The sequence below is a fragment of the Pseudonocardia thermophila genome (genome assembly GCF_900142365.1).
GTDB lineage: Bacteria > Actinomycetota > Actinomycetes > Mycobacteriales > Pseudonocardiaceae > Pseudonocardia > Pseudonocardia thermophila.
The window spans coordinates 168100-279668 of the sequence record NZ_FRAP01000002.1 but is presented as its reverse complement, the minus strand read 5'-3'; the positions used below and the strand labels follow the sequence as shown (position 1 = coordinate 279668).

The following is a 111569-nucleotide window of genomic DNA, read 5'->3' as shown; positions in this document are numbered from 1 at the left end:
GGCGAGTTGGCTCTGGTCCGGCGCGAAGTCGACGATCGACGAGGAGTGTCCGGCCTGCGGCGGCAGCACCAGTGTGGGCACGACGTCGGCCTCGCGGTCGGCGGGCTCGGTGACGTCGCGCAGGGCAGCGATCGGGGTGCGGAAACGGATCTCGGCCGGCAGCGTCCAGCTCGGTGGCCTGCGGTCGCGGACCGTGGCCCACCAGCGCAGCCCGTCGGTGACGGGGCCGAGCGGGGGCGTGCGCCGACGCAGGGCGTCGGCCCAGTAGCCGCCCCACTCGCGGGCGGCGGTGGCCGCCGCCTCGGCGCCGACGCGCAGCTGGTGAGCGGTCAGGCGCACCCAGGGCTCGGTCCACGCAGCAGCAGCCATGACCCGAGCGTACGGGATACCAAGCGCCTGCGCGGTATCGCAAGCGCCACGCCCGAACGGCTCAGCCGACGGCCGCCCGCAGCCGGCGCAGCACCTCGCCAGCCCCCAGCGCCTGGCTCACCGCGTGCAGGTCGGGGCTGCGCGTCGAGCCGGTCAGCGCCACCCGCACCAGCTGCGACGCCTCCCTGATCGAGCCGGGGAACCGTTCTGGATCCGACTTCAGCTCCTTGGCGTTGCGCGCGAACCCGTGCTTGGCCGCGAGCTCACGGACCTGGCCGAACCAGTCCTCGCGGTCGTGGTCGTAGCCGTCGGCCAGGTCGGTGAGGAACGCCGAGGACACCTCCGCGGGCACTCCCAGCGAGTCGAACGCCTCACGGTCGAACCGGAACATCTGCGGGAAGAAGAACCCGTAGGCGGGCCGGAAGTCCGACCACTTGCGCAGGTCCTTGCGCGGGTTGTCGCCACCGCGCTCCACGCCGAGCGCGCGCAGCGCCAGGTCACGCTCCGCGACGAGCACGTCGGCGAGCTCGGCGTCGTAGGTGCGGGCCCAGGCCAGGACCGCGTCGTAGACCTCCTCGTCGCCGAGGGTGGCGATGTGGTCGGCGGAGATGTCCTCCAGCTTCACCAGGTCCACCAGCGGACCGGCCACGCCGCACTCGTCCAGCCGGATCGGCTCAGTGAGCGCCTGCTCAAGCGGCAGCTCAGCGAGCCGACCGTTGGCCAACCCGCGCAGGTAGTACAGGACGGCCTTCGCCGGGAACCCGGCCTGCAGGTAGAAGTCGACCGAGGCCTCGTCGTCCTTGCGCTTGGACAACTTCCGCTTGCCGCCGGGGATCTGCTTCATCAGCGGCGCGATGTGCGCGTACGCGGGCTCCCGGTGGCCGAGAGCGGCGAACAGCTGCCGGTGCAGCGGCACCGACGAGATCCACTCCTCGGCGCGGATCACCAGGTCGACGCGCATCAGGTGGTCGTCGACGGCGTGCGCGAAGTGGTAGGTGGGCAGCCGCGGCGACTGGTCGGACGACTTGAGGATCACCACGTCGTTGCGGTTGTCCTCGTGCTCGAGCTTGCCGCGGATGACGTCCGTGTACTGCACGCGCCGCCCGGCGGCGTCGTCCGGGGCGCGGAACCGCACGACGTAGGGGGCGCCCTCGGCGAGCTTGCGCTGCACGTCGGCGGGATCGGCGTCGCGCCAGATCGCCCACCCGCCGTAGTAGCCGGTCGGCAGCTTGGCGGCCTGCTGGCGCGCGGTGATGTCGGCCAGCTCCTCCTTCGTGGCGAAGCACAGGTACGCCTTGCCCTGCCGCAGCAGGTGCCGCACGTAGGTGAGGTAGATCCGTTCCCGCTGCGACTGCTGGTACGGCCCGTAGTCGCCCCCCGCGGTGATCGACTCGTCGGGCTGGAGGTCGAAGTAGGCGAACGCGGCGTCGAACTGATCGACGGCGCCCGCCACCTCACGGGCCTGGTCGGTGTCCTCCACCCGAACCACGTAGCGCCCGCCCGACCGGCCCGCGACGTCCTTGTTGATCATCGCGGCGTAGATGCCGCCGATGTGCACGTAGCCCGTCGGGGACGGCGCGAAGCGGGTGACGTGCGCCCCCTCCGGCAGGTCGCGCGGGGGGTAGCGCGCCTCCCAGTGCTCGGGTTCGGGCAGGTCAGCGGGGAACAGGGCGTCGATGACCGCGCGGTCGAGCATCGGAGATCGGTCTCACTTCCAGGGGTTTGAACCGGCTCGGCGAGGCTACCTCGCCGCCGATCGGGGGTTGCCGATCGGTCTGGCCGGGTCACCGAGACGCACTCGTAACCCACATCTCGGCAACTACTGCGGCGCATCGAACGAGAGGACCCTTGGGAGCACACGCAGATCACCGATCCGGGGGAGCACCATGGATCCGCAGCCCGTCCCGGCCTTCGTCGCCGGTGCCGACACACCGACCGGCCTGGCCGTCGCCGCAGCGCTGCAGGACGAGGGCGTGCCTGTGATCGGCCTGGCCGCCGACCCGAGGCACCGGCCTGCAGGGCGACCGCCTGGACCGCGATCGTGCCGGTGGCTGCTCCCGGCGCCGCCGACTGGCTCGCCGCGCTGCGCACCGCCCACGCCCGGCACGGCCGCGGTGCGCTGCTCATCGCGGACGACGCCGTGGTGCGGATCGTCGGCGAGCACCGCGCCGAGGTGGATGCGCTCGCCGACGTCGTGCTGCCCGGTTGGGAGCAGGTGGAGCCGCTGCTGGACAAGACCGCGTTCCACGCGTGGGCGACCGGGCACGGGTTCCCGGTGCCGGCGACGGCCGTCGTCAGCTCCCCGATCGAGCTGGCCGAGGCGCTCGCGACGATGAGGTACCCGCTGGTGGTCAAGCCGTTCGAGCGGACGACCGCGTGGCAGGCGGTGAGCAAGCGGGACAAGGTGCGCCGGATCGATTCAGCATCAGATCTGGACACCTGGGGGTTCCGCCCGTTCGACGTGGCCGACAGGTACGTCGTGCAGGAATGGATCCCGGGCCTGGACTCCGACGTCTGGTTCTGCCTGACCTACCGCGACCGCTCCGGCCGCCCGGTGGTGACCCGCACCGGCCGCAAGATCACCCAGTGGCCGGTGGACACCGGCTCGTCCGCGCTGGCCGTGACCGCCGACCACCCACAGCTGGAGGCGCTGACGCACCGGGTGCTCGACGCGGCCGGCCACGTCGGGTTCGGCTCGCTGGAGGTACGCCGCAGCAGCCGCGACGGGAAGCTCTACATCACCGAACCGACGGTCGGCCGGCCGAACCTGCAGAGCGCGCTGGCCACCGCCGCCGGCGCCAACCTCGCCGTCGCCGCGTACCGGGACGCGCTGGGCCTGCCCCAGCCGGAGCCGGTCCGGCCGCGACCCGCCGTGTGGGTGCACGAGAGCGGGTTGCCGCGCTCGCTGGTCGTCGGCGCGCTGCGCGGGCGGCTCGACGTGGTGGAGATCGTCGCGGCCCTGGCCCGCCGGGGCACGACCCGCGTCGGCGCGTTCGGCGCTGCCGGCGATCGCACCCCCGTGCGGGCGGAGTGGCGCCGGCTGGCCGGGCGGCTGCTGCGCCGGGGCGAGCAGCGGGCGCTCGAGCCGGTGGTGACGCTCCCGAGCCCGAGGGCTCCGATGAACCAGAAGGTGGACACGCCCGCGCCCGAGCCGACCAGCTGACCCGACGCCCCGGCGCGGTGCACGCGGCCGGCGCGCGGGTCACCCCTCAACGCCGCGTCCAGCTCCGACGGATTCCCCGTCAGACCACGCGAGACCGGCCGCGCGCACGCGGGCGGCGATCTCGGCGTAGTGCGGGTTGGTCATGATCGCCAGCACGTTGCCGAACGGGTCGACGACCGACGCCGTGACGTAGTCGCCGTCGCCGCGCGGGGTGATCGGCTCGTAGACCGTCGCGCCGAGGTCGAGCAGGCGGGCGAGCACGCCCTCCAGGTCGTCGACGTGCCAGTGCATCAGCGCGCCGCCGAGGCCGGAGGCAGCTCCGGCCGGGGCGAACCTGCGGTCGATCAGCCCCAGCTCGGCGCCGAGGTCCCCGATGCGGAACTCGACGTAGGCGGGGCGCCCGCCTGGCCCGGGGACCCGGTAGTAGGGCGCGACGCCGAGGAACCGCTCGTACCACTCGGCGGCCGCGGCGACGTCGTCGGCGAAGAAGTTCAGGGTGGCGAATCCGCGAAGGCTCATGCCGGCGAGCGTATGAGGCGTTGTGGAAGATATCGTTCCTCAATGCGCGAGACCTCGGTGCGGTTGCTGCGTCTGCTCGGACTGCTGCAGGCGCGGCGGGACTGGTCGGGCGCCGCACTGGCGGAGCGGCTGGGGGTGAGCACGCGGACCGTCCGCAACGACATGGAGCGGCTGCGCGAGCTGGGGTACGAGATCACCTCCCGCACGGGCACCGCGGGCGGTTACCGGCTCGCCGCCGGTTCCGCGGTGCCGCCGCTGCTGCTCGACGACGAGGAGGCGGTCGCCGTCGGACTCAGCCTGCGCGCAGCCGCGAGCGGGTCGATCACCGGCATCGAGGAGACGGCCCTGCGGGCGTTGGCCAAGCTGGAGCGCACGCTGCCGAAGCGGCTGCGGCCGAGGCTGGACGCGCTGCGCACCGCGACTGTGGCGTACACCGGCGGCGGCCCGACCGCCGACGCGCAGACGCTGACGGTGCTCGCGAGCGCGTGCCGCGACCACGAGCGGCTGCGGTTCACCTACGCCGGCCGGGACGGCACCACGAGCGCGCGCAGCGTGGAACCGCACACCCTCGTCTACACCGGACGGCGCTGGTACCTGCTCGCGTGGGACCGCGATCGCGAGGACTGGCGCACGTTCCGGGCCGACCGCATCACCCCCCAGCTGCCCACCGGGCCCCGGTTCACCCCGCGTGAGCCGCCGGAGGACGCCGCCCGCCGCGTGGTCCGCGGGGCCGCCTCCGACGCGTATCCGCACCGGGCCCGGTTGCGGTTCGCCGTCCCGGCCGAGGTCGTCGCCGCGCACGACCGGATCACGCCGAGCGCGGCGCTGCTCACCCCGCTCGACGACCGCAGTTGCCTCGTCGAGACCGGCAGCGCGTCGCTGCCCGATCTCGCCCGTTACCTGGTGGGACTCGACATGCCGTTCGAGGTGCTCGATCCGCCCGAGCTGCGGACCGAGTTGCGTGCATTGGCGGAGCGGTGCCTGGCAGCCGCCCGATCATGAAACACAAAGTTTGCATACATCTGGGCGATCTCCCCTGGAACGACGACACACGATTACTTATGTTGCACACAATGTTCGCGCAACTCGACCGGATGGCCGTGCCGCGGACCGTGGCCACCGCCACCGATTGCATGCAGAAGGAGCCGCGCGCACTCGCGGCCTGGGGACTGCGCCGACCGCGGCGCGACCGTGCGCGGACATCGCCGATCCCGGCGTCGTCACGTCCTGATCCTGCTCAACCGACCAGGAGCCGCACATGCAGTACGGGGTGTTCCTCCCCAACGCCACCAACGGCTACATCATCTCGACCGGCAGCCCGCAGTACCGCCCGACGTTCGAGCACAACCTGGCCATCACGACGGAGGCCGAGAAGCAGGGCCTCGACTTCGTGCTGTCGATGATGAAGCACCGCGGCATCCCCGGGAGCAGCGACTTCTGGGGCGCCTGCCTGGAGTCGTTCACCCTCATGGCAGCGCTGGCCTCGCACACCGAGCGCCTCACGCTCTTCCCGAGCGTCACGACGCTGGCGACGCACCCGGTGCTGGCCGCGCGGATGGTCGCCACCATCGACGAGATCAGCCAGGGCCGCTGCGGGCTCAACATCGTCACCGGGTGGAACAAGCCCGAGTACGAATCGATGGGCCTGTGGCCCGGTGACGACTACTTCGACCGGCGCTACTCCTACGCCGCCGAGTACGTGCAGGTGCTGCGCAAGCTGTGGTCCGAGGGCAACACCGACTTCGAGGGCGAGCACTTCACGCTGAAGGACTGCGACGTGCGGCCCAAGCCGCTGCACGACGTGCAGATCGTCTGCGCCGGGCAGTCGCCGAAGGGCCAGCGCTTCACCGCCGAGCACGGCGACCGCAACTTCATCATGGCCGAGCGCTCCAAGGTCGCCTCGATCGCGTCCGGGGTCAAGGAGATCGGCCGCCAGGTGGGGCGCGATGTGGGCACCTTCGCCCTCTACTGCGTGATCGCCGAGGAGACCGACGCCGAGGCCGAGAAGCTCTGCCAGCACATCCTCGACCACGCCGACAAGGAGGCGATCTCACGGATGCTCGGCAGCGCCGAGCTGGACACCAACCCGGACGGCACCTCCGCCCAACTGCTCGCCAGCCTCGCCCGGCCGGCCGACGAGGGCAACATGGCGTTCCTGTCGATCCCGGTCGTGAAGGGCTCGTACGAGTCCGTCGCGCGCCAGTTCGACGAGATCGCCGCCACCACCGGCATCGACGGCGCGCTGCTGACCTGGCCGGACTTCGTCGACGGCGTCACGAAGTTCGGTGAGCGGGTCATGCCGCTGCTCACCACCGGGGCCCGGACGAGAGCGGCTTGAGCCCTCCCACCGGGTGCCGCGGCGTCTCGAAGTGAGACGCCGCGGCACCCGCCGCGCTCCTAGTCTTGCCCGTCGTGGTGGCGCAGCGTTCCACCGGCCCGGGCGACGTGCCGATGGTGGCCCGGTGGGGTACGGACCACCCGTCTGCGCCGCTGGTCGTGGTCCTGCACGGCAACGGCACCAGCGAACACTCCGTCATCGAGATGGCGCCCTGGCTGCCGCACGGCCCGGTCGCCTACGTCGCAGTCCGCGCGCCGCTCCCCCACGAGCGCGGCTTCACCTGGTTCGGAACGAGCGAGGGACGCCCCGACCCGGCCGGCCTCGCCGCCACCTGCCGCTGGCTGCTGCGCTTCCTCGACGGCGAGGGCGACCCGGAGCGCCCGGTGCTGCTCATCGGGTTCCGCGAAGGAGCGACGGTGGCGGGCGCGCTCGCTCTCGCCGCGCCGGAGCGGTTCGGTGGGCTCGCACTGCTCTACGGGGCCCTGCCGATCGACACCGGAGGCGATCGCGGCCGCTTGCGCGGCGTGCCGGTCTACCTCGCGGTCGCGACCGACGACACACGCACCCCGGCGGCCCTGCTCGCCCGGACCTGGGCGTGGCTCGCGCAGGAGAGCGGCGCCCCGGTCCTCGCGGAGCGAGTGCCGGGTGGCGATCAGCTCGCGGGCACCGTCGTCGACCGTCTCGGGACGTGGCTCGGCGATCGGCTCGACCACATCCACGCCCACGGCGAGAGTCCGCTTCCCGACGCTGACGAGCCGCCGTGGCCGACGGTGCGCGGGGGCCGGCTGCGGCCGCGCGCCGGGCCACCGCCGGAGCTCTCCGCGGGGGTGCCGCAGTTCCAGGTCACGCAGACCGCCCCCGATCGTGTTCGGGAGCAGCTCTGGGCGCTGCTCGCCGCGCTCCCTGGGGTGACGACCGGGCCTGCCACCGTCGGCGTCCCCGGTACCCGGTCCGTCCGGGTTCCGCAGGACGCCGCCCCGGAGTCGGCGTTCGTGCTGGCCGCCGAAGGCGAGCTCGCGCACCTGCATCCGGACGGGAGCGTGCACACCACGCTGCCCGAGGAGCTGGCCTACGACGCGCTGACCAAGGGGTGGGCGTTCGCGCACCCGCTCGCGGGGGTGCGGGTGGCGCGGGGGCTGGTGCTGGTGCCTGGGCCTCGGGATGAGGTGGAGGTGGCGACCGTCCTCGGGATCGTGGGGGCGGCACATCGGGCCGTGATGGGTTGAGGGCCGCCGCGACTGTCTGGTGGGTTCCTGGGCGCGTTCCGTACGCGCGTCGACGGCGTGGTCGCTCTCCGCAGCGCGTGGTTCCAGTCCCGGATTCGCCTCGTGGAGGCCCTGCGTGGTGCACGTGATCCGCACCGGGTGGTCGCGCGCATCATCCGGCGAGTTGCGCGTTTCGCCCGGCGAGTCCCGCATCGCGTTCAGCGAGTTGTTCATGCATCTCGCGTTCCGCACGCGAGCTGGACCGCAGTTGCCTCGCGTGCGGCGGCGGCCCGCTGTTCCTACCTCACCAGCGAGGAGCGGGCCGAGCTGGACCGGCGGATCACCGCACACCCGCTTCCCGCGACGGGCGTGCGCCCGGATCGAAGACCTCGCCACGAAACCCGCCGCCGAGACCACACCCGACACGCACGAACAACCCTGCACGCAGACCTACCGACGCATCCTCACCCGCGACAACAGCATCGTGCGCGCGTCGTTGTCCTTGAGCGGCGTGGGGGGAGCGGGGTTGTGTCGGGGGTCGTGGCGGGTTGTGGGCTGTTCTTGGTGCAGGGGCTCGATGGGGGTGAGGGGTGTGGCCGCGGATCCGGCGTTGTGGCTGTGGTTCGTCCGGTGATGTGTTGGGTGACGAGGTCGGCTGTGTCGGGTTCGTTGGGTGGTCGTACGCGGACGTGGCGCCCGTGCCGAACCAGGACCGGTCCACACGCCCCGCTCGCTCGGAGACCGAGCCCGGACGAGCGCGGCGGGCGATGTTCGGATATCGCACACTGCGGGAAGGGGGCCGACGCCAGATCGGTCAGCCGTGTTCTGCGGAATCCCGCTCGAGGCACTCCCGCACCAGGCGCGTGAGTTCGTCCGGCTCGTCGTAGGTGACGATGTGCCCGGCGCCGGGGATCGTCGCCAGGTGGGAGCCCGGGGCCGCCTGCGCGGCGGCGATCATCTCCGCCGCGCCGACGAGCTCGTCCCGTTCACCGCGCACCCACAGGGTGGGGACGGTCAGGCGGGGGAGGTCGGGAAGGAGGTCGAGGCGCATCGCGAACGGGCCGTAGGCGAGGGCCATCCAGTCATCGATCGCGGGTTCGTGGTGGGCTGCCTTGGCGCGGGCCTCCTCGGTGGCGAGCGCGACGATCTCGTCGAAGTCCGGGGTGCGCTTGCCAGCGGCGAGGTTGGCGTCCAAGGAGTCCCGGATCAGCCGCGGGTAGCGGGCCAGTATCCGGGTGGTGAGCCACAGGGCTCCAGGGGTGCGCAGGTAGAGCCAGGTCAGGAACTGGGCGCGGCGGCGGGCACCGAGGCCGCCGGGGGCCACGGCGACGAGCGCGGACACCCGCTCGGGATGGTCGAGTGCGTAGCCGACGCCGATGCCCGCGCCGAGCGAGAGGCCGACGATCGCGACGCGGGTCAGGCCGAGCGTGTCCAGCAGGGCATGGAGGAAGCCGCGGAAGAAGGCGTCGTCCAGGCGGCCGGGCCAGGGGCGGCTGCCCCCGTGGCGAGGCAGGTCGATCACGTGGACGCGGTGGTCACGGGCCAGTTCGGGGGCGACGCGGCGCCACACGCCCTGGGCGGTGTCGAGCATGCCGCCGTGCAGCAGGAGCAGCGGCGGACCGGTCGTGCCCGCCCGGTAGAGACGCACCGGGCCGCCACCGACCGTGAGATCGGTCCACCGTTCGAACACGCAGCCTCCGGCAGCCCACTCAGCCGGCTGTCAGGCTACGGCCTGACTGCGGACTGCTGAACACCCCGTCCGGATCGACGCGCTGCTTCACGCCGTCAACCGCGCCCATCCCTCCGATGACCACAGAGTGCGGAACGTGCCCTCCCCCAGCAGGGTCAGCGGGGCCGGGGGTGACCCACGAGTGGAACACCTCGACCACGGCAGCCGTCCGTTCCGACGTGCCCGCGTCCGCGTCCGCGGGTACACCTGCCATGAAGGCGGTGAAGGCGGCGCCGCGACCCGGTGCAGCGGGTGGTCCTCGGGGCGGCGGGCGATCGCACCGCCCAGCGCGCGCACCTCGACGAGCAGCAACGGGCTGGTCGAGTCCGGCCCGGTCAGGTCGAGGAACGCGGCGAGGGCCGGAGCCGGGAGATCGGTGAGAGCGCAACCACGCCCGTGGACGGGCAGCGGGCCGGCGGGATCCATGTGGACCACGTCGATCTCGGTGTACGGACGCTCGGTGACGAGGTCGAGGAGCGGGGTGGCCAGTGCGCGCGTCGGGGCGATCAGGGCCTCGCCGGTTCTCGCCGGGCCGAGGTAGGCGAACCGCAGGTGCACGACATCACGGCCCTGCAGCGGTTCGGGCAGGGCCTCGTCGATCGGCAGAGCGAGCAGGGCCACGGAGGTGGAAGCGTCCTCGGGGAGGGTGTCGGCGAAGTCCCGCCAGGCGGGCAGCACGGTCGACGCGGTGTCGGCCGGGAAGAAGAGACCGCCGCCGTAGAACCGGGTGACGGGCACCAGCTCGATCTCCGTCACCACCCCGAACGCGCCGCGGCCGCCGCGGACCGCCCAGAACAGCTCGGGATCGGTCTCGGCGTCGACGTCGCGGACGGTGCCGTCGGCGGTGACGAGGCGGAGCCGGCGGACGTGGTCGTCCGGCGCGGTGATCGCGAGAGCGCTCGTCGCGTCCGCCACCGGCGCGATGCAGGACGCGGACGCGCTGCTGACCGGCGCGCTCCCCGCCATCGAGGAGCGGGGTGCCCCATGGACGCTCGCGGTCGGGCTCGCCACCGCGGGCCGCATCGCGACCGCGCTCGGCGATCCCGCCCGTGCCGACCGGCTGCTGACCCGCGCCCTGCGCCTGTTCGCCGATCTCGGCGACGACTGGGGCATCTCCCACCAGCTCAGCCGCCTCGCCGACATCGCCGCGCAGCGCGGCGATGTCGCCCGGGCCGCGCAGCTCTACGGCGTCGTCGACGCGATGGCCGAGCAGGCTGGACTGCTCCGCGGCGACCAACCGGGCCCGCTGCCCGGCGCGACCGTCACGCCCCGGCACGGGAGGACTCCAGCGACGCCTGTCGGGCCGCCACCACGCCGCGCTGGGCACCGCTCGCTACCTGCAGCTGCGCCGCCGCGGCCGCGCGCTGCACCCCGACGACGCGCTCGATCTCGCCCTCGCTGGGCTACAGGTCGGTGAACCGGACCGGCAGCGAGGCGTACTCGTCGTAGAAGGTGCCCGCGTCCTTCGTCGCCGGCGCATCGGCGACCAGTTCCAGCCCGGCTGCGTACAGCGCCTTCGCGAGCGACGCCATCGTGCCGTGCGGGGCCGGGTCCGCGCCGCGGCCGCGCACCCCCGTGACGATCGGCCGCCCGATGCACAGATGCGCGCCCGCCCCGAACGCCAAGCCCCAGTCCGGCCGCGCCCGCACCTCCCGCTCGGGATCGAAGTGCTCGGTGTCGGCACCGAAGTCGGGCGAGGCGTTGGCGGGGCCGAACCACAGGGCGAGCTTCTGCCCCTGCGCGATCCGCCGCCCCGAGCACTTGAGCACCAGGTCCTTCGTCGCGGTGCGGATCCGCGCGGGTGCGGCGACGAACAGCCGCAGCGACTCGTCGACCGCACGCTGCAGGAATCCGATGTCCTGTACGACCGACCGGCGCTGCGGGTGCCGGGCGAGCCAGTCCTCCAGCTGCACGACGAAGTGCGGGAACGCCTGCGCCGTGGTGGTGATCGACGCCATCAGGAACCCGACCGCTTCGTGCAGCATGACCTCGTCGGGAACGTCCCCGTGCAGCAGCAGCACCGTGACGACGTCGATCGGCAGCTCCTCCGCGGCGATCTCGCCGCGCCGGTGACGCTCCACCAGATCCCGCCGCGCGGCCAGCGACGGGGCGAAGAACTCCTCGGCGAACCGGGTCTTGGCCGCCTTGCCCGCGGCCAGGAGTGCGCCGTGGTCGCCGCGCTGCCAGTCGACCGTCACCGCCTTCGCGATCTCCCGGATGTACCGGACGAACCGCCCCCGGACCTCGGCATCCGGGTCGACGTCGATCCCGACGACCATCGCCGGGACCCGGTGCAGGATCCGCCACGACAGCGGCACGAGATCGGTCTCGTCCGTGCCGGCGGCGCGCAGTTCGGCGAGCGCGCTGCGGGTCTCCGGGAGGATGCCGTGCTCGATGTAGTGGTCGACGCGGTCCTGGGTGAACATCCGCGCGAACAGCCTGCGGCGCTCCACGTGCGCCCGCCCGTTCAGCGTGATCAGCGCTCCCGGGATCATCTCGGCGGTGCCCTCGGCGAACCCGCCTTGGACGAAGTCCGGCGACCGCAGGATCTCGCTGATCTCGTCGTAGTCGGTGATGTGGGTCGCGCCGGCGAGCGGCGGGGCGTCGAGCGTCTCGGTCATGACGGCACTCCTGTGTAGACGTGTTCCAACTCTCGGGAGATCGAGCGGGCGGCCATCCGCAGCGCCGGTTCCACCGCGACCGACGCGTAGGTCCGGGTGTGCATGACGACGGACAGCGCCGCCACCACGCGGCCCCGGCCGTCGGCGACGGGGACGGCGAGCGAGACGGTGCCCAGGCTCAGCTGTTCGACGCACCGCGCGATCCCGGTGGCGCGGATCTCCTGCAGCGAGCGCATCAGCAGCCCGGGCATGACCACTGTGTGCGGTGTGTAGCGGCGCAGTGGACCGCGGATCACCGCTTCCTGCAGCTCCCGCGGTGCGTACGCGAGCAGGACCTTGCCGACCCCGGTCGCGTGCAGCGGAGAACGCCCGCCGACGTGCGTCACGACCTCGACCGACCGGCGGCCCCACACCCGTTCCACGTAGAGCACCTCGGTTCCGTCGAGGACGGCGAGGTGCACGTTCTCGCCGGTCGCCGCGTGCAGGTCCTGCATGAACGGCAGCGACACGTCGCGCAGCGTGCGCGGCTGCAGGGCCAGCGAGCCGACCTCCCACAGCCGCAGGCCGATCCGGTAGACGCCGCCGTCCTTCCTCAGCAGGTCCAGCTCGACCAGCTCGCTCGCCAGCCGGTGCACCGTCGAGACCGGCAGCCCGGTCGCCCGCTGCAGGTCCACCAACCGCAGCGCCGGCCGCTCCTGCGTGAACGCTCCCAGCAGCGAGAACACCCGCCCGAACACGGTCATGCCGGGCTCCCCGCGTGGACGCGCTCGCGTGCTCTGCGCAGATCGCTGACGAGCAGGGCGACGACGATCGCGGCGATCGCGGTCATCGCCACCGCGAGCGGCCCGATGCCTGCCCCGGCCAGGACGCCGACCAGGCCGACGGCCAGGATCGCGCCGGTGTAGCGCGCGGACTGGAACAGCCCGCCAACGGAGCCGGTGAGCCGCGGCGGTGCACGGTGGTACATCAGCCGTTGCAGGCCGAGGTTGCACAGCCCGTACGGGATGCCGAGGACGATCCCGTCCAGCACCACCACCCACATCGGCGTCCCGGGCCCGAACGTCACGACGACGGCCGCGCCGGCGAGCAGCAGCGCTCCACCGGCGATCATCGTGGGCCCGACCCCGCAGCGGCGCATCACGGCCGCACCCAGCACCGTGGCGGCCACGCTGGTCGCCGACAGCGGCAGGATCAGCAGCCCGGCCTGCGCGGCACCGGCGTTGCGATCGTCCTGCAGCCACTGCGGCAGCCCGTAGAACGCCGCGTAGTAGGCGAGGTTGAACAGCACGAACGTGCCGAGCACGGTGCGAACGCCGCGGGCACGGCGCAGCGCCGCGAGATCGACGAACGGCGTGCGAACCCGGCCGGGACCGGCACGCCGCTCGTCGGGGCCGATCGCCACCGCCGCGACGGCGAACGCGCCGAGCGCCAACGGCAGGTTGATCCAGAAGATCGCCTGCCACCCGGCGACGGAGGTGAGCGCCCCGCCGAGCACCGGGCCGATCGCGGCCGCCGCCGTGTTCACCGTGGCGACCCCGGTGAGCCGGGCCGCGCCGCCGCCGTGCCTGCGCACGATCACCATCGCGCACGGGTAGGCGGTCGACCCCCCGACGGCGTGCAGGATGCGGCACCCGACCAGCACCCACAGCGCTGGAGCCAGTGCGGCGCCGACCGCAGCGGCGGCGGCCAGCAGCATCCCGGCCAGGAACAGCCGGCGCGGTCCGACCAGGTCCGCGGCCCTGCCGAGCATCGGCTGCGCGATGCACGAGGTCAGGTAGAAGGCGATCACGACCCAGCCGGCGGTGGCGAGCGGGACGGCGAAGTGCTGCTGCACCGGGTACAGCGCCACCGCGACCATCGAGGAGTTCAGGGGGGCGAGCAGCGTGCCGGTCAGCAGCGCCGCAAGCACGAGGCGGAGGCGCCGGGGCGACCACTCGCCTGCGTCCACGTGGTCGCTCACGACGCCTCCACCCACTTGTGCCGACCTGCGCCAGGACGGTAAGAGCGCAGTGCGGGGCAGCTCCAGGTCGATCTTCCGTTCAGAGGAAACGGGCGCTCATCGGTCGCCCGCCGTGGCCTCCTCCGCGGGCTCGGGATCCTCTACGTCACCCTTGATGTGCACCGCCGACAGGTCGGTGTCGCGGGTCTCCGGCAAGGTGAACAGCAGGATCACCAGCCCGATCGTCATCCCGATCACCGGGTACCAGAGGGCCGCGGTGAAGCTGCCGAGCTCGGCGCCGATCGCGACCATCGTGGCGGGCAGCAGCCCGCCGAAGAACGCGACACCGATCTGGTACGGGATGGAGAGCGCCGTGGTGCGGATGCGGGTCGGGAAGACCTCGGCCATCGTCGCAGCGGCCGGGCCCTGCACCGCCTGCGACAGCGCGGCGAGCGCCAGCACGAGCAGGGCGACCAGCAGCACCCGGCTGTCGAGCAGGTCACCGAGCGAGTCGATCCGCACGGTCTCCGCGGAGCCCTTGACCGGGTAGCCGGCGTCGACCAGGGCGGCGGTCAGCTCGTCCGCGAGGTTCGGTCCCTCCCGCACCTCGGTGCCGTTCACGACCACGGTGGTCGGCCCGGTGGCGTCGGCTCGGTGGAAGATCACCGAGTTGGCCTGCAGCACGTTGCGCGCCTGGTCGCACGGTGAGACGGTCCCGCCGAGGCTGACCGGGTTGAACTGGAACGAGCACTGCGCCGGGTCGGCGTTCAGCGTGACGCGCACGGTCTCCTGCGCGCGGGCGAGCTGCGGGTTCGCCGTCGTGGTCAGCCCGTTCGCGATCGGGAAGATCAACAGCACCGACAGGGCGATGCCGGTGAACATGACTGGCTTGCGGCCGACGCGGTCGGAGAGCCAGCAGAAGAACACGCACAGCGCGAACGCGACCAGCATGACCACCATGAAGATGCAGTTCACGGTGAACGGGTCGACCTTCAGGTGGGTCTGCGTCGTGGTCAGCAGGTAGACCGTGGACAGGTAGCCGATGAACGCCAGCGACGCGGCCAGCACCAGCACCACGCCGAACATGCGCAGGCGAGCCCGGGTGCCGAAGGCTTCCCGCAGCGGCGCCTTCGCCCGGGTGCCCTCCTCCTTCATCTTCAGGAACAGCGGGCTCTCGTTGAGCTTGGCGCGGATCCACACCGACATCGCGAGCGGGATGACGGAGATGATGAACGGGATCCGCCAGCCCCACTCGACGTAGGCCTCGGGGCCGACGACGCCCTGCACCACGAGCTGCACGGCCAGCGACAGGGACAGCGCCAGCGGTGTCGTCCCGACCAGCCACCCCACGAAGAACGCCCGCTGGTGGCGCGGCGCGTACTCCGACACGTACGTGATCGCCGCGCCGTACTCGCCGCTGATCGCCAGACCCTGCAGGATCCGGCAGGTGACCAGCAGGATCGGTGCCAGGATGCCGATCTCCGCGGACGTCGGCAGCAGCCCCACCGCCACCGTGGACGCGCCCATCAGGATCAGGGTGATCAGGAAGACGACCTTGCGGCCGATCAGGTCGGTGAGTCGGGCGAAGATCACCGCCCCGAGCGGGCGCACGAGGAACCCGGCGGCGAAGGTCAGCAGCGCGAACACCGTCTGCGCCGCGGGCCCGTACCCGCCGAAGAACTTGCTCCCGATCACCGGAACCAGTGCGCCGTACAGGAAGAAGTCGTACCACTCGAACGCTGTGCCGGCCGCGGACGCACCGACGACCTTGAGTTCCTGCTTGTTCATCTCGGATCTCCCGTCGAGACGCGCGCCGGCGCCTGCGGCCGGCAGCGCGGCGCAGAACGTAGGCGCACCCAGGCGGCGCAGGCCCGTGCTCGTTCCCGGCAGACGGAAACCCGGCGAGATCGGCATTGCGGACAGGTCCTGACCGGTTTGCCGGATACGGTCAGCTCATGGACGTGCTCGACGACCGCGCCCTCAACCGCGCGACGCTGGCCCGGCAGCTCCTCCTCGACCGCGCGGCCCGCCCGGCGCGCGAGGTCGTCGAGCACCTCGTCGGGCTGCAGGCGCAGGAGCCGCTGGAGCCGTACGTGGGGCTGTGGTCGCGCATCGCCGGGTTCGCGCCCACGGAGCTGGTCACGCTGCTGCACGAGCGCACCGTGGTGCGCACCCACCTCCAGCGGCGCACCATCCACCTGCTCACCGCGGCCGACGCGCTGGCGCTGCGGTCACTGTTCCAGCCGATGCTCGTCCAGCGCATGTACACGACCCTCAGCCGGGTGCTGCCCGGCGTCGACCTGGCCGAGCTGGCCGCCGCCGGGCGCCCCCACCTGCACGCCGAGCCGCTGCGGCTGCCCGACGCCGCGCGCCGGATCGCGGACCGCTGGCCGCAGGTGAAGGTGCGTGATCTCGCCGACGCGCTGGGGAGCGTCGTCGAACTGGTGCAGGTGCCGCCGCGGGGTGTGTGGGGCAGCGGCAGCACTCCGACGGCGCTGCCCGCCGCGTACACGACGATGGAGGCGTGGCTGGGCCGGGCGCCGGATCGCGAGCCGGCCGACGCCGGCGAGCTGATCCTGCGCTACCTGCGCGCGTACGGGCCGGCCAGCAGCGCGGATGTGCGCGCGTGGTCGGGACTCACCGGGCTGCCCGAGGTGCTCAAGCGGATCCGTCCGCAGCTGCGGATCTTCCGCGATGCGCGCGGCCGGGAGCTGCTCGACGTCCCCGACGCTCCCCTGCCCCACCCCGACACCCCGGCACCGCCGCGGTTCCTGCCCGCGTTCGACAACGCCGTCCTCGGCTACTCCGATCGCCGCCGGATCATCGACGACGAGCACCGCAACCTGTCCGCGGCGGGCGAGCGCGTCCTGCTCGTCGACGGCCGCGTGGCCGCGACGTGGACGAGCGACGCCGAGGGGGTCACCGTGCACCCGCTGCGCCGGTTGTCCGCAGCCGAGCGCGCCGACGTCGAACGCGAGGGGCATGCGCTGGCCGCGTTCCTCGCCGAGGGCGCCCCGGCCGCCGTCCGCTTCGCAGGCTGATCCGTCCTCGCTTGCTCCGTCCTCGCTGCGGCCATCCGGTCGACTCGTGCGGTGCTCCGCCGCCCGCGGTGGATCCGTCACCTTGCGGGTGCTGCAGTACCGCGACCACCCGGGAGACGCCACGCACGGCAGGAGCACCAGGGCTGCAACATCGGCGAGACGGCCCCAGCTCGATCTTCATCGAGCTGGAGGAGGAGACGCGGCCCGACCGCGGCCGCACCGCGGACCGGGCCGTCTCCGTCCTGACGGGATCAGCGCTCAGCCGCCCAGTCCGAGTGCCTGCACCGCCAGCTGCGCGAGGTGCACCGGCTCCCGGGTGCCCGCCTGCCGCAGCTGGGTGCGGCAGGAGAACCCGTCGGCGAGCACCTCGACGTCCGGGGCCGCGGCGCGCACGGCGGGCAGCAGCACCCGCTCCGCGGCCGCCATCGAAACCTCGTAGTGGCCCTTCTCGAAGCCGAAGTTGCCGGCGAGGCCGCAGCAACCCGAGTCGAGCACCTCTGCGTCGATGCCGAGCGCGGCCATCACCTTCCGATCGGCCTCCGAGCCGAGGTCGGCGTGCTGGTGGCAGTGCAGCTGCACCAGCGCCTTGCGGCTGCCCGACGCCCGTTCGCGCAGCTCGTCGACGTGCTCGGCGAGGATCTCGGCGAACGTGCGGATCCCGCCGGAGACGGCCTTGGCCACCGGGTCCGCGGGCAGCAGCTCGGTGGCGTCGGCCCGCAGCGCCGCGGTGCACGACGGCTCCAGCCCGACGACCGGCACCCCGGCGTCGAGCCACGGCTTGATCGTGGCCAGTGAGCGGGAGAGCACCTTGCGCGCCGTGCGGACCTGCCCGGTGGAGATCCAGGTCAGCCCGCAGCACACCTGCTTCGGCGGCAGCTCCACGGAGTAGCCGAGCGACTCCAGCACGTCGACGGCGGCCTCGGCGATGGCCGGGTCGAAGTGGTCGGTGAACGTGTCCGCCCACAGCAGCAGCCGGCCGCGGTGACCGGGCCGGGCCGGGCGGGGGCGGCGGGTGAACCGCTCGCGCGCGATCGTCGGGATCTTCCGCTCCTGCGCGATGCCGCCGATCTTCTTCGCGACGGCGGCCAGCGCGGGCACCTGGGCGAGCCGGTTGAGCGTGTCCACGGCGCGCGCGGGGAGCTTGCCGACCAGGTGCATCCACCGCGGCAGCGCACCCATCGAGTAGTGGCTGGCCGGGCGGATCTTGCCGGCGTAGCGGCGGGCCAGGAACTCCGTCTTGTACGCGGCCATGTCCACGCCGACGGGGCAGTCGGTCTTGCACCCCTTGCACGACAGGCACAGGTCGAGCGCGTCGGCGACGGCATCGTCGGCGAACCCACCGGTGATCACGTCGCCGGTAGCCATCTCGTAGAGCAGGCGGGCACGACCGCGGGTGGAGTTCTTCTCCTCCCCCGTCGCCCGGTAGCTGGGGCACATCACGCCGCCGTGCGGGGTGACGCAGCGGCCCACACCGAGGCAGCGGCGCAGCGCGCGGCCGAAGTCGCCGCGGTCGTGCTGGAACGCCAGGTGCTGCTCGCCCTTGAGCCCCGGCATCCCCACGAACACGCGCAGGTCCTGGTCCATCCGCACCGAACGGACGATGCAGCCGGGGTTCATCCGGTCGTCGGGGTCGAAGATGCCCTTGAACTCCTCGAACGCCGCGATGATGTCCGGCGGGAACATGCGGGGCAGCAGCTCCGAGCGGGCCCGCCCGTCGCCGTGCTCACCGGAGAGCGAACCGCCGTGCCGGACGACGGTGTCGGCGGCGTCCTCCATGAACGCCCGGAAGTTCGCGATGCCCGCCCGCGTCATCAGGTCGAAGTCGATGCGCACGTGCAGGCAGCCGTCGCCGAAGTGGCCGTAGTAGATGCCGCGGCGGCCGTGCCGCTCCAGCACCTTGTCGAACTCGCGCAGGTAGGCGCCGAACCGCTCGGGCGGCACCGCGGCGTCCTCCCAGCCGGGCCAGGCCTCGCCACCGTCGACGTCGCGCGTGACGATGCCGGCGCCGTCCTCGCGGATGCGCCACAGCGCGCGCATGCGGGCCGGATCGGACACGACGAGCGCGTCGACCAGCCCGTACGGACGCATGGCCTTGACGGCGGCGTGCGCCTTGGCCTCCGCCTCCTCGCGGGTGGCGCCGCCGGTCTCGACGTAGAGCCAGCCGCCGCCGTCGGGCAGCGCCCTCGACGCGGTCTCCACCGGGTTGTGCGCACGCAGGGCTGCGATCAGCCCGGAGTCCATGCCCTCGATGGTCAGCGGTTGCAGCTCCCGCACGACCATGACGTTGTCGGCGGCCACGTAAGCGTCGGGGAAGCCGAGCACGGCCAGGGCGCGGACCGGTGGCGACTCGACGAGCTTCATCGTCGCGGCGGTGATCACCCCGAGCGTGCCCTCCGCGCCGACGAGCGCCTTGGCGAAGTCGTGCGGGAGCTGGTCGAGGTTGTAGCCGGAGACGCGGCGGGTCAGATCGGGGTAGGTCTCGCGGACCCGCTCGCCCACGCGCGCGTGCAGGTCGGCGAGTCTGCGCGGGATGTCGCCGGTGGGGTCGGCGGTGTCGAACCGCTCCCCGCGGTAGGTGATGAGCTCGATCCGCTCGGTGTTGTCGACGGTCTTGCCCCACGCCACGGAGTGCGAACCGCAGGCGTTGTTGCCGATCATCCCGCCGATCGTGCAGCGGTTGTGCGTCGACGGGTCGGGACCGAACGTGAGCCCGTGCGGGGCCGCGGCGTCGCGCAGCTGGTCGCAGATCACGCCGGGCTGGACCCGGGCGGTGCGCGCCTCGGGGTCCAGCTCCAGCACCTTGTTCATGTACCGGGTGAAGTCCAGGATCACCGCCGTGCCGACGGCCTGGCCACCGATCGAGGTGCCGGCGCCGCGCGGGAGCACCGGCACCCCGTGCTCCCGGCAGACCTGCAACGTGGCCTCCACGTCGGCCTCGTCGCGCGGGCGGACCAGCCCGATCGGCACCTTCCGGTAGTTGGACGCATCGGCCGCCCACATGGCGCGGTGGGCGGCGTCGAAGCGCACCTCTCCGCCCACGACCTTGGCGAGGTCGGCGGCGAGGTCGGTGGTCGGGACCGTCGATGCGGGCGTTCTCACGCCCGCAAGTCTGAACTGTCGGGTCCGGTCACGCGCGCGCCGGGCGGTGTTCTGCGCCTCAGATCACCAGTTCTCGATCGAGTTCGCGAGGATCCGGGCGATGTCGTCCTCGGTCGGCGTCTTCGGGCAGGTGGCCAGCAGCCGCTGCTGCTTCATGGTGCCGGGCACGAGTTCGGGCACGTCGGCCTCGGTGTAGCCGACCCCACCGATGCCGTTGGGGATGCCGATGTCGCGCATCAGGCGGGTGAGCACGGCCGGCAGCTGCTCGCGCGGGTCGTTCTCCTTGTCCGCGGCCGGGTCGAGCAGCTCGGCGGCGCGCAGGTGCCGTTCCGGGGCGGCGTCGAAGGTGTAGCGGAACGCCTCCGGCGCGGTCAGCGACACGGACTGGCCGTGCGGCACCATCGGCTCGTCCTGCGGGTAGCCGGCGGGCCGGTAGTCCTTCACCATGCCCGCGATCGGGTAGGCGTTGGCGTGCGGGATGTGCACGCCGGAGTTGCCGAAGCCCATGCCGGCGAACGTCGCCGCCATCATCATGTCGGTGCGCGCCTCGAGGTCCTCCGACCCGCGTTCGACCGCGCGGCGGAACGAGCGGGCGAGCAGCGACAGCGACTTCTCGCACCACAGGTCGGACACCGGGTTGGACCCGCAGTAGGTGACCCGCTCCTCGGGCTTCTTGCGGTCGAAGTGCGCGTACCAGCGGGCGGTGTAGCTCTCCAGCGCGTGGCAGGTGATGTCCATGCCGGACGCCGCGGTCACCTCGGGCGGCAGGGTCATCGTCAGCAGCGGGTCGACGACGGCGAGGGTGGGCCGCAGCCGCCAGTGGCTGATGCCGGTCTTGACCTTCATCGACAGGATGTCCAGCACGCACATGGCGGTGGACTCCGAACCGGTGCCCGCGGTGGTCGGGACGGCGACGAGCGGCTTGAGCGGCCCGGGCGGCACCATGGCGCGGCCGATCGGCTTGTTGACGTAGTCCATCAGCTCGCCGGGATGGGTGGTGAGCAGGTTGATGGCCTTGGCGGTGTCGATCGCCGAGCCGCCGCCGATCGCGACGAACCCGTCCCACGGCCCCTGCACGCGGGCGTACTCGACGGCCTTGTTCATCGAGTCGTCGGTCGGCTCGACGTGCACGCCGTCGAAGATCTCGGACTCGATCTCGTAGCGGCGCAGCGTGTCGGCGAGCCGCTGCGGGGCACCGAGGGCGTTCACGCCCGGGTCGGTGACGATCAGGACCCGCTTGACGCCGTAGCCGGACAGCTCGAACCCGATCTCGTCGACCGCACCCGCACCGAACTTCAACGGCGGGGCACCCCAGGTGAAGATCGTTTCCTCGGTGAACTCCGGAACCTCGAACGACGTCATGTCGGTCACGGTGGCACGGGGGTAACCGGGCTGCAACGGGGGACGGGCCGGATCCCGCAGGCCGCCCTGCCCTTTCGGTCCGGCCCGCTCCCCTGAGCGCCGGAGTTGACATTCAAAAAGTGTATTCACTCTGTACTGTGCTACGGGGCGCCGCCGACGGGGAGGACGGCATGATCGAGCTGACCGACATCGCCTACGTCCGCTCTGGCGCAGCAGATCTCGACAGTGCGGCCCGGTTCACCGTCGACGTCGTCGGCCTGGGACCGGTCGGCGACGTCGATGCCGACGGCACCGCGGCGACCGCCGAGCACCCCGATGTGAACACAGATCAGCGGGTCGCGTACCTGCGCGCCGACGGGCGTCACCATCGCCTCGCGCTCGTCGAGGGCGGCTCGGGCGTGCTCGCCTCCGGCTTCACGGCGCGCGACGAGGAGGCGCTCGCGCTGGCCGGGACCGAGCTGGAGACCCGCGGGGTCACCGCGCACCGGGGCGATCCCGCCGCGGCCCGGTCACGGCGGGTGGCCGGCTTCCTCGCGTTCGACGACCCGTTCGGCAACCGCATCGAGCTGGTCGTCGGCCAATAGACGCTCGCCCGGCCGGTGGCGCCGGGCCGGCTGGCGGGGATCACCGGCTTCGGCCACCCCTGCCTCGATGCGCCGGACGTCGCCGAGGCCCACCGGTTCTGGTCCACCGCGTTCAACGCGCGGGTGTCGGACTGGATCGGCGACGCCGCCTGCCTCATGCGCATCGACGAGGTGCGCCACGAGCTCGCCGTGCCCAAGGGCGGCGAACCGGGGCTGTGCCACCTCGACTTCCAGGTCGCCGAGCTGGACGACGTGTTCCGCAACGGACACTTCCCCACCGGCCCTGCTTGATCGACGCGCCGGCGTCGACGGGCAGCAGGGGCTCCGCGACCACCGTTGGACATCGCGATAACTGTCGACAGTTTCATGTGAACTGTCAAATAACGTGGGCTGATTGACGCACGCCGAGTCGCGCGTGCATACACTCGAATCGTGTCGATCGGCGAGCTCCTGGCGGGCCGCGAGGGTCTGCGCATCGAGGATCCGCGCCAGACCAGCGTGAGCGTGCACGCGTACCTGCGTGATCTCATCATCTCCGGCGCCATCCCGCCCGGCACCCAGCTCAAGCAGGCCGAGCTGGCCAGGGTGCTCGCGGTCTCGCGGACCCCGCTGCGCGAGGCGTTCCGCATGCTGCAGGAGGAGGGGCTGGTCTCGGCCGAGCCCAACCAGCGCAGCGTCGTGCTCGGCCTGGACGCCGAGGCGCTCGACTCGCTCTACGCGGCCCGCATCACCCTGGAGTCGCTCGGCGCCCGGTTGACCGCGGGCCGGATGACCCGCGAGGAGGTGCGCAGCGCCGCTGCGGCGCACAAGGAGATGGACCGCACGTACCGCGCCGGCGACTACGCCAGCTGGACCGTCGCGCACCGGCGGTTCCACCGGCTGCTCGTCGGCCGCAGCGGCGCGCCCGTGCTGCGCACGATCAGCTCCTACGCCGAGCAGAGCGAGCGCTACGTACGCATCGACCAGCTCACCAACACCCAGGACTTCGAGGCCCGCCAGCGCGAGCACCAGGCGATCTTCGACGCGGTCCGCCACGGCGACGGGAAGGCCGCGGTCGTCGAGATGGCTCGCCACCTGTCCGGCAGCGCGCGGCGCGTCGTGGAGGCGCACGCCCCCGGCCGCGGCACGCCGTTCGTCGACGCCGCGCTGGATCTGCTGCTCTGCGACTGCTCCGACGCCGCATCCGACTCCGGCTGATTCCGGCTCGCCAGAGCATCGGACGTTGATGGCCCCCGTGGCCGACGCTGTGCTGCTCGCGCCGCTGCGCTACCCCCGCAAGATCCTGTGCGCGGGCGCCGACTACCACGCCCATCTGCAGGAGATGGGCGTCCCACCGCCGGCCGGACCGGTCGAGCCGTACCTCTTCTTCAAGCCGCCGACCACCACCGTCGTCGGCCCGGACGAGGAGATCCGACTGCCGGCCCGGCCCGATGATCGACTGGGAGGTCGAGCTCGCGGTCGTGATCGGCCGACGGGCATCGGGCGTCGGGCCGGCCGATGGTCACGATCACGTGGCCGACTGGACCGTCCTCAACGACGTGTCCGCGCGCGACCAGCTCAGCAGGCCCTCTCCGGTCCCGCCAGAGCCGGCGACGCGAGCTGCCCGATGGGGCCCGGCATCGTCCCGGACTGGTTGGTCGACGACCGATCGCGCTGCGGCTGTCGGTGAACGGGATCGTCAAGCAGGACTCCAGCACCGCTGACATGGTCACCGGGATCTGGGAGCTGGTGGCCGCCGCCGGCGAGCTGGTCACCTTCGAGCCGGGGGACGTGATCGCCACCGGCACCCCGGCCGGGGTCGACTACCCCGAGGCGGGACGTCCTGCAGCCCGGCGACGAGGTCGTCGCGGAGATCGACGGCGTGGGCCGGCTGAGCAACCCCGTCGTCGATTCCGGCTGGTCGGACCCTACTGGTCGGACCCTGCTGAACCGACCTGCCGAACGGACCTCTGGAGAGGACCTGGGCCGATGACCGCTCCGCAGTCCGCAGTCCGCGTCTCCACGCCGGGTTACGTCGGGTTCGAGGCCCCCGACGTGGACCGCCTCGTCGAGTACTACACGGAGGTCCTCGAGTTCGAGCTGGTCGAGTCCGCCCCGACCAGGCCTTCCTCACCACCGGCACCGACCACCACTGCGTCGCGATCACGAGGGGCGCGGGGAAGGCGCGCACGACCGTCGGCTACGAGGTGTGGGAGGACCTCGACGACGCCGCCCGCCGGCTCAAGGAAGCCGGCTTCGAGACCCAGCGGCGACCGACATCGGCCCCGGCACCCCCGACGTGCTGGTGCTGGAGGAGCCGACCACCGGGGTGCCGCTGCACCTCATGACGAGCCAGGACCCGTCCGGCGTCGACGGGTACCCCCCCCCCCCCCGCTGCGGCCCACCACGCTCGGCCACGTCGCGGCCTACCCGCCCGCACCGGCCCCGATGCAGAGCGTCTACCAGGACCTGCTCGGGCTCCGCTGGTCCGACACCGTGGGCGACTTCTTCGTCTTCCTGCGGTGCAACTCCGACCACCACGCGGCCACCTCCATGGCGAGCACGAAGTACCAGGGCATGCACCACGTCGCGAACGAGATGCGGGACCCGAACCACCTCATCGCGCTGCTCGACCACCTCGCCGAGCACGGCCACCGGCTGCACTGGGGTCCCGGCCGGCACGGCCCCGGGCACAACCTGTTCACCTACCACCGCGACCCGGACGGCAACGTCGTCGAGCTGTTCACGCAGATCGACGACGTGCACGACGAGGCGAAGGGGTACGGGGAGCCGCGGCCGGGGCAGGAGGAGTACCCGATGGGGCCGAAGACGCGGGAGGTCGACCTGGCCACGGTGAACCAGTGGGGGCCGATCGACCCGCCGTCACTCGATCACTGACCTGGTCGAGGCGCTGCTCGGCGATCTCCTACTCCGAGGCGCTGCTCGGCGATCTCCTACTCGACGATCTTCCAGTAGGAGTCCTTGCGGACCACCTCGCCGTCGCGGAACTCCCAGTGGCCGCAGCCGCGCACCCGCACCTGCTCGCCGTCGGCGCGGGTGCCGGTGAGCAGCCACTCCGAGACGCCGAGATCGCCGCTGACCCAGTGCCGGTCGTCGCCGTAGTGCACGTCGGGGAGGCCGGCGAAGCGCCCGGCGAGCGCCTCCCGGACGGCGGCCTTGCCGGTGACGCGGTGGCCCCACGGCTGCGTGCCCCGCGGCAGGTCCAGCGAGCAGTCGTCGGCGAAGAACGCCATGATCGCGTCGAGGTCGTGGGCGTTGAACGCCGCCGTGATCGCCTCCAGCACCTCGACCGTCGCGCCGGTTCGGGTGGCACCGCTCTGGTCCGCCATCGAGGCCTCCGGTGGCTCGGCTCTGCGTCGGAGCCCGCAGGCTATGCCAGCCGGAACGTCAGGAACAGGGCCGTACGCACTCCAGAAGTGATGCCGATCACAGCAGTGTGAGGATCGCGGTGCCGAGCTGTCCGAGAGATCAGAACGGCGCCGGCCGGACGGGGGCCGGCCGGCGCCGTTGCGGGCAGAGGAGTGACAGGGGGTGCACGTGGCGAGAACCAGCGGCCTGACGGTGTACGAACACGCCCTCTCCGCCGCGATGCACGACGTCGTCGCCGCGTTCCGGGACAACGACGACGCCGAACGCGCCGGCCGCATGGCCCGCGAGGTCATGTTCTGGCTCACGACCGCCTACGGCCGCGACGCCGTCCAGGATCTGGCGGAGCTCCTGGCCCGCCGGATCGCCGAAGCGCAGGTCACGCTCCTGCCCGCGGACGACCCAGCACGACCCGAAGGGACGCCCAGGGGATGACGACTGCCGAGCAGACCCCTCCGTACGGCATCGAGACCGCCGACGAGAACGCCTTCCCGGCCACACCGATCTTCGACGAGCTCGTCGGCGAGATCGCCCGGCGCCGGGCCGAGGAGCGGGGCTCCACCGAGGTGGAGCAGGATCACTGATCGTGCAACCCGACACGCCCGTGGACCACCGGCCGGACGCCGGTGGCCGCTGACGGGCAGGATCGGCCCGGCGGACTCGACACGGCAGCCGACGACTGGCTGATCGCGAAGGCCCGCTCGGGGTCGATCGACGCGTGGGAGGTGCTCGTCCACCGCCACCGCGACCGGATCTACCGGATCGCGCTGCGGATGGTGGGCAATCCGCACGACGCAGAGGACATCGTCCAGGACGTCGTGCTGCAGGTGTGGACGGCGCTGGCCGGATTCGCCGGGAAGAGCCGGTTCACCACCTGGCTGTACCGGGTCGTGGTCAACCGGTGCATCAACCACATCACGAGCGCGCGGCAGCACCACGAGCTGGACGAGACCGCGCTGAGCACCGCACCCGGGGCCGACGTGCAGGCAGTCGCACGCGGCCAGCTGCGGGCGGCCATCGCCGCGGTGCTGAACCTGCCGCCGGACCTGCGCGCCGCGGTCGTGCTCGTCGACATCGAGCAGCTCAGCTACCACGACGCCGCTGCCATCCTGGACATCCCCGAGTCGACGCTGCGCGGGCGCCTCCACCGTGCCCGGCGCGTCCTCCTCGAGCACCTGCGGGCGTGGACATGACCGACCGGGACCAGCACCACGCATCGCCGCCCGAACGCCTCGTGTGCGGGCGGCCGATCGACGACGTCATCGAGCAGGTGGCCGCGGGTCGAGCGCACGTCCGCGACGCGCACCAGGAGGGCTGCGTGCACTGCCAGGCCGCGCTGGCGGAGTACCAGCAGCAGTGGGCGCCGCTGGCGGCCCTCGCCGCGGAACCCGTCACCGCACCGCCGGGGAAGATCGACAAGTTGCTGCAGCGGCTGCGCTCCACGCTCGCCCGGCCCGAGTACGCGATCATCCCCGACCCGGACGGGGAGCTGCGCATCGCCGCGCGGGTGATCACGGTGACCGCCCGTGAGGCGGCGGCGCAGGTGGACGGGGTGCGCGTGGCCCTCACCGACACCGGGGTCACCGCGGGGGTGGCGGGCGGCACCACGGCGATCGAGATCACGCTGGCGGCAGGGTTCGGGTACGACCTGCACGAGCTGGCCGACCGGGTTCGCGCCGCCGTGGCCACCGCGGTGCGGGACATCACGGGGCTCACGGCGGCGGAGATCACGGTGGTGATCGACGACGTGCTGGAGTGAGCGCCGTCAGCGCGTGCTGGCGACCTCGCGCACGAATCGTTCGCACCGCTCCTGCAGGCCGGCCACGCGTCCGGCGACCAGCAGCTCACGGATCTCCGCGGCGCCGGTGCCCGCCTCGGCCGAGGTCGGCCGGCGGCGCACGTTCGCCGAGCAGCGGAAGTCGGTGCAGACCAGGGTGCCGATGCTGGCGCCGTTGCGACCCGGGGCGCCGGCGCGGCGAGCGGTGTACAGCGTGACGTCGGCGATCTCGATCACGTCCTCGCACCACGTGCACAGCGCGCGCCGCGGCGCGCCGTCACCGCGGTCGGCGGCCCGCAGCACGATGCCGGTCGGGGCGCCGTCGAGTTCGACGACGACGTAGGCGGCCAGCGGCGCCTTGCGGTCGCGCCAGCCGAGGTAGTCGAGGCGGTCCCAGCGGAGCGCGTCGAGATCGGGCAGGGTCGCCTGGCTGATCTCGCGACGAGTGGCGTTGACGAACGACGCCCGGATCTGGGCAGCGGTGAGCGGGTTCATGGAAGTCCTTCGGGAGCAGGCGCACGAGCGCGCGCCAGCACGTCCTGCGGCAGCGCGCGGCTCGGTGACTCGTGCGGTCAGTGGGTGCGGGCAGGGTGCACGGCGGCTGAGCAGGCCTGCACGGCCACCTCGCTCTCCGCGACGACACCCATCGCTGCTCCTCGCCCGTCCAGCTCACGCGTCCCGGGGCGGACGCCGCCGGGGGACGGTCGGGATGCTAACCGCCGGCGGAGGACGGCGCGACAGGATTGATCTCACGCCGTACGGGTGCGTAGCACAGCCCGAAGTCCACGAACCCGACTTTCGTGAGCGACGTCGCTGACGAAAGCGCCGTTCCCAGGAGTTCAGGCGGGACCAGCGCATCCCGGGCCACCGCATCCCCCGGCCGACTCGCCGACACGGGAACCGCGACTCGCCCCGAGCTCACCGTCCCCCGGTCGCGGCCGGAACCTGCGGCGCCCGCGCCCCACGCCCGACGAGCACCGACAGCGCCACGACGGCGAGCGAGATGATCGCCGCGACGAGGAACGCGGCGTGCGTGCCCGCCGCGTCGACGGCGCCGCCGGACTGCGAGGCCAGGGTCATGATCGTGATGAAGACGGCGGTGCCCGCGGCTCCCGCGACCTGCTGGAGGGTCGTGACGATCGCGCTGCCGTGGCTGTAGAGGTCGGCGGGCAGCGAGCCGAGGGCGTCGGTCATGAGCGGGGTGAACATGAACGACAGCCCGCAGGTCAGCAGCACGTGGAAGCCCACGACGAGCAGCAGCGGCGACTGCTCCCCGAGCAGGGTGAACAGCCACAGCGCGGTGCTCGTGACGATCGCACCGGGCAGGACGAGCGGGCGCGGGCCGAACTTGTCGAACAGCCGGCCGACCACCGGGCCGAGCAGGCCCATCGCGAGGCCGCCGGGCAGCAGGGCCAGGCCGGTGGCGTACGGCGTGGCGCCGAGGACGTCCTGCATGTAGAGCGGCAGCAGGATCAGCGCCCCGAACAGGGCCATCATCCCGAGCAGCATGAGTCCCAGCGCGAGCACGAACTTCCCGTGGGTGAACGGGCGCAGATCGAGCAGGGCCCGGTCGGCGCGCTGCAGCGACAGCTGGCGCACGACGAACACCGCGAGCGCCACCGCACCGACGGTGACCGGGATCCACGGCGCCACCGGCACTTCACCGGTCGCGGTGCCGCCGATGCCGGACAGCCCGAACACGATGCCGGCGAACGCCACCGCGGACAGCACCAGTGACAAGGCGTCGAGCGGGACGGGGCGGGTCTCGGCGGGCACGCGCAGCCGCGCGATGCCGACGGCGAACGCGACCAGCGCGATCGGCAGCACCAGCCAGAACATCCACCGCCAGCCGAGGGCGGCCAGGATGATGCCGGACAGCGTGGGGCCGACCGCGGGCGCGACGGCGATGACGATCGTGATCGTGCCCATCGTGGCGCCCCGCCGCTCGGCCGGGACGAGGCGCAGCACGGTGGTCATGAGCAGCGGCACCATCACGGCGGTGCCGATCGCCTGCACGATCCGGCCCACGAGCAGCACCCCGAAGCCGGGTGCGAGGGCGGCGACGAGCAGGCCCGCGCTGAACAGGGTCATCGACGCGAGGTAGATGCTGCGCGGGGCGAACCGGGAGAGCACCCACCCGGTCGCCGGGATCACCACCGCCATCGTCAGCAGGAAACCGCTGGTCAACCACTGCGCGGTGCTCGGCCCGATCTGCAGGTCGGCCATGAGCGCGGGCAGCGCCACGCTCATGATCGTCTCGTTGAGGATCATGACGAACGCCGACCCCACGAGCAGCGCGATCACCACCCGCGGACGGATCGCCGATGGTCGCGCGGTCAGGCCGGTCATCATGTGCTCCTCGGACGGTGCGTGTCGATCTCCTCGTCAGACCACCGTCTCACCCCGAGCCGGGTCAACCGGTTTGGACCGGGGCCGAACCCGACCATGAGGACAGGGCGCGGAGAGTGACCGCGACGTGACCACCGCCGTCCCGACCTGCGGCCGGGTCGGCACGCCTCACCGCCGACCAGGGGGAACAGCCCGGACCGCGCACTGCGGACGCCGGTCACGTTCGCGAGCGACGTCACGTAGTACTTCACTACTAAATAAGGCGTCCCTATCCTTTCTTTAGGTTCCCATTGCCTCGATTCGGGAGTCACTGGTCACCCCCGGATAACCCGAGGTCACGGAAGGAAGGTCGTATGCTCCCCCGTTCCGGACCGCGCTTCCGCGCATCGAAGCGCCGAGGCGTCGTCGCTGCCGTAGTCACGTTCGCGGCGGCGCTCGCGCTCGCTGCCTGCTCCAGCCGCGCCCCGGTCGACCAGACCACCGCCGAGTCCGGCGAGCTGGCCGAGCCGATCGTCATCACCGACCAGCGCGGCAAGACCCACACGTTCACCAAGCCGATCGAGAAGATCGTCACGACGGTGATCCCCGCCCCGTCGATGATCACAGCGCTCGACCAGAGCTACGACCGGATCAAGGGCGTGAACCAGTCGACGATCGCGCGGGACAAGGGCAGCACGTTCGCCGACATGTTCCCGCAGGCGCTGGACAACGCGGTCGTGTCCGGCCCGGACTTCGTACCGAACGTCGAGACGATCATCCAGATCGACCCCGATGTCGTCATCCAGTGGGCACACCAGGGCGACTACAACACGTTCATCGGCCCGATCGAGGCCGCCGGCTACCCGGTGATCGGCCTGCAGTACGGCACCCAGGAGGACCTGGAGACCTGGGTGAGGATGTTCGCGAAGCTCTTGGGCAAGGAGGAGCGCGGCCAGCAGCTCCTCGACCGCATGCACAAGACGATCGACGAGCTGAAGGCGTTCGCCGCCCAGCAGACCACCGCACCGCGCACGATCTTCCTGCGCTCCGCGGGCGACGGCGGCTACAACGCGGGCATGAGCTCGAAGGACGCCTACATGAACTTCTGGCTCACCCTGCCGGGGGCCGAGAACGTGGGCGCCGACCTCGAGTACTCCACGACGAGCGCGGTGAACGTCGAGCAGCTCATCCAGTGGAACCCCGAGGTCATCTTCACCTCGGCCATGACGAAGCTGACCCCGGCCGACATCTACGCCGACCCCGCACTCGCCGGGATCGACGCGGTGAAGAACAAGCGGGTCTACGCCGTGCCGTCCGGTGGGTTCTGGTGGGACCCGCCGAGCGCCGAGTCGCACCTGATGTGGAAGTGGGCTGCGGCGCTGCTGCACCCCGACACCTACGAGGTCGACCTGCGCTCGGAGATCCGCGAGCACTACGAGTTCCTCTACGGCCGCACGATCACCGACGAGCAGATCGACAACCTGCTGCGGTTCGACGCGAACGCGGAGGCGGCGGGCTACGGTGTCTTCCGCCGCTGAGACGTCCGTGTCCACCGAGGCGCGCACTGCCGCGGCCGCCGAGCCGCCCCGCACGGAGGAGGCCGGCGGCCGCCGGCAGCGGCTGCGCGACTGGCTCGCCCTCGTCGTGATCGCAGCGGTCGTCGTCGTGATCACGATCGTCGCGCTGGCCACCGGCCGCTACGCGGTGCCGCCCGTCGAGGTCGCGCGGATGCTCATCGGGCAGGTCCTGCCGATCGAGCAGACCTGGTACCCGCAGGAGGCGGCCACCGTCCTCGACGTGCGCATGCCGCGGGTGCTGCTCGCGCTGCTGGTCGGCGGCGGGCTCGCCCTCGGCGGCGCGGTCCTGCAGGGCGTGTTCCGCAACCCGCTGGTCAGCCCGCAGGTCATCGGGGTCTCAGCCGGGGCGTCGTTCGGCGGGGTGCTCGCGCTGGTGCTCGGCCTCGGCAGCCTCGCGCTGGTGAGCGGCGCGTTCCTGTCCGGTCTGCTCGCGCTGGTGCTCGTGCTGGCGATCGCGCGGATCGGATCGTCGTCGGCGCCGCTGCTGATGGTGGTGCTCGGCGGGGTGGTCGTGAGCGCGCTGTTCAGCGCGCTCGTCTCGCTGCTGTCCTACCTCGCCGACCCCTACCGGACGCTGCCCAGCGTGACGTTCTGGCTGCTCGGGTCGCTCGCCACGGCCTCCTACGGCAAGGTGCTCGTCGCCGCGGTGCCGATCCTGGCCGGCGTCGCGATCTCGCTGGCCCTGCGCTGGCGACTCAACATCCTCTCGCTCGGCGAGGAGGACGCCGCAGCGCTCGGGGTCCCGCCGAAGGCGACCCGCAACGTCCTGCTCGTGGCGGTCTCGCTGATCACCGCGGGGGCGGTCGCGGTCTCCGGGGTGGTCGGCTGGGTCGGCCTGGTCGTGCCGCACATCTGCCGGCTGATCGTCGGCAGCGACCACCGTGTGCTGCTGCCGGCGTCGCTGCTCGTCGGTGGCGGATACCTGCTGCTGATCGACACGCTGTCGCGGTCGCTCACATCGAGCGAGCTGCCCCTGGGCATCCTGACCGCGATCATCGGCGCCCCGTTCTTCATCGTTCTGCTCACCCGGTTCCGTAAGCAGGTGTGGCTCGGTGATTGAGGCGACGGCGATCTCCCACCGCTACGGCGACCGGTGGATCTTCCGCGAGGTGACGTTGGCCCTCGAGCCCGGCGAGGTGCTCGCGGTCCTCGGGCCGAACGCCCGCGGGAAGACCACCATGATCAAGTGTCTGGCCGGCTTGATGACCCCGACCAGCGGACGGGTCCGGCACGGGGGCGCCGTCGGCTACGTCCCGCAGAGCCACAGCGCCCCCGTCGCCTACCCGGTCCGGGAGATGGTGCTGATGGGCCGGGCCCGCCACATCGGCGTGTTCTCGACCCCGTCCCGCGAGGACCGGCGGATCGCGGCCGAGGCCCTCGCCCGGGTCGGGCTCGACCACCTCGCAGACCGGCCCTTCACCCGGCTCTCCGGGGGCGAGCGCCAGATGGTGCTCATCGCCCGGGCACTGGCCTCCGGGTGCCAGACCCTCGTGCTCGACGAGCCCGCGTCCGCGCTGGACCTGCGCAACCAGGGCCGCGTGCTCGCCGTGCTGTCCTCACTCGCAGAGGAAGGAATGACGGTCGTCATGACCACCCACCATCCCGATCACGCGCTGCGGATCGCCGACCGGACGATGCTCATCGTCGACGCGGACGACGTCCGGATCGGCGCCACCACCGAACTGCTGACCGGCGACACGCTGACCGAGCTGTACGGGCTGCCGATCAGCACGATCGACGTGCCGGTCGGCGGCCGCGAGGAGCGGATCGTCGTGCCGGACTTCGGCGTCGGGGCGGGTGCGCGATGAGCGCCCCGACCCGCACCCGCGCCGTGTCGCTGCTGCTCGACCCGGGCTCGCCCAACTCCATCGGAATGCCGAGTCCCCCCGCCGGCCTCGTCGAGCACGACCTCTACGACCTGCCGGAGCTCGACCTCGGCTCGATCTCCGGGATCAACCTCGCATCGTCGTGCGACCAGGTGTTCCTCGGCCGCCACCGGGACCTGCTGGAGGACTTCGTCCGGTCCGGCGGCCGGTTGCTGGTCAACGGGCACGTCGCCGAGCCGTTCCTGACCGGGCTGGTCCCCTGGCGCCGGCTGTCCTACAAGGGCCCGCGCGACCTGGAGATCACCAGCTTGAGCCCGCACCCGATCTGGGAGGGCATCGACCTGCGCGACGTGCTGTACCGCACGGGCGTGCCGGGGCCGCACTCGTTCGAGGAGCTGGAGCGCATCGGCGTGGCCGGGTTCTACGGCCGCGGCTACCACCTGCCCCTGCCCGAGAGCGGCCGCGCGATCAACGGCGTCGGCCCCCTGCAGGCACCGATCGACTACACCTACCCGCTCGGATCGGGTGAGGTCGTCGTGCACGGCGGCGTCGACCTGATCACCTTCGTCGATCCGCACCGCACCACGGCCCGGCTCGGCGAGAACATCCTCGGCTGGCTGGAGGGAACGGCATGAGCACCCCGGAGATCGCGTTCATCCACGGCGGCTCAGGATCACACCTGACGACGCTGAACGAGCCGGCGCTGCAGCCGTACCGGCTCCGCCCGATCTACCTCTACGACCTCACCCCGGACGATCTCAGCGACGTCGACGCGGTGATCGTCGCCGACCGCGAGCACCCGAAGCTGCTCGCCCAGCACGGCAAGACGATCTACGGGGTCGCCGAGCGCGGCGGTGTGCTCGCGGTGTTCGGGCAGAACGCGGCCGAGCAGTGGCTGCCCGGCGTCGGCTGGGAACCACGGCCGACGAACTTCTGGTGGTGGCGCACCGGCGAGGACAACCACATGCGCCTGCAGCGCACCGACGAGCCGATCTGGGACTACTTCTCCGAGCGGGCGATGATCTGGCACCACCACGGCGTCCTGACCCCACCCGAGGGCGCCACGACGCTCGTCGGCGTCGAGGAGGACGGCACCATGGTCGGGGCCACCACCTACTACGACACGGTCTCCACCGCCGGCGAGCTGTTCGTGACCACGATGGACCCGTGCTACCACCACGGTGCGGCGTTCATGCCGGGCGCGAGCCAGCTGCTCTACTCCACCGTGCGGTGGGTGGAGCACCGCGCCCGCGCGCTGTCGGGCTGAGCTGACCGAACCCGGCCCGGGCGGCGGGTGAGGAGCTCGTCGCCCGGCCGGCCCCGAGGTGCGAGGTGCTGCAGCGCGGTACCCAGTCACTGCGGACGATCGTCGTCGAGCCGGCACGCACAGAACGGCGCCCGCGTGCGGGCACCTCGGTTCCCGCGGCCGACCCGCGCCGCGATAACACCGCTCACCCGCACCGCGAACTCCCGGTCGCGCACCTCGCTCGACCCGCGGGAGAGACCGGCCATGGGCCACACCGGCAGCACCGAATCCACCGGCCGTCGCACGCTCTCGGGCTCGCTCGGCGTCGGCTCGATCGTCTTCATGGTGGTGGCGGCCGCGGCGCCGCTGACCGTCATCGCCGGTACGGTGCCGCTGGGCATCAGCCTCGGCAACGGGCCGGCGTTCCCGATCACCTACGCGCTGTGCAGCGCGATCCTGCTGCTGTTCGCAGTGGGGTTCTGCGCGATGAGCCGGCACGTGCGCGAGGCCGGCGCCTTCTACTCCTACGTCGAGCGCGGGCTCGGCCGGGCGCCCGGGCTGGGCACGGCCTTCCTCGCACTCGCCACCTACACGGCCGTGCAAGTGGCCCTGTACGGCTTCATCGGCGATGTGATCGGCGAGACGATCGTGCGGCTGGGCGGGCCGGCGCTGCCGTGGTGGCTGTGCGCGTTCGCCACCATCGCCGTCGTCGCGTTCCTGGGCTACCGGCACATCGACCTGTCCGGGCGGGTGCTGAGCGTGCTGCTCTGCTGCGAGGTGGCGATCGTGCTGGTCATGGACACGGTCGTGGTGCTGACCGGTGGCGGGACGGCCGCCGGCGCACCCGACGAGGGGCTGTCGACCGCGTGGCTGCACCCCGCGCAGATCGTGGCGGGCGACCTGGGCATCGGGATCATGTTCGCGATCGCGTCGTTCATCGGGTTCGAGGCGACCGCGGTGTTCCGCTCCGAGGCCCGTGACCCGGATCGGACCGTGCCCCGGGCCACCTACGCCGCGCTGATCCTCGTCGGGGTGTTCTACACGGTCTCCAGCTGGGCTGTCGTGTCCGCGTGGGGTGACGGCGAGGCCGTCCGCCAGGCGACGGCCGATCCGGAGAACATGCTGCTCACCACGATCAGGAGGGTGCTCGGCACGGCGGCCGCCGACATCGCCGACGCCCTGTTGGTGACCAGCATCTTCGCCGCGATCCTGGCGTTCCACAACGTGCTCGCGCGCTACTTCTTCGCGCTCGGCAACTCCGGCGCGCTGCCCGAACCGCTGGGCCGCAGCCACCCGCGGCACGGCTCGCCGCACATCGCCTCGATCACCCAGACCACCACGTCGATCGTCCTGGTCGTGGGGTTCGCGCTGTCCCGGCTGAACCCGGTGACCCAGGTGTACGCGTGGATGGCCGGCACCGCCACCCTCGGCGTGCTCGCGCTCATGGCGCTGACCTGCGCAGCGGTCATCGTGTTCTTCCGCCGCACCCGGGTCGACACCCGCCCGTGGCACACGCTCGCCGCGCCGCTCGCCGGGCTGGCCGGGCTGCTGTTCTGCCTGTGGCTGACGGTCACCAACTTCGCCGTCCTCATCGGCGGCTCGCCCGCACTCGCCATCGGTATCGGCGCGGTCCTCGTGGCCGCGTTCGTCGCCGGCGCGATCTGGTCGCGCCGCACCTCGAGCTGAGTCAGGCCAAGAGCGGCGCGAGCCGTTCGGCGTGCTCCCGCATGAGGTCCAGCAGCGCGCCGTTCGGCTCCGCCACCCGGGCCACGGGCCCGGCCAGCGCCAGCCCCGCGACCAGCCGCCCGTCGCCCGGCGCCCGGATCGGCACGGCGAGGCAGCCGCGGTCGGCGTGCAGCTCGCCGAGCTGGCGGGCCCAGCCCGCGCTCTCGACCTCGCGCAGCGCGGCCTCGACCTCGGCCCGAGTGCTGACGGTGTGCGGGGTGAGCGCCCGCAGCTCCCGCACCAGCGCCCGCCAGTCCGGCTGCTCGGCCAGGAGCAACCGACCGAGCGCACTGGCCTGCGGGAACCGTGCCAGCACAGGGGCCGCGGTCGGCGGGTGATCGGGGTCTGGATCGATCATGACGACCTGGCCTGTGGTGAACGACGCCAGGTGCACGCCCCAGCGCACCTGGGCGCGGAGGTGCTCGACGACGGCGCGGGCCGCCGTCGGGACGGCGGGCGCTGCGGGGAGCGCGAGCCGGGCAGCGCGGCGGCCGAGGGCGAACCCCTTCAGGTCCGGCAGCCGCACCAAGTACTCGTCGGCGACGAGCAGGTTGAGCAGGCGGTACGTGGTGGCCGGCGGCAGGCGCAGCGCGGCGGAGATCTCCTTCGCGGTCACCCCGGGACCAGCGGCGACGACCTCCTCCAGCACGGCCAGCGCGCTGCGCACCGCCTTGGGTTGGCGGCCGGACAGCGGTGCGGTCACCGCGGCCCTCCCAGGACGTCGGTCGACAGGGTCTCGTCGTAGACGCCGATCCCGGCCAGCTCGGCCGGCCGGGCCCAGCGCACCCACCCGTACCAGGCCAGTCCGAGCACCGCCAAGGCCCCCAGCAGCGCCGACGGCAGCGGCGAGACCACGACGAACGCCACCAGCGCGACGAGCAGCACCGGCGCGGTCACCGCGGCGGCGCCGACCGCGCCCGCGGTCAGCTCGCCGATGCGGCGCAGGAACAACGGGGCCGCCGCGCACACCAGCACGTAGGAGACGAGGAACCCGCAGGTCGCCATCGTGATCAGCACGACGAGCAGGTGCCCGATCGGCACCCCGGCCGCGACCGCCCCGGCCAGCACGACGACCACCGGCACGATCGCGACCAGCGCGACGTGCGGGGTGTGGTGGCGCGGATGCGCGCGGCCCAGCGCCGCCGGCGCGACCCCGTCCTTCGCCAGGGAGAACAGCACCCGGGAGAGGGCGGTCAGCGAGGCCAGCGCGCAGGCGAGGAACGACGCGACCAACGCGACGTCCAGCACGAGCGGTACCCACACCCACCCCCGCGCCACGGCCAGTGTCAGCACCGGATCCTGCTGGGCGGCCAGCCCGCCCGGGGTGGTGGCGAAGCCGAACACCTGGGTCTGGGCTGCGAACAGGTACAGCACCCCGGCCAGCGCCGCCGTCGCCCCCACCGCCCGCGGCACGCTGCGGAACGGCCGGCGCGCCTCCGCGCCCAGCACTGTGGCCACCTCGAACCCGATGAACGCCGCGATCGCCGGCACCACCCCGGCCGCGATCCCGCCGACCGTCGGCGGCGGCACGTCCGCGGGCGGGCCGGGCGCGGGCCCGTTCACCAGCAGCAGCGCGAACACCGCGACCATCAGCCCGATCGCCGCGCTCTCCACGAGCAGCACCACCCGCGCCGATAGCCGCACCCCGCGCCGGACCAGCACCGCGGCCCCCGCCGCGACCACCACGACGACGGCCGCGGTGCCGGGCCCGCCCAGCCGCAGGCCGAGCATCGCCGCGAACTCCGCCAGGTACTGGCCCGCCCCGGCGAGGGCGCCCCCGGCGAGCAGCCCGTAGCCGACGACGAGGCCGACCGCGCAGGCGAACGCCGCGCCCGGCGGCAGCCCCTTCGCGGTCAGCGTGTAGAGCCCACCCGGGGCGGCCATCCGTCGCGTGAACTGCCCGATGCACGCGGCCACCAGCAGCATCAGCAGCGTCGCCGCCAGGAACGACACGACCGTGGCGTCCCCGGCCGACGCGGCCACGATCACCGGCGTCGCGGCCATCGCCGCCGACGGCGCAGCCCCCGACACCGACTGCGCGAACACCGCCAGCGGCCCCAACCCACGACGGCGCAGCCCCTCCACCGGGGAGCGGTCACGCAGCGGCGGGACGTCTGCGGCCATGCGCGGCACGGTAACCGGAGCAGGTCACAGTGAGCCGAGTCTCGAACGAGAATTCCGCCGCGGCGTTTCCCGCCGCGCGAGAACGACCTTTGACCCCTCCCCGCTGCCCGGTGAGTGTGACCGCCGTCGCTGTCGTCCGACCGGTGGGAGACCGGACATGGGCACTCATCACAGCACGGAACCCGACACCGACCGCCGCCGCCTCGCGGGCTCGCTCGGCGTCGGATCGATCGTCTTCATGGTGGTGGCGGCCGCGGCGCCGCTCACCGTCGTCGCGGGGACGGTGCCGCTGGGCATCGGGGCGGGGAACGGGCCCGCGTTCCCCACGACGTTCGCGCTCTGCTCCGCGATCCTGCTGCTGTTCGCGGTGGGCTTCTGCGCGATGAGCCGGCACGTTCCCCAGGCCGGCGCCTTCTACGCCTACGTCGAGCGCGGGCTCGGCCGCCCGCCCGGGCTGGGTGCGGCGTTCCTCGCGCTCGTCACGTACACGACCGTGCAGCTGGCCGTGTACGGCTACATCGGCGCGGTGCTCGCCGAGCTGGTGCAGCACTGGGGTGGCCCGGCGCTGCCGTGGTGGCCGTGCGCGATCGTGGTCGTCGCGATCGTGGGCACGCTGGGCTACCGGCACATCGAGCTGTCCGGCCGCGTGCTGGGCGTGCTGCTGATCGCCGAGGTGGCGATCGTGCTGGTCATGGACGCGGTCGTCGTGGCCACCGGCGGCGGATCGGTCGAGGGCCTCTCGACGGCGTTCCTGCATCCCGGCGAGGTGTTCTCGGGCGGGCTGGGGATCGCGCTGATGTTCGCGATCGCGTCGTTCATCGGGTTCGAGGCGACCGCGGTGTTCCGCGACGAGGCCCGCGACCCGCTGCGCACCGTCCCCCGCGCCACCTACACCGCGCTGCTGGTCATCGGGGCCTTCTACACGCTGTCCAGCTGGGCGGTCGTGTCCGCGTGGGGCGACGCCGCCGCCGTCGAGCAGGCCAGCGCCGATCCCGGGACCATGCTGATCACGACGATCACGAAGGTGCTCGGCACCGCGGCCGGCGACATCGCCGAGGTGCTGCTCGTGACCAGCATGTTCGCCGCGATCCTGTCGTTCCACAACGTGCTGGCGCGCTACTTCTTCGCGCTCGGCAACTCCGGGGCGCTGCCCGAGGCCTGCGGGCGCAGCCATCCGCGGCACACCTCGCCGCACATCGCCTCACTCACCCAGACCGGCACTGCACTGGTCCTCATCGCCGTGTTCGCGCTGGCCGGGATGGACCCGGTGACGCAGGTGTTCGCCTGGATGGCCGGCACCGCCACCCTCGGCGTGCTCGCGCTCATGGCGCTGACCTGCGCTGCCGTGATCGTGTTCTTCCGGCGCACTCGGGTCGACACCCGCCCCTGGCACACGCTCGCCGCGCCGCTCGCCGGGCTAGCGGGTCTCCTCGTCTGCCTCTGGCTGACGATCTCCAACTTCCCCACACTCATCGGTGGCTCGCCGACGCTGGCCACCGCCATCGGTGCCGTCCTCGTGGCGGCGTTCGTCATCGGTGCGGTCTGGTCGCGCCGAACCGCACCGAGCGCCGGGCCCGTTCCGGCCGCTGAGAGGAGTCGCACATGACCACCCTGGAAGCCCGCACGGTCCATCCGCTGAGCATGACCACCGAGGCCGAGGTGACCGCCGTGCGCGACGTGCTCGTCGACGCCGGTCTGCTCACCGAGCACGTCCGCGTCGCGTTCTTCGCGCTCGAGGAGCCGCCGAAGGCCGAGGTCCTCGCCCACTCGCCCGGCGATCCCGTCGACCGCCGCTTCCGCGCCGTGCTGCTCGACCTGTCGACCGGCCGCTCGTGGGACACCGTCGTCTCGGCCACCGACCGCAGCGTCGTGTCGAGCCGCGAACTCGATCCGCCGCGCGACGGCCAGCCGCCGATCATCGACACCGAGTTCGAGATGATCGAGGGCATCCTGAACGCCGATCCGCAGTGGCTCGCCGCGCTGGAGCGCCGCGGGATCGAGCCGTCGACGGTGCGGGCCGTGCCGCTGTCGGCGGGTGTCTACGACTACCCCGACGAGGTCGGCAGGCGCATCGTGCGCGCGTTCGGGTTCCGCCAGGACCACGAGAAGGACCACCCGTGGGCGCACCCGATCGACGGGCTGGTCGCCTACGTCGACCTCACCGCCCGCTCGGTCGACCGCGTGATCGACCACCAGGACGCGCCCGTGCCGGAGACCAGCGGCAACTTCGACGACCCCGAGGTGCAGGGGCCACCGCTGGACTCGCTCAAGCCGATCGAGATCACCCAGCCCGAGGGCCGCTCGTTCACCGTCGAGGACGGGCACGTGAAGTGGGGCAGATGGGACCTGCGGATCGGGTTCAACGAGCGCGAGGGCCTCACCCTGCACCAGATCTCGTTCGACGGCCGCCCCATCTGCTACCGGGCGTCCATCGCGGAGATGGTGGTGCCGTACGCCGATCCGTCACCGGTGCGGTTCTGGCAGAACTACTTCGACTGCGGCGAGTACATGTTCGCCCGCTACGCCGATTCGCTGCAGCTGGGCTGCGACTGCCTGGGCGACATCCACTACGTCGACGCCGTCCTCGCCGACGACCTGGGCAACCCGCGCACGATCACCAACGCGATCTGCATGCACGAAGAGGACTTCGGGGTGCTGTGGAAGCACACCGACCTGTTCACCGGATCGCGGGAGGTGCGCCGCCAGCGCCGGCTGGTGATCTCGTTCTTCGCCCCGATCGGCAACTACGACTACGGCTTCTACTGGTACCTCTACCTCGACGGCACCATCCAGCTCGAGGTGAAGGCCACCGGCATCCTGTTCACCTCGGCCACCCCGGGCGACTACGCGACCGAGGTCGCGCCCGGGCTCGGTGCCCCGTACCACCAGCACCTGTTCTCCGCGCGGCTGGACATGATGGTCGACGGCCTGGCCAACGCCGTCGACGAGGTCGAGGCCGTGCGGATCCCGATGGGCGAGGGCAACCCGTACGGCAACGCGTTCACGCGCTCGCGCACCCGGCTCACCCGGGAGTCGCAGGCGCAACGGCAGGCCGCGCCGGACCGGGCCCGGACCTGGCACATCGTCAACACGGAGAAGAAGAACGGGCTCGGCGGCCCCGTCGCGTACGTGCTGCACCCGCAGGGCGGGGCGACGATGCTGGCCGACCCGGGCTCGTCGATCCACCGCCGCGCCACGTTCGCGACGAACGCGCTGTGGGTGACCCGCTACGACCCGGCCGAGCGCTACCCGGCGGGCGACTTCGTCAACCAGAACCCGGGCGGCGCGGGCCTGCCGGCGTGGGTGGCCGCCGACCGCGACATCGACGGGCAGGACATCGTCGTCTGGCACACCTTCGGCCTCACGCACTTCCCGCGGCCGGAGGACTGGCCGGTGATGCCGGTCGAGTACACCGGGTTCACGCTCAAGTCGGTCGGCTTCTTCGACCGCAACCCGGCGCTGGACGTGCCGGCGACGCAGGCGAAGCACTGCCACTAGGGACCGTCGCGAGGACCGCGCACCCCGGACGCCGCCCTAGGACTTCGCCCTAGGACACCCGCTCGGCGACCCTGCCCTCCTGAACCACCACGACTCGGTCGGCGAGGTGCAGGGTCGCCGGTCGGTGGGTGATCCACACCAGCGCCGCCCCGACGTAGGGGAAGCACGGTGCGCCGCCAGGACGGCGGTTACGGCCCAGGACGTTCAGTCCGGCGAGCGTCGCCGAGGCGGCACGGGTGCTGCGTTCGTCACGCACTCGCTCGCCGAGAACGAGGACGCTCGCAGAAAACGATTATCGAGATCACCTCGCCGTGGGGCGACCGAGCGACGGCGAGCGCACACCGAAGCAGACTCGACGCCGAACAGCGCAGTGCGACTGAACCGAACGGCGGATAACCGCCGTGAACCGTCCCCATCGGACGAACATCACCTTTACCGAGCGCTCGCCCGCCCCGTAGCTTGCTCGCGTGCACAACGAGTTCCGGTCGGTCGGCGACGTCCTCGTCGCGCGCGTGTGGCTGGACCTCGGCTACGGCGTGACCGCGGCCTGTCGTCGCTGAGGCTCTTCCCCAGCCCTCCCGAAGTCATCCGCTTCTTCCGACAGGACCCTCTGCTGTGCAGACCACATCGGCGTGGGCCCCGCCTGCGTCCGTCACGCTGCGCGGTGTCAGCCGCGTCTTCGGTACCGGCGCCGATCGCCGCGTCGTGCTCGGCGACGTCGACCTCGTCATCGGGCCCGGCGAGGTCGTCGCGCTGCTCGGTGCCTCCGGCTCCGGCAAGTCGACGCTGCTGCGCCTGGTCGCCGGTCTCGACCGGCCGACCTCGGGCCAGATCCTCGTCGACGACGTGCCGGTCGACGGCGTCGAGCCGCGTGCCGCGGTCGTGTTCCAGGAGCACCGCCTGCTGCCCTGGCGCACGCTCGCGGAGAACGTCGCGTTCGGCTTGCCCGACGGCACCCCGCGGGCCGAGCGGCAGGAACAGGTCACGGCCGCGCTGAGCGCGGTCGGCCTCGCCGACTTCGCCGGGTTCCGCCCACGCGCGGTCTCCGGCGGCATGGCCCAGCGGGCAGCGCTGGCCCGCGCGCTCGTGCGCCGGCCCGGCGTGCTGCTGCTCGACGAGCCGTTCGCCGCCCTCGACGCCCTGACCCGGCTGCGGATGCAGGACCTCGTCGACGACCTGCAGCGCACCTCGGGGGCGACCATCCTGCTCGTCACCCACGACGTCGACGAGGCGCTGCAGCTCGCCGACCGCGTGGTCGTGCTCGCCACGGGCGAGGACCCGGCCGCTGGCGCCGGGATCGCGCACGTCGTGGAGGTGCCGCAGACCCGCCCGCGCGACCGCGCCGATCCGCACCTCGCGGCGCTGCGCGCCCAGCTGCTCGAACGCCTCGGTGTGCCCTCGCACCACTCGTCCTGACCCCGAACCTGGAGAACCCCGTGCGTCCGTTCTCGGCAAGACTCGCCGCGCTCGCCACCGCCGTCCTCGCGCTCGCCGGCCTCGCCGGCTGCGCCCAGGGCGAGAACACCGACGGCTCCGTCGGCGCCCAGGACTCCGGCGGCGTGAAGGTCCGCCTCGACTACGCCTACTACAACCCCGAGAGCCTGGTGATCAAGGAGCAGGGCTGGCTCGAGCAGGAGCTCGGCCCGGGCTCGGTGGAGTGGGTGCTGTCTCAGGGCAGCAACAAGGCCAACGAGAACCTGCGGGCCAAGGCGATCGACATCGGCTCCACGGCGGGCACCCCGGCCCTGCTGGCCCGCGCGAACGGGTCGCCGATCCGCACGATCGACATCTACAGCCGCCCGGAGTGGTCGGCGATCGTCGTCACCAAGGACTCGCCGATCACCTCCCCCGAGCAGCTGCGCGGCAAGAAGATCGCCGCCACGCAGGGCACCGACCCGTACTTCTTCCTGCTGCAGACGCTCGCCGTGGCCGGCCTGACCCGCGACGACGTCGAGATCATCAACCTGCAGCACTCCGACGGGAAGCTCGCGCTGGAGCGCGGTGACGTCGATGCGTGGGCGGGCCTGGACCCGTTCATGGCACAGACGGAGCTCGAGGCCGGTTCGCGGCTGATCTACCGCAACCTCGACTTCAACTCCTACGGCCTGCTCAACGCCAACGAGGACTTCCTGCAGAGCAAGCCCGACATCGCCGCCGCGGTCGTGCGCGCGTACGAGCGGGCCCGGCAGTGGATCAAGGACAACCCGGAGGGCGCCGTCACGACGCTGGCCAACGCCGCGTCGATCAAGCCGGAGATCGCCCGCCAGCAGCTGCTCACCCGTACCCAGATCGACATCGACCCGGTGCCCGGCGAGCCGCAGCGCGAGGTGCTGAACCGGCTGCTGCCGCTGCTCGTCGCCGACGGGCTGGTGCGCTCGGAGCAGGAGGCGCGCACCGCGCTCGAGACGCTGTTCGAGCCGCGGTTCGCCCAGGAGGCCAAGGGGGCGGGCGGAGCGTGACGCTCGCCGAACCGCAGGTCCGCCCCGTCGCCCCGGCCGCCCCGCCGGCCGCGCGGCGGGGCCGGCGCGTCGTGACCCGGGCAGCGCTGGGCCTGGTCGTGCCCGCGCTGCTCGTCGTCGTCTGGCACCTGGCGGCCACGTCGGGTGAGTTCTCGCCGTCGCAGCTCCCCACTCCGGGCGCGGTGCTGGCGGCGCTGCTGGAGCTGATCGGCCGCGGCGAGCTGTGGCGGCACATCGCGATCAGCGTGCAGCGGGTGCTGATCGGGTTCGCGGTCGGCGGCGGCGTCGGGCTCGTCCTCGGCGGCGTGATCGGGCTGTCCGCTCCGCTGCGCGCGCTGCTCGCGCCGACGATCCAGGCGCTGCGCGCGGTCCCGTCGCTGGCGTGGGTTCCGCTGCTGCTGCTCTGGCTCGGCATCGGCGAGACACCCAAGATCACCCTCGTCGCGATCGGCGCGTTCTTCCCCGTCTACACGACGGTGTCGGCCGCGCTCGCGCACGTCGATCACCGGCTCGTCGAGGTCGGCCGGGCCTACGGCCGGTCGGGCGTGCGACTGTTCCTGCAGGTCCAACTGCCCGCGATCGCGCCGGGGGCGCTGTCGGGCATCCGGCTCGGGCTGGCGCAGGGCTGGCTGTTCTTGGTGGCCGCCGAGCTCATCGCGTCGTCGATCGGGCTGGGCTTCCTGCTGATCGACAGCCAGAACACCGGTCGCACCGACATCCTGCTGCTGGCGATCGTCCTGCTCGCGCTGCTCGGAAAGGCGACGGACGGACTGCTCGGTCTGGCCGAACGCCGGCTGCTGCGCCGCTGGACCTGACGGCCGATCACAGCCCGATCCGGGGGCAGTACGCTGCCCGACGTGCCCGGCGAGCAAGTGTCGCTCACCGAGTTGGTAGGAACGCTGAGCCTTTCGGCGGACCTTGGGCTCGGCCAACCGATGGAACACCTCACGCGTGCCTGTCTCATCGCGAGCGGGCTCGCGGAGCGACTGGGCATGCCTTCGGCCGATCGCCGGACCACGTTCTGGGTGGCCCTGCTGGCCTGGGTGGGCTGCACGGCCGACTCGTACGAGCTCGCCGCCCGGTTCGGCGACGACGTCGCGCTGCGGGCCGGGACCTACGAGGTCGAGCTGGGCAGCCCGGAGATGCTGGGCTTCCTCGTGCGCCGTGCGGCGACCGTCGGCGGACCGGTGCACCGGGCCCGCTCGGTGGGGTCGCTGCTGGCCACCCGGGCCGCCGAGGTGCGCACGTCGATGGTGGCGCACTGCCAGGTGACCGGGCAGTTGGCCGCGCGGCTCGGCTTCGATCCCGCCGTCCGCGAGTGCCTCACGCAGACGTTCGCCCGCTGGGACGGCCGCGGTGAGCCCGCCGGACTGGCCGGGGAGGACATCGCGCTCCCCGTGCGGGTGGTGCACGTCGCCGACCTCGCCGAGGTCCACCACCGCATCGGCGGCGTCGACGGCGCGGTGGCGGAGCTGCTGCGCCGCCGCGGTGCCTCGCTGGACCCGGACGTGGTCGACGCCTTGATCGATCACGCGGAGCCGCTGCTCGACGGCCTGCCCGACGAGTCGAGCTGGGCCGAGCTCATCGCGGCCGACCCGGCGCCGCGCCCGCTGCGCAACGCCGAGCTGGACCGGGCGCTGGAGGCGATCGCGGACTTCGTCGACCTGAAGTCGCCGTGGTTCACCGGCCGCTCCCGGGAGATCGCCGATCTCGCCGCGGCAGCAGCCACGAAGCTGGGTCTGCCCGAGGCGGACGTGCAGACGGTGCGGCGTGCCGGGCTGCTGCAGGGGCTCGGCCGCACCGGCGTCCCCAACACGATCTGGGACAAGCCCGGCCCGCTCACCGAGCTGGAGCGAGAGCGGATGCAGCTGCACGCCTACTACACCTCGCGCGTGCTGCGGCGGATGCCGGCGCTGGTGGACGTCGCGGAGGTGGCGTCGATGGTGCAGGAACGGCTCGACGGCTCCGGCTACCACCGCGGGATCAGCGGCTCGGCCATCCCGATGACGGCCCGAGTGCTCGCCGCCGCCGACTGCTACCACGCGCTGACCCGGCCGCGGCCGCACCGACCCGCCCGCTCGGCCGCGCAGGCCGCGCTCGACCTGCGCGCCGAGGCCGCCGCGGGCCGGCTCGCCCCCGACGCCGTCGAGGCCGTGCTGGTCAGCGCCGGGCACCGGGCACACCGGGCGTCGGTGAGCCCGGCCGGGCTCACACCGCGGGAGATCGAGGTGCTGTCACTGGTCGCGCAGGCGGCGACCAGCCGGCAGGTCGCCCAGCAGCTGGGCATCTCCCCCAAGACCGTGGGCAACCACATCGAGCGGATCTACCAGAAGATCGGCGTGAGCACCCGGGCCGGTGCGGCGCTGTTCGCGATGGAGCACGGGCTGGTGGTGCGCTCCCCCGCACCCTGACCGATGAGTTCCGGCCGGCGCGGTGGTCGATACCGATGACCACCACGACCCGAAGGAGCCCGCAATGGGGAAGATCAAGGTCCACGAGTTCTCCTCGCTCGACGGCGTCGTCCAGGACCCGGACTGGACGTTCGAGTTCGGTTTCACCGAGCGGATGGGCGAGGTCATCGGCGGACTCACCGGCTCGTCGAGCGCGATCCTGCTCGGCCGCCGGACCCACGAGATGTTCGCGCCCGCCTGGTCGGCCCGCACCGCCGAGGACGACCCCGGCGCGCCGTTCTTCAACGACACCACCAAGTACGTCGTCTCCACGACGATGACCGATCCGGCGTGGAAGAACAGCGAAGTCATCGGCGGTTACGACCCGGAGAAGATCCGGGCGCTGAAGGCGTCCGCCGACGGGGACGTCTTCGTGAGCGGAAGCATCACCCTGGTGCGGGCCCTGCTCACCGACGGGCTGGTCGACGAGCTGCACCTGTTCGTCTACCCGATCGCGCTGGGTAGCGGGCTGCGGCTGTTCGCAGACGGCGGACCCCGGACGAAACTCTCGTTGCTGGCCGGCGAGACGTTCGAGAACGGCGTGGCGCACCTGGTCTACGGCCCGGCCTGACTCAGCTCGCGACCGGGCTCGCCTGCTCCGCCAACGCCACCCGGCGCCGCCGGACCGGCATCAGCATCGTCGGGTGCGTGATCGCCCACATCGCACCGCGGCAGACCAGCTCCTTCATCCGCGCGCCGACCGCACCGACGACGGCGATGGGCAGAACCCGATCGTCGGGCGTGACGAGCTGGAGGATCCCGGAGCGCCGACCGAGGCTGATGCACTGGGCGTAGAACCGCAGCGGCGGCGTCGCGATCTCCCGGCCGGTGAGCCGCGCGGCCACCACGTCGGCCACCCGCTGGGCCATCGGCACCCCGGCCGCGCACGCCATGCGCATGGTCTCGCCGCCGACGGCGGCTGTCGCGGCCGCGTCGCCGATCGCGTACACATCGGGGTGCGAGACCGAACGCTGGCTCGCGTCCACGACGATCCGACCGTCCCCGTCGACCTGGAGTCCGCTCGCCGCGGCGATCGGGTAGGTGGCGAAGCCCACCGTCCAGACGGTGACATCGGCCGGGATGCGCCCGCCGCCGGCGGTGGAGACGCCGAACGCGTCGACCGCGGTCACCTGCGTGTGCGGGTGGACGGTGATGTGCAGCCGATTCAGCACCGCGTCCAGGTGCCGGCGGGCCCTCGCCCCCAGCCGGTCGCCGGGCTCGCGATCGGTGACGAGGGCGACCCGCAGATCGGGGCGCGCCTCGGCGATCTCGGTCGCCGACTCGATGCCGGTGAGCCCGCCGCCGACCACGAGCACCGTGCGCCCGGCGGGCAGGTCCTGCAGACGGGAGCGCAGCCGCAGCGCGGCCGGGCGGCTCGCCACGTGGTGGGCGTGCTCGGCCACCCCGGGCACCCCGTGGTCGGCGAGCGTGCTGCCGAGCGCGTAGATCAGGGTGTCGTACTCGACGGGTTCGCCGTCCTGGAGCACGACGACCTTCCGCGCCACGTCGAGCGCGGTGACCCGGGCCTGCCGCACGTCCACGCCGGTGCCGGCGAACATGGCGCGCAGCGGGCGGGCAGGCAGGTCCTGCCCGGCTGCGAGCTGGTGCAGGCGGACCCGCTCGACGAAGTCCGGCTCGGCGTTGACCAGGACGATCTCGACGTCAGCGAGGCGGCGGGCGAGGCGGCCGGCGGCCAGCACACCCGAGTACCCGGCGCCGAGGACGACGATGCGGTGGTTCATGGTGACGCTCCTGTCCGGTTCGTGCGTTGTCACCCCTTGAACCGGACAGACCCGCGATCCCTGACGAGGTGTGAGCGGCGTCACCAGACGGTGGCGTAGGGCTCCGTGCGCTCGGCCGCTGCCCACTGCTGCGAGATCCGCTCCAGCTTGTCCGGGTTGGCCTGGATGTGCAGGGCGGTGATGCCGTCGGCCGTCACCTCCGGGGAGAGCACACCGACGACCTGCCCACCCGTCGTGAACAGCACCGCCGGCCCGCCGTTGACCTCGGCCACGTGCATCTGCACCGAGCCCCCGACGAGCGAGTGCACGAGCGCGCGCCGGGCCGGCGTCGGCCGGAACACGCTGCGCAAGAACCGCGCGATCGCCAGCGCGCCGACCAGCGGGGGCGTGCGCGCGTGCACCTTGCCGCCGCCGTCGGCGATGCTGACCGCGCCGTCGGCGAGCAGCTTCAGCAACGGCGCGGTGTCTCCGCTGAGCGTCGCGGCGAGGAACTCCTCGACGATCCGCCGCGCTGCGGCAGCATCGACCGTGCGGCGGGCCCGCCCCTCCGCGACGTGCTGGCGCGCGCGGCGATGGATCTGCTGGCTGTTGGCCTCGGAGATGTCGAGGATCTGCGCGATCTCCGAGTGCGGGTAGCCGAACGCCTCGCGCAGCACGTAGACGACCCGCTCCTTCGGCGAGAGCCGCTCCATGAGCGTCAGCACCGCGATCGACACCGACTCCCCGCTGCTCCGCGGTCTCCGCCGGCCCGAGCATCGGGTCGCCGGCGAGCACCGGCTCGGGCAGCCACTGCCCCACGTACGTCTCCCGCCGCGCCCGCGCCGACGTCAGCTGGTTGAGGCAGATGTTGGTGAGGACCTTCGTCAGCCACGCCTCCGGCGTGCGGATCTGCTCACGATCGGCGGCCAGCCAGCGCAGGTAGGTGTCCTGCACGGCGTCCTCGGCGTCCCCGGCGGACCCGAGCAGGCGATAGGCGATCGCCTCCAGGCGCGGACGAGCGGCCTGGAAGACCTCGGCGTCGTGCGGGCACTGCATGCCGCCCCAGAGTAGCCGCTCTCCGTCCCGCGCCGAGTCGGAACGACGACGAGGCCGGTCGAAGGAATGACGACACCCCTTCGCCGCGTTCGACGATGTCGGCCGTGAGGGTGTGGTACTCGATCGGTGTCGTGCTTCTGGTCCTCGGAGCGGTGTTCGTGTTCGTCCTTCCCGATCTGCAGTTCCTGTGGTTCACGGGGCGGCCGCTGGGGATCGTGCTGGCCATCGTCGGGGCGGTCGAGATCGGGGGAGGCGCATCTGCGTTCGCGACGGGCTCGGTCTCCTCGAGCGCAGTTGCGTTCCGTACGTGTTCGGCGGCGGCCACCTCACCTGACGAGTCCGCGTTTCGCCCGGCGAGTCCCGCATCGCGTTCGGCGAGTCATGCATCTCATCTCGCGTTCCGCACGCGAGCTGAGACCGCGGTTGCTCTCCGCAACGCGCACCCGTTGGACGGGTGGATTGGACGAAGGGTGCGGTCACCTCGACGACCCCTCGACGGGGAACTCCAGCTGACACCACCACCGCCGGTTGACTCCCAGGTCATCGGCCCGTGGTCCATCCCCTTGCCGTGCAGATCAACGGGAACATCCGTTCGAAACAGATTCCGGGGCTCAACCCGAGACAGGCCCTCCGCACGCCTCGCCGCACTCGCCTCACAGATGCGACGGCGCGCGCGAAAAGAACACCGCCGCCGCACGCGAGACCGCGGCGATCCTCGAACTCGCCCGAGAACTCGCCACCGAGACCACACCCGACACGCTCGAACAACGCTGCACACACCTCCCCCACCCTGCCCACCGACCTGACCACCACCCGCAAGGACGGCCGCCGCACCGCCCCGAACTACTGCGACACCCCCGCCACGCACATCGACCACACGGAACAGCCCGCGTCGGTCGCGATCAACACCGCACGCCACGACGGACGCCGAGCCGGGTTGATACAGAGATCACCCCGTCCACCTGGCCAGGCTCCGTGATCTCACGGAGGAAGCTGCACCTACCGTCCGGTAAGTGTTGGTGGGCGGCCACCCCGGGCTGCTCATGACACGTGGAGGACGAAGGATGAAGGTGCGCACGCGGACGGCTCTGGTCCTGGCGGCGGTAGCGACATCGGCGGGTGTGCTCACCGCCTGCTCCACCGACGCCGACGTCGCCTCGCGGAACCTGTCCGCGGCCGCCGACCAGTTCGAGATCAACCGCCGGGTGGTGTTCTTCAACGGGATCACGGACAAGTACCTGCTGTCCGTCGAGGGCCGCTGCTCGATCACCGACGAGAACCGCCAGCTGGAGGTCACCTGCAAGACCGGCCCGGAGGAGTACAAGAAGCACTTCCTCGGCCTGTCGGACAACGTGTCCTACTTCGTCGAGCAGCTCGACAGCGCCGCCGTGGACACTTGGCACTACCGGGTGATCTTCAAGCCCGAGGTGATCGTGCCGGACGTGGACCGGCCGTGAGCGGCCACCGTTCGCGGTCCGGCTGGAAGCGGCGATCATCTCCTCGTCGTTCGTTCTTCGTCAGGGACAGGACGACGATTCTGGAACGAGCTTCTGCACCGAGCGCGCGTGCGCGATGAAGGATTGATCATCGGGGGCGCACGAACAGCGGGAACGCCAGCGCCGGTCCTCCGAGCCACCACCGACCGGCTCCGGGGTCCGATGGGCTTGCTCGCCTCGGATGCGCTGGACCTCGACACCGGCACGCTGAGGTGGCGGCACCGCCGTGCGGCGGCACCGACGAGCGGCGTCCGTCCCGAACGCGTGGGACGTGATCTTCACCGCTCCGGCCGGCGGCCATCAGCTCGGGCACGCGAAGGTGTCGATGGCAACGGACAACGGAGACAACGACGTCGAGCGGAAGGTCGCCCGAACGGGCGCCCCAGCGCTCCTCGAGGCCTTCGGAGACGGAGAGCAGTCGACCCGATCGTGGTGGCAAAGGTGAGGCTGATCTTGACCCTAGCGCCTGACCGGGCCTCTGACCGGGGGAAGTGGCTCCTCCGACTGGACTCGAACCAGTAACCCTGCGATTAACAGTCGCATGCTCTGCCAATTGAGCTACGGAGGACCGTCCGCCTGCGGCCTCGCCGCGTGGCGTACTGAGAAGATAGCGCACCGCTCCGGAGCCCTTCGCCCCGGGCCCTCCCCTTGCCGTTGGTGCAGGATGAAGGATCGTCGGCCGTTGCGGCCGGGGCCCGGAGGCGAGGAGACGAGATGCTCAGGTTCCTGTTGGGTGCAGCGATCGGGTACGTGCTCGGCGCCAAGGCCGGCACCGAGCGGTACGAGCAGCTGCGGCGCAGCTACCAGCGCGTCGCCGACCACCCGGCGGTGCAGGGCGCCGCGGGGGTGGTGCGGGCACGGGTGGAGGAGTTCGTGAGCGGACGGCACGCCGAGGCCGCGCACTCCCCCGGGCACGGGCGCTGAACTGCGCGGACCCGCCGGCGCTGCCGGGTCCCGCCAACCGGTGAACCTTCGAGCGGAACGAGGTCCCCCAGCCCATGAACCGCACTGTCACCTCCCTCGCCGACGGCCGCGAGCTGATCTACTTCGACGACGTCACGGCCGAGCGACAGCCGGTGAAGGACAGTCGTGATCTTCCTCACGTCGAGCACGCCTCCACTGCGCGGTTCGACGTGCTCACCGGTGAGTGGGTCACGCTCGCCGCCCACCGGATGAACCGGACGTTCCTGCCGCCCGCCGATCACTGCCCGCTGTGCCCGACCCGGCCGGGGCACGAGCCCACCGAGATCCCCGATCCGGCCTACGACGTGGTGGTGTTCGAGAACCGGTTCCCGTCGCTGGCCCGCTCGGTGCCGGGCACCGAGCCCTACGTCGACCACAACCCGCTGTGGCGGCAGCGGCCCGCCGACGGGCGCTGCGAAGTGGTCTGCTTCACCAGCGACCACGACTCCTCGTTCCCGGAGTTGCCGCTCTCGCGGGTCCGCACGGTGATCGACGTGTGGGCCGACCGGACCGCGGAGCTGTCCGCTCTGCCGGGGATCGCCGAGGTCTTCCCGTTCGAGAACCGAGGCGTCGAGATCGGGGTGACGCTGGAGCACCCGCACGGGCAGATCTACGCCTACCCGTTCCTCTCGCCCCGCACGACGCAGCTGATCACGCAGGCGCGGGTCCACCGCGAGCGCACCGGCCGCGAGCTGCTGGCCGACGTGCTGGCGGCCGAGCAGTCCGCAGGCACACGGGTGCTGCGCCGCGGCGAGCACTGGACGATGTTCGTGCCCGCGGCGGCGCGCTGGCCGATCGAGGCGCACCTCGTGCCCCACCGGCAGGCGCCCGACTTCGCGGCCCTCGACGAGGCGGAGCGCGATGAGCTCGCCGTCTTCTACCTGGATCTGCTGCAGCGGTTCACCGCCTTCTTCGGCGAGGAACCGCCCTACATCGCCGCGTGGCACCAGGCGCCCGTCGGCGACGGCCGTGAGCTGACCCGCATGTACCTGCAGCTGTTCTCGCTGCGCCGGGCGCCGGACAAGCTCAAGTACCTGGCCGGCTCCGAGTCGGGCGCGGGTGCGTGGATCAGCGACACGACGCCGGAGACGATCGCCGCCCGCCTGCGGGAGGTCGGGCCCGCATGAGCGGGACGTGGTCGGCGCCGGGGCGCGTCAACATCATCGGCGAGCACGTCGACTACGCCGAGGGGCTGTGCCTGCCGTTCGCGATCGCCGAGCGCACCGTCGTCCAGGTGTCCCGCCGCGACGACGAGCGACTGCACCTGAGCAGTGACTTCGAGCAGGGCACGTTCGACGGCGAGCTGTCCGAGATCGGCCCGGGCACCCCGAAGGGCTGGGCGGGCTACGTCGCCGGGGTGCTGTGGGCGCTGCGCGCGGCCGGACACCGCGTGGGCGGCATCGACCTGCACGTCACCGCATCGGTGCCGCTGGGTGCGGGGCTGTCGTCGTCGGCGGCGCTGGAGTGCGCCACCGCGATCGCCGTCGACGAGCTGTTCGAGCTGCACCTGCCCCGCACCGAGCTGGCCGCCGCCTGCGTGCGGGCGGAGAACGAGGTCGTCGGCGCGGCCACCGGCGGCATGGACCAGGCGGTGTCGCTGCTGGCCACCGCCGGGCACGCGCTGCTCATCGACACCCGCAGCGGCGATACCCGGCAGGTGCCGTTCGCACCCGCCGAGGCCGGGCTCGCCGTCCTCGTCATCGACACGAAGGTGCGCCACGCGCTCGCCGACGGCCAGTACGGCAAGCGCCGGGCTGCCGTCGAGGAGGCGGTGGCGCGGATCGGCTCCCTGCGCGACGCCGACCTGGCTGCCGTCGCGACCCTGCCGCCGCAGATCCGGCCGCGCGCCCGCCACGTCGTCACCGAGATCGCGCGTGTGCAGGAGGCGGTGGCGCTGCTGGAGGCGGGCCGGCTCGCCGAGATCGGACCGCTGCTCGACGCCTCGCACGCCTCCCTCGCCGGGGACTTCGAGGTCTCCTCCCCCGAGCTGGACCTCGCTGTGGAGACCGCGCGGGTCGCCGGGGCGCTCGGCGCGCGCATGGTCGGCGGCGGCTTCGGCGGCTCCGCGATCGCGCTCACCCCGCTCGACCGGGTCGACGCGGTGTCGCACGCGGTGCGCGCCGCCTTCGCCGCGAGCGGGCTGGCCGAGCCGGACGTCCGCATCGCCGAACCGTCGGCCGGGGCCGCCCGCGATCAGTAGAGCGCCGCACCGTCGAACTCGATCACCGTGCGGATCGTGAACGCCGGGCGCAGCAACCGGGTGGTCTCGGTGTGGTCGAGGACCTCGGCCACCCGCCGGGCGTCGTCGCTGCGCAGGTGCACCGGCAGGATCACCCGCCGGTAGAGCAGCGGCGGCGCGCCCTCGTCCAGGGTGACGATCACGCGGACGGCGCCCGGATCACCCTCGCGCTCCAGATGGGTGCGGGCGACCGAGGCGACGTCCGCGGCGTGCCCGCCGAGCAGCACGTGCAGCGGCCGCGGGGTGCCCCGGTCGGCCGGGTCGACGATCACCGCCTGGGCGCCGAGGCGCACCTCGACGGCGGTGCGGGTGGCGAAGCCGGCCTCGACCGCGGCCAGCGGGTCGTGCATCACCGGCGGGCGTCCTCGGGGTCTTCGGTGAGCGGCAGGAGCACGCGGAAGCGGGTGTTGCCCGGTTCCGACTCCACCTGGATGTCGCCGTGGTGGCGGTTCACCACGACCCGGTAGGTCACGTCGAGCCCGAGGCCGGTGCCGTGGCCGACGGGCTTGGTCGTGAAGAACGGATCGAAGATGCGTTTGCGCACGTCCGGTGGGATGCCCGGGCCGGTGTCACCGATCTCGACGAACAAGCGGTCCTCGTCGGCGCGGCCGGTGCGCACGGTGAGCGTACCCGAGCCGTTCATCGCGTCGATCGCGTTGTCGATGATGTTGGTCCAGACCTGGTTGAGCTCCGCCGGGTAGGCCGGGATCTGCGGCAGGGTGCGGTCGAAGTCCTTGACGATGCGGATGCCGGTGTTCTCGCCGATCTTCCGGCCGAACATCACCAGCGTGGCCTTGAGCCCTTCGTGGACGTCGACCCACCGGTACGGGGCACGGTCGAGCTGTGAGTACTGCTTGGCTGCGCCGACGAGATCGGAGATGCGCGTAGTGGCGTCGATGATCTCGCGGATGAGGCTCTCGGTCTCCACGGTGTAGGCGAGCCAGCGGATCGGGCCCTCCAGCGGTGCGTCACCGGCCGCGGTCCGTACGGCCTCGAGATCCTCCACGCCGAGACCGCCTGCGACGAACACCGGCGCGAGGTCCCAGCCGCTGCCGACGCCGTGGTCGTCGAGCCAGTCGGCGAGCTCGTCCTCCCGGTCGGCGGCCTCGAGAGGGGACAGCTCCGGTGCGTGGCGGACCTTCTTGACGAACTCGTCCTGCGCCATCACCAGCTTCTTCAGCTGGTCGCCCGCGATGCGGCCGTCGGCGATCATGGCGAGCTTCGCGCGCATCCCGGTGACCTTGTCGCGAAGGGCGTCCGCGGCGCGCACAGCGGCCGCCGCCGGGTTGTTCAGCTCGTGGGTGAGCCCGGCGGAGAGCTTGCCCAGCGCCAGCAGCCGCTCGCGCTCGGCGACCTGTGAGTTGCCCCGGCGCAGGCCCATCAGCATGCCCTCGAGCAGGTGCACCGCCATGGGGAACCAGGCGCTGAACTGGCGGGCGAAGTCCCCGGCCGGCAACGCCAGCACCGCGCAGTCGGTGATCGCGCGCACCGTGGACGAGTACAGCCGGGCACTGTCGTCCTGGAGGTAGAACTGGACGGCGCCGAAGTAGACCCCGCGCTGGTCGGTGCGGGTGGTCTCCACCGGTTCGCCGCCGACGAGCCTGCTCATCGAGATCGTGCCGGACAGCAGCACGTGGAAGCAGGACGCCGGCTCGCCCTCGCGGACGATGTCCGCTCCGGCCGGCACCTCGACGACGTCGGCGTGCTCGGCGATCCAGGCCAGCTGGTCATCGGAGAGATCGGCGAAGAGGAACAGGGTGCGCAGCTCGTCCGCAGGCAGGTGCGCAGGAAGGGTCACCCCGCTCACTGTAATGCTGCGCGGCCACCTGCGCAGACCTCTTTGGCAGCGGCCAGACCGCTGTCAGGATACCCTGTCGACATCCGTCAAGCGAACCTGACAAGAGGAGCGACATCGTGGGTGCTGATCGCCTGCGGGCGGCGCGCCGCGCCTGGAAACGGCTCGGCACCTGGATGGGCGACGCGGTCGTCCAGCCGGGCAGCCGCGACCGCGAGCCCGACCCGCTCGAGGCCCTCGCCGACGTCGGCGAGGTGCGCAGGCTGCTCGACGAGGTGGAGCTGCGCGCGGTGCGCAGCGCTCGGCTGCGGGGGCGGTCCTGGGCGGAGATCGCGACCCGGCTCGGCGTCACCCGGCAGTCGGCGTGGGAGAAGTGGCGTGATCTCGACGAGAGCCCGAGCGCGCCCGACGCCCCGGCGGCCGAGCCGGACGTGGCCATGACCTGGTCGGTCAGTGAGAAGCGGCTGGGCAGGCGGCGCGGCACCACCGTGCCGAACGTCGTCGGGCTCAGCCTGGAGATCGCCCGGCGCCGGCTGGAGACCAACCGGCTCGTGCCCGGCTCCGGCGACCGGGAGACGCCACTGGGCATGGCGCCCGCGGGATCGGTCGTCACCGCGCAGAGCCCGGAGTCGGGTGCCGTCGTGCCGCCGGGCGCGACCGTGCTGCTGTGGCTCGACCGCGGCGAGGGCGGGGTGCGCGAGCCGCGCCGGCCGAAGCCCGAGCCGCTCGTGGGCCGCAAGTACCTGCCTGACCCGGCCGACGAGGCGGTCGGCTGACGGCTACTGGTCGGCTACTGGTCGGCGAGGTAGCGGTGGACGAGGGTGACCGCCATGGCGCCCTCTCCGACCGCCGAGGCGACCCGCTTCACCGAGTCGGCGCGCACGTCCCCGGCGACGAACACCCCGGGGATGCTCGACTCCAGGTGGTAGGGATCGCGGTCCAGCGGCCAGCCGGGCGGCCGCTTCCCGTCGACGACGAGGTCCGGTCCGGTGCGCAGGAACCCGCGCTCGTCGCGGAGCAGGACGCCGTCGAGCCACTCGGTGCGCGGCGCGGCGCCGATGAAGATGAACATCGACCCGGCGTCGACGGTCTGCTTCGCGCCGGTGGTGCGGTCGAGCAGCACCAGCTTCTCCAGGTGCCCGTCGCCGCAGGCCTCGGCGACCTCGGTGCGGGTGCGGACGTGGATGTTGTCGATCGCCTCGATCTGCTTGATCAGGTAGGTCGACATGGACGCTTCGAGGTTCGGCCCGCGCACGAGCATCGTGACGTCGGCGGCGTGCCGGGAGAAGAACACCGCGGCCTGGCCCGCCGAGTTGGCGCCGCCGACCACGTAGACGTGCTGGCCGGCGCACGCGGGCGCCTCGGTGGCCGCCGATCCGTAGTAGACGCCGCGGCCGGTCAACTCGGCGACGCCGGGGGCGTCGAGGCTGCGGTAGGAGACACCGGTGGCCAGCACGACCGCGTGCCCGGCGATCTCGCTGCCGTCGCCGAAGCGGACGACGCGGGCGGATCCGCGGGCCTCCAGCGCCACGACCTCGCGGGCGGTGAGGACCTCGGCGCCGAACTTCGCGGCCTGGCGGCGAGCGCGGTCGGTGAGCTGGGCGCCCGACACGCCGTCGGGGAAGCCGAGGTAGTTCTCGATGCGGGAGCTCTGGCCGGCCTGCCCACCGGTCGCGAGCCGTTCGACGAGGACGGTGCGCAGCCCCTCCGACGCCCCGTAGACAGCGCTGCCCAGCCCGGCCGGGCCGCCGCCGACGACGATGAGGTCGTAGAAGTCGCCGGTGGGCGTGGTGGTGAGGCCGACGGCGGCGGCGATCTCGGCCTCCGTCGGGTTGCGCAGTGCGGTGCCGTCCGGGGTGATGATCAGCGGGACGTCGGTGGCCGGGCAGCCGGCGGCCTGCAGCAGCCGCGCACCCTCCGGCTCCTCCACCGAGTACCACCGGTAGGGCACCGAGTTGCGGGCCAGGAAGTCGCGGGCGGTGAAGCACTCGGCCGACCAGCGGTGGCCCACGATGCGGATGTCCTCGACCGGCCGCTCGCCCACCGTGCGCCAGGTCTCGATGAGCGCGTCGACGACCGGGTAGAGCTTCTCCTCCGGCGGGTCCCACGGTTTGAGCAGGTAGTGGTCGATGTCGACGACGTTGATCGCCTGGATCGCGGCGTCGGTGTCGGCGTAGGCGGTGAGCAGGGCCCGGCGGGCGTGCGGGGCGATGTCCATCGCCTGCTCGAGGAACTCGATGCCGTTCATGTTCGGCATCCGGTAGTCCGCGAGGATCGCCGCGACCGGTTCGCCGCGCAGGACCAGCTCGCGCAGGGCCTCCAGCGCCGCCACGCCGGATTCGGCCCGGACGATGCGGTGGTCCTGGCCGTAGCGCCGGCGCAGGTCACGGGCGACGGAGCGGCTCACCCCGGGGTCGTCGTCGACGGTCATCAGAACGGGCTTGGGCATGCTCGCCTCTCCAGTGGCGGGGTACGCGGTCCGGTGGCCACGCCGGCACCGGGGCCGAACCTACCCGGGTGGCGAGGTCTCCGGCACCGACCGTCGATCCGCGCTGCCCCCGTTCGTACCAGGGGTGAACGGGCCGCCACCGGGGCGGCCCACGAGCCGGAGGAGCACACATGCGCCCGCTCACCGTCACCATGAACGTCACGCTCGACGGCGTCGTGCAGGGCGTCGGCCGGCCCGACGAGGACACCCGCGGCGGCTTCCCGCACGGTGGATGGGGCGGCTGGCACCAGGACGAGGTGCTCACAGCGGAGATGGGGCGCGGCATGGCCCGCGGCGGCGACATGCTGTTCGGCCGCCGGACCTGGGAGGACTTCGTCGAGGTCTGGAGCCGCGCCGAGGACGGCAACCCCTTCACCGCGCACATGAACGCCGCGACCAAGTACGTCGCATCGAGGACGCTCACCGATGTCGACGCCTGGGCGAACTCCGTGCTGCTGCCGGGGATGCCGCCGACGCGGTCGGGAGGCTGAAGGAGCAGGGCGACACGCCGCTGGCGGTCGTCGGCAGTGCGGCGCTGGTGCGCAGCCTGCACGCGGCCGGGCTGGTCGATCACCTCGTGCTGGTGATCCACCCGATCACGCTCGGGTGCGGGGCACGGCTGTTCGAGGGCCCGGCCCCGCTCACCCGGTTCGCCCTCGTCCGCAGCGTCGCGACCCCGTCCGGTCTGGTGATCGCGCACTACGACCGACGCGGCTGAGGCGTCGCGATCAGTCCAGGCGATGCGCCACGGCGAAGATCCGCCGGAACGGGAACCACGTGCTGCCGTCGGGCCGCGGCGGGTACGCCGCCCGCAGCCGGGGCGCCAGCTCGGCGGTGAACGCGGCGTAGGCGTCCTCGTCGAGCGCGTCGCGGACCGGCCGCAGCGCGGTGCCCTCGATCCAGCGCAGCACCGGATCGGACCCGGTGAGCCGCTGGAGGTAGGTGGTCTCCCAGACGTCGGCCCTGGCTCCGGCGCCCGCGATGAGCTCCGCGTACTCGGTGGGTTCGGCGACTGCCTCGGTACCGCGCAGCGTGACCCGGCCCGCCCAGCGCGGCTCGGCGGCCAGCTCTCGGACCAGCGCGTGCGAGGGTGCGGCGAAGTTGCCGGGCACCTGCATCGCGAACCAGCCGCCGGCGGGCAGCGCAGCGATCCAGCGCGGCAGCAGCTCGCGGTGCTGCGGCACCCACTGCAGCACCGCGTTCGTGACGACCACGTCGTCGGCCGGGCCGGGCTCCCAGTCGGCGGCGTCGGCGAGCTCCGCGGCGATCCCGCGCTCCCGAGCAGCGGCGACCATCTCCGGGGACGCGTCCAGCGCCACGATCTCCGCGTCGGGCCAGCGCCGGGCCAGCACCGGCGTCAGGTGCCCCGGGCCGCAGCCCAGGTCGACGACCCGGCGCGGCATCTGCGCTCCGATGCGCGCGATCAGGTCGTAGAACGGCCGGGAGCGGTGATCGTCGAACGTCAGGTACGCGGCGGGATCCCAGGTGGCGACCACCCGCATAACCGTACGCACGTACGGTTTAGGAGGGAAGCTGCCTGCCCACCTCGGCGGCCAACCGTCGCACGAGCTCCCGGTCGGTGCCCGGGTCGGGGCGCACCTGCAGCACGTACTTCCCGCGGCCCGCCACCTTGCGCTGCACGAACCACGCGCCCCCGCCGGGCAGATCACGGTGGTGCCGCGACCTGATCGACCCGGTGACCCGCTCGTGCACGACCTGCGGCACCTTCCCCGGCTCGCCCAGGCCGAACCGGCGCGGCGGCCGGTCCGCGAGCAGCACCACGCCGTCCAGCGTGTCCTCCTCCACCGCCTCGACGAGCACCAGCGCGCCGCCCTGCCAGGTCGCCTTCGAGACCAGGTGCCAGCCCACTCGCCGGGGCTCGTCGGGGTCGGGGAACCAGATGCCGTGCGAGGTGGTGACCAGGTGCCCACCGCCCACGATCGCCGCCCAGGCGAGGACGTGCTCGTCGGGCTCCAGCGCCCCGATCGATCCGTCCGGGGCGGGTTCGCGGCCCAGGAGCCGCCGCAGCAGGCGGTTCACCGGGCCGCCTGCTCCCGCAGCGTGATCGCGTACTGCTCCAGCGGCACGAGATCACCGAACATCTCGAAGTACGCGTCGGCCTCCTCGACCGGGTTGGTGCGCTGCAGCCGGGACTTGATCTCCGCGATCTGCCGCTCGACCAGCCCGAGCCGCACCCGGCAGATCACGCTGGACACGTAGCGGGCCTCGTCCGGGTTCTTCTTCGGCAGCTCCAGCGGCTCCACGGCCAGCTCGATCACCAGCGGGCGCAGGCCGTCGGTGCAGCAGCCGGAGACGTCGTCGATCCACTGCTGCCCGTCGCGCGCCGACGCCGCCCCACCCGCAGCGAGGATCGCGGCGTGCACCCCGGCGTACGCGGCGTGGGTGAACGCCTGCTCGGGCAGCTCGTCGAACTCGGGGCCGGCGATCGCGGGGATCTGCAGGGCGGCCTTGAGCGCCTCCCGCTGCAGGTGCAGCCGCGGATCGTCGCGGGCCGGGACGGGCGCCGCGGCCCGCCGGCGGGTGACGACGCGGCCACCGCCCGCCTCCTGGCGGACCCGCTCCACGACCATCGCGATGTCGTCCCAGGCGACCCAGCCCGCGAGCCGGCGCGCGTACTCGTCGCGCAGCTCCTCCCGGCGGATCTTGGCGACGACGGGCACGGTGCGCTTCAGCGCGGCCACCTTGCCCTCGGCGGTGTCGAGATCGTAGTCGCGCAGCATCGTGCGGATCGCGAACTCGAACAGCGGCTGGCGGCGCGCCACCAGGTCGCGCAGCGCCGTGTCGCCCGCGGACATCCGCAGCTCGCACGGGTCCTGCCCGTCCGGCGCGATCGCCACGAACGTCTGCGCGGCGAAGGCCTGGTCGCCCTCGAACGCCTTCAGCGCGGCGGCCTGCCCGGCCGCGTCGCCGTCGAAGGTGAAGATGACCTCGCCGAGATCGAACGAGTCGTCGCCGATGAGCCTGCGGATGACCGCGACGTGGTCGGCGCCGAACGCCGTGCCGCACGCGGCGACCGCGGTCGGCACGCCGGCCATGTGCATCGCCATGACGTCGGTGTAGCCCTCGACGACCACGACCTGGCGCCGCTTGGCGATCTCCCGCTTGGCCAGGTCGAGCCCGAACAGCACCTGGGTCTTCTTGTAGACCGGGGTCTCGGGGGTGTTGAGGTACTTGGCCTCGATGCGGTCGTCGTCGAACAACCGCCGCGCACCGAACCCGACGACGTCGCCGCCGAGATCGCGGATCGGCCACACCAGGCGCCGGTGGAAGCGGTCCCGCGGGCCGCGCTGGCCCATCTGCGACAGGCCCGCCTTCTCCAGCTCCTCGAACGTGAAGCCCTTGCCGAGCAGGTGGTTGGTGAGCGCCTCCCAGCCGGCCGGGGCGTAGCCGCAGCCGAACTTCACCGCGGCGGCCGCGTCGAACCCGCGCGCGGTCAGGAACGCCATCGCGGGCGCGGCCTCGGGAGTGCGCAGCTGCGCGGCGTAGAACTCCGCCGCCGCCTTGTTGGCCTCCAGCAGCCGCGAGCGGGTGCCCCGGTCGCGGCGGACGGACATGCCGCCGCCCTCGTAGGTGAGCTGGTAGCCGATGCGGTCGGCCAGCCGCTCCACCGCCTCGACGAACCCGATCGACTCGATGCGCATCAGAAACGCCACCGCGTCGCCGCCTGCGCCGCAGCCGAAGCAGTGGAACACGCCGCGAGCGGGGCGCACGTTGAACGACGGCGTCTTCTCGTCGTGGAACGGGCAGAGGCCCTTCAGCGAGCCGGCACCCGCCGGCCGGAGGGCCACGTACTCGCCGATCACCTCATCGATGCGGGTGCGTTCACGGACCTCGGCGATGTCGCTCTCGCGGATCCGGCCGGCCACGAGGTGGAGCATAGAACGCAGGCCCGACGCGGCTCGGGACCGGCCGCGTCAGCGGTGCAGCGCGGCGTCCTCGACCGCGCCGGAGGCCTCCGGGGCGGACTGCTCGAGCGCGCGGCCGGCCGGGCGCCGCTGCACGAGCCTGCGCACCCCCAGCAGCAGCAGGACGACGGCCACAGCGACACCCGAGCCGGCGAGCAGCGCGTAGACCGTCTCGAGGATGGCTGGATCGGTCATACCGTCCACAGTGCCTCCGCTCACCTGAAAGCCTCTCAGGCGACCGGCCGCGGGGCCACCCCCTCGGCGGCGGTGCGCTGGGCCGGGATGAGCAGGTGGAGGGCGGGCGACCGGTCGGCCGCGGCCGTCTCCCCGGCGGCGCGCCGGTCACCCGGCAGCGGCAGGGCCAAGAGGAGCGGGACGGCGGCCATCACGACGAGCACAGCCACACCCGCCGTCGCACCGATGACCGTGAGCAGGTCCGAGATCGTCATGCGTCCACTGTGCTCCGTACGGCGGCTCGCCGCCTCGGCCCGCGGTACGGATCTGGACCCGGCGACATCGGCCGTTCGGCCGAGGTCGCCCGACCGGTTCGGCCCTGCGCACCTACGCTGATCCCGTGCCCGCCGACGCCGAGGAGTTCGAGGCCCTGCGCGGGCACCTGCTGCGGGTCGGCTACCGCGTCACCGGCAGCATCGCCGACGCCGAGGACGCCGTGCAGGACGCGTGGCTGCGCTGGTCGGGCATGTCGGACGCGGAGCGCGCCCGGGTGCGCGATCTGCGGGCCTTCCTCACCACGGCGGTGGCGCGGCTGTGCCTGGACCGGCTGCGCTCGGCGGCGGCCCACCGGGAGCGCTACGTCGGTCCGTGGCTGCCGGAGCCGCTGGTCACCACCGGCCCCGACGATCCGCTCGCCGCCGTCGTCCAGGACGAGGGCGTGCGGATGGCGGCGATGCTCGTGCTGGAGCGGCTGACCCCGCCGCAGCGGGTCGCGCTCGTGCTGCACGAGGCGCTCGACCTGCCCTACGCCGCCATCGCCGAGGTGCTCGGCTGCCCGGAGGCGACGGCCCGCCAGTACGCCGCGCGGGCCCGGCGCATCGTCGCCGACGCCGCGCCCCCACCGCCGGCCGACGCGGCGGAGCAGGCCGCCGTGCTCGATGCGTTCGCCGCGGCGCTCGCCCGCGGCGACCAGGCCGCGCTGGTGGAGCTGCTGCACCCGGACGCGGTCTACGTGGCCGACAGCGGCGGCGCGGCGAAGGCGGCCCGCCGCCCGGTCGTGGGCGCCGACAAGATCACCCGGCTGCTGCTGGGGCTGCTCGAGGCGTACGGGCCGGCGCTGGCGACGGGCTGGACACCGGTGCTGGTCAACGGCGACCTCGGCCTGGCCGCCCCGGCCGACGGGGACCTGCCGGCCGGGGTGGTGACCGTCGCCGTCAGCGAGGGCCGGATCGCGGGCATCTACCAGGTGGTCAACCCCGCGAAGCTCGCACCCGGCAGGCCGCGTCGAAGCCCTGGTCGGTGATGCCGAGCGCGTGGTTGGACCGGGCCCGCATGTTCTCCAGCGCGATCTGCGTGGTCAGCTCCACCAGGCCGGCCCGGCCGAACGCCGCCTCCAGCTCGGCGACCTGCTCGTCGGTTACGGTCATCGGCTGCGCGGTCATCGCGTCGGCGTAGGCGATCGCCAGCCGCTCCTGCGCGTCGAACAGGGGGTGCGTGGCGTACTCGTCGATGTGCTGCAGTCGCTCCACGTCGAGCCCGTCGAGGCGCTGCAGCATGGTCCCGAAGTCGACGCACCACGAACAGCCCACCACGGTGGCGGTGCGGTAGACGGCCAGCTCGCGCACCCGCTTCGGCAGCGCGGTGCACGCCCGCTCGTAGGCCAGCTCGGCCACGGCGGACGCCCAGAACACCTTCCGGTGATGCCGGGCCACCGCGAACGGCTCGGGCACGGCGCCGAACCGGCGGCGGGCGAACCGGTAGACGAGCCGGCCGAACACGCCGGCCTCGGCGTCGGGGACGGCGGGGATGCGGGGCATGGGTACCTCCTTCGTCGGTCCTGCCCCTGGGACGGGACCGCGCCGCGGTCCGTGACAGGCTCGATGTGTGAGCGCGCGCACCATCGACGACACCCAGCGGCGGGCCCGCCTCGTCACCCGGCACCTGCTCACCCCGCAGCTGCGCACCACCGATCCCGTCGCGATCACCCGGGCGGTGGTGGGCCTGCACTCGACCGACCCGGTCAGCGTCTACCTCTCGGCCGCTGCGCGGATGCCGCAGCCGGCGCTGGAACCGGTCGAGGCGGCCCTCTACGAGGACCGCACGCTGGTGCGCCACCACGCGATGCGCCGCACGCTGTGGGTGTTCGACCGCGACACCGCGGGCGTGGCCCACCACGCCGCCACCCTCGACGTGCTCCGTCAGCAGGAGCGGATCCTCGACGAAGCGCTGGCCGCGGCGGGGATCGCCGATCCGAGGGCATGGTTCGCCCGGGCCGCCGACGACGTGCTGGACGTGCTGGCCGACGAGCCGCTCACCGCGCGCGAGGTCGGGCTGCGGCTGCCCGACATCGCCGGGCTGCGCCTGGTGATCGGCGCCGGCCGCCAGGCCACCGAGGTGCCCGCGCACACCCGGCTGCTGCTGGTGCTCGGGTTCGCGGGGCGGGTGCTGCGGGCCCGTCCGACCGGCACGTGGATCAACGGCCAGTACCGGTGGGCCGCCGCGGAGAAGTGGCTGCCCGGCGGGCTCGGCGAACCGTGGGAGCCGCGCGAGGCGGCGGCCGAGCTGGCCCGCCGCTACCTGGCCGCGTTCGGCCCGGCCACCCGCTCCGACCTGGCCTGGTGGGCGAAGTGGACGGCCACCACCACGAAGCGCGCGCTGGCGGACGTCGGCGCCGTCGAGGTCGAGATCGACGGCCCTGAACCCGGCTACGTGCTGCCCGACGATCTCGCCGACGTACCCGACCCGGGGCCGTCGGCAGTGCTGCTGCCCGCGCTGGACCCGGCCACGATGGGCTGGAAGCAACGCGCCTTCCACCTCGACGACGCGCTCGTGCCGCACCTGTTCGACCGCAACGGCAACGGCGGCCCGACCGTGTGGGTGGACGGGCGGATCGTGGGTGGCTGGGCGCAGCGCAAGGACGGGACGATCCGCGTCGAGCTGCTCGACGAGACGAACGTCGGCGCCGAGCACCGCACGGCGATCGAGCAGGCCGCGCACGAGCTGGAGACCATGTTCGGCGACGTGCGCTACTCGGTGCGCTTCCCGCCACCGATGCAGGCCCGGCTGCTGGCCTGACCGGGGCTTCTCCGGGTTGCCTTCGAGCGCGCTCGAAGGGCTACGGTCGACCGCGTGACGGCGACGGCGGACCTCGCGACCCCGCTCCTCGACCAGGCGATGGCGCGGTTGCGCGCGCAGGAGACCGGCGCGCCGCCGCCCGACGCGACGCTGACGATCGCGGAGATGGCCGAGCGGACCGGCGTCAGCGCCCACACGCTGCGCTACTACGAACGCATCGGCCTGCTCGAGGTGGCCCGCGACGCGTCCGGGCACCGGGTCTACACCGCCACCGACTTCGCCCGGGTCCTGTTCCTGACCCGCATGCGGATGACCGGCATGCCGATCCGCGACCTGAAGCGCTACGTCGCGCTCGCCGCGGCGGGCGAGGAGACGATCCCCGAGCGGCGGGCGATGCTGCTGGCCCGCCGCGACGCGGTCAAGGCACAGCTGACCGAGCTGCAGTTCGCGCTGGACACGATCGAGGCGAAGCTGACCGGCTACGGCTGCGTTCCGGGCCCGGAGTTCAAGCCCGCCCCACTGCGGCGTGCCGAGCCAGCGCCTGCTGGTCGGTGAGCAGCGCGATCTGGTCGACGACCACACGACGCCGCTCGGCGTCGTCCGCCGCCGCTGACCAGTCCGCGGCGAACACCGGGTCGAGTGCGTCCGGCGCCTTGGCCAGCAGGGCCTCGCCCAGCTCGGCGAGCAGCTCCCGCTGCCGCGCCTGCATGGCCAGCCGATCGGGATCGTCCATCACGTACCGCACGGCGACCGCCTTGAGCAGCGCCACCTCCGCGGCCGCGGCCTCGGGCACGACGAGGTCGGCGGCGTAGCGGCCGAGGGGGCGGTCCCCGTAGCGCTGGCGGGTGGCTTCGGTCGCCGCGGTCACGAACCGCCCGACGAGATCGCTGGTCATCCGCTTCAGCGCGATCTGGGCGGCGGTGGAGCCGAGCGCGTCGCGCTGCGCCACCACGGCCGCGACGATCGGCAGGTCGAGCAGCGCGCGCCCGGCCTCGGTCAGCGCCCCGGGGTCGCCGCCGAACAGCCGCGCGGCCAGCTCGACCAGCGCGGCACCCTCCGCCGGCGAGGACAGGGCACCGAGGTCGATGCGCCCGGACACGATGCCGTCCTCGACGTCGTGCACGGAGTAGGCGACGTCGTCGGCCCAGTCCATGATCTGCGCCTCCAGGCAGCGCCGCTGCGGCGGTGCGCCCTCGCGGATCCAGGTGAACGCCGCGGCGTCGGCCGGGTAGGCCCCGTACTTGCGGTCGCCGTCCTGGCGCACCCACGGGTACTTGCAGGACGCGTCGAGCGACGCCCGGGTGAGGTTGAGGCCGCTGCCGCCCACCTTGGGCTCCAGCCGGGTGAGGATGCGCAGCGTCTGCGCGTTGCCCTCGAACCCCCCGCACGGCGCGGCGAACTCGTCGAGCGCCCGCTCCCCGTTGTGCCCGAACGGCGGATGGCCGATGTCGTGGGCGAGCCCGGCGGTGTCGACGACGTCCGGGTCGCAGCCGAGGTCCTCGGCGATGCCGCGGCCGATCTGGGCGACCTCCAGCGAGTGGGTGAGCCGGGTGCGCGGCGCCCCGCTCACCTCCGCGCCCTCGCCGGGGCCGACGACCTGGGTCTTGCCGGCGAGCCGCCGCAGCGCGGCGGAGTGCAGCACGCGGGCGCGGTCGCGGGAGAACGGGCTGCGCCGGTCCGACGCCGCCGTGTGCTTCGGTGCCTCCGACTGCGCCCTGGCCCGGTCGTGGTCGGAGTAGCGGTAGCGCTCGCTCACCCCAGCCCGCTCGTCTCGGTGTCCACCGAGGCGTGCGTGAGCAGGTAGAACAGCAGCGCCCCGGTCTCGCGGACGATGTAGCGCAGCTGCGTCTCGCGGGTCTGCACCACCGGCCCGGTGCGCGTCGGCGACGTCCACGCCGCCAGGCCGGCGTCGCGGGCCATCTGCCGGGACCGCAGCGAGTGCCACGGGTCCGACACGAGCAGCGCGGTCGTCCAGCCGTCGCGGCGGGCCCGATCGGCGACGGCCTGCACGCTGGTCAGCGTGTCCGACCCCACCGGGACGGTGACGATCGCGCTCGCCGGCACCCCGCGCGAGAGCAGGTACCGGCGGCCGGCCTCGGCCTCGGTGAACGAGTCGCCCGCCCGGTTGCCCCCGGTGGTGACGATCCGGGGCGCCAGGCCCTGCTCGTAGAGGGCCTGCGCGTGCCGCAGCCGCGCGGCGAAGATCGAGCTGGGATCGCCGTCGTACTGGGCCGCGCCCAGCACGACGACGGCGTCGACGGGCCGGCGTTCGTCGACGCGGGCGACCTGCCACACGCGGAACGCGGTGCCGCCCACGACGAGCATCGCGATCAGCACGGCCCCGACCACCGCGCGCATCAGCCACGCGCCGAAGCCCGGGGGCCGGTACCCCTGGTCGGGGCGGCGGAGGCGACGCGTGCGGCCGCCGTCGCCGTGCCCGCGCCGCACAGGCACGGTCACCGCATCCGGGGTCGCCGCCATCAGGTCGCTCCTCCAAGTGATGGATCGGGCCGTCGACCCCCGATGGTGCCAGGTGGCAGCGGATCACCGGCCACGGGCCGTGTCCTCGTCGTCACGCCCCGATCTGCCCGGTCACCGCGGTCAGCGGCTGCGCGGAGCGGCCCGACCGGGCGGCGATCACCTGCGCCACGATCGACACCGCGGTCTCGGCGGAGGTGCGGGCCCCCAGATCGAGTCCGACCGGCCCGTACAGCCGGGCGAGCTCCTCCTCGGTGACGCCCTTGGCGAGCAGCCGCTCCCGCCGCGCCGCCTGGGTACGGCGCGAGCCGAGCGCGCCGATGAAGCCGCGCCCCCGGCGCAGCCCCGCGATCAGCGTGGCGTCGAACTTCGGCGCGTGGTCGAGCAGGACCAGCACGTCGGCGTCGTTGAACTCCTCCACGGCGGCGGTGGCGGCGTCGACGTCGGTCTCGCGGCGGGTGTGCCAGCCCAGCAGCGCGGCCTGCGCGTCGAGCGCGTCGCCGATGGCGCCGGTGCCGACGACGAGGACGGTGGGCACCGGCACCCACAGGTCGAGCAGCAGCTCCGCGTCGCCCACGGTGACCCGCTCGGTGGCGGTGGCTCCGCGGCGCAGCAGCGACCGGGCGGCGTCGGCGGCCGCCGCGTCGAGATCGACGCCGAGCCCGCCCGTCCGTTCCGCGAGGTCCGGGCCGACCAGCACCAGCGCGGCCCGCCCGTCCACCGTCGTGACCAGCGCGGCCGGCACCCCGCGCTGCAGCGCCTCCCCCAGCGCGGCCGCGGCCTGCCCGTCCAGCGGGTGGCCGAGCAGGGTGGCCCCGCCCGAGCAGGTCAGACCGGCGGCGAGCGCATCCGGCTCGGCCACGTGGGCCGTCTTCAGGACGGGCTCCTCGGCGGCCGTGGCGGCCAGCGGCACCGCGGCGTGGTCGAGCGCCCCGTTGTAGACGCCGCCGGCGACCGCACCCGCCGGGGTGCCGGCGAGCAGCTGCCCGCTCTCCACCGTGCCGAAGCCGTGCCGGTCGAGCACCCGCACCACGCCGACCGGCTCCTCGCCTGCCCACCGGGCCAACGCGGCCCCCAGCTCCCGCAGATCGCTCACACCCCGACAGTAGCCGTGCTCACCGACGATCCACCGCTGTCCGAAGGGTCGTGCTCCCCGCGCTCCGGGAACGTGCGGAATGATTGACGCGTTGCATCGACAGAGCGTCATCTCGAGGAACGGAGACATGGACCCCGCCTGTAGTACCGGCACCGCCCCCGATGGGCGGACCTCATGACCCTCCTCTCGATCCTGCTCGGCGTGGTCGTCGTGCTGGTGATCACGGTGTTCACCGGCTGGTTCGTGGCCCAGGAGTTCGGGTTCATGGCCGTCGACCGGTCCCGGCTCAAGGCCAGGGCGGCCGCGGGCGACACCGGCGCCGAGCGCGTTCTGGGCATCACCCGCCGCACCTCGTTCATGCTCTCCGGCGCCCAGCTGGGGATCACCGTCACCGGGCTGCTCGCCGGTTACGTCGCCGAACCCCTGATCGGCGCCGGGGTGAGCGAGCTGCTCGGCGGCGAGGGGCTCGGCGTCGCGATCGGCGCGGCGCTGGCGCTGGCGATCGTCACCGTGGTGCAGATGGTGGTCGGCGAGCTGGCCCCGAAGAACCTCGCGATCGCCCGGCCCGAGCCGGTGGCCCGCGCGCTGGCCACGTCCACGTCGCTGTACCTGGCCGCGTTCGGCTGGGTGATCCGGATCTTCGACGCCGCGTCCAACGCGCTGCTGCGCGCGCTGCGCATCGAGCCGGTCCACGACGTCGAGCACGCCGCCACCCCGCGCGACCTCGAGGCGATCATCGACGAGTCCCGTGACAGCGGCGATCTCGACGACGAGCTGTCCGTGCTGCTCGACCGCGTGCTGGACTTCACCGACCGCACCGCGGCAGCCGCGATGATCCCCCGGCCGCGGGTGACCACCGTGCGGTCGGACGCGATGCTCGCCGAGCTCGTCGGCGTGCTGGCGTCCGGCCACTCGCGGCTGCCGGTGATCGGCGAGAACCCCGAGGACGTCGTCGGCGTCGTGTGCCTGCGGGACGTGCTGGCCGCCGAGGAACGGCCAGGTGCGGCGCAGCTGCGGGTCACCGACATCGCCCGCACCCCGGTGCTGGTGCCGGCGAGCCTGCCGCTGCCGGCGGTGCTCGACGAGCTGCGCGCCGCGGACGAGGAGCTGGCCATCGTCGTCGACGAGTACGGCGGGCTGGCCGGCGTGATCACCGTGGAGGACATCGCCGAGGAACTGGTCGGCGAGATCACCGACGAGCACGACACCGCGGGCACCGACCGCACCGCCGTCGGGGACGGCGAGTGGACGGTCCCGGGCACGCTCTCGGTGGAGGAGGTGGAACGACTGATCGACGCGGACCTGCCGAGCGGTGAGTACCGCACCGTCGGCGGCCTGGTGATCTCCCGGCTGCAGCGGCTGCCGGAGGTCGGCGACACGGTGGTGCTGCCCGCGGACGGGCGGCAGCTGGCGATCACCGTGTGCGCGCTGGAGCGACGGGTGCCGGCCACCCTGCGGCTGGCGTGGGAGCAGTCGTGAGCACCGGGTGGGCACTGCTGGTGTCGGCGGGCCTCATCGTCCTGTCGGCGTTCTTCGTCGCGATCGAGTTCGCGCTGGTCGCCGCTCGGCGCCACCGGCTGGAGGAGGCAGCCGAGACGAGCATCTCGGCGCGGGCCGCGCTGCGCAGCGCGCAGGACCTGTCGCTGCTGCTCGCCGGGTCGCAGCTGGGCATCACGCTGTGCACGGTGGGCCTCGGTGCCGTCGGCAAGCCGGCCGTCGAGCGCCTGCTGGAGCCGCTGTTCGGGGCGCTCGGCGAACCGACGGCGACGGTGCTGGCGTTCCTGGCGTCGCTGGTGATCGTCACGTTCCTGCACCTCGTGGTGGGCGAGATGGCGCCGAAGTCGTGGGCGATCGCGCACCCGGAGCGCTCGGCGATCATGCTGGCGCTGCCGATGCGCGCGTTCATGGCGGTGACCCGGCCGGCGCTCGTGGCGCTCAACGCGATGGCCAACGGGCTGCTGCGGCTGGTCGGCGTGGAGCCGGTCAGCGAATTGGCCTCCGGCCGCAACCGGGACGACCTGCGGGAGCTCGTCGAGCACTCCACCACCGCGGGAGCGCTCGACCGGGCGCGCCACGACCAGCTCGTCACGGCGCTGGAGCTGGACACCGCGCCACTGCGCGATCTGGTGCACCCGCGCGCGTCGATGGCCGCGGTGCCGATGACCGCCGCACCGGCGGACATCCGCGCGGCCGCCCGCACCAGCGGGCACCTGCGGCTGGGCGTGCTCGACGACACGGGCCGCCCGATCGGGTTCGTGCACGTGCGCGACGCGCTCGCCGTGCCGGCGGGCACCACGGCCGCGGACCTGCTGCGGCCGCTGCCCGTGCTCGACGCCGACACCCCCGTCCACCAGGCGCTGCGCGCGATGCGGGAGCAGGGCAACCAGCTGGCGCTGGTGACCGACGGCGGGCCCGAGCCGACCGGGTTCGTCACGATGCAGGACCTGCTCCAGCGGCTCCTGCCCGCACCCGCGAAGCTGCCGGCGATGAGTCCGGCGGCCGCAGGCGGTCAAGAAGGGCATGACAGCTGACATCGCATCGGCCGTCGCGGCCCAGCGGCGGGACCTGGTGGACCTGTACAGCTCGCTGACCCCGCAGCAGTGGCGGACGCCGAGCCTGTGCGCGGGGTGGCGGGTGCACGAGGTGCTCGCGCACGTGACGATGCCCTACCGCTACACGCTGCCGCGCATCCTGCTCGGCCTGGTCCGCTCCCGCGGCAGCGTCAACCGCATGGCCGACCGGGCCGCCCGGGCCGACGCGGCCGCGCTCTCCCCCGCCGAGCTGCTCGACGTGCTGCGGCGCAACGTCGACCACCCGTGGGCGCCGCCCGGCGGCGGGCCGCTCGGGGCGCTCTCGCACGAAGTCATCCACGGGCTGGACGTCGCGGTGCCGCTGGGCCGCACCGACGTCGTCCCGCCGGAACGAGCGGCGCTCGTGCTCAGCGGGTTCTCACCGAAGCGGGCCCGCTACTTCGGAGTGGACGTGCGCGGCGTGCGGCTCGTCGCGACCGACGCCGACTGGGCGCACGGGGAGGGCGAGCCGGTGCACGGCCGGGCGGCGGACCTGCTGCTGCTCGTGTCCGGGCGCACGGTGCCGGCGGAGAGCCTGACCGGCCGCGGCGCCACCCGGTTCGGTCGCTGAACCCACCGGAGCAGCACCCGATCGGTCGGCGTTGGCCGGTTCGGGCCAACCGATCACGCGCGGTCGCGGGTAGTGTCATGCCCTTCGCTCTCCGTGATCAACTGGAGCCGGTCGATGCTGTCCGACGCGCGTGCGGTGACCGGGTGGCTCGCGCACGCACTGCTGCTCGGGTACTGGGTGTGGATCCTCTCCTCCACCGCACCGCAGCTGCGCCGGGGCAAGCGCGACCGGGCGCTGCGGACCCGGGTACTGCTCCTGCGGACGACAGGCGTCCTGCTCACCGCGTTCGTCGTCGGCGTGATCAACTTCTGGGCGACCGACCCGATCGAGGTGCTCGCGGCGATCGCCGTCGGGGCGGTGGCGGGGATCGCGCTGCGCCGCCAGTACCGGCAGCTCGTCGCGGCGCCCCGCCACCGGCTCACCCTCGCCCGCCGCCTGCACCGCCACCGGCATCGACCCGCCCACGCGGCCACGGATTCCCCCGAACCGCCCCGCGACCCGGGCGGGTCTCCTACGCTGAACGCCCAGTGATCGTCGCGGTGGGGGGGCGGGGCGTCATGGGGATCTACGAGGGCGACGAGACGGGGCTGGTCGACGCCGCCGCGGCCGAGGAGCACGCCCGTAGGGCGGGGCTGCGGGTCGATGCGGACAACGTGCTCTACGTGCGGAAGGCGATCCTGGAGGAGTACGAGCTGCTCAAGACGACCCTCACGGCGGAGCGAGGTGGCCTCGAAACCTACAACTACCGCTATGGCGGTGACCCGGTCTCTGCCGACGCAGCCGTCGCCTTCTCGCAGCGGGCGAGGCTGTTGATCGACACCTGCAATGAGCGGTTGAACGAGCTCGCCGCCATCGCTGGCAGCCTCAAGCTGGCCGCCGAGGCGTATGGGAGGACCGAGCAAGAGATCGCGGCGCTGACCCCTCTGCAGCACAGCGCCGTCATCGCAGAAGCGAACGCGACGATCGGCATATTCCTCCGCCCATGGGACCGGGCGTGAGACGCCTCCACAGCGCCGGGTTCATACTCGCACTGCTGTTCGCCGCCGCGTGCTCCACCCCGCTCGCCGGCATGCCCACCGCCGATGCCCCTGCAACAACGCCCGCAGTCGCGGTCGACATGGCGACCTTCGACTTCTGCACCGCCCTCACATCGGAGCAGGCCGAAGAACTTGATGTGGCCGGCCCCCGCCCTACTGCCACAGAGTCAGGGAGCCGGGAGTGCCTGTGGACCCACTTCCTGTCCGAACCGATCAGCGCCTACATCGTGTCCGGCAGCGCCGACACAGGCATAGAGGACATACGGACCGATGAGCCTTGGTTCATGGTCGGCCGCTACCGGCCGTGGTCGGAATGGGGACGCTGGCTCCGCACGAGACCTCGTGCGCGATCTTCATCGACATCCGGCCCGGTCAGGTCCTTCAGGTCGCTTACGACTACAGCGGCAACCAGCCCATGACCCACGAGCAGGCCTGCGAGAAGGCCCGGCCGGTCGCCGCGATGGTCGTCGAGAACCTCGACCGCGGCACCTGACCGGCCGGGCCCCGCGGTCAGCAGCCGACGAGCTTCGCAGCCAGGTAGGCCTCGACCTGGTCGATCGAGATCCGCTCCTGGGCCATGCTGTCGCGCTCGCGCACGGTGACGGCGTTGTCGGTGAGGGTGTCGAAGTCGACCGTCACGCAGAACGGGGTGCCGATCTCGTCCTGGCGGCGGTAGCGGCGGCCGATGGCGCCGGCGTCGTCGAACTCGACGTTCCAGTTCTTGCGGAGGTCCGCGGCCAGCTCCCGGGCCTTCGGCGACAGCTCCGCGTTGCGCGAGAGCGGCAGCACGGCGACCTTGACCGGGGCGAGGCGCCGGTCGAGGTGCAGCACGACGCGGGTGTCGAGCCCGCCCTTGGCGTTGGGCACCTGCTCCTCGCCGTAGGCCTCGATGAGGAACGCCATCATCGAGCGGCCCACGCCGGCGGCCGGTTCGATGACGAACGGTCGGTAGCGGGTCTCGGTGGCCTGGTCGAAGTACGACAGGTCCACGCCGGAGTGGTTGGTGTGGGCGGTGAGGTCGAAGTCGGTGCGGTTGGCGATGCCCTCCAGCTCACCCCACTCCTGGCCGATGAAGCCGAAGCGGTACTCGATGTCGACGGTGCGCTTCGAGTAGTGGGACAGCTTCTCCTTCGGGTGCTCGTAGTGGCGCAGGTTGTCCCGGGAGATGCCCAGGTCGACGTACCAGCGGGTGCGCTCGTCGATCCAGTACTGGTGCAGCTCCTCGTCGCTGCCGGGCTCGACGAAGTACTCCATCTCCATCTGCTCGAACTCGCGGGTGCGGAAGATGAAGTTGCCCGGCGTGATCTCGTTGCGGAAGCTCTTGCCGATCTGCCCGATGCCGAACGGGGGCTTGCGCCGCGAGGTCGTCAGGACGTTGAGGAAGTTGATGAAGATGCCCTGCGCGGTCTCGGGGCGCAGGTAGTGCAGGCCCTCCTCGGACTTCACCGGGCCGAGGTAGGTCTCGAGCATCATGTTGAAGTCCTGCGGCGGGGTGTACTTGCCGCGGGTGCCGCAGTTCGGGCAGGGCACGTCGGACAGGTCGTCCTCGCTCGCCGGCTTGCCGCTGCGGGCGCTGTACTCCTCGGCGATCTGGTCGGCGCGGAAGCGCTTGTGGCAGGACAGGCACTCGACGAGCGGGTCGTTGAACGTGCCGACGTGGCCGGACGCGACCCAGACCTGGCGGGGCAGGATCACCGAGCTGTCGAGGCCGACGACGTCCTCGCGCCCGATGACCATGGCCTTCCACCACTGGCGCTTGACGTTCTCCTTGAGCTCGACGCCGAGGGGTCCGTAGTCCCACGCGGACCGGGTGCCGCCGTAGATCTCTCCCGACGCGAAGACGAACCCGCGCCGCTTGGCGAGCGCGACGATTTTCTCGATCTTGCCGGAAGTTGGCTTGCTGGCCACGTGGAACGCTCCAGGACTGCAGGTACTAGGGAAGACGTACAGGGCAGAGATGCACAGACTAGCGACCGCCTCGCGACGCCCTGCGGCCGCCGCCCCCAATGTTCAGGCTTGACTTATATAAGCAATGGCTTCTAGTCTTCCGCCGTGCACGCGTTCGACGTGCTCGGCGACCCGGTCCGCCGTCGCATCCTGGAGCTGCTCGGCGACAGCGAGCTCACCGCTGGGGCGGTGGCGGCAGCGATCACGGCCGAGTTCGGGATCTCCCAGCCCGCCGTCTCCCAGCACCTGAAGGTGCTGCGGGAGAACGGGTTCGCGCGCGTGCAGGCCGACGGCACCCGGCGCATCTACTCCGTCGAGCCCGAGGCCCTGCGGGAGGTCGACGCCTGGCTCGACCGCTTCCGCCGCTTCTGGACACCCCACCTCGACGCGCTGGCGACCGAGATCGCCCGTGGCAAGCGAGAACGGAGACGAGATGACTGAATCCACCACCGTCACGGGCGGGGTGAGCGGCGTCCGCCGCACGATCGGCACCCGCACGCTGGAGGCGGGCGAGGCGAAGGTCGCCACGATCACCCGGGTCTACCCCACCACGGTCGACGACCTGTGGGACGCCTGCACCAACCCGGAGCGGTTGCCCCGCTGGTTCCTCCCCGTGACCGGCGACCTGCAGGTGGGCGGCCGATACCAGCTGGAGGGGCAGGCGGGCGGCACGATCGAGCGCTGCGATCCGCCGCGCTCGTTCGCCGCCACCTGGGAGTTCGGCGGGGAGGTGAGTTGGATCGAGGTCACGCTCGCCGCGGCGGGCGACGGGACCCGGTTCACCCTGGAGCACGTCGCCCACGTCGACGACGAGCGGTGGCTGGAGTACGGGCCGGGCGCGGTCGGCGTCGGCTGGGACCTCGCTCTGCACGGCCTCGCCCAGCACGTCGCCACCGGGGAGGCGGTCGATCCGGCCGCCGCGCAGGCGTGGGCGGGGTCGCCGGAGGGGAAGGCGTTCATCGCGGCCGCGAGCGCGGGCTGGGCGGAGGCGTCGATCGCCGCCGGCACGCCCGCCGACGCCGCCCGCGCGGCCGGCGCCCGCGCCACGGCCTTCTACACGGGCGAACCCGCCTGACGTGAGGCTCTGCTCAGGGCCGCGGCGAGTCCCGCGCTTCGTCGGGTGAGTCCCGCGCTCGGCCCCGCGACTCGCGCGTCCCTACTCCGCCAGCAGGCTCCGGTGCTCCGTGCTCACCCCCGCGTCAGCGGTCACGCGGGTCTCGAACGTGGCCGGCTCGTCGGCCATCGCCTCGGCCAGCAGCGGGACGACGTGCTCCCGCACGGGGAACGGGTTCAGCGCCCGCCGGTACGCGTCGACGGAGGCGAACCGGACGACGAGGGTCCAGCGCTGCGGATCCTCGATCGCCCGCCCCAGGTCACCACCCAGGCACCCCGGTTGCTCGGTGAGCAGCTCGAGCGCCCGCCGCGCCCGGTCGCGGAAGGAGTCGGCGGCGTCGGGGGCGACGGCGAAGCGGCACACGAGCAGCATCGGCCGAGTATCTCCTCAGGCACGCCTACCATGGACGTGCGGCCCCACGGGCACGACCACACCGGAGGCGTGGCCGCCGCTCCGGGAGACGGGATGGACCGATGTCGATCGTCGCGGGCGCTGAACGGGACGAGCAGCACGACGAGCAGCACGCCGCCGTCCGTCCCCCCGCCGCCCCGGCCCCGGTCCGCACCTCAGCCACGCTCGTCGCCGCCGGGGATCTGCTGCGCGCGCTCGCGGCTCCGGTCCGGATCGCGATCGTCCTGCAGCTGCTGGAGTCCAGCCGCTGCGTCCACGACCTGGTCGACGCGCTCGGCGTCACCCAGCCGCTGATCAGCCAGCACCTGCGCGTGTTGAAGTCCGCGGGCGTGGTCCGCGGGGACCGGCGCGGCCGAGAGGTCGTGTACTCGCTGGTCGACGACCACCTCGCGCACATCGTCGTCGACGCGATCGAGCACGTGGAGGAGGGATGACCGCGGCGCGCGCCCAGCGGTCCACCAGGCAGCGGGCCGCGGTGTCGGCGATGCTCGACACCCTGTCGGACTTCCGCTCCGCCCAGGAGATCCACGAGGCGCTCCGCCGCAGCGGCGACCCCATCGGGCTGACCACCGTCTACCGCGCCCTGCAGAGCCTCGTCGACGCCGGCGAGGTCGACGTGCTGCGCACCGGTACCGGCGAGGCGGTGTACCGCCGCTGCGCCTCCGTCGAGCACCACCACCACCTCGTGTGCAGGAAGTGCGGGCACACCGTGGAGATCGACGGGCCGGCCGTGGAGACGTGGGCGCAGAAGGTGGCCGAGCAGCACGGGTTCTCCGACCTCAGCCACACCGCCGAGATCTTCGGGCTGTGCCGCGACTGCACCTCCGGTGCGGCCGCCTCCGACGCAGCGTCTCACAACGACACATCGGGAGCGGCCGACCGGCGGTAACGTGCGCGCCCGACGCAAGGAGGCGCCGCTGTGGCCGAGACCGACACGCGACCGAGCACGGTCCGCCGGATGGAGAGCGACGACGCGGCCGGGCTGGCCGCCCTCGCCGCCGTCTTCGAGGACCTGCAGTACGTCCTGCGCTGCTGTGAGCACCTCGTCACCGCGCTCGGCGGCCCGGACACCGGGCCGCTGCAGGTGCAGCGCGACGACGCCCTGATCGAGGCGCTGTGGACCGGCGCGCTCGTCGGCTACGCCCGCTGCTTCTCGCCCCGCGCCGAGGTGCTCACCACGGCCGACCTGGCTGAGCTGCAGCTCGAGGGCGATCTCGAGCAGTTCCACGCCGCGTTCCTCACGCTGCGCGACCACTACGCGTCGCGGCACGTCAACCCGCGCGAGTCCGTCACGATCGGGGTGGCGCAGTCCAACTCCGGGCACCCGAACGGCGTCGCGATCGTGGCCACCCCGAACCCGCCCGTCGAGGAGAACGCGGTGCGGCTGCTGGGTCGGATCTGCTACGCCCTGTCCGGGCTGGTGGACGCGCGCATGCAGGCGGCGCAGAACGACGTGCTCGGCGCGGCGAGCCGGATGACGCCCGCGCAGTTGGCCGCGCTGCCGCTGGTGCACCTGTCCGCCGACACCGGCAGCTGACCCGCCTCAGCCGACCGCGTGCGCGCAGGCGGCGGCGAGCAGCTCGCGCCAGGGTTGGGCGCCATCGGCGGGGCGGGGGACGGCCACCCACTCGCGCGCCGCGGCGCGGCCCATCCGCACCTCGCGGGCCGCGCCGGACGCCAGCAGCTGCTGCGCACGCCCCTCCGGCAGCCGCACCACCAGCTCTCCCCCGCGCCCGATGAACGCCACGAGCGCGCCGTCGCGGCGCACCCCGGAGCTGCCGAACAGCGGCGCCCGCTCGATCCCGGGCATCCCGGCGGTCACCTCGGCGACCAGTTCGTCGAGCAGCTCCTGCCCGGCGGCGCGCCCGGGTCTCACGGCAGGTCGGTGAGCTGCGCCCGCATCGTGGAGGCGTTGCTCACCACCAGCATCAGCAGCGTGCCCATCGCCTTCTCGTCCAGGCCCGCGGCGGGGAACGCGTAGCGCAGGGTGACGTCCCACCCGGCTTCGCCGCGGATGACCCGCGGGGTGCCGAACAGGCTCTCCCCGGCGCCCATCGCGACCCGGGTGGGCACGTCGATCTCCGGGTCGAGGTCCCACGCCACCACGCACGTGAGGTTGAGGACGGGCAGCCCCTCCTCCAGCTCCATCCCCTGCACGACGCACGGCACGCCGCGGTGAGCGAAGGTCAGCGCGCCGTCCTCGTCGACGGTGACGTCGTGGTAGCGCTCCAGCGCCGCCCGGGCGACGTCGAGCATGTCCGAGATCGTGGTCACGACACGACCCCCGGCATGTCCTTCGCGGCGCCGAAGCGGCGGTTGCGGCGGGCGTAGATCTCGATCGCCTCCCAGATGTGGCGCCGGTCGAAGTCGGGGAAGAGGGTGTCGAGGAAGACCATCTCGGCGTACGCCGACTGCCACAGCAGGAAGTTCGAGGTCCGCTGCTCGCCGGAGCTGCGCACGAACAGGTCCACGTCGGGCATGTCGGGCTCGTCGAGGTGCCGGGCGATCGTCCGCTCGTCGATCTTGTCCGGCCGCAGCCGCCCCTCAGCGACCAGCTTCGCGATCGAGCGCACGGCGTCGGTGATCTCGGCGCGGCCGCCGTAGTTGACGCACATGGTCAGCGTGAGCCGGTCGTTGTCGCGGGTCAGCTCCTCGGCGCGCTCCAGCTCGCGGATCACGCTGCGCCACAGCCGCGGCCGCCGGCCCGCCCAGCGCACCCGCACACCGCGGGCGTTCAGCTCGTCGACCCGGCGGCGGATCACGTCGCGGTTGAAGCCCATGAGGAAGCGGACCTCCTCGGGGCTGCGCTTCCAGTTCTCCGTGGAGAACGCGTACGCCGACAGCCACTTCACCCCGATGTCGAGGCACCCCCACGTGACGTCCATCAACGACGCCTCGCCGCGCTTGTGGCCCTCGATGCGAGGCAGCCCGCGCGCGTTCGCCCAGCGCCCGTTCCCGTCCATGACCAGCGCGATGTGGTTCGGCACCGCCTCCGGCGGAATGGCCGGTGGACGGGCGCCCGACGGGTGGGGAGGCGGGGGCTCGTACGGTGGTGGCACGCCCGGAACCCTACGTCGGCCCGGCCCCGCTCCGGCCTCAGGCCCGCGGCGCCGCCGGCCGCCGCTCGACCAGCGGCAACGACCGCAGCTGCCGCTCCATGTGCCACTGCAGGTGCGCCGCCACCAGCCCGCTGGCGTCGCGGCGGACGGCGGGCGGGGCGGCGTCGGCGATCTCCCAGTCGCCGTGCAGCAGGGCGTCAAGCAGGGCGAACGTCTCCCGCGACGGCAGCACCGACCCGGGCGGCCGGCACACCGAGCACACCGCGCCCCCGGCTGCGACGTTGAACGCTGCGTGCGGGCCCGGGGCGGCGCAGCGCGCGCAGTCGTGGATGGCCGGGGCCCACCCGGCGTGGCTCATCGCGCGCAGCAAGAACGCGTCGAGCACGAGCGACGCGTCGCGCTCCCCGCCGGCCAGCGCCCGCAGCGCCCCGACGAGCAGCAGGTACACGCGCAGCGCTGGTTCACCCTCCTCGGCGACGATCCGGTCGGCGGTCTCGAGGATCGCGCACCCGGCGGTGTAGCGGCCGTAGTCGCCGATGATCCCCGCGCCGAACGCGTCGACGGTCTGCGCCTGGGTGACGACGTCGAGCGAGCGGCCGGTGTAGCACTGCACGTCGACGTGGTTGAACGGCTCCAGCCGCGCACCCCACCGGGACCGGGTTCGGCGCACCCCCTTCGCGACCGCGCGGACCTTGCCGTGCCGGCTGGTCAGCAGAGTGATGATCCGGTCGGCCTCGCCGAGCTTCTGCACCCGCAGCACGACGCCGGTGTCGCGGTAGAGCACCACCCTCGACCCACCCGCCTCCTGCGTCGGATTCTTCCCCGGGACGCACCAGCCTACGTCGGGTCTCCCCCTACGATCGGGTCCGACACCCGTACCTCACGAGGGGGCGAGCCCACATGCCGCAGGACCGGCCGGACGAGGACCCGACGGCGTTGTTCCGTCCCGATCCAACGGGCACCGAGCCGCCGGCCGCGGACCCGGTGTCGCTGTCGAAGAGCTCCGATCCCACGGGGTTCGGCGAGGAGCCGACCACCCACGTCCCGGCGCCCCCGCAGAGCCAGAGCCCCTACGGCTCGTCCTACGCCCCCGGCGGCACCCAGCAGCCCGGGACGTACCAGCAGCCCGGGCAGTACGGACAGTACGGGCAGCAGCAGTACGGCCAGCAGCAGTACGGGCAGCAGGCCTACGGCCAGCCCGGCTACGACGCGGCCAACCCCTACGGGCAGTACAGCCAGCAGCAGTACGGCCAGCAGGCCTACGGCCAGCCCGACCCGTACGGCAACCCGTACGCTCAGCAGGGCTACGGCCAGCCCGCGTACGCGCCCCCGTCGACGAACACGATGGCGATCCTCGCGCTGGTGATGGCGTTCGTGTTCTGCCCGCTGGGCATCGTGTTCGGGATCATCGCCCGCAACCAGATCAAGCGCACCGGCGAGGGCGGCGACGGGCTGGCGCTGGCCGGCATCATCATCGGCGGTATCTTCACCGCGATCCTGGTGATCTACCTCGTCTTCATCATCGTCTTCATCAGCGCGGCGATCGGTGCGGCAGGGGTATGAGCGGTCCGTCCGACGCCGAGCGCTGCCGCACCCTGATGGCGGCCGCCCGCACCGGCACGCTGTCGACGATCGGGCCGGACGGCTACCCGTTCGGCTCCGTCGTCGCGCCCGCCGTCGACGAGCGGGGCAGGCCGTTGCTGCTGCTGTCCGACCTGGCGGTGCACACGCACAACCTGAAGGCCGATCCGCGTGCGTCGCTGATGGTCACCGAGCCCGGTGAGGGCGATCCGCTGGACCTGGGCCGGGTCACGGTGATCGGCCCGGTCGCCGAGGTGCCGGAGCCGGAGCGGGCCGACGCGCTCGCGATATACCAGCAGGTGCACCCGGGCGGGCTGGGCACCGACCACGGCTTCCGCATCTACCGGCTCGACGTCCGGTCGGTGCGGTTCGTGGGCGGGTTCGCGCGCATGAGCTGGGTCGACGCCGATGCGTACGCCGCGGCCGAGCCGGACCCGCTGGTGCCGCACGTCGCCGGCGTCGTCGACCACATGAACGACGACCACGCCGACGCGCTCGTGCTGTACTGCCGGGTCTTCGGCGACCGGCCGGCCACGACGTCCGCCCGCATGACCGGCATCGACCGCTACGGCTTCGACGTGCTCGCCCGCGACGAGCCCGACGGACCCGAGCACCACGTGCGGCTGGCGTTCCCCGAGCAGGTCACCACCCCCACCGAGGCGCGCACGGCGCTGGTGGCGATGGTCCAGGAGGCGCGGCAGCGGGCCTGACCCGCTGACTCAGAAGCCCAGCTTGCGCAGCTGCTTCGGGTCGCGCTGCCAGTCCTTCGACACCGTGACGTGCAGGTCGAGGTAGATCTTGGTGCCGAGCAGCTTCTCGATCTGCCGGCGGGCGTCGGAACCCACCTGGCGCAGCCGAGCCCCGCCCTTGCCGATCACGATGCCCTTCTGGCTGTCCCGCTCCACGTGGATGGTGGCGTGGACGTCGAGCATGCCGTCCGTGCGGCCCGGCCGGGGGATCATCTCGTCGATCGTGACGGCGATGGAGTGCGGCAGCTCGTCGCGCACACCCTCCAGCGCGGCCTCCCGGATGAGCTCGGCGACCAGCGTCTCCTCCGGTTCGTCGGTCAGCTCCCCGTGCGGGTAGAGCGGCGGGCCCTCCGGCAGCCGGCTGACGAGCAGATCGGCCAGCACGTCGGTCTGGAACCCGTCCACAGCCGAGCACGGCACGACTTCGGCGAACTCGATGATCTTGTTGTCGGCCAGTTGGGTGAGCCGCTCGGCGATCTGCTCCGGGCGGGCGAGGTCGGTCTTGGTGACGATCCCGATCACCGGGGTGCGTCCGGCGACCCGGCGCAGCTCCCGCATGATGAACTCATCGCCGCGGCCCACCGGCACGTCCGCGGGCACGCAGAAGCCGATCACGTCGACCTCAGCCCACGTGTCGCGGACGATGTCGTTCAGCCGCGCCCCGAGCAGCGTGCGCGGTTTGTGCAGGCCCGGGGTGTCGACGATGATCAGCTGCGCGTCCGGGCGGTGCAGGATGCCGCGGATCGCGTGCCGCGTGGTCTGCGGCCTGCTGGACGTGATCGCGATCTTCTCGCCGACCAGCGCGTTGGTCAGCGTCGACTTGCCGGCGTTGGGCCGGCCGACGAAGCAGGCGAATCCCGAGCGGAAGCCCTCGGGTACCTCGGGGAACGTCACGCCGCACCCACCGGGGCCAGTACGTCACCGGTGAGCCGGTGCAGGATCTCCCGCCCGATCGGCAGCGCGGCCGTGGCCGCCGGTGAGGGCGCGTTGAGCACGTGCAGCACGGGCCCGTCGGAGAGCAGCAGGAAATCGTCGACGAGCGTGCCGTCCGCCCGCACCGCCTGGGCGCGCACGCCCGCGCCCGCCGGGGAGAGGTCCTCGGCCCGCACATCGGGCAGCATCCGCTGGATCTGACGGGCCATCGCCGACCGCGAGAGCGACCGGTGCATCTCGCCGAAGCCGTAGCGCCAGTGCTTGCGCGCGATCTGCAGCATGCCCGGGTACGCGATCGTCGACAGGAACTCGCGGACGTCGACGGTGGTCCACGAGTAGCCCTCCCTGGCCAGCGCCACCACCGCGTTGGGGCCGGCGTGGACGTGCCCGTCGACGCCGCGGGTGGCGTGCACGCCCAAGAACGGGAACGCCGGGTCGGGCACCGGGTAGATCAGGCCCTTGACCAGCTCGGCGGCCCGGTCGGAGAAGCCGGAGTACTCGCCGCGGAACGGCACGATCCGCATGCCCGGCTCGAGGCCCGAGGAGCGGGCCAGCTCGTCGCAGTGCAGCCCGGCGCAGACGACGACGCGGGAGCCGAGGAGATCGCCGGAGCGGGTGCGCACGACGACGTCGCGGCGGCGGCGCAGCACCTTCTCCACCGGCCGGCCCAGGAAGACGTCTCCCCCGGCCTGCTGCACCAGCTCGCCGAGCTTCTCCGCGATGAGCCGGAAATCGGTGATGCCGGTGGACGGCACCCACAGGGCGGCGATGCCGCGCACGTGCGGCTCGTGGACGCGCATGCCGGCCTGGTCGAGCTCATGCACCTCCACACCGTTGGCGGCGCCGCGACGGGCCAGCTCGGCCAGCCGCGGCAGCTCCTCCGGTTCGGTGGCGACCACCAGCTTGCCGGTCTCGGCGAACGGCAGGTCGTGCGCGCGGGCGAACTGCTTGGTCTCCGCGCAGCCGGCGACCGCGAGCCGCGCCTTCAACCCGCCGGGTGCGTAGTACAGCCCGGAGTGGATGACGTTGGAGTTGTTGCCGGTCTGGTGTGCGGCCAGGCGCGGCTCGCGCTCCACGACCGCCACGCTGCGGCCGGTGCGGATCGCGGCCCACGCGGTGGCGAGCCCGACGATGCCGCCACCGACCACGACGACGTCGTAGTGCGGGGTCGGCGTCACGAGGCCTCCTGCGCGCGGTGGTCGGAGTTGCCGGTCATCGCTCTCCTCGTGGCGCGCTCCGGCGCGCCGTGCTCGTCGTCCTGGTGGTCTTCTCCGGGCTGCGGTCGGGCGATCGGCTCGACCAGCACCGAGGTGATGCGGACCCGGCCCCGCGGGTCCTTCCCGCCCTCCGCGGTGAGCCGCAGCCCGGCGACCTCGGTGGTCGCGCCGGGCAGCGGCACCTTGCCCAGCCGCTGGCCCAGCAGGCCGCCCACGGTGTCGACGTCGATCCCGGCCAGCAGCTCGGCGAGCGGGCTCGGGCCGCCGTCGGGTGGCGGGTACAGCTCGTCGAGGTCCTCGACCGGCAGCCGGGCCGACACCCGCCGGACCCCGTTGCCGAGCTCCTGCACGTCGGGGACCTGGTCGATGTCGTACTCGTCGGTGATCTCGCCGACGATCTCCTCGAGGATGTCCTCGATCGTGACGACCCCCGCGGTGCCGCCGTACTCGTCGACGACGATCGCCATGTGGTTGCGAGCGGCCTGCATCTCCTTGAGCAGCTCGTCGGCGCGCTTGGAGTCGGGCACGAACATCGGCGGCCGCATCACCTCGACCAGCGGGGTGCCCGGGCGCTCGGCCTGGGCCTGGACGAGGTCCTTGAGGTAGGCGACCCCGATGATGTCGTCGATCGACTCACCCAGCACCGGGATGCGCGAGTAGCCGCTGCGCAGGGCCAGCTTCACGACCTTCTCGATCGGGGTGTCGTGCTCCACCCAGATGACGTCCGGGCGGGGCACCATCACCTCCCGGACGAGGGTGTCGCCCAGCTCGAACACCGAGTGGATCATCTGCCGCTCGTCCTCGTCGACGACGCCGCTGGTGCTGGCCAGGTCGACCAGCTCGCGCAGCTCGACCTCGGAGGAGAACGGGCCCTGCCGGAAGCCCTGGCCGGGGGTGATCGCGTTGCCGACGACGATCAGCAGCCGGGCGAGCGGCCCGAGCAGCGTGGCCAGCGCGCCGATCGGCGCCGCCATCAGCATCCCGATCCGGTACGGGTGCTGGCGGCCGAGGGTGCGCGGGCCCACGCCGATCAGCACGTACGAGACCACGACCATGATCGCGCCGGCGGTGAGCGCACCCACCCACACCGCGTCGAAGGTCATGACCAGGCCGACGGTGAGCAGCACCGTCGCGGCGGTCTCCGCGATCAGCCGCAGCAGCAGGAGCAGGTTCACGTGTCGCGGCCGGTCGGCGACGATCCGGGCGAGCGCCCGCGCCCCGGGACGGCCGGACTTCACCAGCGCGTCGACCCGGGCCCGGGAGACGGTGTTGAGCGCCGCGTCCGCCATGGCGAACAGCCCCGCGAGCGGTACCAGCAGCACCGCGACGACGATCATGGGGACGGCGGCGGGGGGCATCGGCCGGCGGTCAGTCGTCGTCCAGGCCGACGGTGCCGAGCACCTTGGAGTCCTTGCGCCGCTGCTTCTCGGCGAGGGCGGCCCGCTCGCGGGCGTCCAGCCAGCGGATGAGCAGCTGGTTCTGGAGCGCGAACATCTCGCGCTCCTCCTCGGGTTCGGCGTGGTCGTGGCCGAGCAGGTGCAGGATCCCGTGCACGGTCAGCATGTGCAGCTCGTCGGAGAGCGAGTGCCCGGCAGCGCGGGCGTTGCGCTTGGCGAACTGCGGGCACAGCACGATGTCGCCGAGCAGCGCCGGGCCCACGTCGGGCGCGTCCGGTCGGCGGGACTCCTCGGCCAGGTCGTCCATCGGGAAGGCCATCACGTCGGTGGGGCCCGGTAGGTCCATCCAGCGCTCGTGCAGCTCGGCCATCGCCTCCTCGGTGACGAGGAGGATCGACAGCTCCGCGGCCGGGCTGACCTGCATCGCGTCCAGAGCGAAGCGCGCGACGGAGGCGATCAGCGATTCGTCGACGCTGATGCCGGACTCGTTGCAGACCTCGATGGACACGCGTCGAGGATAGTCGCGCTCGGCGGAGCTCCGTGCTGCGGTGCTCGTCGGCGACTGCGCGGCGGGGCCGGAGAGGTTCAGAGGGGTTCGGTGAGGTAGCGCTGCAGCGTGTCGCCGTAGATCCCGGCGAGCACAGCCCGGTCGGTCGTGCGCAGCGCGGGCAGCCCGACCACCTCACGGGCCACGATCAGCCCGACCACCTGCGAGGCGCAGAGCGCAGCCCGCAGCTCGGCGCGGTCGACGTCCAGCGCGGCGGTGATGCGGTTCAGCACGGCCGCGGTGAGGAACTCGCGCAGCATCGTCGCCGCCGACTCGTGCGCGGTGGCGGAGCGGATGAGCGCCAGCACCGGGTTCGCCGGCGCAGTCTCGTCGAGGACCTGGAGCAGGCGGGCGGCCAGCCGCCTGCCCACCCCGTCGACGCCCGGGGCGAGCATCTCCTCGACCACCGCGCCCGGATCGAGCGGCAGCGCCATGGCCTGGGCGAACAGCTGCTCCTTCGTGCCGAAGAAGTAGTGCACCAGCGCCGGGTCCACCCCGGCGTCGGCGGCGACGCCCCGGATCGTGGTGGCGCGGAACCCGAGCTCGGTGAACCGCTTGGCAGCCGCAGCGAGGATCTTCCCCCGGTTGCCCGCGTCGGCGCCCCGGCGGCCGGGACGCCGACGCGCAGTGCTCATGGTCCCACGGTAGCCAAGATTTCAGCAGCCGTAGAGTTCTGCTGGCCGTTAGGTTGCTTACGTGGTGACCAGCAACTGGGCCGGCAACGTCCGCTACTCCGCGCGGGCCGTCCACCACCCCCGATCGATCGCCGAGCTGCAGGAGCTGGTGGCGGGTAGCGAACGGGTCCGCGCCGTCGGCACCGGGCACTCGTTCAACCGCATCGCCGACACCGAGGGCGATCTCGTCTCGGTGGCCGGGCTGCCCGCGCGGATCGAGATCGACGAGGCGCAGGGCTGCGTGACCGTCGGGGCCGGGATGCGGTTCGGCGAGGTCGTGGGACCGCTCGACGCTGCCGGTCTCGCGCTGGCGAACATGGGCTCACTGCCGCACATCTCGGTGGCCGGGGCGTGCTCGACGGGCACGCACGGCTCCGGGGACGCCAATCGGGTGCTCGGGGCGTACGCCCGCGCGATCGAGGTCGTCGGCGCCGACGGCGCGCTGCGGACGGTCCGCCGCGGCGAGCCCGACTTCCCGGGCTCGGTGATCGCCCTGGGCGCGCTCGGTGTGGTCACGGCGGTGACGCTGGACGTAGTGCCGGCGTTCGGGGTCCGGCAGTGGGTGCACGAGGGCCTGACCGACCTCGACGCGGTCGACGCGGCGCTCTCCGCCGCGTACAGCGTCAGCGCGTTCACCCACTGGGCGGGCGCCGGGTTCGAGCAGGTGTGGCTCAAGGTGCGCGACGGCGACCCGGTGCCGGAGCCGGGATGGCTCGGCACCACACCCGCCGATGGCCCCCGGCACATGGTGCGCGGGGTGGATCCGCGGCACTGCACCCCGCAGCGGGGCGAGCCGGGGCCGTGGCACGCGCGCCTGCCGCACTTCCGGCTCGAGTTCACCCCCAGCACGGGCGACGAGCTGCAGTCGGAGTGGTTCCTGCCCCGCGAACTGGCCGGGGCGGGACTGCGCGCGCTCGACGCCGTCAGGGAGACGATCGCTCCCGTCCTGCAGGTCTGCGAGGTCCGCTCGATCGCCGCGGACGACACGTGGCTCTCTCCCGCCGCCGGGCGCGACACCGTCGCCTTCCACTTCACGTGGGACGACAGTCCCGCCGTCGAGCCCGTCGTCGCGGCCGTCGACGCAGCGCTGGAGCCGCTCGGAGCGCGGCCGCACTGGGCGAAGCTGTCCGCGCTGGCACCGGCCGTGGTGCGGGAGCGCTGGCCCGAGTTCGGGCGGTGGGCCGAGCTGGTGGGGCGGCACGACCCGGCGGGCACGTTCCGCAACGCGTACCTGGCGGCGCTGCTCGACTGAGTTCTCCCGGCCCCGCCGAACCCACGGACGGCACTTCCGTGAGCACCGGTGCTCACGGAAGTGCCGTCCGTCGAAGAACGGGCCGGCGCCGCCGCCTCCTGGATCACCTCACCGCTGCCGGGCGCAGGTGACGTCCCCCTCCGGCAGCTGCAGGTCGACCAGGTACCGCACGGCGATCTCGTCCGCGCAGGCGTTCGCCTTCTGCAGCACCACCGTGTGGCTGTCGTGCTCGACGGAGACCAGCCGGGCGCCCATCTGGCGGGCCAGCGCGACGCCGTCCTCGTACGGGGTGGCCGGGTCGCCGGTGGAGGACACCACGATCGTGGGCGGCAAGCCGGGCGCCACGACCGGGCCCGCCTTCGACGTCGGCGGGACCGGCCAGAACGCGCACAGCTCCCGGGCCGCGCTGGGTCCGAACCCGGCGTCGGTGAACGGGGCGAGCCGCAGGGACTCGGCACTGATCAGCAGCGCGGTCTCCGGGTCGGTCACCGGCTCCGAGTCCACGCAGTTGATCGCCTGGAACGCCTCCAGCAGGTTGGAGTAGTCCCCCTTCGGGTCGCGCTCGTAGTAGATGTCGGCCAGGCGCAGCAGGTTCGTGCCCCTGCCCTGCTCCACCTGCGCGATCCCCTGGGCGAGGAACCCCCACGCCGCCTCGCTGTAGAGGGCGGCGAACACGCCGGTCATGGCGTCGGTGTAGCCGAGGACGCGGCCGGGCTCCGCGGGCACCGGCTCGTCGATGAGGGGGCGGAGGATCTCCTGCAGCCGCGCGGACGCCTTCGCCGGATCGGACCCGAGCGGGCAGCCGGACTGCTCCGCGCAGGCGGCGGCGAAGTTGTCGAACGTCCGCTGGAAGCCGCGCGACTGGGTCACCCGCGACTCGACCGGCCCGAGGGACGGGTCGATGGCCCCGTCCAGGACGAGGGCGCGCACGTCGGCCGGGAACTGGGCGGCGTACTCGGCGCCGATGCGGGTGCCGTACGAGTAGCCGACGTAGGTCAGGCGATCGTCGCCGAGCACGCGGTGGGCGATGTGCAGGTCGCGGGCGACGTCGCGGGTGCCGACGTTGGCGAGGACGTCGAGCCCGACCCGGTCGGCGCAGCGCCTGGCGAACTCCCGGTTCTCCGCCTCCGTCTGCGCTACGCCCTCCGGTGACGGGTCGAGGTCCAGATCGGCGCGTTCGGCGTCGATCTCGGCCGTGGTGGAGCAGTCGATCGTCGGGGTGCTCTTCCCCACCCCGCGCGGATCGAATCCAACCAGGTCGAACCGCTGCGCGACGGCGGTGTCGCGCACGCCGTCGGCGAAGCGGGGCAGGAACTCGACGCCGGACCCGCCCGGTCCGCCCGGGTCGGTGAACACGGTGCCGATGCGGCGGGCCGGATCGGTCGCCTTCACCCGCATCATCGCGATCTTCGCCTGGCGGCCGTCCGGGTGCGCGTAGTCCAGCGGCACGGTCAGGAACGTGCAGTCGAACCGGGGATCGGCGAAGGTGACCCGATCCTCGTCCGTGTCAGCAAGCGGCGTGCACGAACCCCAGTTCAGACGCTGGGTGTAGTACGGGGCGAGCGCCGGGTCGCCGGTGGCGGCAGCAGCCACCGGCCGGACCGTGGCCGGCGCCGGTGCCGCGCCGACGGCGAGGATGGACAGGCTCGCGCACAGCGCCCGCCAGAAGATCCGCACGGGAGCGATCCTGCCCGCGGGACCGCGGCGGGCGCACCGGGCTCGCCGCGGCACCCCACGAACGGCCGCGCGCTCGTACCCCCTCGGATGACCGGCTCAGCGGCGACCGCGACGGCGGCGCAGGTCCTGCGGCGGGCCGTTGCGCGGGGCCGCCGACCGCAGCTCGGCGCGGCGGCCGGCCTCGTCGTAGCGGGCGTAGGCGTCGACGATGTCGGCGACGAGCCGGTGGCGCACCACGTCGGCGGAGGACAGCTCCGCGAAGTGGACGTCCTCGATGCCGAAGAGGATGTCGCGCACGACCGCGAGCCCGGACTGGGCGCCGTCTGGCAGGTCGACCTGCGTGATGTCGCCGGTGACGACGATCTTCGAGCCGAACCCGAGCCGGGTGAGGAACATCTTCATCTGCTCGGGCGTGGTGTTCTGCGCCTCGTCGAGGATGATGAAGGCGTCGTTCAGCGTGCGCCCGCGCATGTACGCCAGCGGCGCGACCTCGATCGTCCCGGCCGCGATGAGCTTCGGGATCGTCTCGGGCTCGAGCATGTCGTGCAGCGCGTCGTACAGCGGCCGCAGGTACGGGTCGATCTTCTCGTAGAGGGTGCCCGGCAGGTACCCGAGCCGCTCACCGGCCTCGACGGCCGGCCGGGTCAGGATGATCCGGTTGATCATCTTGGCCTGCAGCGCCTGCACGGCCTTCGCCATGCCCAGGTAGGTCTTGCCGGTGCCCGCAGGACCGATGCCGAAGACGATCGTGTGCGCGTCGATCGCGTCGACGTAGCGCTTCTGGTTGAGGGTCTTCGGCCGGATCGTCTTGCCGCGGCGCGAGAGGATGTCGAGGGACAGCACCTCGGCGGGGGACTCCCCGAGGCGCTCGCGCTCGTCGGCGTCGCCGTCGGCGAGCATCTCGACGGTGCGGCGCACCGCGTCGACCGACACGAGCTGGCCCCGCTCGGCGATCGTCACGAGCTCGGTGAACACCCGCTCCGCGAACGCGACGTCGCCGGGGCGGCCGGTGAAGGTGATCTCGTTACCGCGGACGTGCACGTCGGCGTCGAGGAGCTCCTCGGCAGCGCGCAGGCTCTCGTCTCGCGAGCCCAGCAGCGCGAGCAGAGCGGCATCCGGAACGGCCATGCGGGACTGGACAGAATCCGGTTGGGTCAAGGGTTGTGCCGCCTGCTTTCACTCCGGGTTTCGATGACGGGCCGATGGTACCGCCGGACACCGACCCGGCGCCCGCGCAATTCCGTCGCAGGATGAGTCACTTGATGAGGCGCTGCACGTCGCGGAACCGCGGATGAGCGCTGTCGCGCAGCCATTCGAAGAGCACCATCTCGGTGGAGACGACCTCGACGCCGTGCCGCTGCATCCGCTCCAGCGCGAGCGCCATGTCCGCGGGCTTGCGCGAGCCCACCGCGTCCGCGACCACCACGACCCGGTGCCGGGCGGCGACGAGGCCCACCACGGTCTGCAGCACGCACACGTGCGCCTCCGCACCGGCCACGACGATCTCCGACGTGCGCGGCGGGAGGAGCGTGGCGAAGCCGGGATCGGCGGTGGCGGCGAACGCGGTCTTGCTCAGCACGAGCTGCGGGTGCTCGGCCAGCTCGGGGACGGTCGGGCCGAGCCCCTGCGGGTACTGCTCGGTGGCGCAGCACGGCACGTCGAGCAGCCGGGCGGCTTCCGCGAGCCGCACGGCGTTGGCGACCACGTCCGCGCCTCCGTGGATCGCCGGGACGAGGCGCTGCTGCAGGTCGATCAGCAGGAGGGCGGCGCCGGCGGTGGAGAGCAGCACGGACGGAGAGTAGCTCAGCCGAGCAGGCGCTCCGCGGCGTCGCGGCAGGCCCGCCACGCATCGGTCGCCGGGTCGATGACGGCGAAGTGGTCGACGCCGGGCAGGCGGACCAGCTCGGCACCGGCCGCCGCGGCGAACCGCTCGCTCTGCCGGATCGGCACCCGGTCGTCCGCCGTGCCGTGCACGCACACCACGGGCGTCTCGAACGGGACCCGCTCGATCGGGGAGCCGAGGGCGTAGCGCTGCGGGACCTCGTCGGGGCCGCCGCCCAGGAACGCCTGGATCGCGCCCGCACCGAGGCCCTGCCGCGCGCCGTCGTCCAGGTCGAGCACCCCGGCCTGGCTGACCGCGCCGAGCAGCACGACGGCGGGTGCGGCCCCCGGCGCGCCGTCGGGCAGCCCGGGCCGGGCGGCCAGCCACGCAGCCAGGTGGCCGCCCGCCGAGTGCCCCACCGCGACCACCCGGGTGGGATCGATCCGGCCGCTCGCGGCCTCGGCGACCGGACCGGCCAGCGCATCGACCGCGACGGCGACGTCCTCGAAGGTGGCCGGCCAACCGCCCGCGTCGGCCCCGGGACCGCCGACGCGGCGGTACTCGACGTTCCACACCGCCCAGCCGCGGCGCACGAGGTCGGCCGCGAGCGGGCGGCCGAGCTCCAGGCCGTAGGCGGCGCGCCAGAACCCGCCGTGGACCACGACGACCGTGCCGGGAACGGGTGCGTCGCCGGGCGGGAGCGAGAGCTCCCCGAAGCGGCAGGCGCCGTCGCCGTACGTGATCCGCCGAATGGTCGGGACCGCAGCTGCGCCACCGGGCATACCCGGATCCTCGCAGGGACACCACGGAGGGTGTTCGTGGCGGGAGTGCGCCACGTCGCGGTGGGCGTGGGGGGACGGCCACCGCGACGTGGCTGGAACCACCGGACGAGGGGGACTCCCCGGTGGCCCTGCGGACTCGGTCCGCAGCCCTCATCCCGGCCCTGTGCTGGGCGGGAACGTCTAGACAGTACCGACCCCGCCGCACGACGGCAGCGAAGGTCACCCGGATGCCGAACCGGGTGCGGCGGGACGGGGGACCATTCAGCGGCACGTGCAGCTGCACGGTCGGCTACCGACCGTAATAGTCAGTGTTCAAACTACGACAAAACCGCACTACACGAAGCCATCCGTCGTTCAGCTGCCGTTCACGCAGCGGATACCTGCCGGTCAGGTCGGGTAACGAAGATCACGTCCACCTGCGGGTGCGGACGCCCAACGCGCCGAGCGCCACCGCGGCCGCCGTCGAGGCCCGCAGGACCTCCGGGCCGAGCCGCACCGGGCGGGCCCCAGCCGTCGCGAGGACAGCCAGCTCGTCGTCGGTGATGCCGCCCTCCGGGCCCACGACGAGCAGCAGATCGCCCGCTTCGGGCAGGTCGACGTCGGTGATGCCGGTGTTCGCCGCCTCGTGCAGGACGAGGGTCGCCGCAGCCGCGGCGACGTGTTCGGCGAGGGTGGCCGTCGACACCGGCTCGGCGACCGGCGGGATCCACGGCCTGCGGGCCTGCTTCGCCGCCTCGCGCACCGTCGTCCGCCAGCGGGCGAGCGCCTTGGCGCCGCGCGGGCCGTCGTCCCAGCGGGCGATGCAGCGGGCCGCGCGCCACGGCACGACGGCGTCGACCCCGGCCTCGGTGGCCATCTCCACCGCCAGCTCGCCGCGGTCGCCCTTCACCAGGGCCTGGGCGAGCACGACCCGCGGGGCGGGCGGATCGACGCGCGCGCGGGACAGGACGCGCAGATCGAGGCTGTCCCGCCCGGCCGCCGCCACGACCGCGCGGACCACTCCCCCGCGCCCGTCGGACAGCTGCAGCTCCTCCCCGGCCCGCAGCCGGCGCACGGCGGCCGCGTGCCGGCCCTCTGGCCCGTCCAGCACGGCGTGCTCGCCCGCGGGGAGCTCGTCGACGAGGAACAGCGGTGCGGTCGTCACGGCCGAATCCTCCCCGCCCGGGGCGTGTGGCCGGGCGCCACCCCGCGAGTCGCGCATTCGGCCGCGCGACTCGCCGCCGCCCGACGACCCACCCGGGCCGCCGCCCGTCCCCGGCTGGCCGGCCGAGCCGGACCGATCCAGATCAGCGACCGAAGCCGCGCAGCCGCGAGAAGAGGCCGTGCCCGTTGCGGCTCGAGTCCGCGGCGAGGTTCGGCTGGTCCTCGCCGCGCAGGGCGGCGAGCTGGCGCAGCAGCTCGGTCTGCTTCGCGTCGAGCTTCGTCGGCACGACGACCTCGATGTGCACCACCAGGTCGCCGTAGCCGTCGATGCGTCCGCTCGACCGCAGCCGGGGCATGCCCTTGCCGCGCAGGGTGCGCACAGTGCCGTGCTGGGTGCCGGGTTCGACGTGCAGCTCCTCGACGCCGTCCAGCGTCGGCAGCGGCAGGGTGGCGCCGAGCGCGGCCGCGGTCATCGGCAGCGCGACGGTGCAGTGCAGGTCGGCGCCGTCTCGGGTGAAGAGCTCGTGCGGCTCCTCCTCGACCTCGACGTACAGGTCGCCCGCGGGCCCACCGCCGGCCCCGACCTCGCCCTGGCCGGCCAGCCGCACCCGCATGCCGTCGGCCACACCGGCCGGGATCCGCACGGTGACGGTGCGGCGCTGACGCACCCGCCCGTCGCCGGCGCACTTGCGGCACGGCTCCTCGATGACCTCGCCGAACCCGCGGCACTTCGGGCAGGGGCGAGAGGTGACGACCTGGCCGAGGAACGAGCGCTGCACGCTCTGCACCTCACCGCTGCCGTGGCAGATGTCGCAGGTGATCGTCGAGGTGCCGGGCGCGCAGCCGGACCCTGTGCACTCGGAGCACAGGACGGCGGTGTCGACCTGCAGATCCCGGGTGACGCCGCTGGCGCACTCCTCCAGGGTCAGCCGCAGGCGGATCAGCGCGTCGGCGCCGGGCTGCACCCGGCTGCGCGGCCCGCGACCGCGACCGGCCCCGGTGGTGCCGAAGAAGGCGTCCATGATGTCGCCGAACCCGAACGCGCTGAACGGGTCCTGCGCACCGGCGCTCGCGGCACCGCTGGCCATCGGGTCGCCGCCGAGGTCGACGATGCGGCGCTTCTCGGGGTCGGAGAGGACCTCGTAGGCGGTGTTGACCTCGCGGAAGCGTTCCTGAGCGTCCGGATCGGGGTTGACGTCGGGGTGCAGCTCGCGGGCGAGCCGCCGGTACGCCCGCTTGATCTCATCGGGTCCGGCATCCCGGGAGACCCCCAGGATCGCGTAGTAGTCCCGTGCCACGTGCGTGTTCCCCATGATCCTTCTCGCTCGCTCCGCTGATCGGACGCGATGTCAGTGCCCGGCCAGGATCTCACCCACGTAACGAGCGACCGCATGGACCGCCGCGATCGAACCCGGGTAGTCCATCCGCGTGGGACCCACGACCCCCATTCCGCCGACCACGGTGCCGGGCCCGTAGCCGATCGAGATGACGGAGGTGCTCCGCAGATCCTCCGCCTCGTTCTCCTCGCCGATGCGGACCGTCACGTTTCCGGTGTCCTGCGCAGAGGCTAACAACTTGAGGATCACGACTTGTTCCTCGAGGGCCTCCAGCACCTGGCGCAGCGAGCCGGGGAAGTCGCTGGCGCTGCGGGTCAGGTTGCTGGTGCCACCGAGCACCAGACGCTCCTCGGGGTGCTCCACGAGCGTCTCGATGAGCACGGTCGACACCGACGTGAGGACCTTGCGCAGGTGCGGCGGGCACTGGTTGGGCAGCTCGGCGACCTCGGCGGACGCCGCGGCGAGCTGCCGCCCGGTCAGTGCCTTGTTGACGAGCGTGCGGATCTGTGCCACGTCGTCGTCGGTGAGCACCTCACCCAGGTCGACGATGCGCTGGTCGACCCGCCCGCTGTCGGTGATCAGCACCAGCATCAGCCGCGCCGGGGTCAGCGCGACCACCTCGCAGTGCCGCACGGTCGAGCGGGTCAGCGTCGGGTACTGCACGACGGCGACCTGACGGGTCAGCTGAGCCAGCAGGCGCACGCTGCGGCGGAGCACGTCGTCGAGGTCGACGGCCCCCTCGAGGAAGCTCTGCACGGCTCGGCGTTCCGCTGCCGACAGCGGCTTGATCTGCGCCAACCGGTCGACGAAGACGCGGTATCCCTTGTCGGTGGGGATCCGGCCCGCACTCGTGTGCGGCTGGGCGATGAGCCCTTCGTCCTCCAGCACCGCCATGTCGTTGCGGATGGTGGCGGAGGACACACCGAGGTTGTGCCGGTCGACGATCATCTTCGAGCCCACCGGCTCCTTGGTCGCCACGTAGTCGGCGACGATCGCACGCAGGACGGCGAAGCGGCGTTCCTCGGCGTTCAACCAGCCCTCCCCGGATGTCCTGGACGTATGTCCATATTACGAGCTGCGGAGGGCCGTCAGCCGTCGTGAAGAATGTGATGCGTGCTCATCCGCAGGCCGGTCCTGGACGCCATCGCCGCCGGACGGGTGGCGGTGCCGTTCCGCAGGTGGGCCGCGCACCGGGTCCGGGTGGGCGGTACCCAGCGTACTCCGGTGGGGGGTCCTGGAGTTCACGGCCGTGGAACCGGTGGCGCTGTCCCGGCTCACGGCCGCCGACGCCCGGGCCGCGGGCTACCCGACGGTCGCGGCGCTGCGCGCGGCGAGGGCACGCTCCACCGGATCTCGGTGCGGCTGGCCGGCCCCGATCCGCGGTGGTGCTACGGGTGCGCGCCGACCTCACCGACGAGGAGCTGGCCGAGATCACCGCGCGGCTCGACCGGCTCGGGCCGGGCGTCCCGCCGCGGTCCGTGGACGAAGACGGTGCTGAACCTCATCGCGGAGAACCCGGCGGTCCGCGCCCCGGACCCGGCCGCCCGGCTGGGCAGGAGACGCTGCCCGTCGAGCGCGACGTGCGCGAGCTCGAGGAGCTGGGCCTCACCGAGGGCCTCGAGGTCGGCCACCGGCTCCCCGTGCGGACGGGCGTACCTGGGAGGGGCTGGGACGGGATGAACGGGACCGGGATGAACGGGGACGAGGAGGTTCCCGAGGAGCTGCTGGAGCTGCTCGCGGAAGAAGCGAGCGGGTGGGCGTGCCCCGAGTGCGGCTACCGCGATCCCATCTCCTGCGCACTGACCTGCCCCGGCTGCGACGCCCGTCGCCTGCCGCCGGAACCGCCGGAGTGACGCTCAGGCGGGCACGGCCGTGAGCAGGTCCCGCACGACCGCGTCGGCGAGCAGCCGACCGGCCCGGGTGAGCACCACCGCGTCCGCGTCGCGCACGAGGAGGCCGTCGGCCACGGCGCGGTCGGCCACGGCGCGGGCCGGCTCGTCGAGCAGATCCAGCGGCAACCCCGATGCGAGCCGCAGCCGGAGCATGACCCGCTCGGTGTGGCGCTCCTGGGCGGTCAGCACCTCCCGCCCGGCCTCCGGCGCCTCCCCGGCCGCGAGCATCGCGGCGTAGCGGGCCGGGTGCTTGACGTTCCACCACCGCACACCGGCCAGGTGCGAGTGCGCGCCGGGGCCGAGGCCCCACCAGTCGCCGTCGAGCCAGTAGCCGAGGTTGTGCCGGCAGCGCGCGGCCTCGTCGGCCGCCCAGTTCGACACCTCGTACCAGCGCAGCCCCGCCGCGGCGAGGCGGTCGTCGACGATCTCGTAGCGGCGGGCGGCGACGTCGTCGTCGGGGGCGGGCAGCTCGCCGCGCGCCACCCGCCGGGCCAGCGCCGTGCCCTCCTCGACGATCAACGCGTACGCGGAGACGTGGTCGACGCCCGCGTCGAGGACGGCGTCGAGCGAGGCGCGCAGGTCGTCGTCGGTCTCGCCCGGGGTCGCGTAGATCAGGTCGAGGTTCACGTGCACGAAACCGGCCGCCCGCGCCTCGCGCGCCGCCTCGACCGCCCGGCCGGGGGTGTGTCGGCGGTCCAGCACCGCCAACACGTGCGGCGCCGCGGACTGCATCCCCAGCGACACGCGCGTGAAGCCCGCGTCGGCCAGGCCGGCGAAGAACTCCGGCGACGTCGACTCCGGGTTGGCCTCCGTGGTCACCTCCGCGCCGGCGGCCAGCCCGAACGCGCCGCGGATCGCGTCCAGGACACCGGCCAGGCGCTCCGCCCCGAGCAGCGACGGTGTGCCGCCACCGACGAAGACCGTGTCGACGCGCCGCTCCCCCACCGTCGCGACCGCCCGGTCCAGCTCGCGGCGCACCGCGTCGAACCAGCCGTCCGGCGAGGCGCCGGAGCCGGCCAGCTCGGAGGCGGTGTAGGTGTTGAAGTCGCAGTAGCCGCAGCGCGCCGCGCAGAACGGCACGTGCACGTAGACCCCGAACGGCACCCGCCCACGCTACGCCGCGCGCGGACGCCGGATCAGGCGCCGCATCAGGTGCCGTGTCACGTGCGAGTCGGACGCCGATCCACGCGCACGTCGACGATGGGCCGAACGGGTGATCGCGGACGCCCGGGGGAACCGGCGACGAGGCGGTCGGTGCGGGGTTGACGAGGTGAATCGAACGCCCGGTCCCCGGGCCCGCACATGTGAACCAGCTCCCACCATGTGGACATCCGTGGATCGCTGACCGGACAGATGGCACCCTGAGGCCCATGACGTCGCCGGACACGCTGCTGCTCGTGGCCCGCCGGCACGTCGATCTCCTGCGCGTGAACAGCGCGCTCTGTCTGCACGGCTGACTCTCCGCCGGCCAGTCCTCCCACCACCGGCGCCGGAGTGTGCCGTGCGCACGCTCGCGCGCGCCGCGATTCCGAAGGCACCCCCATGCCCCCCACCACCCCTGTCAAGCGCAAGCGCGGCGAAGGTCAGTGGAAGCTCGGCCACCGCGAGCCGCTCAACCCCAACGAACGCACCAAGAAGGACGACGACGGGCTCAACGTCCGGGCCCGCATCGAGACCATCTACGCCGAGCGCGGGTTCGACTCGATCGATCCGGCCGACCTGCGCGGCCGGATGCGCTGGTGGGGCCTGTACACCCAGCGCAGGCCCGGCATCGAGGGCGGCCGGACCGCCGTGCTCGAGCCCGAGGAGCTCGACGACCGCTACTTCATGCTGCGGGTGCGCATCGACGGCGGCGCGCTCACGACGGAGCAGCTGCGCACGCTCGGCGAGATCAGCCAGTCCTACGCCCGCGACACCGCGGACATCACCGACCGGCAGAACATCCAGTACCACTGGATCGAGATCGAGTCGATGCCGGCGATCTGGAAGCGCCTGGAGAGCGTCGGACTGATGACCACCGAGGCCTGCGGCGACACCCCGCGGGTGATCCTCGGCTCGCCCGTCGCCGGCATCTCCGCCGAGGAGCTGATCGACCCGCGGCCGGCGATCGACGCGATCGTCGAGCGCTACGTCGGCAACCCGGCGTTCTCCAACCTCCCGCGCAAGTTCAAATCGGCGATCTCCTGGCAGCAGGACGTCGCGCACGAGGTCAACGACATCTCGTTCATCGGGGTCGTGCACCCCGAGCACGGCCCGGGCTTCGACCTGTGGGTCGGCGGCGGCCTGTCGACCAACCCGCGGATCGCGCAGCGGCTGGGCGTGTGGGTGCCGCTCGAGGAGGTCCCGGACGTGTGGGAGGGCGTCGTCTCGATCTTCCGCGACTACGGCTACCGGCGGCTGCGGCACCGAGCGCGGCTGAAGTTCCTCGTCGCCGACTGGGGCGTGGCGAAGTTCCGCCAGGTGCTGGAGGACGAGTACCTGGGCCGCGAGCTGATCGACGGCCCCGCGCCCGAGGTGCCGGAGCGCCCGATCGACCACGTGGGCGTCCACAAGCAGAAGGACGGCCGCAACTACATCGGCGTCGCGCCCTCGTCGGGCCGCGTCTCCGGCACCACCCTCGTCCAGCTCGCCGACATCGTCGAGGCGGCCGGGTCGCGGCGGGTACGGCTCACCCCGCAGCAGAAGATCGTCGTGCTCGACGTGCCGGATCGCACGGTCGATCGCCTCGTCACCGAGCTGAACAAGCTCGGGCTGCCCGCCGATCCGTCGCCGTGGCGGCGCTCGACGATGGCCTGCACCGGCATCGAGTTCTGCAAGCTCGCGATCGTCGAGACGAAGGAGCGGGCGATCCGGCTGGTCGAGGACCTGGAGAAGCGCCTCGCCGACGTCTCCCCCGACGTGCCGATCTCGATCCACCTCAACGGCTGCCCCAACTCGTGCGCGCGCACGCAAGTCGCCGACATCGGGCTCAAGGGCCAGATCGTCACCACCGCCGACGGCGAGCAGGTGGAGGGCTTCCAGGTGCATCTGGGCGGTGGCCTCGGCCTGGACGCCGGTTTCGGCCGCAAGCTGCGCGGGTTGAAGGTCACCAGCGCCGAGCTGGGCGACTACGTGGAGCGCGTCGTGCGCAACTTCGTCGAGCAGCGCACCGAGGGCGAGCGGTTCGCGCAGTGGGTGCTGCGCGCGGACGAGGAGAGCCTGAAGTGAGCGAACGCGCGGTGCCGTTCTACTGCCCGTACTGCGGCGAGGAGGACCTGCGCCCGTCCGAGGCCGCGCACGGCGCCTGGTGGTGCTCCTCCTGCCTGCGGACGTTCACGCTGAAGATGCTCGGGATCGGAGTGCCCTCATGAGCGTGGCCACCGAGGCCGATCTGCGTGCGCTGGCGGCCGAGGGCGCCGAGCGGCTCGGTCCGGACGCGTCCGCAGAGGCGGTGCTCGCCTGGGCCGCGGCGACGTTCGACCGGCTGATCGTCGCGTCCAACATGCAGGACGCGGTGCTCGTCGACCTGGCCGCGAAGGCCGCGCCCGGCGTCGAGGTGCTGTTCCTGGACACCGGCTACCACTTCCCCGAGACGATCGGCACCCGCGACGCTGTCGAGCAGGTCTACGACGTGCGGATCGTCGACGCCCGGCCCGAGCAGTCCGTCGCGGAGCAGGACGCGGAGCGGGGCGAGGACCTGTGGGCCCGCGACCCGAACCAGTGCTGTGCACTGCGCAAGGTCGTACCGCTGCAGAAGGTGCTCGAGCGTTACGACGCGTGGGTCACCGGGGTGCGCCGGGTCGAGGCTCCGACCCGGGCGAACACGCCGCTCGTCACCTACGACGAGAAGTTCGGGCTGGTGAAGATCAACCCGATCGCGGCGTGGACCGACGAGGACATGCAGCGCTACGTCGCCGAGCACCGGGTCCTGGTGAACCCGCTGGTCGGCGAGGGGTACCCGTCGATCGGATGCGCGCCGTGCACGAGCAAGCCGGCGCCGGGGGCCGATCCGCGGTCCGGCCGCTGGGCCGGCACCGGGAAGATCGAGTGCGGCCTCCATGTCCAGTGAACGAACGGAGGTCGTGGCGTGACCGCGCCGACGCTTGACGCCCTCGACGCGCTGGAGAGCGAGGCCATCCACATCTTCCGCGAGGTCGCGGGCGAGTTCGACCGCCCGGTGATCCTGTTCTCCGGCGGCAAGGACTCCACGGTGCTGGTGCATCTGGCGGTGAAGGCCTTCGCGCCGGCGCCGGTGCCGTTCCCGCTGCTGCACGTCGATACCGGGCACAACTTCCCCGAGGTCATCGCGTTCCGCGACGAGCTGGTCGCCCGGCTGGGCCTGCGGCTGGTGGTGGCGCACGTCCAGGACTGGATCGACGACGGGCGGCTCACCGAGCGGCCCGACGGCACCCGCAACCCGCTGCAGACCGTGCCGCTGCTGGACACGATCGCCGAGCACCGGTTCGACGCGGTGTTCGGCGGCGGCCGCCGCGACGAGGAGCGGGCCAGGGCGAAGGAGCGGATCATCAGCCTGCGTGACGCGTTCGGCCGGTGGGACCCGCGCTCGCAGCGCCCCGAGCTGTGGAACCTCTACAACGGGCGGCACGCGCCCGGCGAGCACGTGCGCGTCTTCCCGATCTCGAACTGGACCGAGCTCGACGTCTGGCGCTACATCCGCCGGGAGCGGATCGCGCTGCCGTCGATCTACTTCAGCCACCGGCGTGCCGTGTTCCGGCGCGACGGGATGTGGCTCGCGGAGGGCCCGTGGGGCGGGCCGCGCGGGACCGAGGCCCTCGAGGAGCGCACCGTGCGCTACCGGACCGTCGGCGACGGCTCCTGCACCGGCGCCGTCGAGTCCACGGCGAGCACGGTCGACGAGATCATCGCCGAGGTCACGGCGTCCCGGCTGACCGAGCGCGGTGCGACCCGCGCCGACGACCGCCTCTCCGAGGCGGCGATGGAGGACCGGAAGCGCGAGGGCTACTTCTGATGACGGATCTTCTCCGCTTCGCGACGGCGGGGTCGGTGGACGACGGCAAGTCGACGCTGGTCGGGCGGCTGCTCTTCGACACCAAATCGGTGTTGGCCGACCAGATCGAGGCGGTCACCCGGGCGTCGGTGGACAAGGGGCTCGCCACGCCGGACCTGTCGCTGCTGGTCGACGGGCTGCGCGCCGAGCGCGAGCAGGGCATCACGATCGACGTCGCGTACCGGTACTTCTCCACGCCGAAGCGCGGGTTCGTGCTGGCCGACACGCCCGGGCACGTCCAGTACACGCGCAACACGGTCACCGGAGCGTCGACCGCGGAGCTGGCGGTGCTGCTCGTCGACGCCCGGCACGGGGTGGTCGAGCAGACCCGCCGGCACGCCGCCGTGCTCGCGCTGCTGCGGGTGCCGCGGCTGGTGCTGGCCATCAACAAGATCGATCTCGTCGACTACGACGAGGCCGTGCTCACCGCGATCGGCAAGGACTTCGCCGGTCTGGCAGCGTCGCTGGGGTTCGAGTCGGTGGTGACGATCCCGGTGTCGGCGCTGGTCGGCGACAACGTGGTGGAGCGCTCGGAGCGCACGCCCTGGTACGACGGCCCGACGCTGCTCGGCTACCTGGAGTCGGTGCCGGTGACCGGCCCGGAGATCGATCGGCCGTTCCGGATGCCCGTGCAGTACGTCATCCGCGACCACGCCACCGACTACCGCGGGTACGCGGGTCAGGTCGGCGCCGGCACCGTCGCGCCCGGTGACGAGGTGGTCGTGCTGCCCGCCGGGATCCGGACCAGCGTCACGTCCGTCGACACGGCGGACGGGCCGCTGCCCGCCGCCGGGGCGGGGCGCTCGATCACGGTGCGGCTCGCCGACGACATCGACATCGCCCGCGGGGACCTGCTCGCCGCGGCCGGCGCAGCCCCGGCCGTGACGAACGAGCTGGACGCCACGCTGTGCTGGCTGGCGGACAAGCCGCTGCGTCCGGGCGCGCGGCTGCTGCTCAAGCACGGCACGCGCACCACGCCGGTGATCGTCGGCGCGCTCGGCGAGCGGCTCGACACCGACGCGGTGGCCTGGGTCGAGGGCACCGAACAGCTGGGCATCAACGACATCGCCCGCGTCGCGCTGCGCACGGCCGACCCGCTGCCCGTCGACCCGTACGCCGAGATCCGCGCGACCGGCAGCTTCCTGCTCATCGATCCGCCGTCGGGGAACACGCTGGCCGCCGGGCTCGTGGGGCATCCCCTGCAGGTCTCGTGACCACCGCGCCGCCGCTGGTCGGGGTCGCGCACGGCAGCCGCGATCCGCGCTCAGCGGCCACCGTCGCCGAGCTGATGGACGTGGTGCGCGCCCGGCACCCCGAGCTGGACGTGCGCACCGCGTTCCTCGATCTGTCGGCACCACGGCTGCGCGACGTGCTCGGTGGGGTCACGTCGGCGGTCGTGGTGCCGCTGCTGCTCGGGCACGCCTACCACGCGCGGGTCGACGTGCCGGGTGAGGTGGCGCGGTCCGGGCGGCCCGGGGTGCTGGTGACCGACGTACTGGGACCCGCCGTCGAGGCGGCGGCGCTCGATCGCCTCGCCGCCGTCGCCGGCCCCCTCGACGATCCCGCTCTGGGCGTCGTGCTGGCCGGGGTGGGGTCGTCGCACGCGCCGGCCAACGCCGTCGTCGCGGCGGCGGCGGCCGAGTGGCGGGACCGGTTCGGCTGGGCGGGGGCGCGGGCCGCCTTCGCGACCGCGGAGCCGTCGGTCACTGACGCGATCGCCCAGCTGCGGGCGGCCGGTGCCCGGCGGATCGCGGTCGCGCAGTGGGTGCTCGCGCCGGGGCTGCTGCCCGATCGGATCGCCCGCGCCGCGGCAGCCGCCGGCGCGGTCGTCGGGGAACCCCTCGGCGCTCACCCCGCCGTCGCCGACCTCGTCGTGGCGAGGTACCGGGAAACCCTGGCCCGGGAACGGGTGCGCTGGAGGGCCGGCTGAGCCCCGGGATCCGACGTCGGGCCCGAGCCCGGGGCGCGAGTTGCCCCGACGAGCCCGGCGAGTTGCCCCGACGAGGCCCGCGAGTGGTCCTTACCGGGACGCCGAGTTGCGGCTTTCGTGACGGCGAGTCCCGCAAATGCCCCGACAGGCGCGCTCCGTCGGGCGAGTCGCGCATTTCGGCACGCACCGGACGCCAGGGTCCCGGGACGGGGGCAGATGTCAGCGCCCAACAACCCCCTCAGATGTGCAACTCGCTGCACCGAACGGAGAAATGGCCAGACCAGATGCCGAACTCTCCGGGCCCGAGCGCAGGACTCACCGGGCTAAACGCGCGACTCGCCGCCGCACCGGGCGCACATCTCACCACACGGAACACGCGGCCGCGGATGATCTCTCGGTGATCGGCCTTACCGGACCGGAAACGCCCCGAACCCGTTCGAGGACAGCTGTACGGACGTTGCCGATTGGGCCGAACGGGGCGTTCTCGGGAGACCTGCGTCACTCCACACCCGACACGCCGCACTGACCTGCATAAACCCAGTTGTCCGGACATTTCCGAACCATCCCGCGACTCGGACGAACGGTTGAATCGGGGGCGCCGTTCACAGACGATGGTCGGCGTGATGACCGCCCCCGCTCTGACGCGCGCACACGCGCAGCGGGTTCGCGTGCTGGTCATGGACCTCGAGCGCTTCTGGCCGTCGCGCCGGGGCCTCGCCTTCGACGAGTTCTGTCGCTGATCGCTCCTCGCTGATCGCCTTTTCGTCCCCTACAGCACGGCCTTCAGCACAGTCTTCAGCCCCGCCTTCAGCACAGGTATCTACCGCGCCTCCGAGGCGCATCTCCGACCGTCGATTCCCCCTCATTCCACCACTCGTCGAGGATCTTCCATGCGCTCGCGCACCAGAAGTCTGCTCGTTGCCGCCCTGATCTCCCTCACCGCGCTGGCCGGCTGCTCCCGCGCCACGGAGTCGCCCGCCCCCCAGCAGGCCGCGACCGGCCCGGCCGCCGAGCTGCGGCTCGGCTACTTCCCGAACATCACCCACGCGCCCGCCCTCATCGGCGACGCGAAGGGCTTCTTCGCCGAGGAGCTCGGCGCCACGAAGCTCACGACCCAGCAGTTCAACGCCGGCCCGGACGAGGTCTCGGCGCTGCTCGGTGGTTCGCTCGACGCCGGGTTCATCGGCTCCAGCCCCGCGATCAACGCGTTCGCGAAGTCGAACGGCCAGGCGATCCGGCTGATCGCCGGGTCCACCTCCGGCGGGGCCCAGCTGGTCACCACCCCCGACATCACCGCGCCCGAGCAGCTCAAGGGCAAGATCATCGCGACGCCGCAGCTCGGCAACACCCAGGACGTCGCGCTGAAGAAGTGGCTCAAGGAGAACGGGCTGGAGATCGGCGAGGGTCCGGACAGGGTCACCGTCCAGAACCTCGACAACCCACGCACGCTCGATCTCTACCGCTCCGGCGAGATCGCGGGCGGCTGGCTGCCGGAGCCGTGGAGCTCCCGGCTGGTGGACGCCGGCGCGCACGTGCTCGTCGACGAGAAGACCCTGTGGCCGGGCGGGCAGTTCCCCACCACCGTGCTGATCGTGCGCACCGAGTTCCTGCAGCAGCACCCGGAGACGGTCGAGGCGCTGCTGCGCGGCGAGCAGAAGGCGATCGACTTCGCCCAGAACAACCAGGCGGAGGCCAAGACCGTCACCAACGACGCGATCAAGGAGTTCACCGGCTCGTCGCTCTCCCCCGCGGTGCTCGACCGCGCCTTCAGCGAGCTGTCCTTCTCGAGCGACCCCCTCGCCGCGACGTTCCCGCAGCTGTCGAAGGACAGCGTCACTGCGGGCGCGCAGCAGAAGGAGGTCGACCTGAACGGTTTCGTCGACCTGACCGCGCTCAACAACGTGCGGCAGGCCGCCGGTCTGCCCGCGGTGGACGCCGCGGGCCTCGACGAGCAGGGATGAGGAACCGATGACCGCCACCCTGGAGCGCTCGGCACCCGTGCGCCGCACCCCCGCCGTCGCGCTCACCGGAGTCCACAAGACGTTCGGCAGCGGCCCGTCGGCCGTCACGGCGCTGCGCGACATCGACCTGGCCGTCGCGCCGGGCGAGTTCGTGTGTCTGCTCGGCGCTTCGGGGTGCGGCAAGTCGACCCTGCTCAACCTGGTCGCGGGCCTGGACCGGCCGACGTCGGGCACGCTGGACGTGCGCACCACCCGGCCGTCGGTGATGTTCCAGGAGTCCGCGCTGTTGCCGTGGCTCACCGCGGGCCGCAACGTCGAACTGCCGTTGCGGCTCGCGGGGATGAGCCGCAAGGAGCGGCGAGCGCGCGCCGAGGAGCTGCTGGAGCTGGTGCGGTTGGGGGGCCAGGCCGCCAAGCGTCCACACGAGCTGTCGGGCGGGATGCGCCAGCGGGTGGCGCTCGCGCGCGCGCTCGCCGCCGCCACGAGCGTCACCGACGCCGACACCCCGGGCCTGCTGCTGATGGACGAGCCGTTCGCCGCGCTCGACGCCATCACCCGTGACGTGCTGCAGGGTGAGCTGCTGAGGGTGTGGCGGGCCACCGGCATCACGATCCTGTTCGTCACCCACGATGTGCGCGAGGCCGTCCGGCTCGCCCAGCGGGTGGTGCTGCTGTCGTCGCGGCCCGGCACGGTCGTGCGGGAGTGGACGGTCGGCGCCAACTCTGAACGGCTGCACGAGGAGATCACCGCCCGGCTGCGGGAGGTGATCACGAGCCATGCCGCTTGATCTGGAGAGACAGCGACCGGACGACGCCGGCGCCGACACCGATGCCGCCGCCGTCGCCGGGCTCGACGCGCTCGACACACCGACGGTCGTCGCCACCCCGTGGTGGCGCAAGCTGCTCAGCACCTGGCTGCCGCCGTTCGTGGCGCTGACCCTGTTCGTGGTGATCTGGCAGATCGTCTGGGCCTCGGCGATCACGAGCGAGTTCAAGGTGCCCGCCCCGGCCGCGGTGTGGGACGAGTTCGCCGCGACCGTGGCCGACGGCCAGGTGTGGACGATCCTGTGGACGTCGATCAGCCGCGCCTTCATCGGCTTCGCGATCGCGCTGCTCATCGCGACCCCGCTCGGGTTGCTGGTGGCCCGCGTGGCGGTGGTGCGCGCAGCGATCGGGCCGCTGCTGACCGGCATGCAGAGCTTGCCGTCGGTGGCGTGGGTTCCCGCGGCCGTGCTGTGGTTCGGCCTCACCGACGCGACGATCTACTTCGTCGTGCTGGCCGGCTCGATCCCATCGATCGCGAACGGTCTCGTTGCCGGCATCGACCAGATCCCGCCGATCCTGCCGCGTGTGGGCAAGGTACTCGGTGCGGGCGGGCTGACCGCGGCCCGGCACATCCTGCTGCCCGCTGCGCTGCCCGGCTACCTCGCCGGCTGCAAGCAGGGCTGGGCGTTCTCGTGGCGCTCGCTGATGGCCGCGGAGATCATCGCTGCCGGTCCCCTGCTCGGCTTCGGCCTCGGTGCCTACCTCAAGCAGGGCAGCGACTTCTCGAACATGCCGGGCGTGATCGCAGCGATCTTCCTCATCCTGATCGTCGGCATCGGCATCGAACTGCTGGTCTTCCGTCCTCTGGAGCGTCGGGTGCTGCGCGCCCGCGGACTCGCCTCGTAGCGCCGTGCCCGCCGCCGTGCTCTGGGACCTGGAGGAGGTCTGGCCCTCGCGCCGGCAGCACGCCCACGACGAACTCTGTAGCTCGACACCGCCTCCGTCGACCCTGTCCCTCCTCACGGAAACGGAATCCACGGTGTCCTCCTCCGACGACGACCCCGCGGTCGGCGCCGCCCGCCGCACCGCGCTCAACGAGGACTGGCTGGCGACGATCGTCGGCCTCGTCCTGCTCCTGCTCGTGCTCGCGGGCGTGATCCCGGGGTGGCTGATCCCATGACCGAAGCCCCGACCACCCGAACGACCGCTAGCTCGACCTCCTGGGTGATCGGCGGCGTCGCCGTCGTGATCGCTATCGGCGCGCTGGTGCGCCTGCTCGAACAGGGTCTGCCCGCGTGGACCGAGGGCACCGCGTTCGGCGACGTCGCCGCCGCGATCGAGTACCCGGTGTACGCGATCGTGCTCGGTCTGATCGGCAACGTGGTGCTCACCCAGCTCGGTGTGCGCGACCGGCTCGCCGGCGGCTTCCGCACCGAGTTCTTCATCAAGACCGGTCTGGTGCTGCTCGGCGCTTCGATCAACTTCTCGGTGATCGTGAGCGCCGCTGGTCCGGCGATCGTCCAGGCCCTCCTGCTGATCTCGATCGTCTTCGGCTTCACGTGGTGGCTCGGCGGCCGCCTGGGCCTCGACGACAGGCTGCGCGCGCTGTTGTCGACGGCCGTGTCGATCTGCGGAGTGAGCGCCGCGATCGCCGCGGCGGGCGCCGTGCAGGCGAAGAAGGAGCAGCTCGCCTACACCGCCAGCATGGTGGTGCTGTTCGCGCTGCCGTCGATCTTCCTGTTGCCGCTCGCGGTCGACGCGCTCGGGCTCGCCCAACCCGTGGCGGGCGCCTGGATCGGCGGCAACATCGACACGACCGCCGCGGTGAGCGCGGCTGGGGCGCTCGTCGGCGAGGAGGCCCTGCAGATCGCCACGATCGTCAAGACGACGCAGAACGCGCTGCTCGGCGTCGTCGCCGTGGCGCTGACCGCGTGGTTCGCACTGCGGGTGGAGCGGCGCGCCGACATCGGCCGCGGCCGGGGCCGCGAGCTGTGGGAGCGCTTCCCCAAGTTCGTGCTCGGGTTCCTCGCTGCGTCGATCATCGCGACGGTCTTCACCGCCGTCGTCGGCTCGGCCGCGGCGAAGCCGCTCATCTCGAGCGTGAACGATCTGCGGACGATCTTCCTGATCCTCGCGTTCGTCTCGATCGGGCTGGAGTTCCGGGTGGCTCCGCTGAAGGAGGTCGGCTGGCGGCCCGTCGGGGTGTTCGCGAGCGCGACCGCGGTGAACCTGGTGGTCGGTCTGGGCCTGGCGGTGCTGCTCTTCTCCGGGTTCGGGGCCTGATGGGTGCGTCGCCCCGCCGCCGTAGGGTCGGCGGGGTGACGACCGATTCGCCCGCCGACGCCTGGACCGGCGACCGCGTCACCCGCTGGCTGATGCGCGCCGAGGCGCTGGACCGGCAGTTCGCCCCTGTCTCCGCCGTGCTGTTCGCCGCGGCCGGCCTGCGCGCGGGCGAGCACGTGCTCGACGTCGGATGCGGGGCCGGGCCGACCACCCGGCAGGCGGCTGAGCTCGTCGGGCCCTCGGGCCGGGTGACCGGCATCGACATCGCCGCCCCGCTGCTCGACGCCGCGGCCGCGGTCCCCGCCGTGGGCGCCCCGATCGACTGGGTGTGCGCCGACGTCACCACGTGGACGCCACCGCAGCAGGTCTACGACGTGGTGCTGTCGCGGTTCGGCGTCATGTTCTTCGCCGATCCGCACGCGGCGTTCTCCCGGCTCGCTGCGGCCGCCCGGCCGGGAGCCCGGCTGGTGGCCGCGGTGTGGCAGCACCGCACCGCCTCGCCGCTGTTCAGCGTGCCCCTCGGTGCCGTGCTCGCGGTGCTGACCGACCGCGGCATCCCGGAACCGGGCGGCCTCGCACCCGACCACGGCGCGTTCTCGCTGCACGACCCGGCTGCCACGACCCGCCTGCTGGAGGGTGCGGGCTGGCGCGAGGTGCGGTGCGTCGCGCACCGCCTGCCGATGCGCTTCGGCGGCGGCCTTACCCCGGCCGCGGCGGCCGAGATGGCGATCGACTTCGGCCCGATGCGCATCGCCGCTACGCCCCTCGATGAGGACGGCCGCGCCGCCGCGCTCGCCGCGATCACGGACGTGTTCCACGACCACGTCGACGCCGACGGCGACGTGGTGCTCGACGGCGCGATCCACGTGGTGACGGCGACCCGCTGAACGAGTCCTTCCGAACGACCGCGGGCTGGATGAGTGACTCTCACGGAGCGCGACTTCGCCGCGCCGGTTTCCGGGGTGGTCGCCGGGCGACCCCGATCTCCTCGGCGTGGATGTGCAGCGTGCCGTTGCCGTTGCCGAGTTCGGTTGGTCCGTCGTCGCTGTGGCGGACTCGGTGATCGATGTGGTGGATCGGGGTGTCGCAGTAGGGGCGGTGCAGCGGCCGTCGGCGCGGGCTGTGATGGGGGTGGCGAGGGTGCCGTGGATCCCGCGGCTGCTGCGTGCGTGAGGAGAGCTGAGCGAAGCGGGAGCTCCACCCGGCCCTACCGTCGGGAGGCCCGGGGTCCAGGGGCAGCGTCCCGGGTCGAACCCCCGGAACCGCACTAATCCGGATGCTCCTCCACCACACTCCGCCCCGACCCCGGCCGCGACTCCCACTCCCACTCCTCGTTGGAGCGGATCCGCCCATCGGGCAGCAGCTCCAACCACGCGTGGCAGTGTCCGCTGCTCGTACTGAGATCGGTCGAGACGTGCACGTACCGGAAGTCGAGCTCGTCACCGGTGCGGGTGCCGGCGAGCCGGCCCAGCCGGATGCCGCCACCCGCGTACTCGGCCCACACGAGGCCGTCGCGCTCGTGGTAGGTGAAGACGGTGGCCGTGTCCACCTCGCCGTCGCCGGTGTTGCTGACGCCGACGAAGGTGCGGCCGTCGAGGCTGGGAACGGTCACGCCGACCAGCCTCGCACGGCGGGTGGGCTCGTCTCAGCCCTTCGGTACGGAGATCACGACGGTGTTGCACACCCTTGTCGGCGAAGTCTGCTTCATCGGGTCCCACAGCGGCCACAGGTAGCCGACGCAGAAGGGCAGGCTGTGCGATCTGGCGCAGGAACGCCATCCCGAACCCGAGTGGCGCGCCCTTCTGCAGGCTCACCAGCTCCAGCCCGACGAGCTGCTTGCCGATCGTCTGAGCGGTGGTGCCCTGTCGGTAGCCGTACCGTAGTCCCGGACCGCGAGCGCGTTCAGCGCCAGGACCCCAGGAACCCGACCACGACCGCCAGCGCGGTCGACTGCGTCGGACCAGCAGGACGACCACGAACCCCACGACGACCTGGGCGGCGTGGCGGAGCCCGACGTCGATCAGGAAGGCGCCGACGCGCGAGCCCCAGCCGGCGAGCGACCATCTGGGGCGCGGCGCCGTAACCGCCCGGAGGGTAGGGCTGGCCGCACCCGGGCGGCTGCGGATGGTCGACGGGCTGTGGCGGCTGCCCGGACCCGTAGTGGTTCGGCCGGCCGTAGGGCGGTGCGCCGTGGGGCTGTCCGTACTGGGCCTGCTGGGATCGAACGGTTGGTTCCCCGGGTGTTCCTCGATCGGCTCGAGCTGTCGATGACGTGTCCACCCCGGGAGGGTCGACCGTCCCGCGATCCTCGCGCCGATCACCCGGGACGGGTCCCGGCGGCGATCGCGGCGGCGGCCTGGTCGAGCACGGCGAGCGTCGCCGCGGTGTCCCGGTCGACGAGCCACGACAGCGTCGCCCCGTCCAGCACGACGGCGGCGTGCCGGGCCAGCGCGGGCACCGGCACCGTCCACGTCACGCCCGCCGCTGCGGCGACGGCCTCCAGGAACCGGGTGGTGGCCTGCAGGTACGCGGCGTACTGCCGGCGGGCGACGGCGTCGAGCCCGGGGCGGCGCAGCGCGTACTGGGTGAGCTCGTAGGTGAGTTGGTGGGTGGCCGGGTCGTCCTCGACGCCGCGCCAGTAGGCGCGCAGCCCGTCCCGCAGCATCTCCCCCACCGGCCGGCCGGGGATGACGGCCGCCATCGCGGCGGCGACGTTCCGCTCGGTGATCGTCTCGACGACGACGGCGAGCAGCTCCTCCTTGGAGCTGAAGCAGTAGTGGAAGAACCCGAGCTGCATGTCGGCCTCGGTGGCGATCGCGCGGGTCGTCGCCTTGGCGATCCCGTCGCGGGCCATCACGCGGATCGCGGCGTCCACCAGCGCCCGCCGCCGCTCGTCGACCGACAGCCGTGTCACGCGGCGAGGCTACCCAGCCCTTCCCTAACCGAAGGGGGGTGGCGCAGCTCACATCCGCGTCCTACGTTCAGACCATGGCGCGCACCCCCCAGGAGATCTTCAAGCACCACGCCGAAGTGCTCATCGCAGGCGACATCGACGGCAT

The 111569-nt window shown here is 72.7% G+C and carries 119 protein-coding genes, 1 tRNA gene and 2 pseudogenes (2 of these 122 only partly in view); 67 read left to right on the top strand and 55 right to left on the bottom strand.

All coding sequences use genetic code 11. The features are described 5' to 3' along the window. Positions 1–369, bottom strand: the 5' portion of a protein-coding gene (locus BUE41_RS03675; RefSeq protein ID WP_073455399.1) for an alpha/beta fold hydrolase. 807 nt of this gene lie to the left of the window's left edge; the window shows 369 of its 1176 coding nt (coding positions 1–369); its start codon is at positions 367–369; the stop codon falls past the left edge of the window. A 61-nt stretch (positions 370–430) separates the two neighbouring features. Further along, positions 431–2065: a glutamate--tRNA ligase gene (locus BUE41_RS03670; protein ID WP_073455398.1), complete on the bottom strand. Its 1635-nt coding sequence runs from the start codon at positions 2063–2065 to the stop codon at positions 431–433. A gap of 351 nt (positions 2066–2416) precedes the next feature. Here BUE41_RS03670 and BUE41_RS03665 point away from each other — a divergent pair, with 351 nt between their 5' ends. Beyond that, on the top strand, positions 2417–3532 hold the full coding sequence (locus BUE41_RS03665) for a hypothetical protein (RefSeq protein ID WP_143171951.1): 1116 nt from the start codon (positions 2417–2419) through the stop codon (positions 3530–3532). A 39-nt stretch (positions 3533–3571) separates the two neighbouring features. On the opposite strand, the gene BUE41_RS03660 is transcribed toward BUE41_RS03665, so the two are convergent. Further along, positions 3572–4051, bottom strand: coding sequence for a VOC family protein (locus BUE41_RS03660; RefSeq protein ID WP_073455396.1), 480 nt, complete (start codon positions 4049–4051; stop codon positions 3572–3574). Between the two features lie 42 nt (positions 4052–4093). On the opposite strand from BUE41_RS03660, the gene BUE41_RS03655 reads away from it, so the two are divergent. The 3 genes from BUE41_RS03655 to BUE41_RS03645 all read left to right on the top strand — a co-directional run bounded on the left by BUE41_RS03655 (position 4094) and on the right by BUE41_RS03645 (position 7615). Continuing rightward, the gene (locus BUE41_RS03655) at positions 4094–5053 is read left to right on the top strand and encodes a helix-turn-helix transcriptional regulator (RefSeq protein ID WP_073455395.1); all 960 of its coding nucleotides are present in this window, start codon (positions 4094–4096) and stop codon (positions 5051–5053) included. A 256-nt stretch (positions 5054–5309) separates the two neighbouring features. Continuing rightward, a complete protein-coding gene (locus tag BUE41_RS03650; protein ID WP_073455394.1) occupies positions 5310–6389 on the top strand; it encodes an LLM class flavin-dependent oxidoreductase in 1080 nt (359 codons plus the stop codon). 74 nt (positions 6390–6463) lie between these two features. After that, complete coding sequence (locus BUE41_RS03645; protein WP_143171950.1) at positions 6464–7615, top strand: luciferase domain-containing protein; 1152 nt, start codon at positions 6464–6466, stop codon at positions 7613–7615. A gap of 793 nt (positions 7616–8408) precedes the next feature. Here BUE41_RS03645 and BUE41_RS03640 read toward each other — a convergent pair. Beyond that, complete coding sequence (locus BUE41_RS03640) at positions 8409–9284, bottom strand: alpha/beta fold hydrolase (protein WP_073455393.1); 876 nt, start codon at positions 9282–9284, stop codon at positions 8409–8411. A gap of 87 nt (positions 9285–9371) precedes the next feature. Further along, a complete protein-coding gene (locus tag BUE41_RS03635) occupies positions 9372–10238 on the bottom strand; it encodes an FAD-binding oxidoreductase (RefSeq protein ID WP_073455392.1) in 867 nt (288 codons plus the stop codon). Here BUE41_RS03635 and BUE41_RS03630 point away from each other — a divergent pair. Further along, on the top strand, positions 10207–10740 hold the full coding sequence (locus BUE41_RS03630) for a hypothetical protein (protein WP_143171949.1): 534 nt from the start codon (positions 10207–10209) through the stop codon (positions 10738–10740). The two genes, BUE41_RS03635 and BUE41_RS03630, sit on opposite strands and share 32 nt — an antisense overlap. Here BUE41_RS03630 and BUE41_RS03625 read toward each other — a convergent pair. From BUE41_RS03625 to BUE41_RS03610, 4 genes are all read right to left on the bottom strand, one after another. Next, the gene (locus tag BUE41_RS03625) at positions 10727–11944 is read right to left on the bottom strand and encodes a cytochrome P450 (protein WP_073455390.1); all 1218 of its coding nucleotides are present in this window, start codon (positions 11942–11944) and stop codon (positions 10727–10729) included. The genes BUE41_RS03630 and BUE41_RS03625 overlap by 14 nt on opposite strands. Continuing rightward, the gene (locus BUE41_RS03620) at positions 11941–12687 is read right to left on the bottom strand and encodes an IclR family transcriptional regulator (protein WP_073455389.1); all 747 of its coding nucleotides are present in this window, start codon (positions 12685–12687) and stop codon (positions 11941–11943) included. Before BUE41_RS03620 ends, BUE41_RS03625 begins: the two co-directional genes overlap by 4 nt. Then, positions 12684–13904 (bottom strand): MFS transporter, encoded by a 1221-nt coding sequence (locus BUE41_RS03615; RefSeq protein ID WP_073455388.1) that lies wholly within the window; start codon positions 13902–13904, stop codon positions 12684–12686. Before BUE41_RS03615 ends, BUE41_RS03620 begins: the two co-directional genes overlap by 4 nt. 96 nt (positions 13905–14000) lie before the next feature. Then, positions 14001–15671 carry an MFS transporter gene (locus BUE41_RS03610; protein ID WP_073455387.1) on the bottom strand — a complete coding sequence of 557 codons (1671 nt, stop codon included), beginning with the start codon at positions 15669–15671 and terminating at the stop codon, positions 14001–14003. A gap of 167 nt (positions 15672–15838) precedes the next feature. On the opposite strand from BUE41_RS03610, the gene BUE41_RS03605 reads away from it, so the two are divergent. Beyond that, positions 15839–16924, top strand: coding sequence for a winged helix DNA-binding domain-containing protein (locus BUE41_RS03605; protein ID WP_073455386.1), 1086 nt, complete (start codon positions 15839–15841; stop codon positions 16922–16924). A gap of 258 nt (positions 16925–17182) precedes the next feature. Here BUE41_RS03605 and BUE41_RS03600 read toward each other — a convergent pair whose 3' ends face one another. Beyond that, positions 17183–20023: an FAD-binding and (Fe-S)-binding domain-containing protein gene (locus BUE41_RS03600; RefSeq protein ID WP_073455385.1), complete on the bottom strand. Its 2841-nt coding sequence runs from the start codon at positions 20021–20023 to the stop codon at positions 17183–17185. 63 nt (positions 20024–20086) lie between these two features. Then, entirely contained in the window at positions 20087–21385 is a 1299-nt protein-coding gene (locus BUE41_RS03595) for a hydroxyacid-oxoacid transhydrogenase (RefSeq protein WP_073455384.1), read from the bottom strand. A 170-nt stretch (positions 21386–21555) separates the two neighbouring features. Here BUE41_RS03595 and BUE41_RS31135 point away from each other — a divergent pair, with 170 nt between their 5' ends. The 5 genes from BUE41_RS31135 (at position 21556) to BUE41_RS32365 (ending at position 24846) form a co-directional block, all read left to right on the top strand. Next, complete coding sequence (locus BUE41_RS31135; protein ID WP_073455383.1) at positions 21556–21969, top strand: VOC family protein; 414 nt, start codon at positions 21556–21558, stop codon at positions 21967–21969. A gap of 15 nt (positions 21970–21984) precedes the next feature. Then, a complete protein-coding gene (locus BUE41_RS31130; protein WP_073455382.1) occupies positions 21985–22260 on the top strand; it encodes a VOC family protein in 276 nt (91 codons plus the stop codon). Between the two features lie 141 nt (positions 22261–22401). Next, positions 22402–23166: a GntR family transcriptional regulator gene (locus tag BUE41_RS03580; protein ID WP_073455381.1), complete on the top strand. Its 765-nt coding sequence runs from the start codon at positions 22402–22404 to the stop codon at positions 23164–23166. A 233-nt stretch (positions 23167–23399) separates the two neighbouring features. After that, entirely contained in the window at positions 23400–23672 is a 273-nt protein-coding gene (locus BUE41_RS32815) for a fumarylacetoacetate hydrolase family protein (protein ID WP_073455380.1), read from the top strand. Next, complete coding sequence (locus tag BUE41_RS32365; RefSeq protein ID WP_407691647.1) at positions 23569–24846, top strand: VOC family protein; 1278 nt, start codon at positions 23569–23571, stop codon at positions 24844–24846. The genes BUE41_RS32815 and BUE41_RS32365 overlap by 104 nt, the downstream gene beginning before the upstream one ends. A 56-nt stretch (positions 24847–24902) precedes the next feature. Here the strand turns inward: BUE41_RS32365 and BUE41_RS03560 are convergent, their stop codons facing one another. Continuing rightward, complete coding sequence (locus BUE41_RS03560) at positions 24903–25298, bottom strand: nuclear transport factor 2 family protein (protein ID WP_073455379.1); 396 nt, start codon at positions 25296–25298, stop codon at positions 24903–24905. Positions 25299–25500: 202 nt separating this feature from the next. Here BUE41_RS03560 and BUE41_RS03555 point away from each other — a divergent pair, with 202 nt between their 5' ends. Genes BUE41_RS03555 through BUE41_RS03545 form a run of 4 tightly spaced genes read left to right on the top strand, consistent with a single transcriptional unit; the run spans position 25501 to position 27094 of the window. After that, on the top strand, positions 25501–25770 hold the full coding sequence (locus BUE41_RS03555; RefSeq protein WP_073455378.1) for a hypothetical protein: 270 nt from the start codon (positions 25501–25503) through the stop codon (positions 25768–25770). After that, on the top strand, positions 25767–25919 hold the full coding sequence (locus tag BUE41_RS30645) for a hypothetical protein (protein ID WP_159444849.1): 153 nt from the start codon (positions 25767–25769) through the stop codon (positions 25917–25919). Before BUE41_RS03555 ends, BUE41_RS30645 begins: the two co-directional genes overlap by 4 nt. 42 nt (positions 25920–25961) lie before the next feature. Continuing rightward, positions 25962–26528, top strand: coding sequence for an RNA polymerase sigma factor (locus BUE41_RS03550; protein ID WP_073455377.1), 567 nt, complete (start codon positions 25962–25964; stop codon positions 26526–26528). Further along, positions 26525–27094 (top strand): Asp23/Gls24 family envelope stress response protein, encoded by a 570-nt coding sequence (locus tag BUE41_RS03545; protein WP_143171947.1) that lies wholly within the window; start codon positions 26525–26527, stop codon positions 27092–27094. The genes BUE41_RS03550 and BUE41_RS03545 overlap by 4 nt, the downstream gene beginning before the upstream one ends. A gap of 6 nt (positions 27095–27100) precedes the next feature. Here BUE41_RS03545 and BUE41_RS03540 read toward each other — a convergent pair whose 3' ends face one another. Then, positions 27101–27607 (bottom strand): FBP domain-containing protein, encoded by a 507-nt coding sequence (locus tag BUE41_RS03540; protein WP_073455375.1) that lies wholly within the window; start codon positions 27605–27607, stop codon positions 27101–27103. A 423-nt stretch (positions 27608–28030) separates the two neighbouring features. After that, positions 28031–29461: an MDR family MFS transporter gene (locus tag BUE41_RS03535; RefSeq protein ID WP_234996935.1), complete on the bottom strand. Its 1431-nt coding sequence runs from the start codon at positions 29459–29461 to the stop codon at positions 28031–28033. Positions 29462–29814: 353 nt separating this feature from the next. Between BUE41_RS03535 and BUE41_RS03530 the strand changes: the two genes are divergently transcribed. The 6 genes from BUE41_RS03530 (at position 29815) to BUE41_RS03505 (ending at position 35775) form a co-directional block, all read left to right on the top strand. Then, positions 29815–30978, top strand: coding sequence for an ABC transporter substrate-binding protein (locus BUE41_RS03530; protein WP_073455373.1), 1164 nt, complete (start codon positions 29815–29817; stop codon positions 30976–30978). A 7-nt stretch (positions 30979–30985) separates the two neighbouring features. After that, entirely contained in the window at positions 30986–32077 is a 1092-nt protein-coding gene (locus tag BUE41_RS03525) for a FecCD family ABC transporter permease (protein WP_200803745.1), read from the top strand. Continuing rightward, positions 32070–32825 (top strand): ABC transporter ATP-binding protein, encoded by a 756-nt coding sequence (locus BUE41_RS03520; RefSeq protein WP_073455372.1) that lies wholly within the window; start codon positions 32070–32072, stop codon positions 32823–32825. The genes BUE41_RS03525 and BUE41_RS03520 overlap by 8 nt, the downstream gene beginning before the upstream one ends. After that, positions 32822–33478 carry a hypothetical protein gene (locus BUE41_RS03515; RefSeq protein WP_073455371.1) on the top strand — a complete coding sequence of 219 codons (657 nt, stop codon included), beginning with the start codon at positions 32822–32824 and terminating at the stop codon, positions 33476–33478. The genes BUE41_RS03520 and BUE41_RS03515 overlap by 4 nt, the downstream gene beginning before the upstream one ends. Then, the gene (locus BUE41_RS03510) at positions 33475–34110 is read left to right on the top strand and encodes a hypothetical protein (protein WP_073455370.1); all 636 of its coding nucleotides are present in this window, start codon (positions 33475–33477) and stop codon (positions 34108–34110) included. The genes BUE41_RS03515 and BUE41_RS03510 overlap by 4 nt, the downstream gene beginning before the upstream one ends. A gap of 243 nt (positions 34111–34353) precedes the next feature. Next, a complete protein-coding gene (locus BUE41_RS03505) occupies positions 34354–35775 on the top strand; it encodes an APC family permease (protein ID WP_073455369.1) in 1422 nt (473 codons plus the stop codon). 1 nt (position 35776) lies between these two features. Here the strand turns inward: BUE41_RS03505 and BUE41_RS03500 are convergent, their stop codons facing one another. Both BUE41_RS03500 and BUE41_RS03495 read right to left on the bottom strand, forming a co-directional pair. Then, positions 35777–36517, bottom strand: a complete 741-nt coding sequence (locus BUE41_RS03500; RefSeq protein WP_073455368.1) for an IclR family transcriptional regulator — start codon at positions 36515–36517, stop codon at positions 35777–35779. After that, a complete protein-coding gene (locus BUE41_RS03495) occupies positions 36514–37938 on the bottom strand; it encodes an APC family permease (RefSeq protein WP_073455367.1) in 1425 nt (474 codons plus the stop codon). Before BUE41_RS03495 ends, BUE41_RS03500 begins: the two co-directional genes overlap by 4 nt. A gap of 157 nt (positions 37939–38095) precedes the next feature. Here BUE41_RS03495 and BUE41_RS03490 point away from each other — a divergent pair, with 157 nt between their 5' ends. Then, positions 38096–39544, top strand: coding sequence for an APC family permease (locus tag BUE41_RS03490; RefSeq protein ID WP_073455366.1), 1449 nt, complete (start codon positions 38096–38098; stop codon positions 39542–39544). Beyond that, a complete protein-coding gene (locus tag BUE41_RS03485; RefSeq protein ID WP_073455365.1) occupies positions 39541–41436 on the top strand; it encodes a primary-amine oxidase in 1896 nt (631 codons plus the stop codon). Before BUE41_RS03490 ends, BUE41_RS03485 begins: the two co-directional genes overlap by 4 nt. Before the next feature lie 49 nt (positions 41437–41485). On the opposite strand, the gene BUE41_RS03480 is transcribed toward BUE41_RS03485, so the two are convergent. Next, complete coding sequence (locus BUE41_RS03480) at positions 41486–41692, bottom strand: hypothetical protein (RefSeq protein WP_073455364.1); 207 nt, start codon at positions 41690–41692, stop codon at positions 41486–41488. Positions 41693–42051: 359 nt separating this feature from the next. On the opposite strand from BUE41_RS03480, the gene BUE41_RS03475 reads away from it, so the two are divergent. The 5 genes from BUE41_RS03475 (at position 42052) to BUE41_RS03455 (ending at position 46916) form a co-directional block, all read left to right on the top strand. Beyond that, on the top strand, positions 42052–42852 hold the full coding sequence (locus tag BUE41_RS03475) for an ABC transporter ATP-binding protein (protein ID WP_234996933.1): 801 nt from the start codon (positions 42052–42054) through the stop codon (positions 42850–42852). A 20-nt stretch (positions 42853–42872) separates the two neighbouring features. Next, entirely contained in the window at positions 42873–43895 is a 1023-nt protein-coding gene (locus tag BUE41_RS03470; RefSeq protein ID WP_073455363.1) for an aliphatic sulfonate ABC transporter substrate-binding protein, read from the top strand. Further along, on the top strand, positions 43892–44710 hold the full coding sequence (locus BUE41_RS03465; RefSeq protein WP_200803744.1) for an ABC transporter permease: 819 nt from the start codon (positions 43892–43894) through the stop codon (positions 44708–44710). The genes BUE41_RS03470 and BUE41_RS03465 overlap by 4 nt, the downstream gene beginning before the upstream one ends. 177 nt (positions 44711–44887) lie before the next feature. Further along, entirely contained in the window at positions 44888–46306 is a 1419-nt protein-coding gene (locus BUE41_RS03460) for an HD domain-containing phosphohydrolase (protein ID WP_234996932.1), read from the top strand. Positions 46307–46370: 64 nt separating this feature from the next. Next, positions 46371–46916 (top strand): dihydrofolate reductase family protein, encoded by a 546-nt coding sequence (locus tag BUE41_RS03455; protein WP_073455361.1) that lies wholly within the window; start codon positions 46371–46373, stop codon positions 46914–46916. A 1-nt stretch (position 46917) separates the two neighbouring features. Here BUE41_RS03455 and BUE41_RS03450 read toward each other — a convergent pair whose 3' ends face one another. From BUE41_RS03450 to BUE41_RS32630, 3 genes and pseudogenes are all read right to left on the bottom strand, one after another. Beyond that, on the bottom strand, positions 46918–48087 hold the full coding sequence (locus tag BUE41_RS03450; protein ID WP_073455360.1) for an NAD(P)/FAD-dependent oxidoreductase: 1170 nt from the start codon (positions 48085–48087) through the stop codon (positions 46918–46920). Positions 48088–48167: 80 nt separating this feature from the next. Continuing rightward, entirely contained in the window at positions 48168–48803 is a 636-nt protein-coding gene (locus tag BUE41_RS03445) for a sigma factor-like helix-turn-helix DNA-binding protein (protein ID WP_327194736.1), read from the bottom strand. 160 nt (positions 48804–48963) lie between these two features. Further along, a pseudogene (locus tag BUE41_RS32630) lies at positions 48964–49122 on the bottom strand (sigma factor); the annotation flags it as partial. A gap of 1064 nt (positions 49123–50186) precedes the next feature. Here BUE41_RS32630 and BUE41_RS03440 point away from each other — a divergent pair. Then, on the top strand, positions 50187–50579 hold the full coding sequence (locus BUE41_RS03440) for a beta-sandwich lipoprotein (RefSeq protein WP_073455359.1): 393 nt from the start codon (positions 50187–50189) through the stop codon (positions 50577–50579). A 531-nt stretch (positions 50580–51110) separates the two neighbouring features. Here the strand turns inward: BUE41_RS03440 and BUE41_RS03435 are convergent. After that, positions 51111–51186: transfer RNA gene (locus BUE41_RS03435), tRNA-Asn, on the bottom strand. A 146-nt stretch (positions 51187–51332) separates the two neighbouring features. On the opposite strand from BUE41_RS03435, the gene BUE41_RS03430 reads away from it, so the two are divergent. The 3 genes from BUE41_RS03430 (at position 51333) to galK (ending at position 53781) form a co-directional block, all read left to right on the top strand. Continuing rightward, entirely contained in the window at positions 51333–51542 is a 210-nt protein-coding gene (locus BUE41_RS03430; RefSeq protein WP_073455358.1) for a hypothetical protein, read from the top strand. A 74-nt stretch (positions 51543–51616) separates the two neighbouring features. Then, positions 51617–52708, top strand: a complete 1092-nt coding sequence (galT, locus tag BUE41_RS03425; protein ID WP_073455357.1) for a galactose-1-phosphate uridylyltransferase — start codon at positions 51617–51619, stop codon at positions 52706–52708. Beyond that, the gene (galK, locus tag BUE41_RS03420) at positions 52705–53781 is read left to right on the top strand and encodes a galactokinase (RefSeq protein ID WP_073455356.1); all 1077 of its coding nucleotides are present in this window, start codon (positions 52705–52707) and stop codon (positions 53779–53781) included. Before galT ends, galK begins: the two co-directional genes overlap by 4 nt. Here the strand turns inward: galK and BUE41_RS03415 are convergent. Continuing rightward, on the bottom strand, positions 53775–54170 hold the full coding sequence (locus BUE41_RS03415; RefSeq protein WP_143171946.1) for a hypothetical protein: 396 nt from the start codon (positions 54168–54170) through the stop codon (positions 53775–53777). The genes galK and BUE41_RS03415 overlap by 7 nt on opposite strands. After that, positions 54170–55618 (bottom strand): ATP-binding protein, encoded by a 1449-nt coding sequence (locus BUE41_RS03410; protein ID WP_073455354.1) that lies wholly within the window; start codon positions 55616–55618, stop codon positions 54170–54172. Before BUE41_RS03410 ends, BUE41_RS03415 begins: the two co-directional genes overlap by 1 nt. A gap of 116 nt (positions 55619–55734) precedes the next feature. Between BUE41_RS03410 and BUE41_RS03405 the strand changes: the two genes are divergently transcribed. After that, on the top strand, positions 55735–56391 hold the full coding sequence (locus BUE41_RS03405; protein ID WP_073455353.1) for a PASTA domain-containing protein: 657 nt from the start codon (positions 55735–55737) through the stop codon (positions 56389–56391). A gap of 14 nt (positions 56392–56405) precedes the next feature. Here the strand turns inward: BUE41_RS03405 and BUE41_RS03400 are convergent, their stop codons facing one another. After that, positions 56406–58064 carry an NAD(P)/FAD-dependent oxidoreductase gene (locus tag BUE41_RS03400; RefSeq protein ID WP_073455352.1) on the bottom strand — a complete coding sequence of 553 codons (1659 nt, stop codon included), beginning with the start codon at positions 58062–58064 and terminating at the stop codon, positions 56406–56408. Between the two features lie 170 nt (positions 58065–58234). On the opposite strand from BUE41_RS03400, the gene BUE41_RS31655 reads away from it, so the two are divergent. Then, complete coding sequence (locus BUE41_RS31655) at positions 58235–58594, top strand: dihydrofolate reductase family protein (protein ID WP_234996955.1); 360 nt, start codon at positions 58235–58237, stop codon at positions 58592–58594. Beyond that, on the top strand, positions 58513–58821 hold the full coding sequence (locus tag BUE41_RS31650) for a dihydrofolate reductase family protein (protein ID WP_234996952.1): 309 nt from the start codon (positions 58513–58515) through the stop codon (positions 58819–58821). Before BUE41_RS31655 ends, BUE41_RS31650 begins: the two co-directional genes overlap by 82 nt. Positions 58822–58831: 10 nt before the next feature. On the opposite strand, the gene BUE41_RS03390 is transcribed toward BUE41_RS31650, so the two are convergent. The 5 genes from BUE41_RS03390 to BUE41_RS03370 are packed head-to-tail and all read right to left on the bottom strand — an operon-like array spanning position 58832 to position 62478. Further along, a complete protein-coding gene (locus BUE41_RS03390; protein ID WP_234996930.1) occupies positions 58832–59599 on the bottom strand; it encodes a trans-aconitate 2-methyltransferase in 768 nt (255 codons plus the stop codon). Positions 59600–59624: 25 nt separating this feature from the next. Continuing rightward, positions 59625–60143, bottom strand: coding sequence for a hypothetical protein (locus BUE41_RS03385; RefSeq protein ID WP_327194734.1), 519 nt, complete (start codon positions 60141–60143; stop codon positions 59625–59627). Next, positions 60140–61990: a DNA primase gene (dnaG, locus tag BUE41_RS03380; RefSeq protein WP_073455548.1), complete on the bottom strand. Its 1851-nt coding sequence runs from the start codon at positions 61988–61990 to the stop codon at positions 60140–60142. Before dnaG ends, BUE41_RS03385 begins: the two co-directional genes overlap by 4 nt. Positions 61991–62038: 48 nt before the next feature. Then, positions 62039–62224, bottom strand: a complete 186-nt coding sequence (locus BUE41_RS03375; RefSeq protein WP_073455350.1) for a hypothetical protein — start codon at positions 62222–62224, stop codon at positions 62039–62041. A gap of 35 nt (positions 62225–62259) precedes the next feature. Further along, positions 62260–62478, bottom strand: a complete 219-nt coding sequence (locus BUE41_RS03370) for a hypothetical protein (RefSeq protein WP_073455349.1) — start codon at positions 62476–62478, stop codon at positions 62260–62262. A 125-nt stretch (positions 62479–62603) separates the two neighbouring features. Between BUE41_RS03370 and sigJ the strand changes: the two genes are divergently transcribed. After that, positions 62604–63506 carry an RNA polymerase sigma factor SigJ gene (gene sigJ / locus BUE41_RS03365; protein WP_143171945.1) on the top strand — a complete coding sequence of 301 codons (903 nt, stop codon included), beginning with the start codon at positions 62604–62606 and terminating at the stop codon, positions 63504–63506. Here sigJ and BUE41_RS03360 read toward each other — a convergent pair. Next, positions 63454–64020, bottom strand: coding sequence for a carboxymuconolactone decarboxylase family protein (locus BUE41_RS03360; RefSeq protein WP_073455347.1), 567 nt, complete (start codon positions 64018–64020; stop codon positions 63454–63456). The two genes, sigJ and BUE41_RS03360, sit on opposite strands and share 53 nt — an antisense overlap. A gap of 67 nt (positions 64021–64087) precedes the next feature. Between BUE41_RS03360 and BUE41_RS03355 the strand changes: the two genes are divergently transcribed. Both BUE41_RS03355 and BUE41_RS03350 read left to right on the top strand, forming a co-directional pair. Next, on the top strand, positions 64088–65278 hold the full coding sequence (locus tag BUE41_RS03355; RefSeq protein WP_084754305.1) for a winged helix DNA-binding domain-containing protein: 1191 nt from the start codon (positions 64088–64090) through the stop codon (positions 65276–65278). A 54-nt stretch (positions 65279–65332) separates the two neighbouring features. Beyond that, a complete protein-coding gene (locus BUE41_RS03350) occupies positions 65333–65833 on the top strand; it encodes a MerR family transcriptional regulator (RefSeq protein WP_073455346.1) in 501 nt (166 codons plus the stop codon). Here BUE41_RS03350 and BUE41_RS03345 read toward each other — a convergent pair. From BUE41_RS03345 to BUE41_RS03335, 3 genes are all read right to left on the bottom strand, one after another. Beyond that, positions 65784–67034 (bottom strand): deoxyguanosinetriphosphate triphosphohydrolase, encoded by a 1251-nt coding sequence (locus BUE41_RS03345; protein WP_073455345.1) that lies wholly within the window; start codon positions 67032–67034, stop codon positions 65784–65786. The genes BUE41_RS03350 and BUE41_RS03345 overlap by 50 nt on opposite strands. Further along, complete coding sequence (locus BUE41_RS03340) at positions 67031–67636, bottom strand: YdcF family protein (protein WP_073455546.1); 606 nt, start codon at positions 67634–67636, stop codon at positions 67031–67033. Before BUE41_RS03340 ends, BUE41_RS03345 begins: the two co-directional genes overlap by 4 nt. 214 nt (positions 67637–67850) lie before the next feature. After that, positions 67851–68852, bottom strand: a complete 1002-nt coding sequence (locus BUE41_RS03335) for an XdhC family protein (protein ID WP_234996928.1) — start codon at positions 68850–68852, stop codon at positions 67851–67853. Between the two features lie 174 nt (positions 68853–69026). Here BUE41_RS03335 and BUE41_RS03330 point away from each other — a divergent pair, with 174 nt between their 5' ends. The 6 genes from BUE41_RS03330 (at position 69027) to BUE41_RS03305 (ending at position 73523) form a co-directional block, all read left to right on the top strand. Continuing rightward, positions 69027–70331, top strand: a complete 1305-nt coding sequence (locus BUE41_RS03330; RefSeq protein ID WP_073455344.1) for a hemolysin family protein — start codon at positions 69027–69029, stop codon at positions 70329–70331. Beyond that, entirely contained in the window at positions 70328–71383 is a 1056-nt protein-coding gene (locus BUE41_RS03325) for a hemolysin family protein (protein WP_084754390.1), read from the top strand. The genes BUE41_RS03330 and BUE41_RS03325 overlap by 4 nt, the downstream gene beginning before the upstream one ends. Further along, entirely contained in the window at positions 71373–71993 is a 621-nt protein-coding gene (locus tag BUE41_RS03320) for a maleylpyruvate isomerase family mycothiol-dependent enzyme (protein WP_073455342.1), read from the top strand. The genes BUE41_RS03325 and BUE41_RS03320 overlap by 11 nt, the downstream gene beginning before the upstream one ends. A 114-nt stretch (positions 71994–72107) precedes the next feature. Next, positions 72108–72524, top strand: coding sequence for a hypothetical protein (locus BUE41_RS03315; RefSeq protein ID WP_143171944.1), 417 nt, complete (start codon positions 72108–72110; stop codon positions 72522–72524). Continuing rightward, positions 72521–72991 carry a hypothetical protein gene (locus tag BUE41_RS03310; RefSeq protein ID WP_073455340.1) on the top strand — a complete coding sequence of 157 codons (471 nt, stop codon included), beginning with the start codon at positions 72521–72523 and terminating at the stop codon, positions 72989–72991. Before BUE41_RS03315 ends, BUE41_RS03310 begins: the two co-directional genes overlap by 4 nt. Positions 72992–73343: 352 nt before the next feature. Next, positions 73344–73523: a DUF3558 domain-containing protein gene (locus BUE41_RS03305; protein WP_073455339.1), complete on the top strand. Its 180-nt coding sequence runs from the start codon at positions 73344–73346 to the stop codon at positions 73521–73523. 17 nt (positions 73524–73540) lie between these two features. Here the strand turns inward: BUE41_RS03305 and BUE41_RS03300 are convergent, their stop codons facing one another. Next, entirely contained in the window at positions 73541–74938 is a 1398-nt protein-coding gene (locus tag BUE41_RS03300) for a glycine--tRNA ligase (RefSeq protein ID WP_073455338.1), read from the bottom strand. A gap of 144 nt (positions 74939–75082) precedes the next feature. Here BUE41_RS03300 and BUE41_RS03295 point away from each other — a divergent pair, with 144 nt between their 5' ends. Further along, positions 75083–75418 (top strand): ArsR/SmtB family transcription factor, encoded by a 336-nt coding sequence (locus BUE41_RS03295; RefSeq protein WP_073455337.1) that lies wholly within the window; start codon positions 75083–75085, stop codon positions 75416–75418. Continuing rightward, entirely contained in the window at positions 75411–76052 is a 642-nt protein-coding gene (locus BUE41_RS03290) for an SRPBCC family protein (RefSeq protein ID WP_073455336.1), read from the top strand. The genes BUE41_RS03295 and BUE41_RS03290 overlap by 8 nt, the downstream gene beginning before the upstream one ends. 81 nt (positions 76053–76133) lie before the next feature. Here BUE41_RS03290 and BUE41_RS03285 read toward each other — a convergent pair whose 3' ends face one another. Continuing rightward, positions 76134–76463 carry an antibiotic biosynthesis monooxygenase family protein gene (locus BUE41_RS03285; RefSeq protein ID WP_073455335.1) on the bottom strand — a complete coding sequence of 110 codons (330 nt, stop codon included), beginning with the start codon at positions 76461–76463 and terminating at the stop codon, positions 76134–76136. A 101-nt stretch (positions 76464–76564) separates the two neighbouring features. Here BUE41_RS03285 and BUE41_RS03280 point away from each other — a divergent pair, with 101 nt between their 5' ends. The 3 genes from BUE41_RS03280 to BUE41_RS03270 are packed head-to-tail and all read left to right on the top strand — an operon-like array spanning position 76565 to position 78039. After that, on the top strand, positions 76565–76936 hold the full coding sequence (locus BUE41_RS03280) for an ArsR/SmtB family transcription factor (protein ID WP_073455334.1): 372 nt from the start codon (positions 76565–76567) through the stop codon (positions 76934–76936). Next, the gene (locus tag BUE41_RS03275) at positions 76933–77391 is read left to right on the top strand and encodes a Fur family transcriptional regulator (protein WP_073455333.1); all 459 of its coding nucleotides are present in this window, start codon (positions 76933–76935) and stop codon (positions 77389–77391) included. The genes BUE41_RS03280 and BUE41_RS03275 overlap by 4 nt, the downstream gene beginning before the upstream one ends. 30 nt (positions 77392–77421) lie before the next feature. Next, positions 77422–78039, top strand: coding sequence for a hypothetical protein (locus BUE41_RS03270; protein WP_234996926.1), 618 nt, complete (start codon positions 77422–77424; stop codon positions 78037–78039). A gap of 6 nt (positions 78040–78045) precedes the next feature. Here the strand turns inward: BUE41_RS03270 and BUE41_RS03265 are convergent, their stop codons facing one another. The 4 genes from BUE41_RS03265 to recO are packed head-to-tail and all read right to left on the bottom strand — an operon-like array spanning position 78046 to position 80348. Continuing rightward, entirely contained in the window at positions 78046–78378 is a 333-nt protein-coding gene (locus BUE41_RS03265) for a hypothetical protein (protein WP_073455332.1), read from the bottom strand. Next, on the bottom strand, positions 78375–78758 hold the full coding sequence (locus tag BUE41_RS03260) for a hypothetical protein (protein WP_073455543.1): 384 nt from the start codon (positions 78756–78758) through the stop codon (positions 78375–78377). Before BUE41_RS03260 ends, BUE41_RS03265 begins: the two co-directional genes overlap by 4 nt. A 14-nt stretch (positions 78759–78772) precedes the next feature. Then, complete coding sequence (locus BUE41_RS03255) at positions 78773–79561, bottom strand: isoprenyl transferase (RefSeq protein WP_073455331.1); 789 nt, start codon at positions 79559–79561, stop codon at positions 78773–78775. 37 nt (positions 79562–79598) lie between these two features. Beyond that, entirely contained in the window at positions 79599–80348 is a 750-nt protein-coding gene (gene recO / locus BUE41_RS03250; RefSeq protein WP_073455330.1) for a DNA repair protein RecO, read from the bottom strand. 113 nt (positions 80349–80461) lie between these two features. On the opposite strand from recO, the gene BUE41_RS31125 reads away from it, so the two are divergent. Further along, a complete protein-coding gene (locus tag BUE41_RS31125; RefSeq protein WP_084754299.1) occupies positions 80462–81124 on the top strand; it encodes a DUF4190 domain-containing protein in 663 nt (220 codons plus the stop codon). After that, a complete protein-coding gene (locus tag BUE41_RS03240; RefSeq protein ID WP_084754297.1) occupies positions 81121–81852 on the top strand; it encodes a HugZ family pyridoxamine 5'-phosphate oxidase in 732 nt (243 codons plus the stop codon). Before BUE41_RS31125 ends, BUE41_RS03240 begins: the two co-directional genes overlap by 4 nt. 9 nt (positions 81853–81861) lie before the next feature. Here BUE41_RS03240 and era read toward each other — a convergent pair whose 3' ends face one another. The 5 genes from era to BUE41_RS03215 form a co-directional block, all read right to left on the bottom strand. Continuing rightward, positions 81862–82785, bottom strand: a complete 924-nt coding sequence (era, locus tag BUE41_RS03235) for a GTPase Era (protein WP_073455329.1) — start codon at positions 82783–82785, stop codon at positions 81862–81864. Next, on the bottom strand, positions 82782–84002 hold the full coding sequence (lhgO, locus tag BUE41_RS03230) for an L-2-hydroxyglutarate oxidase (protein ID WP_073455328.1): 1221 nt from the start codon (positions 84000–84002) through the stop codon (positions 82782–82784). The genes era and lhgO overlap by 4 nt, the downstream gene beginning before the upstream one ends. Next, positions 83999–85399, bottom strand: coding sequence for a hemolysin family protein (locus BUE41_RS03225; protein WP_084754294.1), 1401 nt, complete (start codon positions 85397–85399; stop codon positions 83999–84001). Before BUE41_RS03225 ends, lhgO begins: the two co-directional genes overlap by 4 nt. 10 nt (positions 85400–85409) lie before the next feature. After that, entirely contained in the window at positions 85410–85946 is a 537-nt protein-coding gene (ybeY, locus tag BUE41_RS03220; protein ID WP_073455327.1) for an rRNA maturation RNase YbeY, read from the bottom strand. 77 nt (positions 85947–86023) lie between these two features. Next, positions 86024–86620, bottom strand: a complete 597-nt coding sequence (locus tag BUE41_RS03215; RefSeq protein ID WP_073455326.1) for a TetR/AcrR family transcriptional regulator — start codon at positions 86618–86620, stop codon at positions 86024–86026. Positions 86621–86681: 61 nt separating this feature from the next. Between BUE41_RS03215 and BUE41_RS03210 the strand changes: the two genes are divergently transcribed. After that, complete coding sequence (locus tag BUE41_RS03210; RefSeq protein WP_073455325.1) at positions 86682–87911, top strand: FAD-binding protein; 1230 nt, start codon at positions 86682–86684, stop codon at positions 87909–87911. Positions 87912–88019: 108 nt separating this feature from the next. Here BUE41_RS03210 and BUE41_RS03205 read toward each other — a convergent pair whose 3' ends face one another. From BUE41_RS03205 to hrcA, 7 genes are all read right to left on the bottom strand, one after another. Beyond that, entirely contained in the window at positions 88020–89588 is a 1569-nt protein-coding gene (locus BUE41_RS03205; RefSeq protein WP_143171943.1) for an alpha/beta hydrolase, read from the bottom strand. Between the two features lie 96 nt (positions 89589–89684). Continuing rightward, the gene (locus BUE41_RS03200; RefSeq protein WP_084754292.1) at positions 89685–90716 is read right to left on the bottom strand and encodes a PhoH family protein; all 1032 of its coding nucleotides are present in this window, start codon (positions 90714–90716) and stop codon (positions 89685–89687) included. A 127-nt stretch (positions 90717–90843) separates the two neighbouring features. Further along, a complete protein-coding gene (locus BUE41_RS03195; protein ID WP_073455539.1) occupies positions 90844–91377 on the bottom strand; it encodes an isochorismatase family protein in 534 nt (177 codons plus the stop codon). Positions 91378–91391: 14 nt separating this feature from the next. Then, on the bottom strand, positions 91392–92192 hold the full coding sequence (locus tag BUE41_RS03190) for an alpha/beta hydrolase family protein (RefSeq protein ID WP_073455324.1): 801 nt from the start codon (positions 92190–92192) through the stop codon (positions 91392–91394). A gap of 406 nt (positions 92193–92598) precedes the next feature. Then, positions 92599–93336: a 16S rRNA (uracil(1498)-N(3))-methyltransferase gene (locus BUE41_RS03185; RefSeq protein ID WP_073455323.1), complete on the bottom strand. Its 738-nt coding sequence runs from the start codon at positions 93334–93336 to the stop codon at positions 92599–92601. A gap of 142 nt (positions 93337–93478) precedes the next feature. Further along, positions 93479–94633 (bottom strand): molecular chaperone DnaJ, encoded by a 1155-nt coding sequence (dnaJ, locus tag BUE41_RS03180; protein WP_073455538.1) that lies wholly within the window; start codon positions 94631–94633, stop codon positions 93479–93481. A 51-nt stretch (positions 94634–94684) separates the two neighbouring features. After that, complete coding sequence (gene hrcA, locus BUE41_RS03175) at positions 94685–95704, bottom strand: heat-inducible transcriptional repressor HrcA (RefSeq protein WP_073455322.1); 1020 nt, start codon at positions 95702–95704, stop codon at positions 94685–94687. Positions 95705–96066: 362 nt separating this feature from the next. Between hrcA and BUE41_RS31120 the strand changes: the two genes are divergently transcribed. Then, positions 96067–96525: a hypothetical protein gene (locus BUE41_RS31120; protein ID WP_200803743.1), complete on the top strand. Its 459-nt coding sequence runs from the start codon at positions 96067–96069 to the stop codon at positions 96523–96525. 3 nt (positions 96526–96528) lie between these two features. Here BUE41_RS31120 and hemW read toward each other — a convergent pair whose 3' ends face one another. Then, positions 96529–97668: a radical SAM family heme chaperone HemW gene (hemW, locus tag BUE41_RS03165; RefSeq protein WP_073455320.1), complete on the bottom strand. Its 1140-nt coding sequence runs from the start codon at positions 97666–97668 to the stop codon at positions 96529–96531. Between the two features lie 266 nt (positions 97669–97934). Between hemW and BUE41_RS32810 the strand changes: the two genes are divergently transcribed. The 13 genes from BUE41_RS32810 to BUE41_RS03105 all read left to right on the top strand — a co-directional run bounded on the left by BUE41_RS32810 (position 97935) and on the right by BUE41_RS03105 (position 109397). Then, complete coding sequence (locus BUE41_RS32810; RefSeq protein WP_407691646.1) at positions 97935–98021, top strand: putative leader peptide; 87 nt, start codon at positions 97935–97937, stop codon at positions 98019–98021. A gap of 85 nt (positions 98022–98106) precedes the next feature. Continuing rightward, a complete protein-coding gene (locus BUE41_RS03160; protein ID WP_073455319.1) occupies positions 98107–99771 on the top strand; it encodes a nitrite/sulfite reductase in 1665 nt (554 codons plus the stop codon). Continuing rightward, positions 99768–99914 carry a PDDEXK family nuclease gene (locus tag BUE41_RS03155; RefSeq protein WP_073455318.1) on the top strand — a complete coding sequence of 49 codons (147 nt, stop codon included), beginning with the start codon at positions 99768–99770 and terminating at the stop codon, positions 99912–99914. The genes BUE41_RS03160 and BUE41_RS03155 overlap by 4 nt, the downstream gene beginning before the upstream one ends. Beyond that, the gene (locus BUE41_RS03150) at positions 99911–100612 is read left to right on the top strand and encodes a phosphoadenylyl-sulfate reductase (RefSeq protein WP_073455317.1); all 702 of its coding nucleotides are present in this window, start codon (positions 99911–99913) and stop codon (positions 100610–100612) included. The genes BUE41_RS03155 and BUE41_RS03150 overlap by 4 nt, the downstream gene beginning before the upstream one ends. Positions 100613–100630: 18 nt before the next feature. Further along, on the top strand, positions 100631–101533 hold the full coding sequence (gene cysD, locus BUE41_RS03145; protein ID WP_073455316.1) for a sulfate adenylyltransferase subunit CysD: 903 nt from the start codon (positions 100631–100633) through the stop codon (positions 101531–101533). Then, positions 101533–102786, top strand: coding sequence for a sulfate adenylyltransferase subunit 1 (locus BUE41_RS03140; protein WP_073455315.1), 1254 nt, complete (start codon positions 101533–101535; stop codon positions 102784–102786). Before cysD ends, BUE41_RS03140 begins: the two co-directional genes overlap by 1 nt. Beyond that, positions 102783–103502 (top strand): sirohydrochlorin chelatase, encoded by a 720-nt coding sequence (locus BUE41_RS03135; protein WP_073455314.1) that lies wholly within the window; start codon positions 102783–102785, stop codon positions 103500–103502. Before BUE41_RS03140 ends, BUE41_RS03135 begins: the two co-directional genes overlap by 4 nt. Positions 103503–104392: 890 nt before the next feature. Then, a complete protein-coding gene (locus tag BUE41_RS03130) occupies positions 104393–105463 on the top strand; it encodes an ABC transporter substrate-binding protein (protein ID WP_073455313.1) in 1071 nt (356 codons plus the stop codon). Between the two features lie 7 nt (positions 105464–105470). After that, a complete protein-coding gene (locus BUE41_RS03125; RefSeq protein WP_073455312.1) occupies positions 105471–106250 on the top strand; it encodes an ABC transporter ATP-binding protein in 780 nt (259 codons plus the stop codon). Then, complete coding sequence (locus BUE41_RS03120; protein ID WP_073455311.1) at positions 106240–107133, top strand: ABC transporter permease; 894 nt, start codon at positions 106240–106242, stop codon at positions 107131–107133. Before BUE41_RS03125 ends, BUE41_RS03120 begins: the two co-directional genes overlap by 11 nt. A gap of 133 nt (positions 107134–107266) precedes the next feature. Next, complete coding sequence (locus tag BUE41_RS31115; protein WP_200803742.1) at positions 107267–107407, top strand: hypothetical protein; 141 nt, start codon at positions 107267–107269, stop codon at positions 107405–107407. Continuing rightward, positions 107404–108510: a YeiH family protein gene (locus tag BUE41_RS03110; protein WP_073455309.1), complete on the top strand. Its 1107-nt coding sequence runs from the start codon at positions 107404–107406 to the stop codon at positions 108508–108510. Before BUE41_RS31115 ends, BUE41_RS03110 begins: the two co-directional genes overlap by 4 nt. A 35-nt stretch (positions 108511–108545) precedes the next feature. Then, positions 108546–109397, top strand: a complete 852-nt coding sequence (locus BUE41_RS03105; protein ID WP_073455308.1) for a class I SAM-dependent methyltransferase — start codon at positions 108546–108548, stop codon at positions 109395–109397. Between the two features lie 380 nt (positions 109398–109777). Here BUE41_RS03105 and BUE41_RS03095 read toward each other — a convergent pair whose 3' ends face one another. From BUE41_RS03095 to BUE41_RS31645, 3 genes and pseudogenes are all read right to left on the bottom strand, one after another. Continuing rightward, positions 109778–110122: an avidin-fold protein gene (locus BUE41_RS03095; RefSeq protein ID WP_073455306.1), complete on the bottom strand. Its 345-nt coding sequence runs from the start codon at positions 110120–110122 to the stop codon at positions 109778–109780. Positions 110123–110279: 157 nt separating this feature from the next. Further along, positions 110280–110831 (bottom strand): annotated as a pseudogene (locus BUE41_RS32805) (RDD family protein); the annotation flags it as partial. Continuing rightward, positions 110828–111424 carry a TetR/AcrR family transcriptional regulator gene (locus BUE41_RS31645; RefSeq protein WP_073455304.1) on the bottom strand — a complete coding sequence of 199 codons (597 nt, stop codon included), beginning with the start codon at positions 111422–111424 and terminating at the stop codon, positions 110828–110830. The gene BUE41_RS31645 and the pseudogene BUE41_RS32805, both read right to left, overlap by 4 nt. A 74-nt stretch (positions 111425–111498) precedes the next feature. Here BUE41_RS31645 and BUE41_RS03080 point away from each other — a divergent pair, with 74 nt between their 5' ends. After that, positions 111499–111569 carry the start of a nuclear transport factor 2 family protein gene (locus BUE41_RS03080; protein ID WP_073455303.1) on the top strand. 274 nt of this gene lie beyond the right edge of the window, so 71 of the gene's 345 nt are visible here — the first part of the coding sequence; it begins with the start codon at positions 111499–111501; its stop codon lies beyond the right edge, outside the window.

Coding starts and splice junctions, on each gene's coding strand:
- BUE41_RS03670 (WP_073455398.1), bottom strand. CDS start 2,065: ATGCTCGACCGCGCGGTCATCGACGCCCTGTTCCCCGCTGACCTGCCC.
- BUE41_RS03660 (WP_073455396.1), bottom strand. CDS start 4,051: ATGAGCCTTCGCGGATTCGCCACCCTGAACTTCTTCGCCGACGACGTC.
- BUE41_RS03655 (WP_073455395.1), top strand. CDS start 4,094: ATGCGCGAGACCTCGGTGCGGTTGCTGCGTCTGCTCGGACTGCTGCAG.
- BUE41_RS03650 (WP_073455394.1), top strand. CDS start 5,310: ATGCAGTACGGGGTGTTCCTCCCCAACGCCACCAACGGCTACATCATC.
- BUE41_RS03625 (WP_073455390.1), bottom strand. CDS start 11,944: ATGACCGAGACGCTCGACGCCCCGCCGCTCGCCGGCGCGACCCACATC.
- BUE41_RS03620 (WP_073455389.1), bottom strand. CDS start 12,687: ATGACCGTGTTCGGGCGGGTGTTCTCGCTGCTGGGAGCGTTCACGCAG.
- BUE41_RS03610 (WP_073455387.1), bottom strand. CDS start 15,671: ATGAACAAGCAGGAACTCAAGGTCGTCGGTGCGTCCGCGGCCGGCACA.
- BUE41_RS03605 (WP_073455386.1), top strand. CDS start 15,839: ATGGACGTGCTCGACGACCGCGCCCTCAACCGCGCGACGCTGGCCCGG.
- BUE41_RS03595 (WP_073455384.1), bottom strand. CDS start 21,385: ATGACGTCGTTCGAGGTTCCGGAGTTCACCGAGGAAACGATCTTCACC.
- BUE41_RS31135 (WP_073455383.1), top strand. CDS start 21,556: ATGATCGAGCTGACCGACATCGCCTACGTCCGCTCTGGCGCAGCAGAT.
- BUE41_RS32815 (WP_073455380.1), top strand. CDS start 23,400: ATGATCGACTGGGAGGTCGAGCTCGCGGTCGTGATCGGCCGACGGGCA.
- BUE41_RS03560 (WP_073455379.1), bottom strand. CDS start 25,298: ATGGCGGACCAGAGCGGTGCCACCCGAACCGGCGCGACGGTCGAGGTG.
- BUE41_RS30645 (WP_159444849.1), top strand. CDS start 25,767: ATGACGACTGCCGAGCAGACCCCTCCGTACGGCATCGAGACCGCCGAC.
- BUE41_RS03545 (WP_143171947.1), top strand. CDS start 26,525: ATGACCGACCGGGACCAGCACCACGCATCGCCGCCCGAACGCCTCGTG.
- BUE41_RS03540 (WP_073455375.1), bottom strand. CDS start 27,607: ATGAACCCGCTCACCGCTGCCCAGATCCGGGCGTCGTTCGTCAACGCC.
- BUE41_RS03535 (WP_234996935.1), bottom strand. CDS start 29,461: ATGACCGGCCTGACCGCGCGACCATCGGCGATCCGTCCGCGGGTGGTG.
- BUE41_RS03530 (WP_073455373.1), top strand. CDS start 29,815: ATGCTCCCCCGTTCCGGACCGCGCTTCCGCGCATCGAAGCGCCGAGGC.
- BUE41_RS03515 (WP_073455371.1), top strand. CDS start 32,822: ATGAGCGCCCCGACCCGCACCCGCGCCGTGTCGCTGCTGCTCGACCCG.
- BUE41_RS03510 (WP_073455370.1), top strand. CDS start 33,475: ATGAGCACCCCGGAGATCGCGTTCATCCACGGCGGCTCAGGATCACAC.
- BUE41_RS03505 (WP_073455369.1), top strand. CDS start 34,354: ATGGGCCACACCGGCAGCACCGAATCCACCGGCCGTCGCACGCTCTCG.
- BUE41_RS03495 (WP_073455367.1), bottom strand. CDS start 37,938: ATGGCCGCAGACGTCCCGCCGCTGCGTGACCGCTCCCCGGTGGAGGGG.
- BUE41_RS03490 (WP_073455366.1), top strand. CDS start 38,096: ATGGGCACTCATCACAGCACGGAACCCGACACCGACCGCCGCCGCCTC.
- BUE41_RS03485 (WP_073455365.1), top strand. CDS start 39,541: ATGACCACCCTGGAAGCCCGCACGGTCCATCCGCTGAGCATGACCACC.
- BUE41_RS03460 (WP_234996932.1), top strand. CDS start 44,888: ATGCCTTCGGCCGATCGCCGGACCACGTTCTGGGTGGCCCTGCTGGCC.
- BUE41_RS03455 (WP_073455361.1), top strand. CDS start 46,371: ATGGGGAAGATCAAGGTCCACGAGTTCTCCTCGCTCGACGGCGTCGTC.
- BUE41_RS03450 (WP_073455360.1), bottom strand. CDS start 48,087: ATGAACCACCGCATCGTCGTCCTCGGCGCCGGGTACTCGGGTGTGCTG.
- BUE41_RS03440 (WP_073455359.1), top strand. CDS start 50,187: ATGAAGGTGCGCACGCGGACGGCTCTGGTCCTGGCGGCGGTAGCGACA.
- BUE41_RS03430 (WP_073455358.1), top strand. CDS start 51,333: ATGCTCAGGTTCCTGTTGGGTGCAGCGATCGGGTACGTGCTCGGCGCC.
- galT (WP_073455357.1), top strand. CDS start 51,617: ATGAACCGCACTGTCACCTCCCTCGCCGACGGCCGCGAGCTGATCTAC.
- galK (WP_073455356.1), top strand. CDS start 52,705: ATGAGCGGGACGTGGTCGGCGCCGGGGCGCGTCAACATCATCGGCGAG.
- BUE41_RS03415 (WP_143171946.1), bottom strand. CDS start 54,170: ATGCACGACCCGCTGGCCGCGGTCGAGGCCGGCTTCGCCACCCGCACC.
- BUE41_RS03400 (WP_073455352.1), bottom strand. CDS start 58,064: ATGCCCAAGCCCGTTCTGATGACCGTCGACGACGACCCCGGGGTGAGC.
- BUE41_RS31655 (WP_234996955.1), top strand. CDS start 58,235: ATGCGCCCGCTCACCGTCACCATGAACGTCACGCTCGACGGCGTCGTG.
- BUE41_RS03375 (WP_073455350.1), bottom strand. CDS start 62,224: ATGACCGATCCAGCCATCCTCGAGACGGTCTACGCGCTGCTCGCCGGC.
- BUE41_RS03370 (WP_073455349.1), bottom strand. CDS start 62,478: ATGACGATCTCGGACCTGCTCACGGTCATCGGTGCGACGGCGGGTGTG.
- BUE41_RS03360 (WP_073455347.1), bottom strand. CDS start 64,020: ATGCCCCGCATCCCCGCCGTCCCCGACGCCGAGGCCGGCGTGTTCGGC.
- BUE41_RS03340 (WP_073455546.1), bottom strand. CDS start 67,636: ATGCGCGCGGTGGTCGGGGCCGTGCTGATCGCGATGCTCGTCGTGGGC.
- BUE41_RS03330 (WP_073455344.1), top strand. CDS start 69,027: ATGACCCTCCTCTCGATCCTGCTCGGCGTGGTCGTCGTGCTGGTGATC.
- BUE41_RS03320 (WP_073455342.1), top strand. CDS start 71,373: ATGACAGCTGACATCGCATCGGCCGTCGCGGCCCAGCGGCGGGACCTG.
- BUE41_RS03315 (WP_143171944.1), top strand. CDS start 72,108: ATGCTGTCCGACGCGCGTGCGGTGACCGGGTGGCTCGCGCACGCACTG.
- BUE41_RS03305 (WP_073455339.1), top strand. CDS start 73,344: ATGGGGACGCTGGCTCCGCACGAGACCTCGTGCGCGATCTTCATCGAC.
- BUE41_RS03290 (WP_073455336.1), top strand. CDS start 75,411: ATGACTGAATCCACCACCGTCACGGGCGGGGTGAGCGGCGTCCGCCGC.
- BUE41_RS03285 (WP_073455335.1), bottom strand. CDS start 76,463: ATGCTGCTCGTGTGCCGCTTCGCCGTCGCCCCCGACGCCGCCGACTCC.
- BUE41_RS03280 (WP_073455334.1), top strand. CDS start 76,565: ATGTCGATCGTCGCGGGCGCTGAACGGGACGAGCAGCACGACGAGCAG.
- BUE41_RS03275 (WP_073455333.1), top strand. CDS start 76,933: ATGACCGCGGCGCGCGCCCAGCGGTCCACCAGGCAGCGGGCCGCGGTG.
- BUE41_RS03260 (WP_073455543.1), bottom strand. CDS start 78,758: ATGCTCGACGTCGCCCGGGCGGCGCTGGAGCGCTACCACGACGTCACC.
- BUE41_RS31125 (WP_084754299.1), top strand. CDS start 80,462: ATGCCGCAGGACCGGCCGGACGAGGACCCGACGGCGTTGTTCCGTCCC.
- BUE41_RS03240 (WP_084754297.1), top strand. CDS start 81,121: ATGAGCGGTCCGTCCGACGCCGAGCGCTGCCGCACCCTGATGGCGGCC.
- BUE41_RS03225 (WP_084754294.1), bottom strand. CDS start 85,399: ATGCCCCCCGCCGCCGTCCCCATGATCGTCGTCGCGGTGCTGCTGGTA.
- BUE41_RS03215 (WP_073455326.1), bottom strand. CDS start 86,620: ATGAGCACTGCGCGTCGGCGTCCCGGCCGCCGGGGCGCCGACGCGGGC.
- BUE41_RS03200 (WP_084754292.1), bottom strand. CDS start 90,716: ATGGCCGTTCCGGATGCCGCTCTGCTCGCGCTGCTGGGCTCGCGAGAC.
- BUE41_RS03190 (WP_073455324.1), bottom strand. CDS start 92,192: ATGCCCGGTGGCGCAGCTGCGGTCCCGACCATTCGGCGGATCACGTAC.
- BUE41_RS32810 (WP_407691646.1), top strand. CDS start 97,935: ATGACGTCGCCGGACACGCTGCTGCTCGTGGCCCGCCGGCACGTCGAT.
- BUE41_RS03160 (WP_073455319.1), top strand. CDS start 98,107: ATGCCCCCCACCACCCCTGTCAAGCGCAAGCGCGGCGAAGGTCAGTGG.
- BUE41_RS03150 (WP_073455317.1), top strand. CDS start 99,911: ATGAGCGTGGCCACCGAGGCCGATCTGCGTGCGCTGGCGGCCGAGGGC.
- BUE41_RS03140 (WP_073455315.1), top strand. CDS start 101,533: ATGACGGATCTTCTCCGCTTCGCGACGGCGGGGTCGGTGGACGACGGC.
- BUE41_RS03130 (WP_073455313.1), top strand. CDS start 104,393: ATGCGCTCGCGCACCAGAAGTCTGCTCGTTGCCGCCCTGATCTCCCTC.
- BUE41_RS03125 (WP_073455312.1), top strand. CDS start 105,471: ATGACCGCCACCCTGGAGCGCTCGGCACCCGTGCGCCGCACCCCCGCC.
- BUE41_RS03120 (WP_073455311.1), top strand. CDS start 106,240: ATGCCGCTTGATCTGGAGAGACAGCGACCGGACGACGCCGGCGCCGAC.
- BUE41_RS03110 (WP_073455309.1), top strand. CDS start 107,404: ATGACCGAAGCCCCGACCACCCGAACGACCGCTAGCTCGACCTCCTGG.